Annotated in this window: 78 protein-coding genes, 1 tRNA gene and 1 rRNA gene (1 of these 80 only partly in view); 55 read left to right on the top strand and 25 right to left on the bottom strand. The window is 47.7% G+C overall.

Going from position 1 to position 93902, the window contains the following annotated elements; genetic code table 11:
- A 16S ribosomal RNA gene (locus T499_RS0109635) occupies positions 1-207 on the bottom strand; the annotation flags it as partial.
- A 558-nt stretch (positions 208-765) separates the two neighbouring features.
- On the opposite strand from T499_RS0109635, the gene T499_RS0109630 reads away from it, so the two are divergent.
- The 16 genes from T499_RS0109630 to T499_RS0109555 all read left to right on the top strand — a co-directional run bounded on the left by T499_RS0109630 (position 766) and on the right by T499_RS0109555 (position 17160).
- Complete coding sequence (locus T499_RS0109630) at positions 766-1368, top strand: DUF4923 family protein (protein ID WP_033150782.1); 603 nt, start codon at positions 766-768, stop codon at positions 1366-1368.
- A gap of 84 nt (positions 1369-1452) precedes the next feature.
- Positions 1453-1929, top strand: coding sequence for an arginine repressor (argR, locus tag T499_RS0109625; protein WP_013064565.1), 477 nt, complete (start codon positions 1453-1455; stop codon positions 1927-1929).
- A gap of 11 nt (positions 1930-1940) precedes the next feature.
- Entirely contained in the window at positions 1941-2546 is a 606-nt protein-coding gene (locus T499_RS0109620; RefSeq protein WP_033150781.1) for a GNAT family N-acetyltransferase, read from the top strand.
- Positions 2547-2598: 52 nt separating this feature from the next.
- Positions 2599-3801, top strand: coding sequence for an argininosuccinate synthase (locus T499_RS0109615; RefSeq protein ID WP_033150780.1), 1203 nt, complete (start codon positions 2599-2601; stop codon positions 3799-3801).
- A gap of 33 nt (positions 3802-3834) precedes the next feature.
- Positions 3835-4800: an N-acetyl-gamma-glutamyl-phosphate reductase gene (gene argC / locus T499_RS0109610; protein ID WP_013063858.1), complete on the top strand. Its 966-nt coding sequence runs from the start codon at positions 3835-3837 to the stop codon at positions 4798-4800.
- 22 nt (positions 4801-4822) lie between these two features.
- Positions 4823-5962: an aspartate aminotransferase family protein gene (locus T499_RS0109605; RefSeq protein WP_013065706.1), complete on the top strand. Its 1140-nt coding sequence runs from the start codon at positions 4823-4825 to the stop codon at positions 5960-5962.
- The gene (locus tag T499_RS0109600; protein WP_033150779.1) at positions 5959-6738 is read left to right on the top strand and encodes a pyrroline-5-carboxylate reductase family protein; all 780 of its coding nucleotides are present in this window, start codon (positions 5959-5961) and stop codon (positions 6736-6738) included. Before T499_RS0109605 ends, T499_RS0109600 begins: the two co-directional genes overlap by 4 nt.
- Complete coding sequence (locus T499_RS0109595) at positions 6735-7349, top strand: hypothetical protein (protein WP_033150778.1); 615 nt, start codon at positions 6735-6737, stop codon at positions 7347-7349. The genes T499_RS0109600 and T499_RS0109595 overlap by 4 nt, the downstream gene beginning before the upstream one ends.
- A gap of 14 nt (positions 7350-7363) precedes the next feature.
- Positions 7364-7927, top strand: a complete 564-nt coding sequence (locus T499_RS0109590; RefSeq protein ID WP_013064828.1) for a helix-turn-helix domain-containing protein — start codon at positions 7364-7366, stop codon at positions 7925-7927.
- 27 nt (positions 7928-7954) lie between these two features.
- Positions 7955-9607, top strand: coding sequence for an AMP-binding protein (locus T499_RS0109585; protein ID WP_013064503.1), 1653 nt, complete (start codon positions 7955-7957; stop codon positions 9605-9607).
- Positions 9608-9623: 16 nt separating this feature from the next.
- The gene (locus tag T499_RS0109580; RefSeq protein WP_013065319.1) at positions 9624-9983 is read left to right on the top strand and encodes a YraN family protein; all 360 of its coding nucleotides are present in this window, start codon (positions 9624-9626) and stop codon (positions 9981-9983) included.
- A 3-nt stretch (positions 9984-9986) separates the two neighbouring features.
- On the top strand, positions 9987-10754 hold the full coding sequence (gene proB, locus T499_RS0109575) for a glutamate 5-kinase (protein ID WP_013064408.1): 768 nt from the start codon (positions 9987-9989) through the stop codon (positions 10752-10754).
- A gap of 7 nt (positions 10755-10761) precedes the next feature.
- Positions 10762-12003, top strand: a complete 1242-nt coding sequence (locus T499_RS0109570) for a glutamate-5-semialdehyde dehydrogenase (protein ID WP_033150777.1) — start codon at positions 10762-10764, stop codon at positions 12001-12003.
- 23 nt (positions 12004-12026) lie between these two features.
- Positions 12027-14102: a PP2C family protein-serine/threonine phosphatase gene (locus T499_RS14240; protein ID WP_084163062.1), complete on the top strand. Its 2076-nt coding sequence runs from the start codon at positions 12027-12029 to the stop codon at positions 14100-14102.
- A 31-nt stretch (positions 14103-14133) separates the two neighbouring features.
- Entirely contained in the window at positions 14134-15099 is a 966-nt protein-coding gene (locus T499_RS0109560; protein WP_028906680.1) for a Rossmann-fold NAD(P)-binding domain-containing protein, read from the top strand.
- 81 nt (positions 15100-15180) lie between these two features.
- Complete coding sequence (locus T499_RS0109555) at positions 15181-17160, top strand: sensor histidine kinase (protein WP_084163060.1); 1980 nt, start codon at positions 15181-15183, stop codon at positions 17158-17160.
- A 40-nt stretch (positions 17161-17200) separates the two neighbouring features.
- Here the strand turns inward: T499_RS0109555 and axeA1 are convergent, their stop codons facing one another.
- A complete protein-coding gene (gene axeA1, locus T499_RS0109550) occupies positions 17201-18643 on the bottom strand; it encodes an acetylxylan esterase AxeA1 (protein ID WP_033150775.1) in 1443 nt (480 codons plus the stop codon).
- 15 nt (positions 18644-18658) lie between these two features.
- Positions 18659-19636 carry a DUF3089 domain-containing protein gene (locus tag T499_RS14235; protein ID WP_052173602.1) on the bottom strand — a complete coding sequence of 326 codons (978 nt, stop codon included), beginning with the start codon at positions 19634-19636 and terminating at the stop codon, positions 18659-18661.
- Positions 19637-19740: 104 nt separating this feature from the next.
- Here T499_RS14235 and T499_RS0109540 point away from each other — a divergent pair, with 104 nt between their 5' ends.
- A complete protein-coding gene (locus T499_RS0109540; protein ID WP_033150774.1) occupies positions 19741-20769 on the top strand; it encodes a threonine aldolase family protein in 1029 nt (342 codons plus the stop codon).
- Between the two features lie 9 nt (positions 20770-20778).
- On the top strand, positions 20779-23136 hold the full coding sequence (locus T499_RS0109535) for a glycoside hydrolase family 9 protein (protein WP_033150773.1): 2358 nt from the start codon (positions 20779-20781) through the stop codon (positions 23134-23136).
- A gap of 2 nt (positions 23137-23138) precedes the next feature.
- Here T499_RS0109535 and T499_RS0109530 read toward each other — a convergent pair whose 3' ends face one another.
- The 7 genes from T499_RS0109530 to T499_RS0109500 form a co-directional block, all read right to left on the bottom strand.
- Entirely contained in the window at positions 23139-24611 is a 1473-nt protein-coding gene (locus tag T499_RS0109530) for a TolB family protein (RefSeq protein ID WP_033150772.1), read from the bottom strand.
- Complete coding sequence (locus T499_RS0109525) at positions 24608-25999, bottom strand: DUF6057 family protein (protein ID WP_157054582.1); 1392 nt, start codon at positions 25997-25999, stop codon at positions 24608-24610. Before T499_RS0109525 ends, T499_RS0109530 begins: the two co-directional genes overlap by 4 nt.
- An 8-nt stretch (positions 26000-26007) precedes the next feature.
- Positions 26008-27360 carry a TolB family protein gene (locus T499_RS0109520; protein ID WP_198021280.1) on the bottom strand — a complete coding sequence of 451 codons (1353 nt, stop codon included), beginning with the start codon at positions 27358-27360 and terminating at the stop codon, positions 26008-26010.
- A gap of 146 nt (positions 27361-27506) precedes the next feature.
- Positions 27507-29252 carry a DUF6057 family protein gene (locus T499_RS0109515; RefSeq protein ID WP_033150770.1) on the bottom strand — a complete coding sequence of 582 codons (1746 nt, stop codon included), beginning with the start codon at positions 29250-29252 and terminating at the stop codon, positions 27507-27509.
- 141 nt (positions 29253-29393) lie between these two features.
- Positions 29394-30143, bottom strand: a complete 750-nt coding sequence (locus T499_RS0109510) for a hypothetical protein (protein ID WP_033150769.1) — start codon at positions 30141-30143, stop codon at positions 29394-29396.
- A gap of 17 nt (positions 30144-30160) precedes the next feature.
- Positions 30161-32071: a RagB/SusD family nutrient uptake outer membrane protein gene (locus T499_RS0109505; protein WP_084163058.1), complete on the bottom strand. Its 1911-nt coding sequence runs from the start codon at positions 32069-32071 to the stop codon at positions 30161-30163.
- A gap of 15 nt (positions 32072-32086) precedes the next feature.
- Positions 32087-35338 (bottom strand): SusC/RagA family TonB-linked outer membrane protein, encoded by a 3252-nt coding sequence (locus tag T499_RS0109500; RefSeq protein ID WP_033150767.1) that lies wholly within the window; start codon positions 35336-35338, stop codon positions 32087-32089.
- 497 nt (positions 35339-35835) lie between these two features.
- On the opposite strand from T499_RS0109500, the gene T499_RS14230 reads away from it, so the two are divergent.
- Positions 35836-37587, top strand: coding sequence for a glycoside hydrolase family 5 protein (locus T499_RS14230; RefSeq protein WP_084163056.1), 1752 nt, complete (start codon positions 35836-35838; stop codon positions 37585-37587).
- A gap of 9 nt (positions 37588-37596) precedes the next feature.
- On the top strand, positions 37597-39855 hold the full coding sequence (locus T499_RS0109490; protein WP_033150766.1) for a glycoside hydrolase family 31 protein: 2259 nt from the start codon (positions 37597-37599) through the stop codon (positions 39853-39855).
- A 3-nt stretch (positions 39856-39858) separates the two neighbouring features.
- Here the strand turns inward: T499_RS0109490 and T499_RS0109485 are convergent, their stop codons facing one another.
- From T499_RS0109485 to rpmH, 6 genes are all read right to left on the bottom strand, one after another.
- On the bottom strand, positions 39859-40539 hold the full coding sequence (locus T499_RS0109485; protein ID WP_033150765.1) for a NigD1/NigD2 family lipoprotein: 681 nt from the start codon (positions 40537-40539) through the stop codon (positions 39859-39861).
- A complete protein-coding gene (locus T499_RS0109480) occupies positions 40536-41678 on the bottom strand; it encodes a hypothetical protein (protein ID WP_033150764.1) in 1143 nt (380 codons plus the stop codon). Before T499_RS0109480 ends, T499_RS0109485 begins: the two co-directional genes overlap by 4 nt.
- A 3-nt stretch (positions 41679-41681) precedes the next feature.
- Positions 41682-42674, bottom strand: a complete 993-nt coding sequence (locus T499_RS0109475; RefSeq protein ID WP_033150763.1) for a D-alanine--D-alanine ligase — start codon at positions 42672-42674, stop codon at positions 41682-41684.
- A 21-nt stretch (positions 42675-42695) separates the two neighbouring features.
- Entirely contained in the window at positions 42696-43739 is a 1044-nt protein-coding gene (locus T499_RS0109470) for an RluA family pseudouridine synthase (protein WP_013063418.1), read from the bottom strand.
- Complete coding sequence (locus T499_RS0109465; RefSeq protein WP_033150762.1) at positions 43736-44386, bottom strand: PASTA domain-containing protein; 651 nt, start codon at positions 44384-44386, stop codon at positions 43736-43738. The genes T499_RS0109470 and T499_RS0109465 overlap by 4 nt, the downstream gene beginning before the upstream one ends.
- Positions 44387-44492: 106 nt before the next feature.
- On the bottom strand, positions 44493-44648 hold the full coding sequence (gene rpmH, locus T499_RS0109460) for a 50S ribosomal protein L34 (RefSeq protein ID WP_013063965.1): 156 nt from the start codon (positions 44646-44648) through the stop codon (positions 44493-44495).
- Positions 44649-44823: 175 nt separating this feature from the next.
- Between rpmH and efp the strand changes: the two genes are divergently transcribed.
- From efp to T499_RS0109435, 5 genes are read left to right on the top strand one after another with little or no spacing between them, the layout of a single operon-like run.
- Positions 44824-45390: an elongation factor P gene (gene efp / locus T499_RS0109455; protein WP_013064453.1), complete on the top strand. Its 567-nt coding sequence runs from the start codon at positions 44824-44826 to the stop codon at positions 45388-45390.
- Complete coding sequence (locus T499_RS0109450) at positions 45390-46379, top strand: glycosyltransferase family 2 protein (RefSeq protein WP_033150761.1); 990 nt, start codon at positions 45390-45392, stop codon at positions 46377-46379. The genes efp and T499_RS0109450 overlap by 1 nt, the downstream gene beginning before the upstream one ends.
- Entirely contained in the window at positions 46376-47065 is a 690-nt protein-coding gene (gene radC, locus T499_RS0109445; protein ID WP_033150760.1) for a RadC family protein, read from the top strand. Before T499_RS0109450 ends, radC begins: the two co-directional genes overlap by 4 nt.
- 19 nt (positions 47066-47084) lie before the next feature.
- Positions 47085-47405 carry a metal-sulfur cluster assembly factor gene (locus T499_RS0109440; RefSeq protein ID WP_028906660.1) on the top strand — a complete coding sequence of 107 codons (321 nt, stop codon included), beginning with the start codon at positions 47085-47087 and terminating at the stop codon, positions 47403-47405.
- A 1-nt stretch (position 47406) separates the two neighbouring features.
- Positions 47407-48171 (top strand): UDP-2,3-diacylglucosamine diphosphatase, encoded by a 765-nt coding sequence (locus T499_RS0109435; RefSeq protein ID WP_028906659.1) that lies wholly within the window; start codon positions 47407-47409, stop codon positions 48169-48171.
- A gap of 362 nt (positions 48172-48533) precedes the next feature.
- On the opposite strand, the gene T499_RS0109430 is transcribed toward T499_RS0109435, so the two are convergent.
- Positions 48534-49265 (bottom strand): porin family protein, encoded by a 732-nt coding sequence (locus tag T499_RS0109430; RefSeq protein WP_084163054.1) that lies wholly within the window; start codon positions 49263-49265, stop codon positions 48534-48536.
- Between the two features lie 85 nt (positions 49266-49350).
- On the bottom strand, positions 49351-49899 hold the full coding sequence (locus tag T499_RS0109425) for a hypothetical protein (protein WP_033150758.1): 549 nt from the start codon (positions 49897-49899) through the stop codon (positions 49351-49353).
- A 158-nt stretch (positions 49900-50057) separates the two neighbouring features.
- On the opposite strand from T499_RS0109425, the gene T499_RS0109420 reads away from it, so the two are divergent.
- From T499_RS0109420 to T499_RS14225, 5 genes are all read left to right on the top strand, one after another.
- Positions 50058-51080, top strand: coding sequence for a sugar kinase (locus T499_RS0109420; protein WP_013064435.1), 1023 nt, complete (start codon positions 50058-50060; stop codon positions 51078-51080).
- Positions 51081-51150: 70 nt separating this feature from the next.
- Positions 51151-51837, top strand: a complete 687-nt coding sequence (locus tag T499_RS0109415; protein WP_157054580.1) for a hypothetical protein — start codon at positions 51151-51153, stop codon at positions 51835-51837.
- Between the two features lie 6 nt (positions 51838-51843).
- Positions 51844-52383 carry an RNA polymerase sigma factor gene (locus T499_RS0109410; RefSeq protein ID WP_028906655.1) on the top strand — a complete coding sequence of 180 codons (540 nt, stop codon included), beginning with the start codon at positions 51844-51846 and terminating at the stop codon, positions 52381-52383.
- Positions 52380-53552 (top strand): porin family protein, encoded by a 1173-nt coding sequence (locus T499_RS0109405; RefSeq protein WP_033150756.1) that lies wholly within the window; start codon positions 52380-52382, stop codon positions 53550-53552. The genes T499_RS0109410 and T499_RS0109405 overlap by 4 nt, the downstream gene beginning before the upstream one ends.
- A 38-nt stretch (positions 53553-53590) precedes the next feature.
- Positions 53591-54043: a hypothetical protein gene (locus tag T499_RS14225; protein WP_157054579.1), complete on the top strand. Its 453-nt coding sequence runs from the start codon at positions 53591-53593 to the stop codon at positions 54041-54043.
- A gap of 51 nt (positions 54044-54094) precedes the next feature.
- On the opposite strand, the gene T499_RS0109395 is transcribed toward T499_RS14225, so the two are convergent.
- The 4 genes from T499_RS0109395 to folP form a co-directional block, all read right to left on the bottom strand.
- Positions 54095-55288, bottom strand: a complete 1194-nt coding sequence (locus tag T499_RS0109395; RefSeq protein ID WP_033150755.1) for an acetate kinase — start codon at positions 55286-55288, stop codon at positions 54095-54097.
- 64 nt (positions 55289-55352) lie between these two features.
- A complete protein-coding gene (pta, locus tag T499_RS0109390) occupies positions 55353-56363 on the bottom strand; it encodes a phosphate acetyltransferase (protein ID WP_033150754.1) in 1011 nt (336 codons plus the stop codon).
- Positions 56364-56402: 39 nt separating this feature from the next.
- On the bottom strand, positions 56403-57185 hold the full coding sequence (gene cdaA, locus T499_RS0109385) for a diadenylate cyclase CdaA (protein WP_013064034.1): 783 nt from the start codon (positions 57183-57185) through the stop codon (positions 56403-56405).
- Between the two features lie 2 nt (positions 57186-57187).
- Positions 57188-57988: a dihydropteroate synthase gene (gene folP / locus T499_RS0109380; protein ID WP_013064619.1), complete on the bottom strand. Its 801-nt coding sequence runs from the start codon at positions 57986-57988 to the stop codon at positions 57188-57190.
- A gap of 87 nt (positions 57989-58075) precedes the next feature.
- On the opposite strand from folP, the gene murF reads away from it, so the two are divergent.
- The 7 genes from murF to T499_RS0109345 all read left to right on the top strand — a co-directional run bounded on the left by murF (position 58076) and on the right by T499_RS0109345 (position 67317).
- Positions 58076-59407 carry a UDP-N-acetylmuramoyl-tripeptide--D-alanyl-D-alanine ligase gene (gene murF, locus T499_RS0109375; RefSeq protein ID WP_033150753.1) on the top strand — a complete coding sequence of 444 codons (1332 nt, stop codon included), beginning with the start codon at positions 58076-58078 and terminating at the stop codon, positions 59405-59407.
- 73 nt (positions 59408-59480) lie between these two features.
- A complete protein-coding gene (locus tag T499_RS0109370; protein ID WP_052173590.1) occupies positions 59481-60320 on the top strand; it encodes a hypothetical protein in 840 nt (279 codons plus the stop codon).
- Positions 60298-62352: a hypothetical protein gene (locus tag T499_RS0109365; protein ID WP_157054578.1), complete on the top strand. Its 2055-nt coding sequence runs from the start codon at positions 60298-60300 to the stop codon at positions 62350-62352. The genes T499_RS0109370 and T499_RS0109365 overlap by 23 nt, the downstream gene beginning before the upstream one ends.
- Positions 62353-62442: 90 nt before the next feature.
- Positions 62443-62515: transfer RNA gene (locus T499_RS0109360), tRNA-Pro, on the top strand.
- Positions 62516-62682: 167 nt separating this feature from the next.
- Positions 62683-64527 carry a 2-oxoacid:acceptor oxidoreductase subunit alpha gene (locus T499_RS0109355; RefSeq protein ID WP_033150813.1) on the top strand — a complete coding sequence of 615 codons (1845 nt, stop codon included), beginning with the start codon at positions 62683-62685 and terminating at the stop codon, positions 64525-64527.
- An 81-nt stretch (positions 64528-64608) separates the two neighbouring features.
- On the top strand, positions 64609-65613 hold the full coding sequence (locus T499_RS0109350) for a 2-oxoacid:ferredoxin oxidoreductase subunit beta (protein ID WP_013064854.1): 1005 nt from the start codon (positions 64609-64611) through the stop codon (positions 65611-65613).
- Positions 65614-65811: 198 nt separating this feature from the next.
- Entirely contained in the window at positions 65812-67317 is a 1506-nt protein-coding gene (locus tag T499_RS0109345) for an SLC13 family permease (RefSeq protein ID WP_033150751.1), read from the top strand.
- Between the two features lie 121 nt (positions 67318-67438).
- Here the strand turns inward: T499_RS0109345 and upp are convergent, their stop codons facing one another.
- Together upp and T499_RS0109335 are read right to left on the bottom strand one after the other, a co-directional pair.
- Positions 67439-68095: a uracil phosphoribosyltransferase gene (gene upp, locus T499_RS0109340; protein ID WP_033150812.1), complete on the bottom strand. Its 657-nt coding sequence runs from the start codon at positions 68093-68095 to the stop codon at positions 67439-67441.
- A 77-nt stretch (positions 68096-68172) separates the two neighbouring features.
- Entirely contained in the window at positions 68173-69693 is a 1521-nt protein-coding gene (locus T499_RS0109335; protein WP_198021279.1) for an AraC family transcriptional regulator, read from the bottom strand.
- A 245-nt stretch (positions 69694-69938) separates the two neighbouring features.
- On the opposite strand from T499_RS0109335, the gene T499_RS0109330 reads away from it, so the two are divergent.
- From T499_RS0109330 to murI, 16 genes are all read left to right on the top strand, one after another.
- Complete coding sequence (locus T499_RS0109330; protein WP_033150750.1) at positions 69939-73049, top strand: SusC/RagA family TonB-linked outer membrane protein; 3111 nt, start codon at positions 69939-69941, stop codon at positions 73047-73049.
- A gap of 36 nt (positions 73050-73085) precedes the next feature.
- The gene (locus T499_RS0109325; protein WP_084163050.1) at positions 73086-74837 is read left to right on the top strand and encodes a RagB/SusD family nutrient uptake outer membrane protein; all 1752 of its coding nucleotides are present in this window, start codon (positions 73086-73088) and stop codon (positions 74835-74837) included.
- A gap of 40 nt (positions 74838-74877) precedes the next feature.
- Positions 74878-76266 (top strand): DUF4960 domain-containing protein, encoded by a 1389-nt coding sequence (locus T499_RS0109320; RefSeq protein WP_028912046.1) that lies wholly within the window; start codon positions 74878-74880, stop codon positions 76264-76266.
- A gap of 12 nt (positions 76267-76278) precedes the next feature.
- Positions 76279-77877, top strand: a complete 1599-nt coding sequence (locus T499_RS0109315; RefSeq protein WP_033150749.1) for a glycoside hydrolase domain-containing protein — start codon at positions 76279-76281, stop codon at positions 77875-77877.
- A 321-nt stretch (positions 77878-78198) separates the two neighbouring features.
- Positions 78199-79857, top strand: coding sequence for a glycoside hydrolase family 32 protein (locus T499_RS0109310; protein WP_033150809.1), 1659 nt, complete (start codon positions 78199-78201; stop codon positions 79855-79857).
- Between the two features lie 30 nt (positions 79858-79887).
- Complete coding sequence (locus tag T499_RS0109305; protein ID WP_033150748.1) at positions 79888-81039, top strand: MFS transporter; 1152 nt, start codon at positions 79888-79890, stop codon at positions 81037-81039.
- Positions 81040-81044: 5 nt separating this feature from the next.
- Positions 81045-81920 carry a carbohydrate kinase family protein gene (locus T499_RS0109300; protein ID WP_033150747.1) on the top strand — a complete coding sequence of 292 codons (876 nt, stop codon included), beginning with the start codon at positions 81045-81047 and terminating at the stop codon, positions 81918-81920.
- A gap of 213 nt (positions 81921-82133) precedes the next feature.
- The gene (gene pckA, locus T499_RS0109295; protein ID WP_013065231.1) at positions 82134-83747 is read left to right on the top strand and encodes a phosphoenolpyruvate carboxykinase (ATP); all 1614 of its coding nucleotides are present in this window, start codon (positions 82134-82136) and stop codon (positions 83745-83747) included.
- 487 nt (positions 83748-84234) lie between these two features.
- Positions 84235-85371 carry a DUF6242 domain-containing protein gene (locus T499_RS0109290; RefSeq protein ID WP_157054577.1) on the top strand — a complete coding sequence of 379 codons (1137 nt, stop codon included), beginning with the start codon at positions 84235-84237 and terminating at the stop codon, positions 85369-85371.
- 2 nt (positions 85372-85373) lie between these two features.
- Complete coding sequence (locus T499_RS0109285; protein WP_033150745.1) at positions 85374-86030, top strand: type IX secretion system protein PorG; 657 nt, start codon at positions 85374-85376, stop codon at positions 86028-86030.
- Between the two features lie 5 nt (positions 86031-86035).
- Entirely contained in the window at positions 86036-86779 is a 744-nt protein-coding gene (locus T499_RS0109280) for an isoprenyl transferase (RefSeq protein WP_033150744.1), read from the top strand.
- 59 nt (positions 86780-86838) lie between these two features.
- Entirely contained in the window at positions 86839-89514 is a 2676-nt protein-coding gene (locus tag T499_RS0109275) for a BamA/OMP85 family outer membrane protein (RefSeq protein ID WP_157054585.1), read from the top strand.
- Between the two features lie 11 nt (positions 89515-89525).
- Entirely contained in the window at positions 89526-90041 is a 516-nt protein-coding gene (locus T499_RS0109270) for an OmpH/Skp family outer membrane protein (protein WP_013063167.1), read from the top strand.
- Positions 90042-90088: 47 nt separating this feature from the next.
- On the top strand, positions 90089-90592 hold the full coding sequence (locus T499_RS0109265) for an OmpH/Skp family outer membrane protein (RefSeq protein WP_013065299.1): 504 nt from the start codon (positions 90089-90091) through the stop codon (positions 90590-90592).
- A gap of 31 nt (positions 90593-90623) precedes the next feature.
- On the top strand, positions 90624-91139 hold the full coding sequence (locus T499_RS0109260; RefSeq protein ID WP_033150743.1) for an OmpH/Skp family outer membrane protein: 516 nt from the start codon (positions 90624-90626) through the stop codon (positions 91137-91139).
- Entirely contained in the window at positions 91126-91959 is an 834-nt protein-coding gene (murI, locus tag T499_RS0109255) for a glutamate racemase (protein WP_033150742.1), read from the top strand. Before T499_RS0109260 ends, murI begins: the two co-directional genes overlap by 14 nt.
- On the opposite strand, the gene xerD is transcribed toward murI, so the two are convergent.
- Positions 91946-92857 (bottom strand): site-specific tyrosine recombinase XerD, encoded by a 912-nt coding sequence (xerD, locus tag T499_RS0109250; RefSeq protein ID WP_033150741.1) that lies wholly within the window; start codon positions 92855-92857, stop codon positions 91946-91948. The genes murI and xerD overlap by 14 nt on opposite strands.
- A gap of 91 nt (positions 92858-92948) precedes the next feature.
- Here xerD and aroQ point away from each other — a divergent pair, with 91 nt between their 5' ends.
- Entirely contained in the window at positions 92949-93365 is a 417-nt protein-coding gene (gene aroQ, locus T499_RS0109245; protein WP_033150740.1) for a type II 3-dehydroquinate dehydratase, read from the top strand.
- Positions 93362-93902, top strand: the 5' portion of a protein-coding gene (locus T499_RS0109240; protein ID WP_033150739.1) for an O-methyltransferase. Its footprint extends 92 nt past the window's final position; only the first 541 of its 633 coding nucleotides appear in the window; it begins with the start codon at positions 93362-93364; its stop codon lies off the right edge, out of view. Before aroQ ends, T499_RS0109240 begins: the two co-directional genes overlap by 4 nt.

Below are 93902 nucleotides of genomic sequence, written 5' to 3'. Positions count from 1 at the left end.
CTTCAGATGTCCTCTAAATACAACATAGAGCATTAATCCGACTTTCGCCGGGCTATTCTCTACTATAGGGAAGGTTGGATACGCGTTACTCACCCGTGCGCCGGTCGCCAGCATCAAAAGCAAGCTTTCGATCTGCTGCCCCTCGACTTGCATGTGTTAAGCCTGTAGCTAGCGTTCATCCTGAGCCAGGATCAAACTCTTCACTGTAAAAATTTGTTTGTTTTTTCTATTTAAAATAGAAATGTATCTGTCTCAGAACAACTATCCAAATTCAAGAAATTGAAACGGTTTGTTCATTTACCCAAGAGTATTTCTGCTCTTGCTTCTTGTACTACTTCTGTTTATGTAAATCTTTCAAAGAACTCTTTCTTTTAGTGCTTGTCAGGTGGTGTTCCTGATTTGCGGGTGCAAAGGTACGGCTTTTTTTGGAACTACCAAAACTTTTCGAGAGAAATTTTCATTTTTCATGCATTTTTTTGGTTGCTCTTGACAAATATCAACTTCAAAAATGCTGACACATTATTATATATTATATTGACAGACCGGCATATCCCTAAAAACCATGAGTTAACTCAAAACCCTTCGTGAATTAACTCAAAACCCTTTTTGAATTAACTCACCGCATTTTTTGAGTTCAGAAGAGACTACCTACCCAACTAAGAAATGACTACGTTAATTTCTGATAATTGTTTTGTAGTTTAAGGGATTTAAATTACTTTTGCATTATCAAAAGAAGTAAAACCATCAAAAAGGAAAAAAAGCAAAATGAAGAAAGTAATGGTAGGAATTGCCGCTTTGTCATGCATCGCCATGACAAGCTGCGGCAACATGGGTCAGGTACTCGGTGCCATGACCAATGGTACTGGTGTAGTAAATGCCATCACAAGTGTTATCGGTCTTGATAAGGTAAAACAACAGAATCTGATTGCCACATGGAAATATGCTGGTCCTGGCTGCGCATTTACCAGCGAGAACCTGCTGGCCAAAGCTGGTGGTGAAGTTGCCGCCGTACAGATTGAAGAGAAATTACTGCCCTACTACCAGCAGGTTGGCCTCTCAGCCAGTAACACATATATCACCTTTAACGAAGATGGCACCTTCTCTTCAAAAATAGCCGGCACTCCATTCAACGGCAAATACACTTTCGACGAGGCTACACAGAAAATTTCCTTAAAAGGATTACTGCTCTCGATGAACTGCTATGCAAAGAAAGAGGCAAATGGTATTTCTATCCTGTTCGAAGCCAAGAAACTGTTGACTGTCCTCCAGACCATGTCGGCTATGAGCGGGAACAAAGATTTGCAAACAATTGGAGATTTGAGCAAAAATTACGATGGCGTACGTGTTGGATTCGATATGAAACGGTAAAATTTGCAAATATATGCAGAAATATTTGGTCGGTTGCGAAATTTTGTATAATTTTGCAACCGATTTCTGAATAAATATACTGAGATGAAAGTAAAGACCAACAGATTAGAAGCCCTGAGACTGATCATATCAAGTCAGCAGTTAGGAAGCCAGGACGAATTGTTGAACGCCCTCCAGAAGGAAGGTTTCAAACTGACGCAAGCCACACTGAGTCGCGATCTGAAGCAACTGAAGGTTGCAAAAGCCGCCTCGATGAGTGGCAACTACGTGTATGTACTGCCCAACGAGACCATGTACAAGCGAGTCAGCACGCCCAACAGCATTCGTGAGATGATGAAGGTACCTGGTTTTATCAGTATCAACTTTTCGGGCAACATGGGTATCATCAAGACACGCCCTGGCTATGCCAGTTCGATTGCCTGGAACATCGACAATAGTGATGTACCTGAAATCTTGGGTACCATTGCTGGTGACGACACCATATTCATTGTAATTAAAGAAGGCGTAAAGCATCAGGATGTGGTAGAAGCTCTGACTGATGTCGTGCCAAACATGAAATAAAGAAGAAAGAAATGGAAGAAGAAATTGATGTCTTGGTAGCAGGACCTGAACACGAGAAGTACGTAGACACTATCCTCGACACCATTGCAGAGGCTGCAAAGGTGCGCGGTACAGGTATCGCCAAGAGAACGCATGAGTATCTGGCCAAGAAGATGATGGAAGCAAAAGCTGTCATCGCCCTGACCAAAGATGGTAGATTTGCAGGATTCAGCTACATCGAGACTTGGGAGAATCAGCAATATGTAACCACCTCGGGACTGATTGTACACCCCGACTTCAGAGGTAAGCATATTGCCAAGCGCATCAAGGACATGACTTTTACATTAGCCAGAACCCGATGGCCACACGCCAAGATTTTCTCGCTGACCAGTGGTGCAGCAGTGATGGCAATGAACACCGCATTAGGCTATCAGCCAGTTACCTTTGCCGACTTAACCGACGACGAGGCATTCTGGAAAGGTTGCGAGGGTTGTTGCAATGTTGACGTTCTGCATCGTACAGGTCGCAAATACTGCATCTGTACAGCGATGCTTTACGATCCAACAGAGCATCTGCCAGCAAAGATCTCCGACGATGTACTGGAGAGAATACGCAAAATTGATTCTGTTAGTGAATAGTAAAGGTTCGATACGAAGTATCAAATAGTAAATAATATAAAGCAACAAAGATATGGCAAACAAGAAAGTAGTAGTCGCATTTTCAGGAGGTCTTGACACCTCTTACACCGTTATGAAACTCACCCAGGATGGCTGGGATGTATATGCAGCCTGCGCCAACACAGGCGGTTTTAGCGACGAGCAGTTGAAGAAGAACGAGGAGAACGCCTTTAAGCTTGGTGCAAAGGCTTATGTAACCCTCGATGTAACCCACGAGTATTACGAGAAATCGTTGAAGTATATGATTTTCGGAAATGTGCTGCGTAACAACTGCTACCCAATTTCTGTATCAAGCGAGCGTATTTTCCAGGCTATCGCCATCGCCCGCTATGCCAAGGAGATTGGTGCTGATGCCATCGCCCACGGTTCAACCGGTGCCGGAAACGACCAGATTCGTTTCGACATGACCTTCCTTGTAATGGCACCAGGCGTAGAGATCATCACCCTGACCCGCGATAAGAAACTGACTCGTAAAGAAGAAGTTGACTACCTGAACGAGCACGGATTCTTTGCTGATTTCACCAAGCTAAAGTACTCATATAACGTTGGTATCTGGGGTACCAGTATCTGTGGCGGCGAGTTGCTCGATCCCACACAGGGACTGCCTGAAGAGGCTTACCTGAAGCATGTTACTGCCAAGGAGCAGGAAGCACTGCTGAAGATTCAGTTCGACAAGGGTGAGATTGTAGCCGTAAATGGCGAGAAGTTCGATGATAAGGTGAAAGCCATCCAGAAGATTGAAGAGATTGGAGCCAGCTATGCTATCGGTCGTGATGCCAACGTTGGTGATACTATCATCGGCATTAAGGGCCGCGTAGGTTTCGAAGCTGCAGCCCCCAAGCTCATCATCGAGGCTCACCGTCTACTGGAGAAGTCAACACTCTCTAAGTGGCAGCAGTACTGGAAGGATCAGGTTGCCAACTGGTATGGCATGTTCCTGCACGAGAGTCAGTATCTGGAGCCAGTGATGCCCGATATCGAGGCTATGCTTACCTCTTCGCAGCGCAACGTAACTGGTACAGCTATTCTGAAACTCCGTCCTTACGGATTTGAGACTGTTGGTATCGACAGTGCGAACGACCTGACCAAGAGTAAGCTGGGCGAATATGGTGAGACTCAGACAGGTTGGACAGCCGACGAGGCCAAGGGCTTCATCAAAGTTAGCTCTACCCCACTGCGTGTATACTACGGCATCCACAAGGACGAGAAAAGATAAGAATCACGGATTACACGGATAAATACCGATTTTATGATAAAGATTGGAATACTTGGTGCAGCAGGTTATACAGGCGGCGAACTCATCCGCTTGTTGCTGAACCATCCTGAAGCAGAGATTGTGTTTGCCAACTCAGAAAGTAATGCTGGCAATCTGGTATCGGATGTGCACGAAGGTCTGATTGGCGACACTGATCTTAAGTTTACCAGCGAGATGCCTTTCGACAAGGTGGATGTGGTATTTTTCTGTTTCGGTCATGGCAAGAGCGAGGCGTTCCTGAAGGAGCATACCATCCCCGCTAACGTCAAAATCATCGATCTGGCACAGGATTTCCGCATCAAAGGCGACCACGACTATGTGTACGGCCTGCCCGAGATTAACAAGGAGGAGATTATGAAAGCTCAGCACCTGGCTAACCCAGGCTGCTTTGCTACTTGTATCCAGCTCGCACTACTGCCTGCCGCTTATCTGAATCTGCTGAAAGAGGATGTGGCTGTGAATGCCATCACTGGTTCAACCGGTGCAGGCCAGAAGCCAGGCGCCACTACACACTTCTCGTGGCGCAACAACAACCTGAGCATCTACAAGCCCTTCCAGCACCAACACATCGCTGAGATTCGTCAGTCATTGAAGCAGATTCAGGGCTATCTTGACGCTGATATCGACTTTATCCCCTATCGTGGCGACTTTGCCCGTGGCATTTTCTGCACAGCAGTTATCAAGACACCAGCCCCAGTAGAAGATGTGATTGAAGCTTACAAGGACTTCTATAAGGATGCAGCCTTTACCCACTATAGCGACAAAGCTATCGACCTGAAGCAGGTAGTAAATACCAACAAAGCTTTGGTACATGTAGAGAAATACGGCAGTAAACTGCTTGTTACCTCTGCTATCGACAACCTGTTGAAGGGTGCTGTTGGTCAGGCTGTACAAAACATGAATATCATGTTCGGCATTGACGAGACTGCCGGACTGAAACTTAAAGCATCAGCTTTCTAACAATTAAAAGAAAGGAAACGACATGAAACTATTCGACGTTTATCCATTGTTCGATGTTAACATCGTAAAAGGAAAAGGTTGTAAAGTGTGGGACGACAAAGGTCAGGAGTATCTCGACCTTTACGGTGGACACGCTGTTATCAGCATCGGCCACTCACATCCCCATTATATTAGTAAGGTAACAGAACAGTTGCAGAACATCGGTTTCTACTCTAACTCTGTTATCAACAAACTGCAAGTACAGCTGGCTGAGCGTTTAGGCAAGATTTCGGGCTACGACGATTATCAGTTGTTCCTGATTAATTCTGGTGCCGAAGCTAACGAGAATGCCCTGAAGTTGGCCTCGTTCAAAACCGGCAACACCCGCGTGCTGAGTTGCGAGAAAGCATTCCACGGCCGTACCAGTCTGGCTGTCGAGGTAACAAACAATCCCAAGATTGTGGCTCCCATCAACGACAACCACCACGTACGTTTCCTGCCTTTGAACGATTTGGAGCCCTGGGTTCGCGAACTGTCGAAAGGTGGCGTAGCAGCTGTAATTCTGGAATGCATCCAGGGTGTAGGCGGTATCCAGATGGCCACACCTGAGTTTGCCCAGGGATTGGCTTACGCTTGTAAGCGTTATGGCGCCGTACTTATCTGCGACGAGATTCAGTGCGGCTATGGTCGTAGCGGAAAATTCTTTGCCCACCAATGGTTAGGCATCAAGCCCGATATCATCACCGTTGCCAAGGGTATCGCTAACGGATTCCCCATGGGTGGTGTGCTGATTTCACCAGAGTTCGAGCCTGTTTACGGACAGTTAGGCACCACCTTTGGTGGTAACCACCTGGCTTGTGCTGCAGCCTTGGCTACACTCGATGTATTTGAGAACGAAGGTCTTGTAGAGAATGCCCGCGAGGTAGGCGACTACCTGATGGAAGGCATTCGCAACATTGGTAGTTCGCACATCAAGGAGGTTCGCGGTCGCGGACTCATGATTGGTATCGAACTCGACATGCCACACGCCATGGTACGTAAGCCACTCATCAAGCATGAGCATTGCTTTACCGGATGTGCAGGTCAGAACATTCTGCGCTTGCTGCCACCACTCTGTCTCACCAAGGCAGAAGCCGACGACTTTATCGAAAGACTGATTAGAGTAAAACCCGAGGAATTATGAAAATTTCAGTAATAGGCGCAGGCGCCATGGGTGGCGCTACCGTCGAAGGTCTGATCAAAGGCCATCAGTTTAAGAACGAAGATATCACCGTAAGCGATCCTTCGCAAGCGGTTGTAGATAAGTTTGCCAAGTTAGGTGTTAACGTAACTACCGACAACCAGCAGGCTGCCAAGACTGCCGATATTGTTTGCGTAGTTGTAAAACCTTGGTTAGTAGAGCGTGTACTCACCGACATCAAAGCCGAACTCGACCCCAAGAAACAACTCCTGATTGTAATTGCCGCAGGCGTTCCTTCAGCAAGTATCAAGGAATGGTTGGGTGCAAACTGTCCCCCACTTTTCCTGGTTATTCCAAACATCGCCATTGCCCAGTTGGCTTCGATGACCTTCATCGTACCTTGCGATACCACCCTGCAGCAGACTGAACTGGTTCAGGGTATCTTTAACGATATGGGCACATCGCTCCTCACCGACGAGCAACACTTGGCATCAGGTACCACGCTGGCCAGTTGCGGTATCGCTTATGCCATGCGCTATATCCGCGCAGCAGCCGAAGGTGGTGTAGAGTTAGGTTTCAAGGCCGATGATGCCAAGAAGATTGTGATGCAGACCATGAAAGGCGCTGTTGAACTGCTGGAAGCCAGCGGTATGCACCCCGAAGCTGCCATCGATCTGGTTACCACTCCTGGTGGTTTAACCATCAAGGGTCTCAACGAGATGGAACATGCAGGTTTCACCTCTGCTGTTATCCGCGGTCTTAAAGCAGGACTCAAATGAAACGCCTCCTTTATATTCTGCTTGTCTTATGCCTAAGCCTGAATACAAAGGCGCAGGACAATGCCAACGCCCGCCAAGCCAAGCGTGTGTTTAATACCGCTTGGAACCATATCTATGGTAAGGAGGGCGTTACATTCCATTATAAGATAGACATTCTTCACGTATACAAAGAAGAAGGCACCTCATGGAATAAGGGCGACAAAGCCAAGTCGGAATATAAGGACTCCAAGATGTGGAACGACGGTAACCTCAAATATATTCTCCGCGAGAAGAAAGGCATCGTCGAGATTCACGACCCTAAAGTAAACAAGAAGAACGAAAAGCTGCAGATGTTCAAATTCGAACCCGACAGCTACAACTACTCTATCGCCAAGGATCCTGACGGTTTGTTGGTCACCCTCCAAGCCAAGCCTGGTGCCAAAGTAAAGATGAAAAAGATAATTGCCCTGCTCAATCCAGGCAATTACTATCCCAAGAAGCTACGTATAAAAGTTAGCATTTTCTGGGCCACTATCACTTTTTCAAACTTTAAGGCAGGTAACATCGACGATAGCATTTTCGTTTTCCCCAAAGAAAAATATGCGAATTACAAAATCATAGATGAACGATAAATAACATAGAACACATGGACGAGCAATTAAAGCAAATTGGAGAACGCCTTCGCGGTTTGCGCGATGTTCTCGACATTCCAGTAAGCGAGATGGCCGAGACAATCGGTATCGACTCAGAAAAGTACGAGAAGATTGAGAAAGGTGAGCTTGACATCACCATCTCAAACCTCATGAAGATAGCCCACAAGTATGGTGTATCAGCCGAGGAACTGATGTTTGCCGAGGCACCCCATATGAAGTCGTACTTTGTAGTACGTAAAGGTCAGGGCATGAGCGTAGAGCGCACCAAGGCTTACAAGTATCAGAGTCTGGTAAGTGGTTTCGTAAACCACCAGGCCGATGTATTCATTGTAACTGTTGAGCCTAAGCCAGGCGCTCGCACCATTTACAAAAATACCCACCCAGGCCAGGAGTTCAACATGGTACTCGAGGGTAAGATGGAACTCTTTATCGGTGGCAAGACCATCATTCTCGACGAGGGCGACAGCATCTATTTCGACTCATCAAAGCCCCACGGCATGCTGGCCGTAGGCGACAAACCCGTGAAATTCCTCGCCTTTACAGTCGAAAAGAATTGAAGAATTGAAAGATTGAAGAATAAATTTATGGTAGAAAGATTTTTAAAGCAGACACATTTCGAGTCTGTAGAGGATTACAATAAGAATCTGGAGTTTATCATTCCAGAGAACTTCAACTTTGCCTACGACGTGATGGATGCGTGGGCAGAGGAAGCACCCGAGAAGTTAGCATTGCTTTGGACCAACGACCAGGGCGAAGAGATACGTACCACCTATGGTGAGTTAAAGGAACAGAGCGATCAGGCTGCATCATACCTGATGTCGCTGGGTATCGGTAAGGGCGATCCCGTCATGCTCATCCTGAAGCGTCACTACGAGTGGTGGGTTATCATGTTGGCGTTATGTAAGATCGGTGCCATTGTAATTCCCGCTACCCACATGCTCACCAAGCACGACTACGTATATCGTAACACACGTGCCTCAGTAAAGGCCATCATCTGTGCTGACGATGACTATATCATCAGTCAGATCAAGCTGGCCATGCCTGAGAGTCCTACGGTAAAGCAATATATCACACTGCGCGACGAGGAAGGTTTCCACAACTGGAAGGCAGAATGGCAGCAGGCCCCCAAGTTCGAGCGTCCTGCCTTCGTTAATAACAACGAAGACACCATGATTATGTACTTCACCTCTGGTACCAGTGGCGAGCCAAAGATGGTTGCACACGATTATCTGTATGCCATGGGCCACCTCACCACAGGTGTATTCTGGCACAACCTGCACGAAGGCTCACTCCACCTCACCGTAGCCGATACTGGTTGGGGTAAGGCTGTATGGGGTAAGTTCTACGGTCAGTGGTTTGCCGGTGCTACCGTGTTCGTATTCGACCACGAGAAGTTTAATGCCGACACCCTGCTGCGCCAGATGGAGAAGTATAAGGTTACCAGTTTCTGTGCACCTCCCACCATCTACCGTTTTATGATTCGTGAGGATTTGAGCAAGTATGACCTGAGCAGTCTCCAGTATTGCTGTACCGCAGGCGAGGCCCTGAACCCCGCAGTATATGATAAGTTCTACGAGAAGACCGGCATCCGCATGATGGAGGGCTTCGGTCAGACCGAAACCACCATGACCCTCGGTACCTTCCCTTGGATGACACCAAAGCCCGGTTCGATGGGTATCCCTAATGCTCAGTACAATATTGATCTGCTGCGTGCCGACGGAACTTCATGTGAGGATGGTGAGAAAGGTGAGATCGTGGTACGCGTAGGCGATAAGAAGCCTATCGGTTTGTTTAAGGGCTACTACCGCGATGAGGAGAAAACCCGCGAGGCCTGGCACGACGGCATCTATCACACCGGAGATATGGCTTGGCGCGATGAAGACGGTTACTACTGGTTCGAAGGTCGTATCGACGATGTGATCAAGAGCTCAGGTTACCGCATTGGCCCATTCGAGGTTGAGAGTGCCCTGATGACTCACCCTGCCGTAGTTGAGTGCGCCATCACAGGTGTACCCGACGATATCCGCGGTATGGTGGTAAAGGCAACCGTTGTACTCGGCAAAGAGTGGAAGGACAAGGCTGGCGACGATCTCGTAAAGGAACTGCAGCAGCATGTTAAAAAGGAGACAGCGCCTTACAAGTACCCACGTATTGTGGAGTTTGTTGACGAACTGCCAAAGACCATCAGTGGTAAGATTCGCCGCGTAGAGATTCGCAAGAAAGACGCGGAGAAATAATGATGAAAGAATAGTTATGGCTGCACATAATGAGTTAGGGAAATGGGGCGAAGACAAAGCCACCGAATACCTACAGCATCATGGCTATCGTATAATAGAACGCGACTGGAAGTCGGGGCGTCGGGATATCGACATCATCGCCACAGACGGTAACGAAGTGGTATTTGTTGAAGTCAAAACCCGTCGCAACCGATTGTTCGGTGACCCTGAAGAGGCTGTCGACTACCGTAAGTTACAGAATCTCCGTCTGGCCATCAACCACTACATCAAGTACCGCCGTATCAATAGCGATGTTAGGTTCGACATTATTACTGTAGTCGGCACGATGGGTCAGCAACCAGAAATAGATCACATCAAAGATGTACGATTATATTAGAAGATGAAGAAAAGAATTGTTATCAAAGTAGGTTCGAACGTACTGACACGAGCAGATGGCAAACTGGACGTCACCCGCATGTCGGCGTTGGTCGATCAGATAGCTTGGTTGCGCAAGCAGAATATCGAGGTGATCCTTGTTACCTCGGGTGCCGTAGCCTGCGGTAGACGCGAACTCACAGTCGACCACTCGCTTGATTCGGTTGAACAGCGCCAGTTGTTCTCTGCTGTCGGTCAGGTAAAACTCGTAGGTCTTTACTACGACTTGTTCCGCGAGTTTGGTATTCACGTTGGTCAGGTGCTCACCATGAAGGAGAACTTCCAGCCAGGCGAGCAGTATCGCAACCAGCAGGCATGTATGACGGTGATGCTGGAGAACGATGTTCTCCCCATCGTTAACGAGAACGACACCGTATCAGTTACCGAGCTGATGTTTACAGATAACGATGAACTCTCGGGCCTCATCGCACAGATGATGAAAGCCGATTCACTGATTCTGCTCTCTAACATCGATGGTATCTATACCGGTCACCCCGATGATCCTTCATCGGAACTGATACAGACCGTTGCACCTTGCACCGACCTTTCAAAATTTATCCAGAAGGAGAAGAGTGCTTTCGGACGTGGTGGTATGCACTCAAAATACCACACGGCCAGCAACATCCAGTCGGCAGGCATCCACGTTATCATCGCTAATGGTACCCGCGATGATATCCTGATCGACTTGATTGAAAGACCAGAGTCAACACCTCACACTGAATTCCTAACATAATAGAGCTATGCAACTCAAAGATACATTCGAACGTGTAAAACGTGCCAGCAAGAGTCTGGCTCTGCTTACCGACGAGCAGCGCAACGAGATACTCAATGCCGTTGCCAATGCTATCATTAATCATAAGGCAAGAATCCTGGAGGCAAACGCCCAGGATTTGGCCAAGATGTCGAAAGCCAACCCATTGTACGACCGTCTGCAACTCACAGATAGCCGTTTAGAGGGTATTGCTTCCGACATGCGCAAAGTAGCCACCCTCCCCTCACCATTAGGACATATCACTAAACAGAAAACACTGCCCAACGGACTTCGTCTGTGTCGTATCAGCGTGCCCTTTGGTGTAATTGGTATGATTTACGAAGCGCGCCCTAATGTTACGTTCGATGTATTCTCGCTCTGCTTTAAGAGCGGTAATGCTTGCATACTGAAAGGTGGAAAGGATGCCGACTGCAGTAACCGCGAGGAAGTTGCACTCATTCATGAGATATTGGAACAGTTTGGTGTATCCAAAGATGTGGTTGCCCTGCTGCCCGCCACTCATGAGGCTACAGGCGAGATGCTGAATGCTGTGGGTTATGTAGATCTCTGCATTCCACGTGGCGGTCGTAAGCTTATCGACTTCGTACGCGACACAGCTCGTATACCTGTTATCGAAACAGGTGCCGGTGTAGTAAACACCTATTTCGACGCCGAGGGCGACTTAGAGATGGGATGTGCAATCATTAACAATGCCAAAACCCGCCGTGTATCTGTTTGCAACGCACTCGACTGTCTGCTAATACACGAGAGCCGCCTGGCCGATCTGCCTGCTCTCTGCCAGAAAATGGCCGACAAGCATGTTATCATCTATGCCGACAAACAGGCATACCAAGCCCTCGATGGCAATTATCCTTTCTTGGAGCCAGCCACCGACGACAGTTTCGGAACCGAGTTTATGGATTATAAGCTTGCTATCAAGACTGTTGCTTCGCTTGACGAAGCTCTCGACCATATAGATCAGAACGGTAGCGGACATAGCGAGGCTATCGTTACGATGAACGAACAAACTGCCCGTAAGTTCCAGGCTCATGTTGATGCAGCCTGCGTTTACTGGAATGCCCCCACCTCGTTTACCGATGGTGCTCAGTTCGGTCTTGGCGCCGAGATAGGCATCTCTACTCAGAAACTCGGCCCCCGTGGCCCTATGGCACTTGAGGAGATTACCACGTTCAAGTGGCTTATCGAAGGTGAAGGACAGATACGTCCATAGGTTATATATAAGGAGGGAACAAAATGAAAAGAAACATTACTATATACCTACTATTCTTTGTGCTGCCACTTATAGTGGCGGCCCAAAGTCATCAGACCGAACTTGATCGGTTGACAAAGGAGATGTACCGTCTGTACTCCTCACACGAGGTTGAGCAGTTCATGAATATCACCGACCAACTGAAAGACGCTTGCCAGAAAGCGAAAGACGAAGATCTCTACTACCGGACCTGGGCCAACCAGGCCTCCTTTGCATTTTCAAAAATCAGCAGAGACAAAGGCATTGAGATAGCCAAGGCTCTGAACGAGTATAGCCAGCAACACGACAGCAAACTAGGTATATACTATTCGTCACTCATCACAGCCAGCCAGTCCAGCGTCCTCAGGATGGAAATACAGGCTGAGCAGAATTACTTAAAAGCCTTAAAATATAAACAATCTTTTTTGCCCCATATCAATGCCGCTCCGGCCTATTTGGGACTAGCAAAAATCTATCACAATCGCAGAGACCAGAAGAAAGTGCTCGAAATGGCCGACAAAGCCTTGAAAGAACCCAACCTCACAGGACCTTCGATTGTAGATGCATGGAGTTATCGATGCATCGCAGCCATGTATCATCAGGGAGCCAATCAAAAAACAGAGTTGAACAAGGCTTACGCGGAATGGAAAAAAGTCTCAGAGAAGTATCATTACCGTTCGCTCTTTGCTAACGATATTGAAATCTACCATGCCCGTGTTAACGGCGACTACGAGAAAATGCTCGAATTGGCCCAAAAAGTGAAGTTGCCCCAAGAACGAGCCCAGTTTATCTCTTACGCTTACGAATGGTTGGGGAAATGGGAAGATGCCCTCAAATACTTCAAAGAGTATAAAAGGGTTAGCGACTCCATCAACACGGCCGACATACGTAAGCAATCGGCAGAGCATACCATGCAGATGGACATCATCCGAGCCGAGAACGAAGCAAAGAAATTGAAGTTGCACAACCAGGAACTACGTTTGGAACGCCAAGCCAACGAACTGGAACAAGAACGCTTGGAGAAAGAAGCATTAGATCTGACACTTAAGAATCGCGACATCGAACTAAGCAATGCCGCCATAAAACTAAAGAACGATAGCCTTGACCGTCACGCACAACAGCTAAAGCTAAGCGAATACCAGTCGAAGCTGGAAGCGCGACAGAGTAAGGAGAAGACAGAACGCATCACCCTCTGGGCAGCCATCAGTGTTGGTCTGCTCATCATCACTTTCCTGTGCATCTATCTATATCGTCGCAGTCGCCACATGAAAGATCTGACTGTGGCCTACGACAAGTTGGAGACTGCCTACGAGCAGTTGGAACAGACCACCGCAGCAAAGGAGCGCATTGAGAGCGAGCTACGTATTGCCCGCGAAATTCAGATGTCGATGGTGCCACACGAATTCCCCGAGCGTCCCGACCTGGATCTCTACGCCTCGATGAACCCAGCCAAGGAGGTTGGCGGCGATCTATACGATTATCTGCTTGAAGATAACATCTTATATTTCTGTTTGGGCGATGTATCTGGAAAAGGAGTGCCTGCCTCACTATTTATGGCCCAGACCATCCGTCTATTCCGTGCCTTAGCAAAGCAGCACATGATGCCAGCCTCCATAGCCACACGCTTGAATGATGAACTAACAGAGAAAAACGACAACGGCATGTTCGTCACTATGTTCATTGGTCAGCTAAATCTTACCAACGGCCAACTCCATTTCTGCAATGCCGGGCACAATCCCCCTGTCATCGGAGGCGATGAGCAGCAAGGTTCATTCCTTGAGATGGAGTCGAATGCCCCTATCGGTCTATGGCCGGAACTTGAATATATCGGCGAGGAGATTGCATCCATCAAGGGGCGTCCTCTCTTCATTTATTCCGATGGACTTAATGAAGCCGAGAACATTAAGCTGGAACAGTTTGGCGACGAGCATATGCTGGATATACTACGGCATACAAAATTCAAAGACGCCCGCCATGTAGTAGAACTGATGGAAGCCGAAGTGGAGCGCCATCGTAATGGTGCCGAACCTAACGACGACATGACCATCATGTGCCTCAAGGCTTTGAGAATTGATAATTAATAGTTGACAATTGATAATTAATAATAAAAATATGAAGAGTTTTATCAACGTAGAAGACCTCGGCCCATTGGATAAGGCGATGGCCGAAGCATTTGAGATTAAGAACGATCGTTACAAGTATCAGCATCTGGGTAAAAACAAGACCCTGATGATGATCTTCTTTAATAATTCGCTCCGCACCCGTCTCAGCACCCAGAAGGCAGCAATGAACTTAGGCATGAATGTGATTGTGCTTGATGTAAATGCCGGTGCATGGAAGTTGGAAACCGAGCGTGGTGTGATTATGGATGGCGACAAGAGCGAGCATCTGCTTGAGGCAATTCCTGTAATGGGATGCTACTGCGACTTGATTGGTGTACGCTCGTTTGCCGGGCTTACCGACCGTGAGTACGACTATGCCGAGACCGTGCTGCAACAGTTCATCAAATATAGCGGTCGTCCCGTATTTGCAATGGAAACAGCTACAGTTCATCCCCTACAGGCCTTTGCCGATCTCATCACCATCGAGGAGCATAAGGTAGTAGAACGTCCAAAGGTAGTCCTCACTTGGGCACCTCATTGCCGTGCATTGCCTCAGGCTGTACCTAACTCGTTCGCCCAGTGGATGAACGCCGCTCCCGATGTTGACTTCGTCATCACCCACCCCGAGGGTTACGAACTCGATCCAAAGTTCGTAGGTAATGCCCGCGTAGAGTACGATCAGAAGAAAGCTTTCGAGGGTGCCGATTTCATCTATGCAAAAAACTGGAGTAACCCAGGTGTATCAAACCTTGCCGATTATGGAAAGATCACCAGCAAGGATATGTCGTGGACAGTTGACACCGAGCACATGTCATGGACAAACAATGGTAAGTTCATGCACTGTCTGCCCGTTCGTCGTAACCTGATTGTAACAGACGATGTGATTGAGAGCCCCAACAGCCTTGTTATCCCCGAGGCAGCCAACCGCGAGATTAGCTGTTCGGTAGTTATCAAGCGCATGCTCGAAGCCCTTTAACCACAAACAATAATTCCCAATAACAATGCCCCGCGTCATCATGAATGAAGTGCGCGGGGCATCCATTACCCCAAAAACATCATGAAACATTATCTATACCTTTTTGTACTTTTAACCTTGGCACTTCTCGGTAGCAACAAGATCTATGCTGATACCGATAACATAGAACAGGAACTAGCCATGCGCGTTCAACAAGCGCAGGTAAGTGGCAGCGATTCCGACTTCTACAATGCTCAAAAGATATTTCTCAACCACCTGGAACAGAACCAGGCTTGGGACAAATACTACCGTGTTTGGATGAGCCGTGTGAACTACGACGTTAACCACAAACACTTTCACCGCGCTTTCACCCAGATTCACCGTCTAACCGATGATATCCGTAAACGTCATCAAGAACAATACCTATACATCCCCAATATGTGTCTTGGCTTATTCTATAGTAGCAGAAACCAGCCGGAGATGGCCGAGACCTACTTCCGTCGCGCACTGAAGGGTGTTGATGCTAATAAGGAACCCGTATCAGTATTCAATTGCTATCTTTCGCTGGCACTGTCGCTTAGTTTCAAGCACCCTGCTGAGGCGATGGCTTGTCTCGACAGTCTACCAAAACAAATGCTCGAGAACCCCATGTACGACAGCGGTGTGCTTGGCTACCGGTGTATCATTGCCAGCCACCAAGGCGACCGCCAGGCATTCGACCGATACTTTGCCCGTTACGACAGTATACGCCAGCATAATCCCGCAGGGTTTAATCCTGCAAACCTGCAGCAGGTGATGGTATGCCACTACCTGTTACGTAACGACTACAAGCAGGCGCTGGCATGGTGCGACTCAGCCGCAGTTCCACAGTTAGCCAACCAACTACGATTGGAGGTTTTCCAGACAACAGGCAATTGGCAGCAAGCCTTCCGTGAAATTCAGCTGAAAGACAGTATGGAACAAGCCGACGAGCGCGAAGTACTGGAGGAACACCTGATGGACGTGACCCACGACATCGACCTGTTACAAGCCGAGCAGGAAAAGGCCGAACTACGACGCAAACAACTGATGTCTGCAGGTCTGATGGCAGCCACCATCATCGCCCTGCTGATAGCAGTACTTATCTATCGCTATTTCAAAAATCTCAAGTTGAAAGAGCAGTTCCATGAGTTACAGGAGGCCCGCCGTCGAGCTAAGGCCGGTCAGGCTATCCGTCGTGCCTTTGTAACAACCATCTTTGAAAAGCTCAAATCACCTATCAGTTCGCTGCTAAACTATGCACGCATATTCAACGATCCAGAATTCAAACTCAAACCCGAGGAACGCAGTAAGCGTTATCGCGATATTGTTGCTGCAGCCAAGAACATCGAATCGTTGATGGACCCTGTACTTGATTCTTACTCACGTGGCGATTTAGGAATTACTGATGAGGAGAAACGTGTTTGTCAGGATGCGCTCCGCTCGCCGTTACAGACACTGATTGGTACTGCAGAAGTTATCATCGATGCCGACGGACAGTTGCCCCACGATGAGTATATGCAGTTACGCTCAGCTATCTGCCGTGATGCCTACGATGTAGCTACATCTACCCGCAAGCTGATATTATTCAGTCTCTATGGCGATGCTTATCCTATCCCTATGAACTACGAGATTGGTCTTAACGAAATGGCACGTACCACTCTAAACAGTTACGACCAGCATTTCAAAACCCAACCCAAGAACATCGAGTTTGTAACAGATGTGGCCGACGATGTGAAGATTACCACCAATATGCTGCTGCAGGAGCTGATTAACTGTTTACTCGACAATGTTGTAAAATATGCCACAGGCGATACGCTGCAGTTAAGCTGTCACACCCTAACCGATGGTAGCTATGCGATTGCTGTAAGCAACGAAGGCCCCACCATCCCAGCGAGTGATGCTGAGCATATCTTTGTGCCGTTTGTACGTCTGTCACCCGACGAGCATACACTTGGCGTTGGCTTGCCATTGGCCCGATGCTTAGCCACCTCGATGGGATACACCCTCACCCTCGACACCACTTACACACAAGGTGCCCGGTTTGTGGTTAGATTAAAATAAAAAATAATCCCCGTTCACAACAGAACGGGGATTACTGTATTTATTTGATGGCTGCCGCAATGATCTCGGCCATCTTCTTGGCCCCTTTTTCGTTGGGATGAATACCATCATCTACCACCTTATCGCCATCGTTTAGCATCAGGGCATGCAGATCGATAATCTGTAAGCCATACTGCTTAGCTACTTCCTGCTGGATGGGGATAATCTCGTCGGTAATCACCTTATCGTTGATATTCCAACTAGGCTTGAAGGCAGGGATGGGCGTACAAAGCAGGATCTTTGGACCTGCAGGCTGAGCTGCAGCCTTAGCCTTCTTCTTACCTTTCTTAGCTGGTTGGGCAAGGTCTGGGCGCAGGGTCTTAATCATCTGTTCCAAATCCTGCCTAAACTCTGAGCCATACTGCCAGTTCTCGGGCTTCGAGTCGTTGGTGCCGAGCTTAATCACAACCACATCGGGCTTAAATGCCAAGGCATCCTTCCAGGCCATCTCGTTCATATAAGGGAAGTCGCCCTTGTTCAGCATGGTACGTGCCGAAACACCAAAGTTCTTTACCCAGTAGCCATCACCCAGGATACCCTGCAGTTGTGCCGGATAGCCGTACTTGGCACGCATATCAATACCAAAACCATCAGTAATGCTGTTACCGATGCAAGCCACACGGATAGCATCCTCCTTGGGGGCAGGAATCGACTTAAGCCAGTTACCTAAGTCCTGCAACAGTTGGTCGTGATACTTAAACCACGTGCCAAAGCCAAAGCCATGATCGCCCGAAGGGTAGATAAACAAGCTGCATTCATTACCGGCATTGCGCATAGCCGAATAATACTGTATACCATTGGTTACCACAGGCACCAAACGGTCGTCGTTAGCGCTGATGATACAAGCAGGTGGTGTGAGATGACTGCGAACGGCATTCTGGGTTGAGTACTGTCCTATAAGTTTAGGATCCTTATACCCCTCTTTACCCAGAAAGTTGATGCACGACCACTTATGTGATACACGCTCATCCATCGAGATTACTGGATAGAATAGTATCGAGAAGTTAGGACGCACTTCATAAGGCGACATCGTTGAGATGACCGACGACAGATGTCCACCTGCCGAGAAGCCCATAATGCCCACATCGTTAGGATTAATATTCCAGACCTTAGCCGAGTCGCGAACGATACGGAAGCCTTGCTCCACATCTCCTACTGGAATGGTACGGTCACCATGCGGCAAACGATAGTTTACCACGAAATAAGCGATACCCTGTTTGTTTAACCAATCGGAAGCCTGATAGCCCTCATGCGTATTCGAAAGCATAGAGTAGCCACCTCCAGGCACGCCAACAATAGCTCTGCCTGAGGGATTCTCTGGCAGGAAACACACCATCTGAGCCTTTCCGTCATCGGTCAGGTTCAGGGTAAACTTCTTTGCGGTCTGGGCCTGCATGGTCATAGCCAGCATCAGCAGCCCCGTCATGAATAGTTTTCTGTTCATAGTTACAACAATTCTTTATTTAGTCCTATTGTTAAAAAATGCCTCCACACGATCAGCCATATTCTGCCTGATATAAGGGTAGTAGAATCTTAGTTCCATGTGATGATAGTTTCCCGGAATACCGATTACCGGCATCGGTTCATCATTCTTATAGCCACCTATCAACAGTAACTTGCTCTTCGGGTCGAGTCGTGCCGAGAGCGTATCATTCTGATGTTCCTTGTCGTAATACACAAACGACGCGCCTACCGTATCTGTTCGCCAGTTGATGGGATTAATACAGAACAGATTACCCGCACTTACCACTGGTATTTCGCACTCAGGTGTCTTTACCGAGTTAAAGCAAATCGACACCTTGGTATCGTTAGCCTTGCAAGCCGGATGCAGATGTCGGCAACAGGCCGTATCTTCCTTAGTAATCCTATAACCAATAAAATAGGCAGCCACCATGCGGTCGGCCACATCATCCGGCATACGTTTCATAATCTCCAACATAGCATGAGCTCCCTGACTGAAGCCTGCCAGTATAAAGGGGCGCCCCTGATTCAGATGTTTGATATAGTAATCCCAACTCCGAACGCAGTCCGACATGGCTAATGGCAAACGTGCAAGCGCAGTTTCGGTTGACGACCACGACTGTAGCGACACCTGACGGTAATAAGGCGAATAGTAATTCAGTTTGCCTGAATAAAATGAATCCACAGCATGCATCTCAATCCTCATCTGTCCACGCTGACCAGCGTTGTAAGTGTCGGCAAAATGGCAGGTATCACTACCTATCATATGGTCGCCTGTTTCTGTAGAGATGATATAAAACAAATCGGCCTCACCCTGGCGGTTAACTATAAACCACTGGCTGGGATCATCGTAATGCGGTGATGGGGGAATTGGACCGATAACCGACTGACTATCACTATCCCACGAACCGAAGAATAGCGAAGCGCATACGCAAGAAAGCGCAACAAAAGCCGTTTTTAGTCTATTCGTACACATATAATTGACTAATTTGCGTGCAAAAATACAAATTTCAAGCGAAGTTAGCAAATAAATCGCAAAACTTTATGTAAATTTGCACGCAAAAACAACTAATAAACAATATGATTTCATTTGAATGTGACTACAACAACGGGGCTCATCCAAAAGTTTTGGAGAACCTGATTAAATACAACGATGCCAAACCAACCCCTTATGGTTTTGATGAGTTTAGCGAACGCGCCAAAGAGCGCATCCGTGTAGCATGCGGATTGCCCGATGCCCAGATATTCTTCCTCACCGGCGGCACCCAGACCAATGCCACCACCATCGACTCGATGCTGTATCAGTACGAGGGTGTGATTTGTGTTGGCAGCGGTCATATCAACGTACACGAGGCTGGTGCTGTAGAGTTCACCGAGCACAAAATCATAACCATTGCCGATAATAATGGTAAGATGGAAGCCAAGACACTCGACAAGTATCTCGACGACTATATGCACGATGGCAACAAGGATCACGCCGTTCACCCAGGTCTGGTATATATCACGTTCCCCACCGAGTTTGGTACACTCTACACAGCCAAAGAGCTAGACGACATCTATCAGGTATGCCAGCGCTACGAGATACCTCTCTATATAGATGGAGCCCGTTTAGGCTATGGCCTGATGGCAGAGGGCAATGATATATCCCTGCCCTATCTGGCCCGCCACTGCGATGTGTTCTATATCGGTGGCACTAAGATTGGTGCCCTTTGCGGCGAGGCTGTGGTATTTACGCACCAGAATGCCCACAAGCATTTCTTCTCCATCCAGAAACAGCATGGTGCCGTGATTGCCAAGGGCGCCTTGATAGGCTTGCAGTTCGATGCGCTTTTTTCCGACGACCTCTACTTCAAACTCTCAGAACATGCCATCAAGATGGCTATGCGCATGAAGCAGATATTCATCAAGAAAGGCTTCGAGTTCTATGTCGACTCACCCACCAACCAGCAGTTTGTAATTATGGACAATACACTGGTTGAGGCACTGAGTCAGAAGATGAAGTTCACTCATTTCGGTCAGGCCGACAAATACCATACCATCTGCCGTTTCGTAACCAGCTGGGCCACCACCGAAGAAGAATTAGACGAATTAGAGAAGATTCTAGAATAAAAAAAAAAAATGAAAAAACTATTCAAAACCATGCTCGCAGCACTATGCCTGCTGACAGCAACCCCGATGACAGCCACCAAGTTCATCACCATTAAAGTTATCGACAAAGATTATCTGATGCTGCACTTCCGCGATGGCGAGGTGCATTATCGCGACAATGGTACTGGGCCCAGCGCCTATTTAGGTCACTCGTTTGCCGAGGGCGACGACACCCTATTGGTATTCGGCGAGCGTTTGAAAGCAACACAAGCACAGAACGCCGGCTTGTGGAAAATCAGCTCGCCCGATGACAAGACCTTTGCTACAGCGCAACCCTTAGCCGTTTGGCGCAAATCCAAGCCAATGAACACCGACAACACACTGACAAGCGAGTTAGACCATTGGCTGTTTTTGCAGATGCCTAAGGCCATGAAACAGGGCTGCACTTACAAAGTGTCCATCCCCGCAGGCATAGGCGCTGATAAAACCGAGGCCACTATCCGCTTCGATGTATGGAACAACCAATCCGAAGCTGTACACATCAACATAATAGGTTATTCGCCTTTTGAGTCCGTTCATGCTGCCGACCTTTACCAATGGTTAGGTGATGGCGGTCAACGCAACTACAAGCAATTGGAAGGAAAGGGCGTTTGGCTCTATAATGTAAATACCAAGAAAAAACAGAAGGTGGGCACTGTAAAGTTCTGGCAACCTGCCTCAGCTGCCAAGAAAGAAGCCGGCAGTAAGAGTCTGATAGGTACCGATGTATGGAACATCGATTTCAGCGCCAACAAACCTGGCTACTACCGATTGGTAGTAGAGGATGTGGGTTGTAGTATGGATTTCGAGGTAAAGAACGACATCTACTACGAGCCTTATCGCTACTCGGTTCGCGGTTATTACTACATGCGTTTGGGCGAACCTATCGACACCGCCAAGGTATTCCCTGCCCCACGCCAGCCACAGTTCATTCCTGAAACCGACCCTAAGGGCTTTACTGTATATAAAACCGACTTCCATCCTTGGAGCCCAGGTTGGCGTGAACTGCATACCGATGTGTGGGACGAGCCCCACTTTAAACAGCTTAAGCAGTCAATCTTCTGGCAGCATCGCCTGCCTGGCAATCCAGTAAATACCGAGGTAAAAGGCGGACACTCTGATGCCTTCGACTGGGACCGCCACCTGGCCCACGTCAGCAACATCTACGACATGCTGTTGCCTTATATCCTCTCGGGGGGACGTTTGAACGAAGATCAGTTAGGTATCCGCGAGAGTGGTAATGGTATCCCCGACCTGATTGACGAGGCCCGCAACGAGGTAGATTTCTTCCTCTCTATCCGCGATGGCGAGGCTTACTCACAGGGTGTCACCAACCCTTGTGCCGACTGGAGCGTGATGTTCCAGGCAGGCTGCACCACCATGGCAGCCTGGGCCAATGCCGCCAACTGCGCCATCATTGCCGAGGCCTTCAGATTGAACGGCAACGACAGCCTGAGCCAATACTATACTGCCGAGGCTATCAAGGCCTTCCGCTTTGCCTCAAAACAAGACCATCAGCAGCTCGACGACCTGCAGGATGTGGGCTCCATGCAGATGCGTGGTCGTGACTTCCGTCAGATGGCTGCAGCCTTCCTATACAACCTCACAGGCGATGAGCAGTGGGAAAAGGTATTTGCCGATGAGAGCATGATTAAGAGCCCTAACTCACAGGTGTTCAGCAAAGGCAGGCACGGTTTCTTTGGTGTAGGTGTTATGCACGAGGAGAACAAGCAATTGGTTCCATTCTGCCAGTACTGGGCAGCCGCAGCCTATCTTACCTGCCCACATACCCGTCATTATGGCGAGCTTTACCAGAACTTGAAAGCCAGCATTAAGACCCAGGCCGAAGATTACAATTTTGGGCACATGGCCCAACGCCCTAGTCGTCGTTCAGCCAACGACGACCGTTGGCAAACCTCACAGAACCTGCAACTAGTGATGTTGGCTCACTACATAGCGAACAAGGCTGAGCGCAAGCAGTTAGAGCACGCCATGTACACCGAGGCCAGCTGGGCTTTAGGTCGCAATCCTGGTAATATAGTTGAAATGACAGGCCTTGGTCAGCGCCACATCACCGATGTCTATACCACCGGTCGTAACGATGGTGCACCTGGAACCCACCCAGGTCAGACACCTTTCAACGGCACCGAGACCTGGTCGCCAGGTCATAACGGTGGCGATGCACGTGTCATCTTAGCCTACTGCTATCCCGACTGGAACAATGGCGGCTGGCCCCGTCAGGAGTCTTACTTCAATCAGCGTTACTTCTGGGTAAACGGTGAGTTCACTCCTCGCGAGACCATGCGTGGTAAGATGGCCCTTCTGGCCTACCTTTACGCCATCCGTTAATTCTACTCTTTGCGAACCCCAAAGTTCTTACGATATTCGTCATTGATTATCCGACTCGCTTTGTTACCATCAAAACGAGTTGGAGCAATGATGAAATCGGGCACATTAAAGGACAGAAACCTATCACGATAGAAACGACGTGGATTGCGCTGTGGCAACATAAATGCCTTACTTACATGACCATCGGCATCAACATGGCAGAAATATGGTCGTGTATAAAGTCCATCATCACGGCGCGAACTGAGTACCAGCCAGCGTGAGTTAGTACTCCAGTTATGGAACGATTCTGTATCATCTGAGTTCGCCATAGTCATCGGATGGTTTTCTCCTGTTTTCAGATCAAGCAGATAAAGATCGGCCTCATGATGCCAAATGCTAAACTGGCCATAATCAGCCAGCGTATAGCAAAGGAAACGACCATCGTATGAGGGGCGAGGGAAAGCGATTGACTTGTGCTGAGCCTCAGCATCTATAATGGTTTCTATATGGTCTCCAAAGGTACCTGTTGCCGGATCGAAACCTATGCGATACAGATTATAATGGATAGAATCAAGCTGATGACTATCTTCTGGCAGAGCACGTGCCGCACAGAAATAGAGTGATCTACCATCAGCAGAGAATACTGGGAAAGTCTCATAGATAGAGTCTTGCTTAACTATAGGCGAAAGCAACAACTCATTCTTTTCCACGTCATAAACCTGAAGGTCGGAGGCAGTATCAAATACCTCTATACGGTTTGAATCTGCACTATGAAACAGCTGACTCGTTGCATTGGTAGAATAAGCGATATAACGCCCGGATGGATGCCAATAGGGATACACACAAAAGCCTAACGTCTGATCGGTTTTAGTGTTATAAGCCACAATAGGACCATCGTTCTGTCGCAGCAGTGTGGCACCATGAGGGCCACGGATATGCAGACTCATATCTGCAGGATTACCGCGATTGAAACTATGACAGTTCACACAGCCCTGAAATTGTGTATTCTCAATCAATGCACGCTCATCAAACGAAGACAAATCGCGTTCATATATTCCCATCTTACTCCACACCTCATAACCAGGTGCTATCAAACGATAGCAGATGCCGTAGTCGATGCTGTCGGGACTTACAGAAATTGAGAATGGCTGATATGTATGCCACCCATCGGCATACTTCGCCGAGACTGTTACGCTCAGAGAGTCACCCTGATTCTGAGCAAGCAATGCATGCCAGTCATCAATATCAAAATCAACAGCCTCATCACCTTGGGAGTGTAAGTTGTTACCATGACTATCTGTTACAACAGCATCGATAAGCATAGCCGATTCATCTGCCATATTAAAGCAGAGTGGCGCTATATTTACTGGTACAGTAACGTCAAGATAATCAGGATATATATGAGGCTGATTTGCCTCCTGCTTTGCATCGCTAACAGTCTCTGTACATGCAGAGAACAACAAAAGAGCTATCAGTGTATAAACAATCTGTTTCATCGAGTCATGGAAATAAAGTTATTTAATCCTTCGCGGTCACCAGTTAGTAGATAGTAAGCTACCAGATACTGATAAGCCATGTGATTATCCTTATTACTAAAATAAAGATCCTTGAGCATCTCTGGTGTCACATGATCGCCAAAGTAGAAATCATTTTTGTAGGCACACTGGCGTAAGCGTCCGTACTCGGGATGTTTTGCTATTGCCTTTTCGTTACCTAAAAGCGGCAGTGTTTCATTTGCCCATGTACGGTAAAAAAGCGTTTTCTGCAGCGCCATAAGATATTTGCGGGCCACCTTATAGTTGCCATTTATCAAATTTGTCTGTGCCAATCGCTTGTAGCAACGCCCACTCTTCTGGAAATCAAGTATCGACTCTTGGGCTTCGAACACTGTTCGCTGCGCCACGTTAATCATACCCAACTGGTAGAAAGCCTCAGCTGTAGGCATCGGACTAGTAGCGTCAGTCTGCACATCTGGCAGAAGACCAGCAATACCATTCTGGTTGTATTCGAACATATGGTCCAAAAGCATCCCTCGCATCGCTAAGGCAAGATTTTGTACAGTCACGCCAATCTGGTTATTAGGTTTCTCGGCATTGGCAGTTTCAAGTATGCGGTTCCACTGCTGATGAGTAGCCATAAAATCATATTGCATCACTTTCTCAGCCTTCAAATTACTGTTTTTCCATACAATACTACCCATACCAATAGTCACCAACAGGAAAGTTGAAAGCCCCCATACATAGCCGCTCGGTGCATTAACCCACTTACGACACACACAAGGCAACAGGCTGAGTACCCAAACTGAAAGCGAAGCAGCCCAAAGCAACCAAGGGAAAACGGTAGGATAGCGATAATAATGTATTCCAGTCCAAATACCATCAATAGGCAGAGGAAAGCAGACTGGTCCCACCAGCCAATAGAGGATAGAAATGGCAACAATAATAGATAGGACGGTTTTGGTGACAGAGGAAATGGTTCTACGGATGACCTGCCCAACAAGCAGCGTAACCAGGACAGCCCACACGCCACTTAGCAAAGCATGCTCATCAAGCAAGTAAAGCCAGAGCAGGAAAGAAGGAACAAAACTCAGGCCAAAAAGACGATCCACCCTCATCAGACGCCACACAAGAAGTTGTATTAACGAGAGTAGAAGTGCAATTATAGCGGCACCAACCCATGCATAAAGAAAGAACTGTGTGCAGAATCGTCCCAACAGATCAGCAATTCCACCAGGATGTTTTACAATATCCCATACATAAGTACTATCAAACAGGAATAGTTGGTATTGCTCCTGATAATGCAAATGGTGTGGATAAGCAACTCCGAAAAAAAGAAGAATAGCCACGCCCAAGAGGAGCGTACATATAATATGTAAATGTTTCATTTAATCTATTACTCAAACACTTTACTGAATTCGCTAACACTAACTTTAACCGGCTCAACCATGAACTCCGGACGATTATAGCTCTTTAAGCGGAAGGTATTCTGCTCGGGGTCATCCTGTGGCAAGAGGAAAGCCTTCGCCACTTTGCCATTATTAAAATAGGATATATACACACGGCTATAGTTACCATCATCGCGGCGACTGGCACACATCATCCAATGACCGTTGCTCGACCACGTTGGGTAACTTTCTGCATAATCTTTACTATTGAGACCTCTTAAGTCAAGAGGCGATGGTGTTTCTTGGCCAAGCGGAACACAAACGATGTCAGCATCGTGGTGCCAAATATGGAAGCATCCATATTTTCCCTGTGCAAACAACAGATATCTGCCATCGGGACTGATACGTGGCAGCGTAGCACTCTTGTTCTGCGAAACAGCATCATATACCAGTTCTTCATCACAAAAGTTATGCGACGATACATCAAACAAACGACGATAAACATTATATTGTATTCTCTGATAGTAAGCATTTATTTCTGTTTCCTTGTCCTTACCTTGCAATTCTTCAGGAAGTGGAACAGATTTACAATAATAGAGATATTTTCCGTCAGGTGACCATGTTGGGAACACTTCCAGCAACGTTGAATCATTACAAATGATGCTTACCGAATCTTTTGCTACATCATAAAGAATCAAATCACTTGCTAGGTCAAACACTTCTATTTTATCAGGATTCGCCGTATGAAAAGCCTGTCGTGTCTGGTTTGTCGAGAAAGCTATCAGTTTTGCTGTAGGATGCCATGCAGGATACACACCTGCGGAGATGGTGTAGTCACGTTTCAGATTAACTCTTAAAAGTTTACCATCATTAACAATCACAGTACCGGCATTAGCATGACGTACATGAAAAAGCATATTATCTGTTTTGTAATTCTGATAACTGTGACAGTTTATGCATTGCCCTTTTTCGCGAACATTACAGGTAATCTCATTGTTAAAAATCTGCGTTTCCTCAAACGAAGTGAGATTACGTTGGGTAATTTCCATAAAGTCCCATGCTACATATGACGGTTCGATGAGTCGATATGATAGGTATTCGTCAATAGGCTCTTCTGCCACATGTATTTCAAACGATTTAAACGATAGCCATTCGCCAGCTTTCTGCCCCCAAACATCTACTTTCAGGCTCTTACCTTTTGCGACATTCAGCATCTCACGCCACTCATCCTCAGGAATCTGCACCTTTACACCATGACCATAAGTCTGCTGTTGACCATCTGGGGTTGTGATACGAGCAATACACTCGTCGAACTCGCCATCAGGTAGCATAAAGTTAAGTGGTGCTATATTGTAAGGCACCGTAACATTACAATAGTCAGGATAGATAACAGGTAGGCATTTAGCCTCCTTACTTAACGAAGGGACATCAGGATGATGTACACACGAGGATAACAGCAGTATAGTAACTGTTAAAGGCAGAATGCATAAGTGAATATATCTTTTCATTATTTCAAATTAATTGTTCTTCCAAAGAATGTATAATACCAATAAGTATCTCCCCATTCAGCACGCATATCTTTAGCAACCTTTCCAAGTGTCAAACCGGGTTTAACACGCTGTTCAAGGGCCTTTCTGAACTGTTTATAACGCTCATAGACATCTTGTTCCACAGGAATCATCATACGTTTTTCCTCCGGGAACTTATCCATGAACAAAATATAAGCCTCCTGTGCATATAGTGGAAATTCCTCGCCCACGTGCAATTTCAAATATTTACGTAGCGATGGCCAAAAACGACTTGAATCATAACGCAACATGGCATAGAACAACGCCTGCTCAGAAGCCACTTTACTATCGGAATCATACCAAAGGCTGATACTATTCACAATATAACTATCGGTATTCTCTATGCCAGAGAGTTCATCAACATAGGAATTCTGCAGTTCCTTAATCTTGGTACTTACAGATGATGGCTGCCACTGACCGTAAAACGGATGATAATGCAACAAAGTAGTATAGCGTTCCACCATTTTTTTATATCCCTTAGCTAAAGCACAACGAGACAACATTTTCAAATAGAATGGCGAGAAACCCGTTTGTATAGCCTTTTCGTAATTCAAGCGAATAGCCTCATCCTGCATACCATAGTTGTAATAAACTATAGGGGATGCGATATCTAAGAGGGATACATGGAGTGAATCTGAGTTAGTAATATCAGTCGCAATATTTCCAAGTTTGAACGAGCGATTAAGCAAGCCTCCTTCATTCATCAAAGCAACATTCTTAAGGAATACCATTGTATTTGTGGGCTTGTCATTCGCAGCAGCCATATTCAAGACCTCATTCCAGTTGTCGCTTTCAGCATAGCGTACCATACGCATCTCATTGATATAATTCTCATCACGGAACATCAGTGATGTTGTAAAGAAGAAACCTATAGCCACACATACCACAGGAACAAACCATTTGGTAAGATATCGACCATAGAAAGAGATAAGTACTGATACTGCCCCAAGGCACCAAAATGGTATGGATAGTTTCTCACCGCTGTCAAGTGGCGTTTCAAAACGGGGCAAACCTGCTAGCACTACATCATCAAACTTAAGATTGCAATAGAATTGTGTATGCCAAATGGCTGCAGTAAAGATAAGTATAACAATACCTAACAGCTCTCGCCATGTTGGCTTTACTGTAACTACTAAACATAGTATGAAAAGCAAAGCGAACCAACCCAGTATCGGATATAGACAAAAGCCCAACAGATACCATACAATATACATTTTACGTGGAGTGCAACGTGCTACCCACAATAACAACAGCATAGCAAGATAGCCTATTGACTGCGAGAACCAATAGCCCCTAACAGGTGATATATATATCCAGTAACCAAGATCGACAACAGAAGTAAGCAAGCAGGCTGCAGGCAAGAGCATCACTGCTGAAGCATTATTCTGTAAACGGAACGCCTTAGCACCTACAAAGAAGATGAGTACCCAGATAGTTACCAAAATAATCGACCCTAAGGCTGGATGATAGAAAAACTGTGTAAGCCAGGCTCCCACATACTGCATCAAGCCAAAAGGCTTCGACATCAACGTATGGAAGAAGGGCTCACCGAATAGGAATTCGGAACGATCGTGCGCCGTATAGAATACCTCTTGATTGATGTATATGATATATACAGCAAATAAAAAGAAAGCCAACAGGCTCACATAGAGGACAGCTTTAGGTAATATACTTTTTATGTTCATATTTGTTGATCAACTTGCTGCTGCAAAGGTAGTAACAATATTTATAATACCCAAACTTTTTCACTGAAAAATTCATCATAAAGAAAGAGGGTGTGTCAATTTAGACACACCCCCATTGTGAATTATACTGTAAAACAGAGTTTATTCCTCGTAGTAAACAGACTTAATGGTAATAGAACCGCGAGTCATCAAGATATCCAGGTCTTTGTTATCACCACCTGAGGCACAAGCTTTTGCCATATCCTCGGTAATAGGCAGCTCCCACAAACCAACAGAAATGGGAACATTATCAGCAAAGACAGGATCCCACCATCCAGTCATGATACGTGCTGTGCAACCTACGTCGCTAACACCATCACCCCAAATAAATGGACCTTCTTTTACATCTGTAACTTCAAAGATAAGAGTCTTGAGACCAAAGTAAATATCATCAGAAAGATATGGAAGGTACTTACCTTCATTATCACTGAAACGTCCAGGACCACCATCACCGTTAGTAACAAGAGTAAATGGCTCACCCTGATAGATATAGTACTTCTCAAGTGGATCAGTAATTTCCTGACAACTTACGGGGAAATTTGCTGTAAGTTCTGTACCATCAGCACAAATAGCAGTCATGGTGACGGTATGCTCACCAAGCTTCATCTTCTTCCAAGCATAGTTACCGATGTATTCCTTACCAGCGATAGTCCACTTGGCATTAACAGGAGCAGAGGTAGTACAGGTAATAACATTACCATTCTGACCGCTAGCAGCCTTATCAACAGTAACAGAAGTCTTAGCTATGAGTTCATCAACAGTAATGTGACCGTCATTCTTGATATCCTCATGAACAGGATCGCAAGCTAAAACTGCACATGCTGCGACAAAAAGCAAAAATATCTTTTTCATATTGATTACTAATAAAATTAATAAAGTGTAACATATTGTGTCTTAGGATCAGCAGCATCCCAACCAGGGTTCTGCTCCAACTTACCATTCATCAGAGTAATCTGGGCCTGAGGCTTTGACAAGAAACCATTGGTAGCTTTATAACGCTCTGTCCAAGAACAAGTCATGTGCTTCAGGGCGCGCTTGTTAGCCTTATCACCAAGACATACAACCATCTTACCAGACTGGGCCTCAAGAGCCTTTGGAGCATAGTCGCTATTCTTACAATCCTTACCAGACCAGCGACGCATATCGTTGAAACGAAGTCCCTCGAATGCGAACTCCCAACGACGCTCATTCTGAACGGCCTTCAGTGAATATGCGGTCTCAGGGACACCAGCACGCTTCTGAACCTGATTCATATACTGAGCATCACCAGTAAGCTCTGTCAGCATCAGCAGAACGTCAGCATAACGCATCAGATAGAAGTCCTCAAAGTGGTCACCCTGCTGGCTATTACCAAGTGAACCTGTTGTGAAGCCAGGTGCCTTGGTCCACCATGTATCGTTCTTCTTGTGATTACCCTTGTCGTCAACACAAGCATCAAGAGTTACAGGAGCATACTTCTTTACAGAATAGCCAGACTCCTCGCAATCATCCTTCACGAAGGTATAATCCTCAAGCTCGTTAACACAGTCAATCATAGAACCGAGTTTACGGATATCTTTGTAACCACCAGCATTCTCTGCAGCAGTCCAGTCGTCCCAGATATTGCATGAAGGAGTACCCTGACCCCAGCCCTCATTGAATGGATAAGTATGGTTAACATCACCATTATCACCATTACAACGAAGTGCCCAGAAACATGACAGATAGTTAGAATACTGACGGTTGTTGCTATAATAACCATTAGGAATATTCCAACTTGATGCATTCATGAACTGAATCTGGAAGAGTTCCTCAGTATTACCATTACCCATACCTGGCTGGTCGAAGCAGTTCTCACGCTTCATATCCTTAATGAAGTCATAAGCATGCTTTTCACCGTCATGAGCCTCATCCCACAGTAAGCTGTTTGAATACTGCCAGAGTGAACGGAAGTCCTCACAAAGTTTGTAAGCACCGCTGCCAACAATGTCCTTCAGACCTGCTACAACATCAGCCTGAGAGATTGAACCTGAACAACCTTCCTGCTCAACCAAAGTAACAGCAGGAGCAGATCCAGAAGCAAGCTCACCTACACCTTTATAGAAACCAGCCCAGAACATATAAGCACGAGCGATGTAAGCCTCGGCAACATACTTATTAGCATGACCATCACCAAAGCCCTTATCAGTACCCATCAGGTTCTTACCAGAAACGAAGTCAGACAGAATCTGTGGATAGATTACATCCTCAGCACTTACCTGCTCTTCCATCTCTGCAGTGATGGTAGTAGAAGTAATCAGGGGCACATCGCCATACAACTGGGTAAGCCAGAAGGTATACAAGCCACGCATAAAGTAGCCCTCACCAAGAAGCTGATCACGCTGTTTCTTTTCAGCATCAGTCCAGGGCACATTATCAATAGTCTCAATCTGGTTGTTAGCACGTGCAATACCACCATAAAGAGTTACAAACAGGTTCTGGTACTGGTCAACACCAGACTCTACCAGATAGTGGAGAGCCTTAACTTCCTTATCCTGCAAACCACCACTACCATAGCAGTTATCAGACATTACTTCCCACCAATAGTTAGGGTTATTCTGCAAGCCACCATTATCGCTACCACCCAAAACATTCAGGATGCTATAGGTAGCTGCATTCAATGCCTCAACATCTGCAGGCTTACCAGGGAAAGTAGCCTGGGTCATCTCAGTCACACGTGGATCAGTATCCAACATGTCGTTACAAGATGTAAACAAACCAGCTGACAAAACAGCTGCTGCTGATAAAATATATTTCTTCATAACGTAATTGTCAAATTAGAATTTAATACTTGCACCAACCAAATAAGTACGAGATGGTGGGTAAAGACCAAGGTCAATACCAGAAGCCCAACTATCAGCACCACCGGCAGAACCAACCTCTGGATCGAGGCCTGTGTACTTGGTGAATGTGTAGAGGTTCTGAGCCTGAACATAGAAACGGAGCTGCTGGAAAGGACAAGACTTCCAGATCTTCTTAAAGTCGTAACCGAGAGTTACAGCCTTAATCTTGAAGTAGTCGGCATTCTCCATATAACGGGTAGATACCCAAATTGTATTATTATGACCTGTACCAGAAATACGTGGCTGAGTGTTTGAGGTACCCTCACCATGCCAACGATTCAGGATTGTAGTATCATAGTTATGATAAGGAGTATCTCCGTATGAACGGTAAGAACGCATAATCTGCTGACCAAATGCACCAGCACCGTTTACAGCGAAATCAAATCCCTTGTACTGCAAACCGAGGTTTACACCAAGCATTACGTCTGGGTTAGGATTACCAATCTCATGGCGGTCGCAGTTATCACCTTCTGCATAAGTAATCACACCATCACCATTCCAGTCATCCCAGATGCAGTCACCAGGCTGTGCATTGTCGAGAACAGCCTTACCAGCTGCGCGTGCAGCGTCAATCTGCTCCTGATTCTGCCAGATACCACTGTATGACATGCCATAGAAGTAACCGATTGGCTTATCAATCTCAGCACGATAGATAAATTCTGTACCCTGTGAGAGGACACTACTTGCACCATTGATATAACCCTTCTCGTTAGCGATACGAGTAATCTTATTCTTATTGGTAGCAAGGTTTACACCTACGTTATAGCTGAAGTCCTTACCAATTCTGTCGTTCCAAGTAAGAGCCAGCTCAAAACCGGTATTCTCTACGTCACCACCATTGATGTAAGCAGGATTTGTACCCATAATAGCAATGTGCGGACCTGTGATCAACCAGTCCTTAGTGGTCTTCTTATACCAGTCGAAGTTTACACCCAGACGGCTGTTGAGGAAGCGAGCGTCGAAACCAAAGTCAAGCTGCTCAGAAGTTTCCCAAGTCAGGTCAGGATTTGGTACGATGTTAGCGTAAGCACCTGTAACAGGCTTACTAACAACAGAGTGATCCATGTCAGAACCGAACTTATAACCATTGTCGTAGTATCCACCAGACTGAGCGATAGTAGCCAGATACTGATACTTAGGAATGCGGTTATTACCGTTCTGACCCCAAGATGCACGAATCTTCAAGAAGTCCATCCAGCTCTTAGTGCTCTCCATAAACTTCTCGTTGCTTACTACCCAACCTGCAGATACAGATGGGAAGAAGCCCCAACGCTTACCATCAGAGAAGATACTTGAACCATCATAACGCATTGTTACGGTAGCCATATAAGTCTCATTCCAGTCCCAAGTCAAACGACCGAACCAAGAAGCGAGATACTCTTCATCATTTGGTGAACCACCTAAAGAAACACCAGACTCACCTACCTTGAAGTTAGAAAGCCATGCAGAATCCCAGCCCTTCAATGTAGCGAGCTGTTCGCCTGCAGCAATCTTATTCGAGCCGTTGAGGTTTGTACCCCAAGCGCTGCTCTGGAAGCTCTGACCGACCATAGCGCTGATCTTGTGACCAGAAATAATAGGAAGATCGTATGTAAGTGTGTTCTCAATAGAGAAAGAAGAGTTCAACCAAGTGCTCTGGCTTGCGCTATATTCTGTAACAGTACCTGTACCAGGACTTGGAGAACGTGGCTCTGCATAGCTACGATAGGCACCAGCACCCCAGTTGTAGTTAAACTGAGAACGGAACTTCAAGCCCTTGATAGGCTGGATAGTCAAGAATGCAGTTGCACTAGCATTGAAATTGCGGCTCTCGGCCATAGAATTGAAACCACCCTTACTAAGGTTTTCCCATGGATTGCTGAACAATACAGAGTTCCAACCTGTTCCACTGTTGGCATTGTTGTAAATCTCACCATCAGCTGTATACTGTGGCATCAATGGAGTAGTCTGCAGCAAACTGTGGATATAGCTCCAATACATACCATCCTCAGCCAGGTCGTGACTCTTATTATAGCCGATAGAGATGTTCTCACCAATGGTGATAGCATCAAAATCCTTTGCCTTCAAAAGTACATGATCGCTGTTGATACGGATGGTGTGACGATTGTAGTAAGAAGCCTTGTCGGCACCCATAATACCTTCGTTACCGGTATAGGTGTAAGACATAGCAAACTTAGAACGATCTGAACCACCAGTCAGGGTTACAGAATGATTCTGCTGAACGGCATTCTTATTGGTGAATACATCCCACCAGTCGGTACCTTCCCAACCACTAGCAACTCTACTAAGGATATCCTGTGGAACCCATCCAGACCAATCCATCTTTGCACCAGAGGTATTAAAGCTGTACTCGTCCATAATGGTCATATACTGCTGTGCATTGAGCAACTGTGGGCGCTTATAGACATTTGACCAACCCATTGCACCATTGTAGTTAAGCTCAACCTTACCAGCCTTACCCTGCTTAGTTGTTACCAGGATAACACCGTTAGCAGCACGAGAACCGTAGATGGCAGCTGATGCAGCATCCTTCAGCACGTCGATGCTCTCGATATCGTTAGGGTTAATACCGTCGAGGTTACCACCTGCTACACCATCGATTACATAAAGAGGTGAAGCATCACCGATGGTACCCATACCACGGATGTAAACCTTATAACCCTTACCAGGCTGTGTAGATGAACTTGTAATCTGCACACCAGGAGTGCTTGACTGCATGGCCTCAAGGGCATTAGTAGTGTTCAGTTTGGCGATATCCTCACCCTTAACCTGAACAGTAGCACCGGTAACCAGCTTCTTCTTCATGGTACCGTAACCTACTACTACCACTTCATCAAGCTGGGCGTTGTCTTCTTGCAATGTAACGTTAATGGTTGACTGGTTGCCCACCTTAACTTCCTGAGTCTCATAACCGATGTACGAGATAACAAGCGTAGCACCGGGTGACACTGTGAGAGTAAAGTTTCCGTCGAAATCGGTAATAACGCCATTACCTGACTTACCTTTTTCAACTACGCTGGCTCCGATAACGGGACCTGATGCATCGACTACAGTACCTGTAATCTTCTTCGTTGCCTGCTGGATTTCCTGAGGAGCTCCGGCGGCATAGGCATTCGAAGAGTAACCAAGGCCAAACATAGCCATGGCACTCATCATCAGCGCTGTTCTTCTAAAATTTCGATTCATACTTAAGTTTTAAACTATAGATAATTGGTTTGTGATAATTTCTTAGTTGGGGAAGTATATAAATACTCCTATTGCACGCAGCCTAAATTCAATAAATAGGTACGCATGACTCAACAGTTAAGACGAATTGTTTCGGGTCATAAGTTTCTTTTTTTTTTAAGTTTTATAATAAGTTATAGTTGAATATGGTCATACCAAATCGGTGGCAAAGGTAAACATTTTCCAAGAATTAGAATAAAAATTTGTTGCCAAATACTGATACTTTTTTGCTCAAGGCCGTTTTTTAACATTTAAAATACGTAAAAAATACCCAAAAGAGAGTAAAACTCGAACTCAAAAATAGCAAAAACATGCCGTTTACTAAATAAATGTAAATTATACACTATGAAAGCCTTATATATATAATTAGGTACGCGTAAAAAGATAATCACAAAAAACCTTGCAGGTTTCGCAAAAAGTAATTATCTTTGCGCCCAAATTATCAATCTAAAACTAATATGTACAAAAGATTAAATGTATTATTTACCTTACTACTGATATGTGGTATGCATCTACAGGCCCAAGAGTTTGAAACAGCCACCCAAGCCGTAAAGAATATGGGCGTGGGTTGGAACTTAGGCAACACGCTCGATGCCAACAATCAAACCAATCACGATTTCACGAAAGACAACTACTGGGGACAGCAGGGACTGGAATCAGAAACCTGTTGGGGCCAGAGCAAAGCCAAGCCCGAGCTCATCAAGATGATGAAGGATGCCGGTTTTGGTGCCATCCGTGTACCTGTGACCTGGTATAACCACATGGACAAAGACGGTAAGGTGAATGCCGAATGGATGAAACGCGTTCACGAGGTGGTGGATTATGTCATCAACCAAGGCCTGTACTGTATCGTCAACGTGCACCACGATACTGGAGCAGATGGCAGTACCTTTAAATCGTGGATAAAAGCTGACGAGGCTAACTACGAGCAGAACAAAACCAGATACGAGAACCTATGGAAGCAAATTGCCGAAGAGTTTAAGGATTACGATGAGCATTTGCTGTTTGAAAGCTATAACGAGATGCTGGATAAGCTGAGTTCGTGGTGCTTTGCCTCGTATGCTTCGACCAACAAATACGACGCAGCAGTAGCCAAGTCGGCCTACAATGCCATCAACAGCTATGCCCAGAGCTTTGTGACCACTGTTCGCAACACAGGCGGTAACAATGCCACCCGCAATCTGGTGGTCAACACCTACGCTGCTTGTTGTGGCAGCGGCACTTGGAACGATCACCTGAAAGAGCCCTTATCGCAGTTGACCATCCCCACCGACCCGGTAGCCAACCATCTGATGGTTCAGGTTCACGACTATCCCAACATCGCCAATGGCATTGCCAATGTCAAGAAAGAGATTGACGACATGATGACTGCTTGGAACACGCATATCCTCTCGAAAGGCATACCCATGATTCTGGGCGAATGGGGCACAGCCAATGTGGATGAAGGCGACGGCAAGACCGACTATGATGTACGCAGAGATGTAATGTTTGAGTTTGTTGACTATATGATTGCCAAATGCAAGGAGCACCATGTGGCCACCTTCTATTGGATGGGCTTATCCGACGGTGCCTACCGTTCGCTACCCGCTTTTAACCAGCCTGACCTGGCCGAGCGCATTGCCAAAGCCTATCATGGTAGCGACTTTGCTGGCACCTACCCTACCGAGAACGATTTCAATATCAGCTATCTCGTAGAGTACGAGAAAGAATGGGCAGAGTTGTTCCTTTATGGCAACTACAATAGTGTATCACCACTAAAACTCACTGAATACAAAGGGTTACGCATAGAAATGGACGACAACTATGGCAGCAAACTACAGGTAAAAGTTTATGGCGATGCTACAGGTTCAAGTTTCAAGGAAGCCTACTATACCCTGTCGGCCAACTCGAAAACAACCACTGTTAACTTCGAAAACGCCAAGACAGGTTCCACCGTATCACGCATCACCCTGCAAACCAATGTCGGCGCCACGAAAGCTAAAATCAACAAGGTGGTATTGATCAAGAGCGACAACTCAGAGGTTAAACTGAGTCCTACCACCGCCTGGGGCTGCACGCTTAGCACAGAATCAACACCAGTTAGCGGCATACACGAGTTGCACTACACTCCCCAAACCGACAACCGCATCTACAACCTGCAGGGGCAGCAGATAGCTAAGCCACAAAGGGGCATCTACATCCAAAACGGAAAGAAACATATTGCCAAATAACCTTTAACAATGAAACGCTTAATATTAATAATGTGTGCTACATGGGGATTACACGCCGCAGCACAGATTCAGACAAACGCAGGTGTACAGTACCTGCAGTGTATGCAAAAAGATATGTCGACAGACTTCTACGACCTGTCGAACACGTACTTTTTTGCAGATTCTTTGGTAAGTTTCGATGCTGCCAAAGGCGAAGGACTGGTACAGTGGAAACGATACCGCATGAGTCCACGACAGGCATTCAACCTGAACGGCTACTGGCCAGTTCGCATGCAGATGCTCGACTTCCCCGATGCGGCATACGACAATGATCCTAACCTGAAACTCAAGATTGAGTTTATCTCACCCCGAACAGCACGCATCCGCATGCTGACATCACCTGTTGAACCAAAGAACAGCGACCAAGAGGATATCATGTTCTGCGATGGGTTTAAAGCCAAAGGCGCTGGAGCGATGTGGGAAACATCGCAGACTGGCGATGCTATTAGCTACAAATCGCAGTATGGCAGCATAGAGATAAAAAAATATCCTTGGCGACTGGTTATTAAGGATGCTAACGGTAAAGTGCTGACACAGACACGCCACCTCATTGATAACGATTCTTCGCAGGTAAAATTGCAACCCTTCTCGTTTATTAAGCGAGGCAGCGACAACAGCCGAAGCATCAACCCCGTACTGACACTCGCCCCTGGCGAACGTATCTATGGTTGTGGTGAGTCGTTCACATCGTTAAACAAAGTGGGACAGAAGGTGCATCTGAGTGTGACCGACCCACAGGGACCTGAGACCGACGGACAGTATAAGCCCGTGCCCTTCTTCTTTTCAAATCGAGGCTACGGTATCTTTATGCACACCTCAGCACCGGTCACCTGCGACTTCGGAGCTTCGTATATTGGAGCCGACCGCTTGTTTATGGCCGATGAGCAGATGGATTTCTTCGTTTTCTTTGGCGAGCCGAAGGATATCCTTTACGAATATACCGAGATTACAGGTAAGTCGCCCCTACCCCCACTGTGGAGTTTCGGCACCTGGATGAGTCGCATCACCTATTTCTCACAAGAAGAAGGCTTGGAGATTGCCCGTCAGCTACGAGCCAACCGCATTCCTGCCGATGTGATACATTTTGATACAGGCTGGTTTGGCACCGACTGGCAGTGCGACTACCAATTTGCCAAAGACCGTTTTAAGGATCCGGTAAAGATGTTGAAGCAGTTAGCAAAGGACGGTTTCCACACCTGCTTATGGCAGCTCCCCTACTTCACCCCCAAAAACCGATTCTTTAATGAGATTATCGACAAAGGCTTACACGTTAAGAACGCTACAGGCGGTATGCCTGTTGAGGATGCCATTCTGGATTTCTCAAACCCCGAAACCGTAAATTGGTATCAGCAAAAGATTGAGGGACTACTGAAACAAGGCGTATCCACCATCAAGTGCGACTTTGGCGAAGCTGCGCCTTACAATGGTTTCTATCATAGCGGCAAGGGCGGACTGTATGAGCACAACCTCTATCCTCTGCGCTACAACAAGGCACTCTGGGAGGTTGTAGAGCGCAATCATCCTGGCGAAGGCATCATCTGGGCCCGTTCGGCATGGGCAGGCAGTCAGCGCTATGCCCTGCACTGGGGTGGCGATGCCGCCACTACCAACACCGGCATGCTTGGCGACTTGCGAGGTGGACTGAGTTTTGGACTGAGTGGTTTCTCGTTCTGGAGTCATGATATGGGCGGTTTCGTCACAGCATCGCCCGAGGATATCTATCGTCGTTGGCTGCCATTCGGATTCCTGAGCAGTCACACCCGTGCCCATGGCGCCCCTCCCACAGAGCCTTGGCTCATCTCCGAATCGTTTACCAATGCTTTCCGTGCTTGTGCCGAAATGAAGTATAAACTGATGCCATACGTCTGGGAGCAGGCCAAGGAGTGTTCACAGCTCGGACTGCCCATGGTACGTGCCCTACTGGTAGAATTCCCACACGATCAGGGTGCCTGGTATGTAGAAGATGAGTATATGTTCGGCTCAAAGATGCTGGTGGCTCCACTGTTGGAGAGTGGCAACAGTCGCAATGTGTACCTGCCTAAAGGCAAGTGGATTGACTATCAGACAGGTAAGGTTTATGAGGGCGGCTACCAGACCATCGAGGCTGGCGAGATACCTTGTATCATCCTGGTAAAAGACGGCAGCGTGATACCACACGCCCCACTAGCCCAGCGCACCGACCAGATTAACTGGAATGCGATAGAGAACAAGGAGTATAAAGCCAATTAATCATTAACGGATACGGTGCTTGGCAATAACCTCACCGTCGTACGAGTTGATGCTGATTCTGACCGAGTCGGCATCAATTCTATTTGTAGGGATACTGAGATATACCTTGGTAGAGTAATACTCAGGCACGTTACCTTGGTCGTGATACAGAATAAGATGACGTATCTGCTTGCCATCAGCATGTTTAACCAGTGTATCGCTGATAATCGCTAAGCTCTGAGCGGCGGTAGAATCATCGGTAACACCCGTCTTCAGTTGCAGACTCAGGTTCAGATACTTTCCCGTTTTACTCATCCAGGTGCTTTCAAACTTCACGGGGTCGGTCAATAAGGGTTTATTGAGATCTTTTAAGAGCGTGATCGAAGCACATGGCACCTGGCCCATCGAAACCACCTCGGCCTGATTATCCACCTTATTATAATATAGCATACAGCGATAGGTGGTATCGGCCTTGCTGACCCACTTGGCAGTATAAGGTGCTGTGAGCGACAATTCGTCGCCATCATCGGTAACAATCTTTGTTACCTGCTGGTTGCTGTTCACCACAGCCTCAGCAAAGTCGCCTCGCAACAAAGAGTACTTCCCCTCGCCCTTATCGTAAACATCCTGAGAGCACGACGAGATGATAGTTGACAGTTGACAGTTGACAGTTATGATTACTATCAGTCTAAAAAGTTTCTTCATTGGGCGGCCATTAAGTTGCGTACTGGGTTGGCATACATGGTGAGCATGCGTTCACGGAGGAATGCCTCGTCCTTATTGGGCAGATTGATCTTGGCCATCTGACCAGCTAAGTACTGATTGAAACGCTTCACATCAGCCTCGGTATAATGGGCTGCATTGGCCTGATTGCCATTCAACTCATCCAGGGCGATGTAGTTGCAGGGGTAAAGCTCGTAACCACGATGTATCTCGCGGTCCATACGTTCAGCAACTGCCTTGAACCACTCTGTCTTAGGCAACTCCGAGAGGTCGTCGATCCAGGTATTGATAGGGGCTGCAGGACGATAAACCACACGTCCCTTATAGCCGAAGATACCCGTCTTCATATTGTCGAGATCGTCCTGACGTGATTTCTTGAAGGCAGGATTATCACGTTTCTGCTGGAACTCCTGCGCTTTCAGATAGTCGCAAGGGTCAAACTCGTAGCTGATGGTGAGGGGCACGATGTTCAGCTCCTTCAGGTCGCCACCCATCGCCAGCATCTTAAGCACAGCATCCTGGGTATGGTCGCTCGAATCCTTGGCTCTACCCTCGCGCTGGGCAATCCAGATATTCTCCTTTTTCTGGGTTACGGCATAGTGGATATAACGACTCATGAGCTGCGAGGCCGCCAACGTTTCGCGCAGCGATAAGCCACGACGCACGGTAAAGGCCTTGTTCATACGCACCAGTCGTTTTATCCAAGGATAGATAAGCAGATTATCGCCAATACCTATCTCAACGGTAGTGGGATAACCTGCTTCAACCAGCTTTACATCCAAGAATGCCGAATCGAGCACGATATCGCGGTGGTTCGACACAAATGTGTATCGCTGACTCTTATCGTAAGCTGCAATCGAAGAATCCAGGAACGAGCATCCGTCGGTATGTTTGCGGATGATGTAGTTAACCACCGGTTTCATGAAACGCTTCTGGAAATCGAGTGGTGTTTTGATACCAGTAAATGCCAGGCGCAACAAGGCGTTACGCATCGATTTAGGCAACCAAGGGGTAAAACCCTTCAGTATCATCTGGAACTGTCTGTCGTTGAGCAAGTCGTCGAACGCCTGCTTCATCTCTCCCGCCTCGTAAGGTCGGATCTCGTCGAACTCTTCTCTCATATATTAATCAAACTGATTCTCAACAATCTCTGTCAGCACATCGGTCATCGAGAGACCAGCTGCACGTACCTGCTGAGGGATAAAGCTGGTAGCTGTCATACCTGGTGTGGTATTAACCTCGAGCATCGAGATGCTACCCTCCTTCGAAATGATAAAGTCGATACGGATGATGCCATTACAATGCAGGATATCATAGATATGCGAGGTAATCTGACGTACGCGCTCTGTTACATCCTCGGGCAAACGGGCTGGAGTAATCTCCTGTACCTGTCCGTTGTACTTGGCATCGTAATCAAAGAACTCGTTGCTGGTAACCACCTCGGTGGCAGGCAGAACCACTGCCTTCTCCTTGGTCTTATAAACACCGATAGAGATCTCGGTACCTTCGAGGAAGCTCTCGACCATAATCTCAGGACTCTCCAACATCGCCTTACGGATGGCAGGAGCCAGCATATCCTTCTCTTTAACCTTCGACACGCCGAACGACGAACCGTCGGCAGCAGGCTTTACAAAGCATGGCATACCGATACGCTCCTCGATCTCGTCGTCGCTTACCAATTCCTCGTAGCCCTTGCGAATCAGCAACGAGTCTGCCACTTTAACACCATAGCCACGCAGATACTGGTTCAGCACGAACTTATCAAAAGTCATAGCCTCGACCAATACGCCACTGGTGCTGTAAGGCAGACCAATCAGGTCGAAATAGCCCTGCAACAGACCGTTCTCGCCTGGGGTGCCATGAATGGTGATATAAGCATAGTCGAAAACCTTGGCCTCGCCGTTTTCCATAAACGAGAAGTCGTTTCGGTCAATCTTAGCTGTAGTTCCATCTGGCAGCTCCACGTGCCAGTCCTGTCCTTTGATATCTACGATATACACATCGTAGCGTTCCTTATCAAAAAATGAATAAAGTCCCTGTGCCGAGCGCAGAGAAACGTCGTGTTCTGATGAGTCGCCACCACATACGATGGCAATCGTTCTCTTTAAGTTCTTCATTGTATCTTATGTTTTTACTTCTTATTCTTTTGCCTTTATATACTTTCTCCACTTATCAATCAGAGCCGCCATATCAGCGGGCCACTCCGATGTAAAGTCCATCTGCTTTCCCGTGGTGGGGTGTACAAAACCTAAGGTCTTAGCATGCAGCACCTGACGCGGACAGAGCTTAAAGCAGTTCTGGATATAAGCCTTGTAGCTGGCAGTGCGCTCGCCACGCAGCAGTTCGGTACCGCCATAGCGCTCATCGGCAAACAACGGGTGTCCGATATGTTTCATGTGAGCACGTATCTGATGGGTACGACCTGTTTCGAGGATACACTCCACCAGTGTTACATAGCCATAACGTTCCATCACCTTGTAATGGGTTACGGCTGGTTTTCCTATCTCTGAATCGGGTGGGAACACCTCCATACGCAGACGGTCCTTGGGATCGCGACCGATATTTCCTTCGATACGACCTTCGTCCTCCACAAAGTTTCCCCACACCAAGGCATTATAACTGCGGTGAGTGGTTTTGTTAAAGAACTGTTTTCCTAATGATGTCTTGGCATCGGGTGTTTTGGCTACTACCAACAGGCCACTGGTATCCTTATCGATACGATGCACCAGGCCCACTTCCGGGTCGTTAGGATCGTAGCTGGCCAAATCCTTCAGATGCCAGGCTATTGCATTTACCAAGGTGCCGTTAAAGTTTCCACATCCAGGGTGAACCACCATGCCGGCAGGCTTGTTAATCACCATCAGGTCGGCATCCTCGTAAACCACTTCTAATGGGATATCTTCGGGTTCAATTGTGGTATCGTAATGCGGACGATCGAGCATCAATGTGATGATATCGCCCGGGCGTACCTTATAGTTACTTTTTACAGGCTTTTCGTTTACATGTATAAAACCTGCATCGGCAGCCTGCTGGATACGGTTACGACTGGAGTGTGGCTGATGTTCAACCAGGTACTTATCAATACGTATAGGCACCTGTCCTTTATCAACCTCCATACGAAAGTGTTCGTATAGCAAGTCTTCTTGCTCCTGCTCTTCGATATCGATGGTTTCGTTTGTCATTCTGTTACCTCCTCAAAATCATCCACTTCGCCGTTACCGCTCTGCATCATAGCATCGTCGCCGCCAATCACGTTCAGCTCCTCATCGGCACCATACTGTCCGCTACCTACCAGCAGCGTCAGGGGCTGTTCGATGGATATACGTTCGCCTGTAGAAACCTTACGACCATTGCACGACACACCGTAAACCCAATCCTTCTCGCCTGTTACATACTGTGGCGGAAGAACTTTAAATCCCAATGATATCAGCTTAGCCTCGGCCTCGCGGTAGCTGCAGTTATCCACTACATCGGGGATAGCCACCGATGGTGAGTTCGACGAGTTGATGGTTACATAAATGGTATGCCCCGACTTAACGGTCAGTCCAGCACCAGGGCTCTGCGTCAATACGCAATCGGCAGGCAAGCGTTTGTTGTAACCCGAATCGGTTACCACAATCTCCAGTCCGCACTCTTCCATCATTTCGCGAGCCTTAGTGATGCGCATACCCTCGATATTCGGCACTCTGATACTTTCGCCATGGTGGGTGTACCAGTCAAGTCCGTAGTTCACACCTACAACCAGCAGGATGACCACGAGTGCCATCGCTATCAGGTTCCAAAACAGGAACTTACTACAGAACTTGCCGAAGAATTCTTTTGTTTTCATCTTAACTTTACTTATTAGGTTGCAAAGTTATATAAAAAAACAGAAAGAAGCAAAGATTTCACTCTACTTCTTTCTATTTTAACTCATTTTCTAAGTTCCTCTCGGATTACTTTCCGTGATTCTCGTCAGAAACTGTCAACTTCTTGCGGCCCTTAGCGCGACGAGCAGCCAGTACTCGACGACCGTTCTTGGTGGCCATTCTCTCACGGAAGCCGTGCTTGTTTACGCGACGGCGATTGTGTGGCTGAAATGTTCTCTTCATTGTGATATACTTATTTAATTTTGTTATTTATTTACCGATTTGGGGTGCAAAAGTACTCATTTCTTTTGAATTACGCAAATTTTATACGATTTTTAGCTAAACTTTTTATGTTTTTTTCCAAAAAAGCAGTACCTTTGCACCCGAAAACGATATAAAAGTAATATTTTAAAGGTTTATGATTAATTCACAGGACATTAAAAAGGGCACCGCCATTCGCATGGACGGTGGCATCTGGGTGTGTATCGATTTCCAGCACCGCAAGCCAGGTAAGGGTAACACCATCATGATTATCAAAGTTAAGAACGTTTCAGACGGTCGCGTACTGGAGCGTCGCTTCAACATCGGTGAGAAGCTCGAGGATGTGATTATCGAGCGTCGTCCTTACCAGTATCTCTATGAGGACCAGTCTGGTCGTATCTTCATGAATCAGGAGACATTCGAGCAGATCCCCATCGACAACGAGCTCGTAATCGGTCATGAGTACATGAAGGAGAGCGACATCGTGGAGGTTGTTTCTGACACTACCGATGGTACTATCCTTTACGCTGAGATGCCAGTTAAGACCGTTCTCCGCGTTACTCACTCTGAGCCTGGTGTTAAGGGCGACACTGCTACCAACACTCTGAAGCCTGCTACTCTGGAGACTGGTGTTGAGATTCGTGTTCCTCTGTTCATCAACGAGGGCGACCTGATTCAGGTTGACACTCGCGACGGTTCTTACCTGCAGCGTGTAAAGGAATAATGAGATACTCGATCATCGTTCCCGTCTACAATCGTCCCGACGAGGTAGACGAACTGTTACAGAGCCTCTGTGAACAAACCGTTAAGGATTTTGAGGTTCTGATAGTAGAGGACGGATCAGTAAAACCATGCAAGGATGTTTGCGATAAATACGCAAGCATCCTTGATTTGCATTATTACGCCAAGGAGAACAGCGGCCCCGGTCAGAGTCGCAACTATGGTGCCGAACGTGCTAACGGTGAGTATGTTATCATCTTAGACAGCGATGTGGTACTGCCCGCAAGCTATCTTCAAGCAGTCGAGGATGAGCTCAAACAGAACCCATGCGAAGCTTTCGGAGGTCCCGACGCCACGCACCCATCGTTCACCCCGATACAAAAGGCCATCAGCTACTCGATGACATCCTTTTTTACCACAGGTGGTATCCGCGGTGGAAAGGCTAAGCTTGATAAGTTCTATCCCCGTTCGTTCAACATGGGCATCCGTCGCGATATGTATCTTCAGTTGGGCGGCTTTACCAAGATGCGTTTTGGCGAGGATATCGACTTCTCATACCGTATCGTCGAGGCAGGTTATATGCCACGTCTCTTCCCCGAGGCCTGGGTATGGCACAAGCGTCGCACCGATTTCCGCAAGTTCTTCCGTCAGGTGTACAACAGCGGTATCGCCCGCATCAATCTCGAAAAGCGCCACCCCGGCACTATGAAGTTAGTGCATCTGCTACCAACCGTGTTCACCTTGGGTGTCATCGGTTTGCTGCTCATTACGCTTTTCTGGCCATTCGCGTGCGTACCTATTATATTATATAGCCTATTGCTCTGTATCGACTCAAGCCTTAGAAACAAGAGTTTGTGGGTAGGATTGCTCAGCATCCCCGCCGCCTTTGTACAGCTGATGGGCTATGGTTTCGGCTTCATCGAGTCGTGGTGGAAACGCTGCGTACTGAAGCAAGATGAGTTTACCGCATTCGAAAAAAACTTCTACAAATGACCGAGAAGTTGAACATTAATCAGTGGGCCGAAGAGGATCGTCCTCGCGAAAAGATGGCTACGCAGGGTGCCGAGGCACTGAGCAGCGCAGAGCTATTGGCCATACTGATTGGTTCGGGTTCAACCAAAGAGAGCGCCGTAGATTTAATGAAGCGCATCCTGGCCGACTGCAACAACAGTCTGAACACCTTAGGCAAGAAATCCATTCACGACCTGTGCCAGTATAATGGCGTGGGCGAGGCCAAGGCCATCACCATCCTGGCAGCCTGCGAACTGGGCAAGCGCCGACAGATGGAAACACCCGAGGAGCGTCCCGACTTAGGCACAGCCACTCGTATCTACAACCACATGCACCCAGTGATGCAGGATTTGGATGTAGAGGAGTTCTGGGTACTGCTGCTAAACCAGCAATACCGATTGATAAAAAAACTGCGTATTGCCCGTGGCGGCATTACCGCAACAGCAGTAGATATTCGCCTCATCATCCGCGAGGCAGTACTCTGCAACGCCACACAGCTGGTGGCATGCCACAACCACCCATCGGGTGGCATCACACCTAGCAAACAAGACGACCAGTTAACCATCAGCATCATGAATGCCTGTAAACTGATGGACATCCACTTTGCCGATCACGTCATCGTTACCGATGGCCACTACTACAGCTACCACGAACAAGGAAAATGCTAACAAACATACATATACAGTTATGACACAGGAAGAGAAGACACAGATAGAAGAGCGGATTGTAGATGTACTGAAGACCGTTTACGATCCAGAGATTCCCGTCAACATCTACGACCTGGGAATGATTTACAAGATAGATGTACAGGACGATAGTTCTGTTGAGTTGGACATGACCTTTACAGCCCCCAACTGCCCTGCTGCAGATTTTATCCTTGAGGATGTCCGCACCAAGGTAGAAAGTGTGGATGGCGTAAAGGGAGCCAATGTTAATCTCGTGTTCGAACCCGCTTGGGATCAGAGTATGATGAGCGAAGAAGCGAGAGTTGAACTTGGATTCGATTAATATGAAGAACGTATATTTCCTTTCCGATGCCCACTTGGGCTCGTTAGCCATTCCGCACCAGCGCATGCAGGAACGCCGACTGGTTCGCTTTCTCGATAGCATCAAGGAGAAGGCGGCTGCCATCTACCTGCTGGGCGACATGTTCGACTTCTGGTACGAATATAAATATGTAGTACCCAAGGGCTATACCCGTTTCCTTGGAAAAATCTCGGAGCTCACCGACATGGGTGTCGAGGTGCATTACTTTACCGGCAACCACGACATCTGGGCCTACGAGTATCTGGAAAAGGAGTGCGGGGTGATTCTGCATAAGAAACCTGAGACCACGGAGATATACGGAAAGATGTTCTTCCTGGCGCATGGCGACGGACTGGGCGATCCTGATAAGAAGTTCAAACTTATCAAGAGTATCTTCCACAACAAGGCTTGTCAGTGGGCCTTCTCGTCATTACATCCCCGTTGGGGCATGTGGTTTGGATTGAACTGGGCCAAGCACAGCCGCATGAAGCGTCCTAACGGCGAAGAGCCTGCCTATATGGGCGAGAACCGCGAGCATCTGGTACTGTTTACCAAAAAGTACATCCAGTACCACTCTAACGTAGATTATTTCATCTACGGTCATCGTCACATCGAAGTAGATCTGCAGCTCACCAAGAAAGCCCGCATGATTATCTTAGGCGACTGGATCAGTCAGTTCTCCTATGTAATGTTTGATGGCGAACACCTGCTCCTTTCGCAATACATCGAAGGCGAAAGCCGCCCATGAAAAAGCACTTCACTGCAAATTATTCGTATTTTTAACGTCATAACGTCATATTCATTATAACCATCTGACTTTTAGTTGGTTATATATGACGTTATGATGTCATATTAAAACACATGATGTCATACAAGGTACATCACTGCATAAAAGAACCTATGTTTTCAACATGTTTCATCAGTAGAAACAAAGTGTTTCGCCCTGAGAAACAAAGTGTTTCTCCAGATGAAACACTTTATACAACCTATCTCAATGTCATATAACAGCCCCAATATGACGTTAAAGAATTTAATATCATATAATATCATCATCTGTAATTTACTATCTTACAGATGTTTACATCAGATATGACGTTATGACATCAAAAATCAGAATTGATACGCCAAAGAGACACCTGCGCTTATATTCTTGGGACCACCACCGGTTAGGAGTAATGTAGTGATGTTGGCAAGCGAACTTCCGATAAATCCGGGTTCGCTGATGCGCTTTAATCCATACGACACTTCAGCACCGATGATGAAATGATGGAAAGTTAAGTCGACACCACCGATACACCCAACGTCCCAATGGTTGAATTTAGGATATCCCGTACGGCGATTATCTTTATCATAAGCTGCACCATGGAAATCGCAGGGGGCACTAAAGTGGTTTTCGCTGAAGGTTTCCTCATAATCCGTATTCAGGATGTGCATACGGGTTTTAGCTTGTAGACCGTAAGCCACATAAGCACCAGTTTTGAAAGTAATGAAACATTGATTGGCTAATCGCAAACGGGCAGCAACCGTCACTGGAAGTTTCAGATAGTCGAGTCGCGTACTAAAATGTGCCTTCATAATCTGCTCGCTACCATAATATCCATCAAACTGCCAGCCATTACGCACAAATCGTAATTCTGGTTGCAATCTAAATACACCGTTTTTCGACAAAACAATATCAGCGCCACCACCAACATGGAAACCTGTACGTTCGTTGATATTAGACACACCACCCATCAGGCATGTAACACCACCACCTACCCGGGCCTGCCAGTTTACATCTTGAGCTTTTGTTGTGATAGCCGATGCGAATACCATCGCTATCAAGATTGTCTTTAGTTTCATTTCAATGCTTTTAAAAAACTTCTTTACTCATTAAACGACTAAGAAGTAAAAATACTGCATCAAAATATGTTAAAGAGTATCGTGGTCACTTCTGGGGTGCCTTTAGGGCATCCCATTTGGCTTCATACTCCTGCTCTTTCTGGCGTACTACTTTCAGGGCCCTCTTTCTACGCTGTTTAGCCTCAATCTTTGGGGCCACGGTCTTTTCGAATAGCCAGCCTAACATGGCTAACACATTGGGACCAGCTGGTACCACTTGTGGCAGTGGCACTTCCTTAGGGATTGCAGGACGCATGATGTTGGCCATCATCTGTTTGCTACGGTCGGTTCCATACACCACTACCTCGTCGATGGCATGCAAGGTTGGTATCAAGTAAATGGTATCGTTCTTCAGTTCATCGTGCAGCACATAACGGTGCTGGAACTTGGGATGACTCAGGGTGATACGCTTAAAGCTGTCGGGCACCTCAATCTCGCCATTCCATGGGGTAACAATCTCATCGCCATTATCAACACGAACCTTGATATCACGCTGCGGCGCTTTCGACTCTAAACTGGCCACCACCAGTTTGCGCTGAGCAAACACCTCAGAACCCCACAACATTAACCATATGATCAGATACAGTTTCATCATTTAGTCTTTTCAATACGGGTGCAAATGTAATACTTTTCTGCATATCTTTTCAAAATGAAATATTATATTATCTTACAGATATAAAAATTAATGTAACATTAAGTCTTTTTGAATTAAAATATGTATCTTTGCAGCGAAGTTATCAGATAATGACCAACATGAACAGAAAGAAGATAGTAACGTTTGGCGAGCTGTTGCTCAGGTTTTCGAAGCCCGGACAACTGCGACTGACTCAGGGCGACCTGTTTACCAGTAAGTATGGTGGTAGCGAGGCTAATGTGGCCGTATCGTTGGCTACCCAGGGCGAAGATGTAACCTATATTACCCGACTGCCTGATACGCCAGTAGGTCATGCAGGAGCCATGAGCTTAGCAGAGCTTGGTGTGGATACCAGCCGTGTGCTTTATGGCGGACAGCGTATTGGTACCTATTACTTTGAGCCTGCTGCCGGCATGCGTGCTGCCAAGGTGATTTACGACCGTAATGGCTCGGCTTATTCCGATCTGAAACCAGGCATGATTCCCTGGCGCGAGATACTGAAGGATTGCAACTACTTCCATGTATCGGGTATCACGGCAGCCATCTCGCAACAGGCTGCTGATGCCACCTTCGAGGCACTCGACGTGGCCGATGAGTTGGGGATTACTGTATGCTTCGATATCAACTACCGCAAGAACCTTTGGAAGTATGAGGGCGCTGAGCCTAGAAAGACATTGAGTCGCATGCTGTCGCGTTGCGATATGATGTTTGGCGATGCCATCGAGTTCGACTGGCTGTCGCAGCATCCACAGCCACCATTCACGGCTACCGACTCTAACTTCGAGATGCAGATGAAAGAGTATGGAGAGTGGTTCGACGAGTTGCATGCTGCCTACCCCCGAGTAAAACACTGGATGATGGGTATGCGCAATATCGTAAGTTCGAACCATCACACCCTTACAGCCCTGCTTTATACCGACAATAAACTGTTGCAGGCACCTATCATGGATATCCCTGATGTGGTGGAGCCAGTTGGTGTGGGCGATGCTTTTATGGGTGGTTGGCTGCATGCCATCAGTCTGTTCCCTAACGACATGCAGAAGCAGTTGAATTACTCGTTAGCTGCCGCAGCCCTCAAGAACACCATCCCGGGCGATTTCAACCTCTCAACCGAGGAAGAGATTCTTGATGTGAAAATTTAACATTTCTTGATGCAGTATTTGGCCTTCTTCATCGTTTAATGGATAAAGAAGCAATAAAACGTATATAAATATGAAACGAATATTTCCATTATTTATAGTATTAGTAACGCTGCTATCATGCAGCCCTGGCAGCGATATGCTTGAAACAGGTGACCCACATCTCGACCCTTCTGACCAACCATCCCTCGATTACACTTTCAAAGGTGTATGGATGGTTGACAACGTGAAAGGCAACGAGACTTATATACGTACTGTATTAGGCTTTAAAGGCGAAAACTACGTAGCTTGCGCGGATTATCCTTACGCAGCTATCATGGAGAAATTCCTGCCTGAGGTAAAGGTGGCCAAACTTTCGGCTGAAGCACCCTATGGCAACACACCAACACCCGAAGAAGAGCTTTGGATGCAGACCCTGATTGACTATCGAAACGGAAGTTGCCTGGAGTCGACCCTCGCCGTTCCTTATCGCATTATCGGCATATCAGATCTATCGTTCTATCTGGAGATGATGCCCAGCGAAACATATAGCACCATATACCTGCCATTTGTTGTAACCAAGGATGACGGCACGCTGATGGCAGTAGTGTTGACGATAGCACCTACCGAATCTACCGCTTTGCTTGATCGTAGTGGCGCATCGTTCACAAACATACTAACAGTAACGCAGATAGAAACCATCATCGACGGGCAGAAGGAAATTCAAACGCTCAATCCCACGATGCAGCTCAAGTTCACCAGTATCGAAAGAGTTAAGTAAAAAGAAGTGGAGAACGAACAGCAACTGCTATCAGCCATCAACCAAGGCGATCGTGCTGCCATGAGGCAACTCTACGAGCGCTACAAGGGCTATGCCATGTCAATCGGACTAAGGTATATACCCGAAGTGAGCGACGTGGAAGACGTGGTGCAGGACAGCTTTGTGACCATCCTTACCTCTATCGGCAAGTTCGATTACCGAGGTGAGGGTTCGCTGAAAGGCTGGATAGGCAGGATTGTTGCTAATAAGGCCTTTGATTTTGTGAAACATCATGAGCGCATGACGTTTACCGATGTCATCCCTGATACACAGGACGAAGAGCCAGAGATAGAACGGATACCGCCCAATGTACTGACGGCAATGATTGCCAAGCTACCTACAGGCTACAGAATGGTACTAAACCTGTATGTGTTCGAGCATTGCTCGCATCGCGAAATAGCCAATAAGTTAGGTATCAAAGAGAGTTCATCCTCCTCACAGCTGTCGAGAGCGCGACAGATACTCACCCAAATGATAACAGATTACATCAAACGACACGAGATATGAAGCAAGAAGAATGGGCCGAAAGGCTTAACAACCACCTGAAGGACTACCACCAGGAGCCAACACGCGACTTGTGGGAGGGCATTGAGGCTTCGCTCGATAAGCAGGCTAAAGGTCAGACGCGCCACATAGCTCTGCGTCGTTGGATGATGGCAGCTGCTATCATCGGTGTGCTGTTTGGTGGTGCCTATCTGATGTGGAACAACGAGCCCGTACAGCCACAAGTGGCACAGGTTAAGGCTACCAATCATGCCGATAAGGAAGAAGCGCCCGTAGCCACCCAAGCTGATATCACCCCAGATGCAGCAGTAAAGGCTCCAGAGAAACTAGTTGCTCAGGTAGTAACAGCAGCAGAAGCAGTTACACAGATAGCAGAAACAGCTATGCAAACAGAAAGCGAAGTTCCTGAACCTACAGAGAAGGCCACACAGCCCGATGAAACGGCTAACAAGCCCAAGGAAGATACACCAAGCCCACAGGTACATCCCCTACTGTCAGCAGAGCCTAAAGCATATTCTCATGCGAAGCATCATCAGCAAAAGCCGAGGCGCCTTACCATGGGCCTGTTTGCTCAGGGTAACACCAACGATATGAACAACAAGAATGCGGTGATAATGAACCCGCAGTTGATGCATCGCGTGGCTGCAACGCGTGCTTTTCTAGCAGATTACGAAGAGCAAGAGAGTCACAACCAGCCCATATCGTTCGGTCTTTCTGTTGGATATCCACTCAATAGCTGGTTGTCGCTCAGTTCGGGTTTGGTTTATACCAAGTTGAATTCAACCTTTACCACCCTGATGCCCAACCATGAGATACAGCGCCATCAGAAGCTCCACTACATAGGCGTGCCCCTGAACCTGCAGACCCACCTGTTGCAATGGCATGGCATCAGTCTTTATCTTACTGCAGGCGCCCAAGCCGACTGGAATATCAAGGCCGAATCGAATACCGATGGGGTGAATCAGGTGATGGACAAGGATCGCATGCAATGGTCGATAGGTGGCAGTTTGGGATTGGCCTACCATATCATCCCTCAGCTGAGTTTGTATGCCGAGCCTGGCATTCGGCACTATATAGATAATGGTAGTACTATCAATAATTATTTTAAAGATAAACCTACAAGTTTCAATCTACAGTTGGGACTCAGATTCGACTTTAACTCACCAAAATGAAGAAACTATTATTACTCTCACTACTTACCCTCTCTTTGATGGTAAGCGCACAAACCAGCGAAAAGCCCGCCAGGAGTATCTCTGCAGAGTTTCTTGGTGCACACTTAGGATATGGCATCAACTACGACTCGCGATTTAAAGGTAACGAAGGTACTGGCTATCGAGTTGGATTAAGCTATTCCCATCTTTTTCCAGGACAAGACCAAGAAACGCATGGTGTGGCCGTCCCTTTAGAACTAAACTACCTCTTCGGTAGCAAAGTATTGAAATTTGAGCTGGGAGGCGGTAGCACGGTTGGCTACTATCATACAAGAAATTTTGCGACTGCCCCTGATCACCCAGAGGAAATAAAAAATCGTATCGGTTTTATTCCATTCCTGAATGCTGGTATCAGATTACAACCTAAGCGTGGCCTAACACTACGACTGGGAGTTACCCCCATCTGGGCCATATTTCCATACCCCTACGTCAGCGTAGGCTATGCCTTTTAAACAACAATCCCCGCCTGTTGGGCGGGGATTGTCATATTATTATAAGCTAAATTACTTCAGCAGATTCATAGTGTCGGTAGCAATCATCAGCTCCTCGTCGGTTGGGATGACAACAACCTTCACCTTTGAGTCATCGGCAGAGATAATAGCCTCTTCGCCACGAACGTTGTTCTTCTCGTCGTCGAACTTCACACCCAGGAACTCCAGGCCCTTGCAAACCTCAGAACGCATAGAAATCTGGTTCTCGCCAACACCAGCGGTGAACACAATCACATCAACACCACCCATGGCAGCAGCATAAGCACCGATATACTTCTTAATACGATAGAAATACATCTGCTGAGCCAGTACAGCCTTTGGCTCACCAGCCTTAGCAGCGTTCTCTACGTCGCGCATATCGCTCGAGCCACCAGTGATACCAGCTACACCACTCTTCTTGTTGAGCAGGTCGCTCATACCATCAGCGTCGAGACCGAGTTTCTTCTCGATGAAGGTAACAGCACCACCGTCGATATCACCAGCACGAGTACCCATTACCAGACCCTCGAGTGGGGTAAGACCCATTGAGGTATCAATACACTTGCCATCCAGAACAGCAGCGATAGAACCACCATTACCGATATGGCAGGTAATCATCTTAGTACCCTCGGCCTTGATACCCAGGAACTCGCAAGCACGAGCTGATACGTAACGGTGAGAGGTGCCGTGGAAACCATAGCGACGCACACCGTACTTCTCGTACAGCTCGTAAGGGATAGCGTACATATAAGCCTTAGCAGGCATGGTCTGATGGAAGGCGGTGTCGAACACACCAACCTGAGGCAGACCTGGCATCAGCTCCTTAACAGCATTAACACCCTTCAGGTTAGCAGGGTTGTGCAGGGGAGCCAGATCAGAGCACTCCTCGAAAGCCTTCAGAACCTCGTCGGTGAGGATAACTGACTTATTGAATTTCTCGCCGCCATGCACCATACGGTGACCTACAGCGTCGATCTCCTTCAGATCTTTGATCACACCGATTTCGGGATCGGTAAGCAGAGAGAAGATAAACTTAACACCCTCGGTATGCTCGGGGATATCGTGCATAATCTGCTTCTTCTCGCCATTGGCCAGCTTCACCTTTACAAAGGCATTGTCTAAGCCTACACGCTCAGCACCACCACTGGTCATCACGCTCTTATCGTCCATGTTGTACAGGGCGTACTTGATAGATGAAGAGCCACAATTCAATACAAGAATCTTCATATTTAATGTTTAATCTTTTAATCGTTTCTTTAGTACGCTTGCCTAAGCAAGAATGTTTAATGTATTACTTCTTGGCATCCATTGCCTGACAAGCTGTGATAGCAATCATGTAGTAGATGTCATCAACAGAGCAACCACGCGACAGGTCGTTTACAGGACGTGCGATACCCTGCAGGATAGGACCGATAGCGATAGCATCGCCCAGGCGCTGAACCATCTTATAACCAATGTTACCTACCTCGAGGTTAGGGAATACCAGTACGTTAGCCTTACCAGCGATATCAGAACCAGGAGCCTTCTTAGCACCTACTGATGGAACCAGAGCGGCATCGGCCTGCAACTCACCATCAATCTTGAGTGCTGGATCGAGTTCCTTAGCCAAACGAGTAGCCTCAACTACCTTATCTACTACCTCGTGCTTAGCTGAGCCCTTAGTAGAGAAGCTGAGCATAGCCACACGTGGCTCAGCAAAACCAGCCACGCTCTTAGCAGTCTGAGCGGTGCAGACAGCAATCTGTGAGAGCTGAGCAGCATCTGGCATTGGGGTAACAGCTACGTCGCCAACTACCAATACGCCATCCTCGCCATACTGCTTCTGCTTAGAGATGAGCAGCAAACCACCACTTACACAGGTGATACCAGGCTGGCACTTGATAATCTGCAGGGCAGGACGCAGTGTATCGCCAGTAGTAGAGAGTGCACCAGAAATCTGACCATCGGCACCTTCTGTCTTGATAATCATACAACCCAGGTACAGAGGATTCTTAATGAGCTTACGAGCCTCCTCGATAGTCATACCCTTGCTCTTGCGAATCTCAGCCAGCTTCTCAGCAAGCTCTTCGCTCTTGTCGTAGTTTTCAGGGTCGATCAATGTTGCCTTACCAATGTTGGTGAGTCCCTTCTCCTTAGCCAGAGCCTCAACCTTAGCAGGGTTACCAATCAGGATGATGTCGGCGAGGTCGTCGGCCAGAGCCTTATCGGCTGCACAGAGTGTACGCTCCTCTTCTGCCTCAGGGAGCACAATGCGCTGCTTATCACTTTTAGCACGCGCTACAATTGAACTTAATAGATCCATAACTTTGATTTGTTTTAAAATGTTATATATATGAATTCTTTATTGTTCTAATTCTTTGGTGAGGATACTCTCCAGTTCCTCGGCCGAGAGACGCAGATGGAACTCGCCTTTAACAGCGACAGAGATACCACCCGTTTCCTCGGATACAACGATGGCCACAGCATCGCTCTCTTGCGATACGCCCATGGCAGCACGGTGTCGCAAACCCAACTCCTTTGGGATATCCATATCGTGACTTACCGGCAGGATACAACCTGCGGCCTTGATACGTTTCTTGGATACGATCATGGCACCATCGTGCAAGGGTGAGTTCTTAAAGAAGATGTTCTCGATGAGTCGCTGATTGATATTGGAGTCGATCTGATCGCCGGTCACAGCTATCTCGTCGAGTGGCATCGCACGCTCTATCACGATGAGCGCACCTACCTTGCCACGACTCATATTCATCGATGCCATCACAATAGGCATGATAATCTCCTTAAGTGCCTTCTTATCATCTTCGCCCACATCCCTTGATGTAAATAGTTTGGCAAATGCCCGCATACGACGGTGGGCACCTACGTTATAAAGGAACTTACGGATTTCGTCCTGGAAAAGTACGATGAGCGCGATAACACCCACACTCACCAGCTTATCAAGTATCGAGCCAAGCAACTTCATCTCGACCACCTGCGACACGAACAGCCACGTAATCACAAACATCAGAATGCCTATGAACACGTTAAGCGAACGCGATTCGCGCATCAGCCTGTAGATGTAGTAAAGTATCATAGCTACAAGCAGGATGTCGATGAAGTCCTTTATGCCAAACTCGAAGAACATGTTTATTTTGCGATTTGACTATTTAACGATTGCACCATTTTTACGCATTCTACGGCCTGACGTACATCGTGCACTCGGAGGATGTGAGCCCCCTTCATGAGCGAGATGGTGTTAAGCACCGTAGTACCATTGAGCGACTCCATAGGCGTAGTACCCAAGAGTTTAAAAATCATCGACTTACGCGAGATGCCTACCAACAGGGGCAGTTCCATCACGTGCAGACGCTCCATCTGGTTCATAATCTCGTAATTCTGCTCCAGCGTCTTACCGAAACCAAAACCAGGATCAAGAATGATATCGCAAGCACCACAATCACGCAACTGCTGTACCTGTCGGGCAAACGACATCAGCATGCTTTTCAGCGTGGGCTGCTGCGACATTAATATATAAGGTACGCGTAAGCGCGACACTAACCGGTACATGGTCTCGTTGCCTTCGCTCACATCGTTAATGATATCTGCACCAAACTCCTCAACCGTCATATGGGCCACATCGGGACGGAACGTATCTACCGAAATAATGGCATCGGGCAACTCACGACGGATAATCTTCAAGCCAAAACGCAGGCGCTCCATCTCCTCGGCCTCCGACACCTCGGTGCCACCAGGACGGGTAGAATAGCCACCCACGTCAATCATGCTGGCACCTTCATCGATAATCTGATGACAACGCTGCACAATTTCAGCCTCAGTCTGCACTCGGCTCCCTGCATAAAAAGAGTCGGGCGTAACGTTCAGGATTCCCATCACCTGCGGGGTGCTGAGATCCACTAATTTGCCTCGAATTTGAATCGTTTCGTTCATATCGCCCACAAAGATACACATTTTTTTTGGATTAAGAATCCTGAATTAAGAATTTTCACTATCTTTGCACCAAAAATAACGAAGTTTATGGATATTAAGGAACTATACAAGCTGTATGAGCAGCATCCGTGCATCACAACCGATAGTCGTGACTGCCCCGAAGGAAGCATCTTTCTGGCACTGAAAGGTGAGTCGTTTAATGGTAATAAGTTCGCCTTGCAGGCACTCGAAAAAGGCTGTGCTTATGCCATCGTAGATGAAGACGTGGCCAACGATCCCCGCATCATCAAGGTTGACAACTGTCTGCAGACTTTCAAGGACCTGGCCCGCGAGCATCGCCGCCAGTTCGATATCCCCGTAATCGGTATCACAGGCACCAACGGCAAGACCACCACCAAGGAGCTTATTGCCGCTGTGCTCTCACAGAAATACAATGTGCTCTACACCCAGGGCAACTTTAACAATGATGTAGGTGTACCCAAGACGCTGTTCCGTTTGAACAAGGAGCACGAAATAGCCGTGATTGAGATGGGTGCCAGTCACCCTGGCGACATCAAGACGCTGGCTGAGACCGCTGAACCTACTTGCGGACTGATTACCAACGTTGGTCGTGCCCACTTGCAGGGCTTCGGCTCGTTCGAAGGTGTGATTAAAACAAAATGCGAACTTTACGATTTCCTGCGCAGTCGCGAGGACAGCCTTATCTTTATCAATGCCGACAACGAGCACCTGATAGATCAGATTAGCGACGACGAGGAGATGTGGTTATCACCCTACTCTACCGATCCCGACAACCAGTACTCGTGCATCAGCGGCGAGGTATTGGAGTGCAACCCATTCCTGAAGTTCCGTTGGCGCGAGCCTTTGATGGTACTCGAAGAAGAAGGTCGCAGCACCAAGTGGCACAAGGTACAGACCAAGCTGATTGGATCGTACAACATCGACAACCTGTTGGCAGCCATCGCCGTAGGTATCAACTTTGGTGTAGATCGTAAAAAGATTGTAGCCGCCCTCGAAGCCTACGAGCCATCCAACAACCGCAGTCAGATGACCGTTACCGAGAAGAACCATCTGATAGTAGATGCCTATAATGCCAACCCCTCATCAATGCAGGCTGCCCTCGAGAACTTCAAGATTATGCAGGCCGACAACAAGATGGCCATCCTTGGTGCCATGCGTGAACTCGGCGAGGTATCGGCCGAGGAGCACCAGCATGTGGTTGACTACCTGAAAACATCGGATATCAAGACTGTATGGTTGGTAGGCGAAGAGTTCGAGGACACCCAGTGCGACTTCCGTAAGTTTAAGGATGTAGAGGAGGTAAAAGCCGCCATCGCTGCCGAACAGCCAACAGGCCATTACATTCTTATCAAGGGTTCAAACAGCACAAAGCTCTATCAACTGCCCGAACTGCTGTAAGACATTGATCATTGAAGTTTAGGCTTTGAACTTTAAAGGTTGCACGCTGTGGGCTATTCTGCTGGGGCTACTAATGATTAGTTGCGGAAAGCAGAGATATCAAGACGAGAGCCTTGAGCAGAGTAATGGTGTGTACTACTGGCGCACCGACTTGCATCTCGATTCTACCGAGCGTGCCTTCTTAAAGCAACACCATATTAATAAGGTATATTGCAGATATTTTGATGTAGTGATGAGCGATGATGGCACTGAGCCCAAGCCCAATGCCACCATCGCTTTTACTGATACATTACCAGCCGGCATCGAGCTCATACCCATCGTTTATATTACCGAGGACTGTATGCACAAGCCCCACAAGGACCTGGCCGAAAAACTGGTGAAACGCATTATGCAGATGAACGAGACCAACCACATCGGCAACGTTCACGAGATACAGATTGACTGCGATTACACCTCAAAAAGTCGCGCCACGTACTATCAGTTCCTCGAAACCATCAAATCACAACTGTCAACTATCCACTATCAATTGTCAACTACCATCCGACTGCACCAGCTATCAATGCCCGTGCCGCCTGTGGATTATGGTGTGCTGATGGTTTACAACACGGGCGATCCACGTAAGTGGCAGGAACGAAATCCCATTCTCGACTATCGCGATGTGTATCCATACCTTAACAAGCTGGCCCAGTATCAGTTACCCCTTGCTGCAGCCTACCCCGTTTACCAATGGATACGCAACATACAGAACGTAAGGATAGAGCATACCGTTGAGGCGGCCGAGATATTGAAAGTAAAGAAAGCCTTAGAAAAAGAGCGCCCCAGCCTAAGCAAGGCTGTCATTACCTATCATTTGGAAACAGATAACATTAACAGATATAAGACCGAGACCTATGAAGAGATTTATCATCATTAGCCTTTTATGTGTACTCGCCATGCCCATGATGGCATGCTTGTGGTGGGACACCACCAACTCCTATCTGTTCAGCATGTACGAGCAGAAGAACTTTAAGAACCGTGTGGAGCGTATCTGCAACGACAACTGGAAAGCCTATCTCGGATCTACCGAGGAGTACTTCTGGTTTAATGCCGACGATGCCATCAAGGCCGCCCGAAAGAAAGGCGATGTCCTGATGGTGAGCTACCTACAGAACCTGAAGAAATACCTGAACTGCGTAGATATTGAACAGCGCAAGCAATACGAGTGGAACTACCCCACTCCTCAGGACATAAACGCCCAGAAACGCGACCTGCAAACGGTACGCACCTATGCCATTGGCAAAACCAAGACCAAACTGCGCTCGCAGCATGCCTTACTCTATATGCGCTGCAACATGATATTGGGTCGCCATCAGGACAACATTAACTTCTGGGAGCAAACAGCCAGCAAGTTCATCGAGACCGTATATAAGGATATGATGAAGAACATCTATGCCGGTGCCCTGTATAAGAGCGGTCGCACAGCCGAAGCTGGCGAGATGTTTGCCGAGATGGACGACTACGAGAGTTTGATGACCATCTATTATAAGAAACGCTCGTTCCAGGCCATCAGTCAGCAATACCAGCAGAACCCCAATGCCAAGGTGCTGCCATTCCTGTTGCAGGACTTTGTAAACAATGCTCAGGAAGCTGAAGATGCCAAGACCGAAGGAGCTTTGGGCGGTAAGCTCTTTATCCGCGACATCAACCAGCAGGAGTCGGCTCAGATGCAGCAGTTCTGTCAGAAAGTGGTACGCGAAGGTAAAACCGAAACACCCATTATGTGGCAGAGTGCGAAGGCCTGGCTCGAATACCTGGCAGGCAAGAAACAGGAAGCCCTGAAAGACATCAACACCGCCATGCAAATGGAAGGTACCCAGCGTATGAAGGATAATGCCCGCGTGTTGAAATTCTTCATGACTACCGCCACAGCTAAACCCAGCGACAGTTTTGACACGTATTTTACCGAAGAGCTGACATGGCTGCAGTCTAAACAGCAAACAGCCGACGGATTCTTTGACAGTGCATTGCGACGAATCTCGTATCAGGCTATCGTGCCCCACTATCAGAACAAACCCGAGCAGCAGTTGGCGCTGATGATTATCACCAACAACACCGATTACATCGAGCGTATGGAGACCATGCCTGTGGCCGACCTGGAGAAGTTTTTCTATTACACCAAGGCACCAGGCGACAAGCCCTTCGACCAGTTCCTGCAGCGCCAGTTCCAGATCAACGATTCATCGTACATCGAGCTCATCGGCACCAAGTACATGCGCTTAGCCAAATGGGACAAAGCCATCGAGTGGCTCAGCAAACTGCCCCTGACATACTTTAACTATCACCACAGTCAGGAATACCTTTATTATTCTACAGCACGCAAGTACGATGTTGAACCTTGGCTAACACGCCAGTGGCTTGATAGCAGCAATGCCTACAAGCGCGAGCAGAAGTGGAACAAAAACATCAAACTCGAATTCTGTAAGGAGATGCAGACCATGGAAAGTTCGCTGAACCTATTGCAAGACAAAGCTCTCGACCAGCGTTATTACAACCTGGCCGTACGCTATGCCCAAGCCAGTTTGAAGGGCGACTGCTGGTGGCTGCTCCGCAGCTCGAAGAACATCTACGACTCGGTACGTGTAAACGAGATTGACTTTGGCGCTAAAGCTGCGGAGCTGTTGCAGAAGACAACCATGACAAAGGATAAGAACCTGAAGTTGAAGGCTATGTTTGCCATGGGCTGGCAGGAACTCTATAACGCCACACCAGGTGCCAAGCTGTGGACCAGCAATGAATGGAACGAGCAGGCAGCCGACTATATCAGGCAGTATAACCGCGAATCGTGGCAGTTCCGCGCCTTCCAGAATCTGTACAATATGGTTGAGATTATGACCAACAAACCAGCGTACATTACCAAGTGCGATGAGTACGACCAGTTCCGTCAATACTACAGTAAGCATAAATAAGGGATTTAGTAAAAATTATCCCTTTTCGTGCACGTATTTCAAAAAATAGATGTACCTTTGCAGGCGATTCTTCGGAATCACCCGCAAAATCGGGATGTAGCGCAGTTGGTAGCGCACTACGTTCGGGACGTAGGGGTCGGGCGTTCGAGTCGCCTCATCCCGACCTAGAGCAAGAGAGGTGACTGTGTAAAACGGCCACCTTTTTTATGGCTTTATGTATAAATTTTCGTCCAGAAATGCATTTTTTTGCGTTTTTCCTTGGATATTCCGCTAAAATTGAATAAATTTGCACCCCGTAAGTTAGAAACGTTAGAAACAAAACTGAATATTATGGCAGAAACATTGGAAGTGAAGGAGCTTGACCAAGTGGTTGTACGCTTCTCTGGTGACTCCGGCGACGGCATGCAGCTTGCTGGAAACATCTTCTCTACGGTCAGTGCCACCGTTGGTAACGGCATTTCAACATTCCCCGACTATCCAGCCGACATCCGCGCCCCGCAAGGTTCGCTCACTGGTGTATCAGGTTTCCAGGTACACATCGGTGCTGGTAAAGTTTACACCCCTGGTGACAAGTGCGACGTGCTCGTAGCCATGAACGCAGCCGCGCTGAAGACACAGTATCGTTACGCCAAGCCCGGCGCAACGATTATCATCGACACAGACTCATTCGGTCCTAAGGATCTGGAGAAGGCCCAGTTTGCTACCGAGGATTACCTCGGCGAGATGGGTATCGACCCCGACCGTGTGATCCAGTGCCCTCTCACTACCATGGTTAAGGATTGTCTGGCCGACAGCGGTATGGACAACAAGGCTATGCTGAAATGTAGAAACATGTTCGCGCTCGGATTGGTTTGCTGGCTCTTCGATCGCGACCTGAACCTCGTAGCTAACTTCCTGCGTGAAAAGTTTGCCAAGAAACCTGCTATCGCCGAGGCTAACATCAAGGTGATTCAGGCTGGTTGGGACTACGGTCACAACACACACTCAAGCGCTATCAATGTTTATCGCGTAGAAACCAAGGAGAAGACTCCTGGACGCTATATGGATATCACCGGTAACAAGGCTACCGCTTACGGCTTCATCGCTGCTGCCGAGAAGGCTGGTCTGCGCCTTTACTTAGGTTCTTATCCTATCACTCCTGCAACCGACGTGCTGCACGAGCTCAGTAAGCACAAGTCGTGCGGTGTCATCACCGTACAGTGCGAGGATGAGATTTCGGGCTGTGCCTCGGCTCTCGGTGCTTCGTTCGCCGGTGCACTGGGTGTTACCTCAACCTCTGGTCCTGGTGTTTGCTTGAAGAGCGAGGCCATGAACCTGGCTGTGATTATGGAGTTGCCACTCGTAGTACTCGACGTACAGCGTGGTGGTCCTGCTACTGGTCTGCCAACCAAAAGTGAGCAGACCGACCTGCTGCAGGCTCTGTTCGGACGTAACGGTGAAAGCCCCATGCCTGTAATGGCTGCTACCAGTCCTGCCGACTGTTTCGACGCTGCTTACCAGGCAGCCAAGATGGCTTTGGAGCATATGACACCAGTAGTACTGCTTACCGATGCTTATATCGCAAATGGTTCTGGTGCCTTTAAGTTGCCCGAGATGGCTAAGCTCGATGCCATCAATCCTCCTTATGTTCCTGAGGAGCTGAAGGGTAAGTGGACACCATACATGCGTGCCGAGAACGGAACCCGCTACTGGGCTGTTCCTGGTCGCGAGGGCTTTGCTCATATCCTGGGTGGACTGGAGAAGGACTCTAACACAGGCGCTATCTCTACCAACCCAGAGAACCACGATCTGATGACTCGTCTGCGCCAGCAGAAGATTGACAATATCCAGGTGCCCGACCTTGAAGTTGACGGCGATGCCGATGCCGACCTGCTGATTGTTGGCTTCGGTTCCACCTACGGTCACCTGCACTCAGCTATGGATGAGCTGAAGGCTAAGGGCTACAAGGTAGCTCAGGCTCAGTTCAAGTATCTGAACCCACTGCCAAAGAATACTGCCGATGTCATGAAAAAGTACAAGAAGGTAGTTGTAGCCGAGCAGAACATGGGTCAGTTGGCTGCTTACCTCCGCATGAAGGTTGACGCCTTCGTACCTTACCAGTTCAATCAGGTAAAGGGCCAGCCATTCGTAGTAGAAGAACTTGTAAATGCGTTTGAGGAGATCATAAAAAAATAATTAGCAACGGACTACAGGACTAAAACGACTTTACAAAAATAGTCCTTAAGTCCTGTAGTCCTTGCAAAAAATATAAAAAGTATGGAATATACAGCACAAGATTTTAAGAAAGGCCAGCCTCGTTGGTGCCCTGGTTGCGGCGACCACTTCTTCCTGGCTTCACTCCATAAGGCTATGGCCGAGATTGGCGTAGCTCCCGAGAACGTAGCAGTCATCTCTGGTATCGGCTGTTCAAGCCGTCTGCCACACTATATGGCTACCTACGGCATGAACACCATCCACGGTCGTGCCGCTGCCATCGCTACCGGTGCTAAGGTAGCTAACCCCAACCTGACTGTATGGCAGGTATCAGGTGATGGTGACGGACTGGCTATCGGTGGTAACCACTTTATTCACGCCAACCGTCGTAACATCGACCTGAACATGATTCTGCTCAACAACCGTATCTACGGTCTTACCAAGGGTCAGTACTCTCCTACCTCACCCCGTGGCTTCGTATCTAAGTCGAGCCCTTACGGTACCGTAGAGGATCCTTTCCGTCCTGCCGAGCTTTGCTTCGGTGCCCGCGGTCACTTCTTTGCCCGTTGCGTGGCTACCGATGCCAAGGGTACTGTTGAGGTTCTGAAGGCTGCTTACGAGCACAAAGGTGCCAGCGTAACAGAGGTTCTGCAGAACTGCGTAATCTTCAACGACCATTGCCACGATGTAGTTTACAACAACGAGGGTCGTAAGAAGAACGCCATCTATGTAAAGCACGGTGAGAAGTTGGTATTCGGCGAGAACAACGAGTTCGGACTGGTACAGCAGGGCTTCGGACTGAAGGTAGTTGAGATTGGCAAGGATGGCTACACCATCGACGATGTACTGGTACACGACGCTCACTGCGAGGACAACACTCTGCAGCTGAAGCTGGCTATGATGACACCTGAGGATGGATTCCCCATCGCTCTCGGTGTAATTCGCGATGTAGAGGCTCCTACCTACAACGATGCCGTTCATGCACAGCTGGCTGAAGTAGCTGCTCAGAAGAAGTATCACAACTTTGAGGAGTTGCTCGAGACCAACGACATCTGGGAGGTTAAATAACCTCTAAATTACCCACGAGTTTTGCAAACTCCACATATCAATCATCCCCATGGCAAATCGTCGTGGGGATGATTTTTGTGTAAAAATACACTCATTTATCGTTTTTTCTCTCAACTATAAAACTAATTTCTCAATAAATGATTATCTTTGCGCTCGATTTTTACTTAAAACCAAATATTAAATAATAACTTATAACATATGTTTCACATTTACGAAGGATTTCATCTTGTTGAGGCGTATCACAAAATGCGTCACAATCGTAAGTACTATCCTGCCGATGGTACCAAACGAGCTATTAAGATTGCACTTGTAGCTCTCATTACTCTGTTACTTTGGAATATGCCTGCCGAATGGTATGGCATCCAGAACCTTACCGTCATTCAGCAGCGCATCATCGCTATCTTCGCGTTTGCTACACTCATGTGGGTTTTCGAGGTTGTCAGCTCGTGGGCCACTTCGGTAGCCATCATTGTGTTGATGCTTCTATTCTGCACAGACAGTGGTATCCTACCCATGGTGAACGAAGAAGAAGTAGGTAAGTTGCTTAGTTACAAAGGTGTGATGGCCACCTTCGCCGACCCAGTGATTATGCTGTTTATCGGTGGATTTGTGCTGGCTATTGCTGCCACCAAGACCGGTCTCGATGCCCAGTTGGCCAAGGTGCTGCTGAAGCCTTTCGGCACACGCAGCGAGATGGTGCTCTTAGGATTCCTGCTCATCACCGGTTTGTTCTCGATGTTCGTATCTAACACAGCTACAGCTGCCATGATGCTGACATTCCTCACACCTGTGTTCCACCAGCTGCCTCCCGAGGGTAAGGGTCGTGTAGCCCTGGCCATGAGTATCCCTGTAGCTGCCAACCTGGGTGGTATGGGTACCCCTATCGGTACACCTCCAAACACCATCGCCCTGAAATACCTGAACGATCCTGAAGGTTTGAATATGGGTCTGGGCTTTGGTCAGTGGATGATGTTCATGTTCCCACTTGTTATCCTGCTGCTGTTCATCAGCTGGCGCATCCTGCTCAAGGCATTCCCATTCACACAGAAGACGATTGAGCTGAACATCGAGGGTGGTATGAAGAAGGGTTTCCACTCTAAAGTGGTTATCATCACCTTCTTTGTTACCGTAGCTCTCTGGTTGCTCGACCGTGTTACTGGTATCAACTCATATACTGTGGCTATGATTCCCTTCATGGTGTTCGCCCTGACAGGTGTGATTACCAAGCGTGACCTGGAGCAGATTAACTGGAGTGTGATCTGGATGGTGGCCGGTGGTTTCGCACTGGGTTACGGTCTGAACGCTTCGGGACTGGCAGCTAACGCTGTTGAGAGCATCCCCTTCGGCGAGTTCTCACCACTGCTCATCCTGTTGATGGGAGGTGCTATCTGCTACCTGCTCAGTAACTTCATCTCTAACTCAGCTACTGCAGCACTGCTCATGCCTATCCTGGCTATCGTTTGTGGTGCCATGGGCGACAAGCTGGCTCCTATCGGCGGTACACCAACCGTACTGATCGGTGTAGCCATCGCAGCCTCATCGGCCATGATTCTGCCTATCTCTACCCCACCAAATGCTCTGGCATTTGCTACAGGCTATGTGAAGCAGAATGATATGGCAAAGATGGGTATTGTAATGGGTATCATCTCTATGGTATTAGGCTTCGGTCTGGTTTACCTGATGGGAACACTCCACTTGATTTAATTCTAGATTTTTAGGCACGGATTACACGGCTTAAATAAAATTTAAGACACGGCTTTAGTTGCGATGCTAAAGCCGTGTCTTTTTATAAAAAAAAGCTGTGTAATCCGTGCCTATAAAAAAACTACAGTTTCTCGCCGTAGCACAGGTCGCCACAGTCACCGAAGCCTGGAACGATATACTTATGCTCGTTCATACCTGGGTCGATGGCGGCACACCAGATGGTAGAGCCATCGGGAAGCGCACTTTTCACAACCTCAAGTCCCTCGGGTACAGCAATCACACAAGCCACGTGAATCTTCTTGGGTTTGCCTGTCTTTACCAAAGCCTCGATACTGGCAGCCATCGAACCGCCCGTAGCCAGCATAGGATCAACAATTACCAGTGTTTTGCCCTTGGCACTTGGTGCAGCCAGATACTCGGTATGCACGCCCACCTCGGTATGCTCACGGTTGGTGTACATACGATAAGCCGATACGAAAGCATTGTCGGCATGATCGAACACATTGATAAAACCCTCGTGGAAAGGCAGACCGGCACGCAATACAGTGGCAATCAGCAGGTCTTCCTTTGGCAGCTGGATATCGATAGTGCCCAATGGTGTTGTAATGGTCTTGGGACGATACTCCAGAGTTTTCGACAACTCGTAGGCCATCATCTCGCCCACACGCTTGATATTATGACGGAACAACAGACGGTTCTTCTGATAGTTCTTGTCTCTCAGCTCCGACATGTACAAATTGATAACCGAATTGGTTTTGCTAAAATCTACTACTTCAATCATATACTTACATTTTTGCGGCAAAAGTACAAATTTAAAATGACAGTGACAAGTTTTAATAGGAAAAACATGCTGAGTTAGGACAGATCGGAAGGACTGATTCCAAATTCATCCTTGAAACACTTGGTAAAGTAGCTGGGGGCGGTGAAACCAACCTCGTAGGCAACCTCGGCGATGGTCTTATCGCCTTTTACCAGTAACTGATAGCCGCGATTCAATCGGGCAGAACGCAACAGCTCGACAGGCGACGAACCAGAGATGGCCTTAACTTTACGGTACAGCTGTACACGACTCAGGTTCATGGCAGCTGCCAAATCATCAATAGTCAGATCACTATCGGAGAGACGGGCCTCGACCACATCCTTGAAGCGCACAATGAATAGCGGTTCCTTGGCCGATTCAGCAGCCTCATCTTCGGGTTGAACGACGGGCTGTGCAGCCGCAGGCCGTACCGGCTCAGCTGGTGCCTTCATGTTCCACAGGTTATTGACAATACGCTCGCGCTGGGCCGACACTCTGGAACGATGATAGAGAATAAAGAGTACTAATATAAGTACCAGCAATGCCAACAAGACGAGTGCCAGCAACGAGATGGTGCGCTGTGTTGACAGTTGTTCAAGATAGCTGGCGGCCTTTTTCTGAAGTTTAATCAGATTATGCGCCTGGCGCACCACTTCGTCGCTTTCGAGTAACAGCACCGTAGCATTATCGCGGGTTACCAAAGCCGAGGTAAACAAGGTTTCTCTTGGATATTCTTTGCCATCGAGGATGTCGAGGGCCAGTTGTAGCAGTTGGTCGCCATGTGTAGGATAGATATACGAGGCATCGAGGAGCGAATCGCGCACCTGTTGGATACCACCATCAGGTCCTGGCAAGGCATCGATACCACAGAACATGGGCAGTTTGGCGCCTCGTTCTTCGAAGGCCTTACGGGCCCCAATAGCAGAGCGATCGTTATGTCCGAAAACCAGATCGATACTATTCATATCGCCCTTCCAGTTCTTAACGGCCTGATAAGCCGTCGGCTCAGTCCAGTCGCCTTGTAACTCAACCACCACCTTAATATCAGGATAGGCAGCCAAAGCCACATGGAAGCCATTATAACGCTCCTCGGCAGGCGATGAACCTTTCAGTCCTTTCACTTCCATTATCTGCCCCTTACCACCAAGTTGGGTAGCGATGTATTCACCCATCAGGTGTCCCATCTCGTAGTTATCAGCACTCACAAAGGCAGAATATTTTCGCGAGTCGGTTTTACGTTCGAACACGATAACGGGGATGCCCTTATCGTAGGCACGGTCGATAGCAGGCGACACCGTCGAGAGCTGGTTGGGAGCCACAATCAGCAGATTGATACCACTTTCCACCAGACTGTCTATCTGGTTGCTCTGAAGTTCAGAATCGTCGTGAGCAGCAGTAAAACGGAGTTCTACACCCTCATGAAAGTTGGCCTCCATTCTCATCTCGGCGTTCTGCCAATCACGCCATATATCCTCAGAACATTGTGAAACACCTATTATATATTTAGGCTCGTTTTGCTTGCAACCCATCAGCAGGACTGCAGCTAACGTAAGAAGGTAAATTGATAAGTTCCTCATAATTGTTTTAAGCTTTCTGTCGGCAAATATAAAAAAAAGTTCTGATATACAAGACATTCTTGCGTAATTTTTGTATATTTGCCAACAAATACTAACAAAAAACGTTCATTTGATAACAAATATGATACATTGAAACAATTTTTGAACGTGATGAACGATATTTTAACGCTGTACAGACTATACATTAGTATTTTTGCAGCAGAAATTTAAAATCAAATGAGTACTAACAATTAAAACGATCAACAATGGAACAACTAAAGAAAATGTTTCTGAGTTTTGCACTCTTGCTGATGAGTACTATAATGTACGCGCAGACAGAGATCAGTGGTACGGTGGTCGACGCTACAGGAGAATCGGTCATCGGTGCTACAGTAAAGGAGAAGGGGACCACGAACGGTACAGTAACCGATTTCGATGGAGCCTTCACCATCAAAGTGAACGAGAATGCCACTCTGGTTATCTCGTACATCGGCTACCAGACACAAGAGGTACCTGCGAAACAAGGTATGAAGGTAACTATGAAAGACGACAGCGAACTTCTGAAGGAGGTTGTGGTAACAGGTTATACCACCCAGCGCAAGGCCGATCTGACGGGTGCCATCTCGACCGTAAGCGTAGACGAGATTGCCAAGCAGAACGAGAACAACCCAATGAAGGCACTGCAGGGTCGTGTACCAGGCATGAATATCACAGCCGATGGTAATCCTTCGGGTGCTGCAACGGTCCGTATCCGTGGTGTAGGAACCCTGAACGACAACGATCCACTTTACATTATCGACGGTGTGCCCACAAAGGCTGGTATGCATGAGTTGAACGGTAACGATATCGAGAGCATCCAGGTGCTGAAGGATGCAGCCTCTGCCAGTATCTATGGTAGCCGCGCCGCCAACGGTGTGATCATCATCACCACCAAGAAGGGTAAGGACGGCAAGGTAAAGGTGAACTTCGACGGCAGTGTGGCCACCTCGTTCTATACTAATAAGATTGAGACCATGAACGCCAGCGAGTGGGGACGCGCATACTGGCAGGCTTGCGTGAACGATGGTGTGAACCCAAGCAACAATAACCTAGGATACAACTACGACTGGAGCTACGACGCTAAAGGCAATCCCGTACTGAACCGTATGACTATGAATATGTATCTGGACGAGAACGCCAGTGTACGTGCAGGTGATACAGACTGGTTCGATGAGATTACGCGCACAGGCGTGGTACAGCAGTACAACCTCTCGGTAAGCAACGGCTCGGAGAAGGGCAGTTCATTCTTCAGCATTGGCTACTACGACAACCAGGGTACCATTAAGAAGAGTAACTTCAACCGTCTGTCGGCTCGTGCTAATGCAGACTATAAGCTGTTCGATGGCAAGGTAGTGATTGGTGAGAACTTCACCATGAACCGTACCAAGGGCAATGACGCTCCTGGCGGAGTGCTGGAGCACGCACTTGAGTTTAACCCTAACTTCCCAATATGGGCAGAGAACGGTAAATATGCTCAGGCACTGGGTGCCTACTCTGAGCGCGAGAACCCTCTGAGCATGATTGATAATAACAAGGACAACGAATACACACAGTGGCGCTCATTCGGCGATGTGCACCTGAGCATCACCCCATTCAAGAACTTTATGGTTCGCACCACACTGGGTATGGACTATACACAGAAGGAGCAGCGCTTCTTTACCTACCCTATCGAAAATGGTAAGGTTAAGCGTACCGATAGCGCTGTTGAAAGCAAGCAGGAACACTGGATGCGCTGGATGTGGAACGCCATTGCTACCTATAATCTTGAAATCGGCAAGCATCGCGGCGATGCCATGATTGGTACAGAGGTGAACCGTCAGGACTATAAGTGGAATAGTGCCAAGCGCTATGAACTGGCTATTCTGAACACCGACTATATGTGGCCAAGTGCTGGTGCAGGCAAGCAGTTAGCCGAAGGTTCAGGCGAAGGATTCAGTCTTCTGTCATTCTTCGGTAAAGTGAACTACACCTACGACGACAAGTATCTGGCATCTGTCACCATCCGTCGCGACGGTTCGAGCCGATTCGGTAGCAACAACCAGTATGGTACATTCCCATCAGTATCAGCCGGTTGGCGCATCTCAGAAGAGAAGTTTATGGCTAAGACAAAGAGCTGGCTCGACAATCTGAAACTTCGCTATTCTTGGGGACAGACTGGTAACCAGGAAATCTCGAACACTGCACGATATACCCTCTACAAGAGCGTAGTATCTACAGGACTCTGGGGCAGCGGTCAGGCTGGTTCTTCATACGACATCAGCGGTAAGAACGGTGGTTACGACCTGGCTAACGGTTATGTACGCAATCAGCGCGGTAACGACGACATCAAGTGGGAAACCACCACACAGCATAATATAGGTATTGATTTCGCTATCCTGCGAAACGAAATCTACGGTAGTTTCGACTGGTTCAACAAGAAGACCACCGACATTCTGCTCTTCATGGAAGGTATCGCTGCTATGGGTGAAGGATCTGGTCAGTGGATCAATGCCGGCGAGGTTAAGAACAACGGTTGGGAACTGAGCATTGGCTATCGCCACCAGTTGGAGAACGGTTTTTCGTGGGATATCAACGGAAACATCAGTAAGTATGTGAATGAGATTACAAAACTGCCTGAGACAGTAGCTGCCAACGGTAAGTATGGTGGTAACGGCGTGAAGAGTGTTGTAGGTCATCCTATGTTTTCACAGGTTGGCTACATCTACGACGGCATCTTCAAGAGTCAGGAGGAGATTGACAATCATGCCACACAGGAAGGTGCAGGACTGGGCCGCATCCGTTATAAGGATCTTAACGGCGATGGCATCATCACAGAGGCCGATCAGGACTGGATATATGACCCAACACCCGACTTCACTTGGGGTCTGAACATCTACCTGCAGTACAAGGACTGGGATATGACCATGTTCTGGCAGGGCGTACAGGGTGTTGATGTAGACTGTCGCGGATATAAGTCGCAGACCGACTTCTGGGCCAACTCTGCCATCAACGTTCCTTATCTGAACAAGGGTAAGCGTGCACTCGACGCTTGGAGTCCAGCTAATCCTGGCAGCAATATCCCTGCCCTCACCACATCAGATACCAACAACGAGGGTCGTGTATCATCTTACTACATTGAGAACGGTTCGTATGCCAAGCTGCGCACCATACAGCTGGGCTACAACCTGCCCAAGAAGGTTACAGAGAAACTACACATGGACCGCATCCGTGTATATGCCTCGGCTCAGAACCTCATTACCATCAAGAGCGGCAAGTTTACTGGTGCCGATCCTGAGAACCCTGGATTCAACTATCCTATACCTCTCAACCTTACATTTGGTGTGAACGTAGGATTCTAATTGAATTGATAAATGAAAATTGATAATTGAAAATTGATGATTATGAAAACAATATATAGATCAATCTGCGCAATCTGCGTCATCTGTGGTTTCATGAGCTGCTCCAACTTCCTGGAAGAGCAGGTACCACAGGCCACACTGACACAGGACGAGGTGAAGAACCCAGAATATATAGACAATGTGCTGATATCAGCATATGCCGGACTGGTTTCGATTGAGGATATGAACGCTTCGTTCTCGCTCTGGAACTATGATACACGCTCGGACGATGCATACGTAGGCGGTTCCGACTTCTCGGATGGTGAACCATTCCACCGCTTGGAAAAGAGCACTGGCGTGATGACTACCGACTGGCCTTTCAGCTCGATTTGGACACGTTTCTACAATTATCTGAGCCGCGTAAGTCTGTCGCTCGACATTCTGGCCAGCGCCGATCAGGAGAACGCCACCATCAAGCAGCGTACTGCCGAGATGAAGTTCCTGCGTGCTTACGGACACTTCCAGCTGAAGCGCCTATTTAAGAAGATTCCATTCGTGAACAAGCCCAACATGACGGAAGAGGACTACAACAACCTTTCGAACACGGAATACACCAACGACGAGGGCTGGCAGCAGATTATCAACGATCTGGAGGATGCCTACGCCGTACTGCCTGTTACCCAGGCCGACAAGGGACGCCCCACAAAGGCTGCATGTGCCGCATTCCTGGCTAAGGTTTATCTCTATAAGGCTTATCATCAGGACGATGCCAACAGCAATCAGGTGACATCTATCAGCGATGCCGACCTACAGAAGGTGGTAGAATACACCAATCCATCCATCTACACTGCTGCCGGCTATGGTCTGGAGCCCGACCTGCACAATAATTTCCGCCCTGAGGAGCAGTATGAGAACGGCAAGGAGAGTATCTGGGCCATCCAGTACTCAAGAAACGATGGTACCGTATATGGTAACCTGAACTTCTCATACCGTCTGATTGTACCATGTATTCCAAAGGTACACGACTCTGGTTGCGATTTCTACAAGCCATCGCACAATCTGGTAAGTGCCTATCGCACCAACAGCGACGGTCTGCCAATGCTTGACACCTTTGCCGACGAGGAATATACCGTTGGTTCAGCACAGACTGTAGATCCACGACTGTTCGTAACAGTAGGCGTTCCAGGTACACCATATATGTTTAACCCAAGCTTTATGATTGCCGAGAACAACGCTTGGAGCCGCAGTGGTGGTACATTCGGATACTTTGTATCGCTGAAGCAGAATGTTGATCCTGCACTGACAGACAGCTATCTGTATCTGTGCGATTCACAGTGGGCAAGTTCGATGAACCGTATCGTCCTACGCTATGCTGACGTTCTGTTGATGCGTGCTGAAGCACAGGCTCAACTGGGACAGACTTCTGAGGCTATCGCCCTGGTAAATCAGGTTCGTGAGCGTGCAGCAGGTATGGCTACAAGCAGCGTAGTATCCAACTATTCTAATAAGTATGGTGTACACTATGCAGTAGGTAAGTACAGTGGCAGCTACAGCAAGGACGAGGCCATGAAGATAATAAAGATGGAGCGCCGACTGGAGCTGGCTATGGAGAGTGAGCGTTTCTTCGACCTGGTACGTTGGGGCGATGCAGCTACAGTACTCAACAAGTACTACTCTACAGAGAGTGAGAAGATGAACTTCCTGAGCGGATCGCAGTTTACAGCCAACAAGAATGAGTACCTGCCTGTACCATTCGAGCAGATGGCAGCATCTAACGGACACTACACTCAGAACTGTGGACAGTGGTAAGAAACGAATTGATAATTGATAATTGAAAATTGATAATTATATGAAAACGATATATAGCATTATCTGCGCAATATGCATCGTATGCGGGTTCACCGCCTGTAACGATGACCATACAGGCAGCATCGACGTGAGCGGTTCATGCCTCGTTGAGAAGTTCGTCCTGAACGGACAATATGAAGGTACCATTAATACTGAGAAGCGACTGGTAAAAGTAAAAGTGCCCGTAGATTTCGCCCAGAAGGGTGATATGGAGATAACAAGTCTGACAGTATCTGCTGGCGCACAGACCAATATGAAGGTGGGCGACCACATCAACTTTGATGCCGATCGCAATCTTCACATCAGCAATGGCGACTTGGTAATGGACTATCAGGTAAGCGTACGTAACGACGAGGCCTTGATGTCGCTCTTCATACTTGAGGGTGTGAAAGGTGCCATCAACCAGCAGGACAAAACTATCACCGTAAGCGTGATGGCTAACAGCGGTATCGACCTGAGCAATGCTACCTTCGAGGTTGAATGCAGCGAGGATGCCACATGTAGTCCAGCAAGCGGCACTAAGGGCAACTTCACTGAGCCATTCCAGATTACACTCAACGATAATACTGCTACCACAGTTTATACGGTTTACGTAACACTGATTGAGGATCCTATCGCACTGTTCGTTGGTGATGCTGAGAATATCGAACTGCTGAACGATGAGGAGAAGGCCGCTGCCAAGTGGCTCACTGGTAACATCGCAAGCGCTGCCTACGCATCGTGGAGTGACGTGGCCAGCGGTAACATCTCGCTCGAGAAGTGTAAGCTGATATTCTTCCACCGTCATTGCTCTTCATACGGCAACTACAACGGATTTGCAGAGGCCGAGCAGGGTGCCATGACAGCCCTCTCTAAGATGAAGGAACTCTGGCAGCGCGGCGTAGGATTCGTATTGGGACGTTCGGCCGTGAACTATGCCATTGCTCTGGGCGCTATGCCTGAGGACGCTTATCCAAACAATGTTTGGGGCGGCGGAGGCGGCGAAGGCTCCGACCTGATGGGCGACGATCCTTGGCACACATGGGCCTACGACGCTGCTCACCCACTATGGAAAGGACTCACCACCTATCCAGGAGCACCTGAAAACGCCATCTACACACTCGACAATGGCTACACCATCTGTAACACCACATCACAGTACGGATTCTGGGATACCTATCAGGATGGTAAGGATGCATTCGAGGCCAAGACTGGTGGACGCGCACTGACTGGCGACAACAGCGTGAACGCCTGGGAGTTGAAGAGTGCTAACGGCGAATTTGGCAAGGGTGGTATCATCTGTCTGGGCTCAGGCCTCTACGACTGGAACTCTCCTACTCCATACGAGTCGATCTATCACGAAAACATGGGCAAGATTATGCTCAACGCATTTGATTATCTAACAAAATAAAAACAGAAAGTTATGAAGACAATGATATATTCAGTATTCGCACTCATGCTGTCAGCCTCTGCGCTGACGGCGTGCAGCGACGAGGAGTTCAACGGCGATCCCGCTAAGGACTGGAACGGCACAACCACATTCTTCGCTTCGACTGATGCTGCCGGCTTTGGCACATTCTATACACCAGCTGTTGGCCGTGTAGGCGACCCAATGCCTTTCTACGATCAGAAGAGTGGCGACTTCAAGGTGCTCTACCTGCAGGAGTTCATCAACAACATGACTTATCGTTTCCACCCCATCTGGGCTGTATCTACCAAGGATGGTGCTAACTACGAGTCGATGGGCGAATTGCTGGCATACGGTGCTAACGACTATCAGCAGGATGCAGCACTGGGTACAGGTTGCGCCTATGAGAAGGATGGCACATATTACATCTACTATACTGGTCACAACGGCAACTGCAAGAACCGCGAAGTGGTGATGCGTGCTACATCTACCGACTTTAAGACCTGGACTAAGGATGAGCTTTGGACTCTGAATGGTCCTGACTTTGGCTACTCAGGTAATGACTTCCGCGATCCACAGATATTCGTGGCCGACGACAACCTCTATCACATGGTTATCTCTACCTATCCTAATGGTGGTGGCGACCCTGTATTTGCAGAGTTCAAGTCGAGCGACATGAAGAACTGGGAGCATGTAGGTCGTATCCGTATGATCTGGGACCGCATGTTGGAGTGTCCTGACATCTTCAAGATGGGCAACTACTGGTACATCGTGTTCAGCGAGAGCTATCGCGCCAGCTGGAGCCGTAAGGTGAAGTACATGGTAGCCTCAACCTACGAGGAGCTGAAGAGTTGTTTGAACGACGGACCAAAGTGGGCTCCTGACGGACACGAGGGCGTGCTCGACAGCCGTTCGCTCTATGCCGCCAAGACTGCTTCTAACGGCACCGACCGTTACATCTGGGGATGGTGCCCATTCCGTTCTGGTAGCGATATTCACGAGAAGAACACCAACGTAGGTGCTGGCGACGGCAACGAGCCCAACTGGAGTGGCGCATTGGTTTGCCACAAGATTATCCAGCACAGCGATGGAACACTTACTCTGGGTGCTGTGCCTGCAATGGCTGCCAAGTACAATCAGACTGTTAATGCTACAGTGATGGAATCGAATGGCTACAACAGTGGTTCACTGAGCGGCGATGGTGCCTACGTGCTCTACAACCGTCTGGGCACATCCAACCACATCTCATTCACCGTAAAGACTTCTAACGTCTGGGATAAGTTTGGTGTATCGTTCGTACGTGGCACAGATTCTAAGAAGTACTACACCATCGTAGTGAACCCCGAGGACGATAACCACCGCAAGCTCAATTTCGAGCAGGAAGGCGAAGAAGGCAAGGGCTTCATCGAGGCTGCTGACGGCTACTGGTTCGAGCGTCCCGCCGACAACGTGTACAATATCGACATCTACACAGATAACAGCGTTCTGACACTTTACATTAACGATGTATGTGCCTACACCCAGCGCATCTACGGCATCCAGAAGAACTGCTGGAGCATCAACAACTACGGCGGCTCAATCACAGTTAACGATGTGAAGGTAAGCCAGCAATAAAATCTAGCAAATGGTTAAATGTTAGTTAGTAATAAGGTAATAGATTGGTTTTGAGTAAGAACGGTGCGGCTCATGAGAGTCGCACTTTTTTTATTAAGTGTAGTATTTGCAAAGTACCTAGAAAACAATTGCACGCCAGGTACTTTGCAATTGAAAAGTAGTTAGAGAATTAAACCTTTCAATTATCGTTCATTGCATATAAATTTGTTGCAATGAACGATTTTTCGTAGGAAATGTAACATAAATTATAGGATATAAATATGATTTATAGTACATTTGCAGCAGAAATCTAAAATCGTACAACAAAAAATGAATAGCAAAATGAGAAAAACGGTAATGATGATGGTGACAGCCGTGCTTACCTCTGCATCGGCAATGGCCCAAGTAACACCTATGGTACTGGGCGAAAAGCATGCCATGCTGCGAGTGGAACAACCAACCAAGTACTTACTGCTGCCCGTACAGGAAACTGAGGACATTGCAGCAATAGCTGTGGTAAACGGGAAGAACGAGATGGTGCAGCGCATCAATGTGAAGTTGGCAGTAGATCGCGTAGACTATTATGTGCCCTATGAACTGAAAGATGCCCAGCTGCTCGACATCGAGTTTCATGGCGACCGCCGTCTGAAAGGTGCCGTAGGCGAATTCGCCTGTTGGAAGGAAATCAAGTATAGCGATACCTTCGACACCACCAATCGCGAGCGCTTCCGCCCGGTTTATCATCATACACCAGTATATGGTTGGATGAATGATCCTAACGGTATGTTCTACAAAGATGGTGTTTGGCATCTCTTCTATCAGTACAACCCTTATGGTTCACAATGGGAGAACATGCACTGGGGCCACTCTACGTCGAAAGACCTGGTGCATTGGGAAGCACAGCCACAGACATTCGAGCCCGACTGGTTAGGCAGCATCTTCAGTGGCTCATGTATCACCAACGGAGATGATGTAGTAGCCTTCTACACCTCAGCCGGTCACCACCAGACACAGTCGATGGCCATATCAAAAGACGGTGGAATGACATTCAAGAAATATGAAGGAAACCCTATACTGACCAGCGACAAGCCCGACTTCCGCGACCCCAATGTATTCTGGTTTGAAGGCACCAAACGTTGGATCATGATTCTGGCAGTAGGTCAGGAGATGCAGCTCTACTCGTCAGAGAACCTGAAAGACTGGAAATACGAGTCAGCTTTCGGTCAGGAGTATGGCAATCACGGTGGCGTATGGGAGTGTCCCGACCTGATTCAGATTGGCGACAAGTGGGTGCTTATCTGCAACATCAACCCCGGAGGCCCCTTCGGCGGCAGCGCCACACAGTACTTTGTGGGCCAGTTTGACGGACATAAGTTTACCTGCGAGTCGATGCCTAAGGTGACCAAGTGGATGGACTATGGCAAGGATCACTATGCTACCGTATCGTTCTACAATGCACCTGAGAACCGCCATGTAGTACTGGCATGGATGAGCAACTGGCAGTATGCCAACCAGGTGCCAACCAAGCAGTATCGCTCGGACAACAGCATTCCTCGCGACCTGGGACTGTTTAACTTTGGCGAGGAGACATACGTAAGCGTAGTACCATCGAAGGAGATGCTGGCTATGCGTGGCGCCAAAGTGAGGAAGCCTACTGAGGCTTGCGAGATAGTGGTTGACATGAAGAATCAGGCGGAGATTGTGCTCTCGAACTCAATGGGCGAAGAGGTTGTGATGGTTTACGACGGACAGCGCCAGAGCTTCAGCATGGACCGCACAAAGAGTGGCGACGTGAGCTTCAGCGAAGCATTCGCATGCACAACTATCGCGCCCACCTATGGACATATCAAACAGCTGCGATTGTTTATCGACCGCTGTTCTATCGAGGCCTTCGATGCAGAAGGAAAGATGGCAATGACAAACCTGGTATTCCCATCAGAACCTTATAATAACATAAAGGTGAAGGGCGGAAAGGTGACCATATATGAGATTAAGAAGTAAGAATTTAGAATTTAGAGAATATATAGTAATATGAAGAAATTTGCTCTGATCCCCGTGATGTTCTGCTTTTTCGCCATGGGATTTGTCGACCTGGTGGGCATTGCATCGAACTATGTGAAGGAAGACCTGCAGCTGACAGACAGCGTGGCCAACATCTTCCCGTCGCTCGTATTCTTCTGGTTCCTGATCTTCAGCGTACCTACGGGGATGCTGATGAACAAGATCGGCCGAAAGAACACTGTACTGCTGTCGCTCGGCGTGACCATCGCATCGCTGCTATTGCCTCTGTTTGGCGAGAACTTCCCGATTATGCTCTGCGCATTCTCGCTGCTTGGTATTGGTAACGCACTGATGCAGACATCGCTTAACCCACTGGTATCAACCGTGATGGGCGGCGGCAATCTGGCATCGACACTCACCTTCGGACAGTTTATCAAGGCCATCGCCTCGTTCTTGGCTCCATATCTGGCCATGTGGGGCGCCACACAGGTACTGCCTTCGTTCGGCTACGACTGGCGAGTGCTGTTTATGATCTACTTCGTGGTGGGTATTCTGGCTGCAGCACTGCTGGCAGTTACGCCTATCGAAGAAGAACACACCACAGGCAACGCATCTACATTTACTGAATGCCTGAAGCTGCTAGGCACACCTATCGTACTGCTATCATTCTTTGGTATCATGTGTCACGTAGGTATCGACGTGGGCACCAACACCACAGCGCCAAAGATTCTGATGGAACGACTGGGACTGACACTTAACGACGCAGCATTTGCTACCAGTCTGTACTTCATATTCCGTACTATCGGCTGCCTGACAGGCTCTTTCTTCCTGCGAGTACTGCCTAATCGCACATTCTTCGTAATAAGCGTAGTGATGATGGCGCTATCGATGTGCGGACTCTTTATCGGCACAGAAAAATGGATTCTCTACGCAGCAATCGCACTGGTGGGCTACGGCAACTCAAATATCTTCTCTATCTGTTTTGCACAGGCACTCACAGCCATGCCACAGAAGCAGAACGAGGTGTCGGGTTTGATGATTATGGGCTTGTTTGGAGGCACGATTTTTCCACTGCTGATGGGAATTGCCAGCGACGCCATGGGCCAGGCCGGCGCAGTAGCTGTCATGGCTATTGGCGTGATTTATCTGTTTACCTATATTAAAAACGTAAAAAACAACTAAGTATTATGAAGAGATATATAGTAGGCCTCGGAGAGGCATTGTGGGACGTACTTCCCGAAGGAAAGAAACTTGGTGGCGCACCAGCCAACTTCGCTTATCATGCTGGACAATTTGGTCTGAATACTATTGCCATCAGCGCACTAGGCGAAGATGCATTGGCAGAGGAAACTATCGAGGCGCTGAAGGAGCACAATCTGAACTACCTGATGCCCCAGGTACCCTATCCTACCGGTACGGTACAAGTGACGCTAACGGGCGACGGCATACCCACCTATGACATTAAGGAAAACGTAGCATGGGACAATATCCCCTTTACCGACGAGATGGAGGAGATAGCCAAGAATGCACGTGCAGTTTGTTTCGGATCGCTGGCACAGCGCAACGTAGTAAGTCGTGAGAATATACGTAAGTTCCTGGATGCCACCCCTGAAGACTGCCTGAAGATTTGCGACATCAACCTGCGCCAACAGTTCTACACGAAGGAGATTCTTGAGGACTCGTTCTGCATTTGTAACATTCTAAAAATCAACGACGAAGAGTTGGTAGTGGTTAACCGCATGTTCGGCTACGACGGACTGGATATGCGCGGTACCTGCGAGAAGATAGTTCAGGACTATCAACTGAAGATGCTGGTACTAACCTGCGGCACTAACGGATCGTATGTATTTACCGACGACGGTCTGACATCGTTCCAGGATACGCCAAAGGTAGAAGTGGCCGATACAGTAGGCGCTGGCGACTCGTTTACCGGCTCGTTCTGTGCATCAATCATCAACGGGAAACCCGTACAGGAAGCCCATAAAATCGCCGTCAGAGTAAGTGCCTTTGTATGCACCCAGAACGGCGCCATGCCCGTGATTCCAGAAGAGCTGAAAAAGTAAATATCCAAAATCATAAAATGATATGTCGGAGTGGCAAAAGCGCTACTCCGGCATTATTTTTTAATTTCTTTAACCTAAAAAGAATTGTGTGCGCACAAAATATTGCTAAATGCCACTTGTCAATTCGAGAATAATTTGTAACTTTGCAGCGCTTTTTAAAAGTTATATATAACAAAAGGATAATATTCACAACTTAAAATAAAGATTAGTAATATGGCAAAGTTAGATTTGACTCAGTATGGCATTACAGGTTCTACCGTAATTGCACACAATCCATCGTATGAGACTCTGTTCGCAGAGGAGACAAAGGCTGGCCTCGAGGGTTTCGACAAGGGCGTAAACACCGAGCTCAACGCTGTAAACGTAATGACTGGTATCTACACCGGCCGTTCACCTAAGGATAAGTACATCGTAAAGGATGCACAGAGCGAGGACAAGGTATGGTGGACTTCTGAGGAATATAAGAACGACAACCACCCCATGAGCGAGGAGGTTTGGAAGCAGGTTAAGGACATCGCTATCAAGGAGCTCTCTAACAAGAACCTCTATGTAGTAGATGCTTTCTGCGGTGCTAACGAGGCTACACGTCTGGCTGTTCGCTTCATCGTTGAGGTAGCATGGCAGGCACACTTCGTAACAAACATGTTCATTCAGCCTACTGCTGAGGAGCTGGAGAAGTTCGAGCCTAACTTCGTAATCTACAACGCCTCTAAGGCTAAGGTTGAGAACTACAAGGAGCTGGGTCTGAACTCAGAGACTTGTGTTGCCTTCAACACAACAAGCCGTGAGCAGTGTATCATCAACACATGGTACGGTGGTGAGATGAAGAAGGGTATGTTCTCAATGCAGAACTACTATCTGCCTCTGCAGGGTATCGCTTCAATGCACTGCTCTGCTAACACCGACATGGAGGGTAAGAACACCGCTATCTTCTTCGGTCTGTCTGGTACAGGTAAGACCACTCTGTCAACCGATCCAAAGCGTCTGCTGATTGGTGACGACGAGCACGGATGGGACGACGAGGGTGTATTCAACCTCGAGGGTGGTTGCTACGCTAAGGTTATCAACCTTGACAAGGAGAGCGAGCCCGATATCTACAATGCTATCCGTCGTAACGCTCTGCTCGAGAACGTAACTGTTGCTGAGGATGGTAAGATCGACTTCGCTGATAAGAGCGTAACCGAGAACACTCGTGTATCATATCCTATCGACCACATCGAGAAGATTGCCCAGAAGGTAAATGGTAAGAGTGCAGGTCCTGACGCTAAGAACGTTATCTTCCTGAGCGCTGACGCATTCGGTGTACTGCCCCCAGTATCTATCCTGACTCCTGAGCAGACTAAGTACTACTTCCTCTCAGGTTTCACAGCTAAGCTGGCTGGTACAGAGCGCGGTATCACTGAGCCTACTCCAACATTCTCTGCTTGCTTCGGTCAGGCATTCCTCGAGCTGCACCCAACAAAGTATGCTGAGGAGCTGGTTAAGAAGATGGAGAAGAGCGGTGCTAAGGCATACCTCGTAAACACTGGTTGGAACGGTACTGGTAAGCGTATCTCTATCCGCGATACTCGTGGTATCATCGACGCTATCCTGGGTGGTGCTATCCTGAACGCTCCTACCAAGAAGATCCCTTACTTCGACTTCGAGGTTCCAACACAGCTTGAGGGCGTTGACACCAACATCCTTGATCCTCGTGACACTTACGCTAACGCTGCTGAGTGGGAGGAGAAGGCTAAGGATCTGGCTGGCCGTTTCATCAAGAACTTCAAGAAGTACGAGGGCAACGAGGCTGGTAAGGCTCTGGTAGCTGCTGGTCCAAAGCTCTAATAAGAGATTTATCACTTTAAATATCAGAATTGGCTGCGCCGAAAGGCGTGGCCAATTTTTATTGATATATATCAAAATCAACTCTTGAGACCCTCAACTATTCACTATTCACTTTTAGTTTCTCACTTTTTCTTTGTACCTTTGCACTTGTAATCGGGAGATTACATGTATTTCATTAGGTTTTTTATTAGTTAGATTTTAAGGTAAAAGATTATGTTATTAGATTTTCAAACAACTGTTATGTTAGTAACGGTTGGATTATCTGCCGGCCTGAGCATTTATACGCTCATGCATACTAACATACGTTGAATTGAGTGCGGGGTGAGTGATTCATACCGCGCTCTTTTTGGTATTAAAACCCTAAACTAACTTAAAATCGGTCAAATTATGGCATATTTTCATTAATTATAAGTAGAAATGTGCTCATTTTTGCAGAAATGTGCGTAAATTTGCAGCCAAATTGAACAAAATAGAGATTATTGACTCAATGAAAAGATATATTTCTACGCTTTGCATGATGCTGGCGGGTGCCCTGCTGATGACTTCGTGCCTGAAGGACGAGAACAACGACACCACCCAGTATTACAACAACACGGCTATTACACAGTTCAAGCTGTCGTGTGTAAATCGTTATGTACATACCACAACTTCGGCAGGTGCGGATTCTGTTTACAAGAAAACGTTGAGCGACCCTGTTGTATTCACCATCGATCAGGCACAGCGCAAGATATATAATACCGACTCGCTGCCATCGGATGTTGACTTGAACCACGTTCTGGCCACAATCAGCAGCCTTAACTCTGGTACGGTGGTAGTAAACTACCCAGATAAGAACGGCGAAGACTCACTGCTCTACTACAGCAGTACCGACTCGATCGACTTTACCAAGCTGAAAGACCTGCGTGTATACGCACAGAGCGGTAACAGCTATCGCACTTATGCTGTATCAATCAACGTACACCAGGCCGAGACAAATAAGATGATTTGGGAGCAGAAGACTGCTGCCGACCTGCCTACCGATGCTAAGAAAGCCCTTTGGGAACAGAAAGCTGCTGCAGCAGGTATGAAACAGTTGTTAGGCTATGGCACAGCCGAGGGATATGCATTTGGCACCGACGGTATGCTGATGGTAAGTAAGGACAACGGCGACACATGGGCTGCAGATATGCTCGACGATGATGCAGCCTGGCTGCCAACAGATAATATCGCCTTTGCATCGTGGGCCTTTGCTGCCAACGATTCTACCGATTACCAGATGCTGATAGGCACCAACGACAAGAGCGATAAAGCTTGTATGGTATGGCGCAAGATAGCAGAATATGCCCATAACAGTCTGCCTTCAAGATGGGTGCTCATTCCTATCGAGGAATACAGCGGTTACTATCTGCCTAAGATGGAGAACCTGAACCTGGTACGCTTTAACAACGTGGTTCTGGCTATCGGCAACGACAAGAACATTTACGTAAGTCGCGATCAGGGCATCACCTGGAAAACGACAACGAAATATACATTACCCGATGCTTTGGGCACCAATAATCTCACCGCCATCACCGACGACAACGGCTATCTCTGGCTGGTAGGCAAGGATACCGGTGAAGTATGGCGAGGCCTTATTATTGAATAACAGTGAAAAAGCTGCTGGCAGTAATCTTCGCACTGGCCATAACGATGGCCGCCTCTGCTCAGGACGAGCCTGAGTACAAGATGGAGATAGGTGCCGGTGTAGGCTTGGTAAGCTATGTAGGCGACTACAACAGCAATCCACTGAAAGGAATGCAGCCTTGGCTGGCATTAGTAGCCAAATACCGACTGGATCCACGTGTGGCCATAGCCTTTGATTTAGGCACAGGCAAACTGAAAGGCAAAGCCGAAACAATAACCAATGGCTACGAGTTCAGTCACAATGTAACCGAGGCTGACGTACGATTGGAATACAACTTCTGGCCGTATGGAACAGGTTATGAATACCGAGGCGCAAGGCGCTTTACACCATTTATCACCATAGGTGCAGGCGCAAGCTTTTATGGCGGACCAGAGAAAGGAGCAACGATGAACCTGCCAATAGGCGCAGGCATAAAATATAAAATAGGCAACAGACTGAACCTGACAGCTGAGTGGGCCATGCGTTTTACGCTGAGCGACAAGCTGGACGGCAGTAAGGATCCCTTAGGCATTAAGAGCAGCGGTCTGTTTAAGAACACCGATGGCTACAGCGTGCTACAAATAGCACTAACCTACGACCTTTGGGAGAAATGCAAAACGTGTAACAACGATAGATATTAAGATATATGAAGGAACTTTTAGACATGAACAGGATTCCCCAGCACATTGCCATCATTATGGACGGTAATGGACGTTGGGCCATGGAGCGTGGTAAAGACCGTAGTTTTGGCCACCAGGCAGGTGTAGACGCAGTGCGCCGCATCACTTCTGAGTGTACCCGACTGGGAGTCAAGTTCTTAACGCTATACACCTTCTCTACGGAGAACTGGAATCGTCCAGCCGACGAGGTTGCAGCCCTGATGGGACTGGTACTCACATCGCTTGAGGACGAGATCTTCATGAAGAATAACGTACGCTTCCGCGTGGTGGGCGACCGTTCACGTATCCCCGATGCCGTAAACAAGAAGTTGGCCGAGACCGAGGAGCATACTGCCAAGAACGACGCCATGACCATGGTAGTAGCACTGAGCTACTCATCGAAGCTGGAGCTGACCACAGCTACCAAGCAGATTGCTCAGGAGGTAAAGGAAGGAAAACTGGATGTAAACAGCATTACCGAGGAGACCATCAACGAACGTTTGTGGACTAATTTCATGCCCGATCCAGAGTTGCTGATCCGTACTGGTGGTGAGATTCGTATATCAAACTATCTGTTGTGGCAGATTGCCTACTCAGAGCTTTACTTCTGCGATACATACTGGCCCGATTTTATGGAAGAGGACCTGCATAAGGCCATCTATAGTTACCAGAGCCGCCAGCGCAGATTCGGCAAGACAGAGGCACAGGTAGAGGCCGAAGAGAAAAAGTAAAAAGGTAAGAAAGTAATAAAGTAAAAAAGAAAGTGACTTATATATATATTATAAATAAGGTGAAAGGACTGGTGAAAGGTATCTTACCTGTTTGCCTTTTAACCTTTTTACCTTTCACTGCTTCTGCTCAGGATAAGATTGTAAACCCTGATATCTCGTACGCCGGTACACCTCGTACCTGCGAAATCGGTGGTATCGCAGTTGAGGGTGTTGAGGGATACGAGGATTATGTATTAGCTGGTCTCTCGGGACTGACAGTAGGTCAGGAGATTGAGGTACCCGGTTCGCAGATTACCGAAGCCGTAAAGCGCTACTGGCGTAACGGACTGTTCTCGAAGGTTCAGATTACTGCCGACTCGATTGTTGGCAACAAGATTTACCTGTGCATTCACTTAGGTATGCGTCCACGTATCAAGACCATCAACTACAACGGTATCAAAAAGGCCGAGCGCGAGGATATGGAGGCTAAGCTGGGTATGGTTAAGGGTATGAGTTTGACTCGTAACATCATCGACCGTGCCAAGATCTTGGCTAAGAAATACTTCGACGACAAGGGTTACAAGAATGCCGAGATCGACATCATACAGCATGAGGACGCCTCTGGACAGGTAACACTTGACGTAAACATCGACAAGAAAGACAAGATGAAGGTACGCCAGCTGGTGTTCCAGGGTAACGACAAGCTGAAGACTGGCAAGATTAAAGGCTCGCTGTTTGGCAAGGGTGCTTTCGGAAAGATTCACGAAGCAGGTAAGTTTACCAACTTCTTCAAGGCCAAGAAGTTTACCGACGAGCGCTATAAGGAGGCAAAGCAGGCTCTGATCGACAAATATAACGAGTTAGGTTTCCGCGATGCAACCATCGTCGAGGATTCGGTTTATCCTTGCGACGACAAGCACGTAAACATCTTAGTAAAGATCGACGAAGGTGAGAAATACTTTGTACGCAATATCACATGGGTAGGTAACACTGTGGTTACAACCGACTACCTGAATGCCGTATTAGGCATGAAGAAGGGTGATGTATATAACCAGAAGCACATCGACAAGCGCCTGCGTGAAGACGAGGATGCCGCTGGTAACTATTACTATAACAACGGTTATGTTTTCTCGAATATCGACCCTGTTGAGGTAAACATCGACGGAGACTCTATCGATATCGAGATGCGAGTAACTGAGGGTCCTCAGGCTCACCTGAACCATGTCCGTATCTATGGTAACGACCGTTTGTACGAAGAGGTGGTACGTCGTGAGTTGCGCACCAAGCCAGGCGACCTGTTCAACAAGGAGGCACTGACACGTTCGGTACGTGATATCGCATCAATGGGATTCTTTGATCCTGAAAAGGTTGTTCCAGATATCAAGCCAAACGTTGAGGATGGTTCGGTTGACGTGAACTGGCGCCTGGAGCAGAAGAGTAACGACCAGTTGGAATTCTCATTAGGTTGGGGACAGACCGGTATCATCGGTAAGATTGGTATCAAGTTCAACAACTTCTCTATCCGTAACCTGTTTGGTAAGAACAAACTGCACCGCGGTATTCTGCCTTATGGCGATGGTGAGCAGCTGGGTTTCAGCTTCCAGACCAACGGTAGCTACTATAGTTCACTGAGTGCCAACTACGGTACCAACTGGTTTGGTGGCAAGCGTCCTAACAGTTTGAATGTAGGTGTGTTCTACTCTAAGCAGAGCGACATCTCAAGTTACTACCGTAACAATTCATTCTACAACAACTACTACATGTACAGCGGTGGCTACGGCTCATACAATAATTACTATTACAACTATGAGTCGATGCTCGACGATGATAAGACCATGACCGTATTCGGTGCATCGTTAGGATGGGGTAAGCGTCTGCGCTGGCCCGACGACTACTTCCAACTGTCGGCACAGCTCGGTTTCTCACGCTACATGCTGCGCGACTGGAGCTACTTCTACATCCACAACGGTAACTGTAACAATATCAACCTTGGTTTGACATTGAGTCGTACATCTACCGACAACCAGCTGTTCCCACGTCGTGGTTCAGAGTTCATGGCATCGGTAACCGTTACACCACCTTGGTCGCTCTTCGACAATAAGGACTATGCTAATCTGGCCAAGAACTCTAACTCGGCTACCTACGAGGACGAGTTGCAGGACGTTTATCGCTGGATTGAGTACCACAAGTGGAAGTTTAAGAGTCGCACCTTTACAGCCCTCACAGGCGGTCAGAAGTGCTTTGTGCTGATGACCCGTGTAGAGATGGGACTGTTAGGCAGCTACAACAGCAATAAGCGCTCACCATTCGAGACCTTCTACGTGGGTGGTGACGGTATGAGCGGATACTCATACGGCTACTCGGAAGAGACCATTGGACTGCGCGGATACGAGAATGGATCACTCTCTTACTCTTCAGCCTACGAGACCATGATGAAGGGTGGTACCATCTCATCTTACAACTCTTACGCTTACGACCGATTCACACTCGAGCTGCGCTACCCATTCATGCTGGGTAACACCACTATCTACGGACTGGGCTTCCTGGAGGGTGGTAACGCTTGGGCCAACGCCAAGGACTTCAACCCATTCAAGATGAAGCGTTCGGCAGGTCTCGGTGTTCGTATCTTCCTGCCTATGGTTGGTTTGATGGGTATCGACTGGGCATACGGTTTCGACAATGTTTACACCAGCCAGTATGGTGCACAGAAGAAGGGCGGAAGCAACTTCCACTTCATTCTCGGTCAGGAATTCTAAATTATACAGTTATGAAGAAATTGATTATCTGCGCAATCTGCGCAATCTGTGGTTTCACAAGTATCAACGCCCAGAAGGTGGCAGTGATCGACATGGAGTACATCCTGAAGAACATCCCAGCCTACGAGCGTGCCAACGAGCAGTTAGGTCAGGTATCAAAGCAGTGGCAGGCTGAGGTTGACGCTCTGAATGCCGAAGCCCAGACACTTTATAAGAACTACCAGAACGAGGTGGTGTTCCTCTCGAAGGAGCAGAAGAAAGCCAAGCAGGACGCTATCGTTGACAAGGAGAAGCAGGCTGCCGAGCTGAAGAAGCACTACTTCGGTCCAGAGGGCGAGCTGTTTAAGAAGCGTACCGCCTTGATGAACCCCATACAGGAAGAGGTTTACAACGTGATTAAAGATATAGCAGAACTGCGAGGCTATCAGTTGGTACTCGATCGTGCCAGCGATGCCGGTATCATCTTCAGTTCGCCCAAGATTGACATCTCGTCAGAGGTGCTTCGTAAGTTGGGATACGCTAACTAATTGAGAATTGATAATTGAAAAAATAATAATTAAAAACAATAAGTAATATGAAAAAATTGATTATCTGCGCACTTTGCGCTATCTGCGGTTTCACTACCGCCAATGCACAGGGTAAGTTCGGCCATGTGAACACCCAGGAGATTATGCAGGCCATGCCTGAGTTTACTAAGGCTCAGAACGAGATTAAGGCACTGCAGGACCAGTATGAGGCTGACCTGAAGAGCATGCAGGACGAACTGCAGAAGAAGGGTGAGGCTTTCGAGAAGGAGCAGGCTTCACTGCCCGAGAACATCAAGCAGCGCCGTCAGCAGGAGCTGCAGGATATGTATCAGAAGATTCAGCAGAGCTACCAGGACAACCAGCAGGCTTTGCAGAAGGCTTCGGCTGAGAAGATGCAGGCTATCCAGACCAAGATTCTTGATGCTATCAAGGCCGTAGGTCAGGCTGGTCAGTATGTTTACATCATGGAGAACAACTCGCTGCCTTACATCAGCACTACCCTCTCTACCGATGTAACTGCTCAGGTTAAGACAAAGTTAGGTTTGAAGTAATTCGAAAGTATAACTACCAAATTATAACATCATGAAACGATTCCTCGTACTTCTTGTGGCATTCGTATCGCTCAACGCATTTGCACAGGGCGACGCCACATCATCCATCAAGTTTGGCTACCTGAGCTATCAGGCTGCCATCCAGTCGATGACCGACTACGCGCTGGTTCAGCAGCAGATGGCCGACCTCAAAGCCAAGTATCAGGCAGAGGCCAAGCGTGTAGAAGACGAATTCAACAGGAAGTACGAGGAATTTCTTGATGGTCAGCGCGACTTCCCTAAAAGCATTCTGCAGAAGCGCCAGTCAGAACTTCAGGAGCTGATGCAGCAGAACATCTTGTTTAAGAACAAGAGCACAAAGGAGCTTGAAGCCGCTGAGAAAGAGGCAATGAATGCCCTCAAGACTCGTCTTAACGAGACGCTTAGCGCCATTGCCCAGCAACGTGGTCTGGCACTCATTGTCAATACCGACAGCGATGCCTGCCCATTCATCAATCCCGCTCTGGGCGAAGATATCAACGAAATAGTTAAGGATGCTCTCAAGTAATCCAGGACCAATTGGTATTTTTGATAGCGGTTACGGCGGACTCACCATCCTGCATGGCATCCGTCAACTGCTTCCCGAATACGATTATCTTTATTTGGGCGACAATGCCCGTGCGCCTTATGGACCACGTTCGTTCGACGTGGTTTATGAGTTTACACGCCAAGCCGTAGTAAAACTGTTTGAGATGGGTTGCCACCTGGTTATCTTAGGTTGTAACACAGCCTCAGCCAAGGCACTACGCACCATCCAGCAGAACGATCTTCCAAAGATTGATCCCGAACGTCGCGTGTTGGGTATCATCCGTCCTACAGCCGAGGTGATTGGCGATCTTACCACTTCCAAGCATGTTGGCGTTTTAGCCACCGAAGGAACCATCAAGAGTGAGAGCTACGACCTTGAGATTCACAAGCTATTCCCAGACATCAAGGTATCAGGCGTGGCCTGTCCATTCTGGGTTCCATTGGTAGAATACAACGAGGCCGACTCACCAGGTGCCGACTACTTCGTCAAGAAGCGTATCGACGAAATCACGCGTAAGGATCCCGACATCGATACCATCATCTTAGGCTGCACCCATTATCCCTTATTGATGCCTAAGATTCTGAAGTATCTGCCCGCAGGAGTACGCGTTGTACCCCAAGGCGAATACGTAGCCGAGAGTTTGAAACAATATTTGGAGCGCCATCCAAATATCGAAGCTAAATGCTCAAAAGGTGCAGGTGTACACTACCTCACCACCGAGAACCCCAACAAGTTCAAGGAACAAGCCCAAATCTTCCTCCACGAACCCGTAGAGGTAGATAACATCACTTTAGGTTAGTTTTCTTATTTCGTGGATGATGCTCTAAGATTTCTTGTCTTAGGGTTGAAGTATCTATGTGGGTATAGATTTCTGTCGTACCGATATCTTCGTGGCCTAAGAGGGCTTGGATGAAACGGAGATCGGCGCCGCCTTCGAGCAATGCGGTGGCAAAGGAGTGACGTAAGGTATGAGGAGAAATGGTCTTTTGGATACCGGCTTCCTTGGCCTGGGCTTTGATCATGATGAGAATCATGGTACGAGTGAGGTGGGAGCCTCGACGATTCAAGAACACATAGTCTTCCTCGCCAGGCTTTATCTTCATCAGGTTGCGATCATCAAACCAGTACCCCAACTCCTGAATGGCTTTGGGCGAGATAGGCACCAAACGTTCCTTGGAGCCTTTACCCAGCACACGCACATACTCTTCGTCGAGATAAAGATCGGAAAGTTTAAGATTTACCAACTCGCTGACACGTAAGCCACACGAAAAGAGCACCTCAATGATGGCACGATTGCGATGGCCCTCCCATTTGGAAAGGTCGATGCTTTCTTCGAGACGATCTACCTCCTGCGTAGTGAGTACCTCGGGCAGATGGTCGCCAATCTGTGGCGACTCCAACAGTTCGGTAGGATCATCATCACGATAGCCATCCAACTGTACAAACTTAAAGAAGCTACGGATACCACTCAGAATGCGACATTGCGAACGAGGATGAATGCCGATATCATGCAAACTGGCCGAGAAATGTTCCAAATCGGCTAACGTCACATCGTTTATAGCAAGCTGCTCATGTTCGAGATAGTCAAGCAATTTACGCAAGTCGCGCTGATAGGCATCGAGCGTATTACCCGACATATTACGTTGCAGCTTCAGATAGCGTACATAAGCCTTTACAATACCCTTTTGGTCAATCATTTGCACAAATTTGGTGCAAAGTTAGTATTTTTTTCTAATATATAGAAAAATATTTGTAACTTTGCAGCCGTATTAATACAAAGTTACAAAAATGAAGATTCTGATTATCAATGGTCCGAACCTGAACTTGTTGGGCCAGAGAGAGCCAGGCATCTATGGTTCGTCGTCGTTCGACGCATACCTGCCTGAGTTGCGTAAGCGCTTTGTCGACATCGACATCGAGTACTATCAGAGCAACGTAGAGGGCGAGCTGATTAACAAGATGCAAGAGGTTGGCTTTAGCTACGACGGCATTGTTCTGAATGCTGGCGCCTACACCCACACCTCTATAGCTCTGCAGGACTGTATCCGTTCGCTCAAGGCACCTGTGATCGAGGTTCACATCTCGAATGTGCACCAGCGCGAGGAGTTCCGTCATAAGTCGATGATTTCATGCGCCTGCAAAGGTGTAATTCTCGGCTTCGGTCTCGACTCGTACCGTTTGGCCATAGAAGCTCTGAAGGGATGACGCTCGACGAGTATATCCTGCAGCATACGGAGCCAGAGCCCGACTACCTGTACCGACTATGGCGCGCCACCCACATACATACCATTCATGGACGTATGGCGAGCGGCCACTTGCAAGGCCGACTGCTCAAGATGCTGGTGAAGATGATTCGCCCCCAGAGCATCTTAGAGATAGGCACCTTTAGCGGCTACAGCGCTATATCGATGGCAGAGGGGTTGGACGAAGGCGGACGCCTATATACCTTCGAGATTAACGACGAGATGGAGGACTTTACCCGTCCGTGGATAGAAGGTTCGAGTGTGGGTGATAAGATAGAGTTCATCATTGGCGATGCGTTACAAGAGGCCCCCAAGTTAGGCATAGCCTTTGATATGGCTTTTATGGATGGTGATAAGCGCACCTATCGAGACTGTTACGAGATGGTGATGAGCATACTGAAGCCCGGCGGTTTTATACTGGCCGACAACACACTTTGGGACGGACATGTGATAGACCATGCCTACGATAAGGACCGACAAACCCAAGGCATTGAGACAT

The sequence above is a fragment of the Prevotella sp. RM4 genome, from assembly GCF_000701965.1.
Taxonomy (GTDB): domain Bacteria; phylum Bacteroidota; class Bacteroidia; order Bacteroidales; family Bacteroidaceae; genus Prevotella; species Prevotella ruminicola.
The sequence above is the reverse complement of the archived record's forward strand: the minus strand, read 5'-3'. Positions and strand labels throughout refer to the sequence as shown.

What these genes read in the sequence shown, in the direction of transcription:
- T499_RS0109630 (WP_033150782.1), top strand. Translation starts at nt 766, where the DNA reads ATGAAGAAAGTAATGGTAGGAATTGCCGCTTTGTCATGCATCGCCATG.
- argR (WP_013064565.1), top strand. Translation starts at nt 1,453, where the DNA reads ATGAAAGTAAAGACCAACAGATTAGAAGCCCTGAGACTGATCATATCA.
- T499_RS0109620 (WP_033150781.1), top strand. Translation starts at nt 1,941, where the DNA reads ATGGAAGAAGAAATTGATGTCTTGGTAGCAGGACCTGAACACGAGAAG.
- T499_RS0109615 (WP_033150780.1), top strand. Translation starts at nt 2,599, where the DNA reads ATGGCAAACAAGAAAGTAGTAGTCGCATTTTCAGGAGGTCTTGACACC.
- argC (WP_013063858.1), top strand. Translation starts at nt 3,835, where the DNA reads ATGATAAAGATTGGAATACTTGGTGCAGCAGGTTATACAGGCGGCGAA.
- T499_RS0109605 (WP_013065706.1), top strand. Translation starts at nt 4,823, where the DNA reads ATGAAACTATTCGACGTTTATCCATTGTTCGATGTTAACATCGTAAAA.
- T499_RS0109600 (WP_033150779.1), top strand. Translation starts at nt 5,959, where the DNA reads ATGAAAATTTCAGTAATAGGCGCAGGCGCCATGGGTGGCGCTACCGTC.
- T499_RS0109595 (WP_033150778.1), top strand. Translation starts at nt 6,735, where the DNA reads ATGAAACGCCTCCTTTATATTCTGCTTGTCTTATGCCTAAGCCTGAAT.
- T499_RS0109590 (WP_013064828.1), top strand. Translation starts at nt 7,364, where the DNA reads ATGGACGAGCAATTAAAGCAAATTGGAGAACGCCTTCGCGGTTTGCGC.
- T499_RS0109585 (WP_013064503.1), top strand. Translation starts at nt 7,955, where the DNA reads ATGGTAGAAAGATTTTTAAAGCAGACACATTTCGAGTCTGTAGAGGAT.
- T499_RS0109580 (WP_013065319.1), top strand. Translation starts at nt 9,624, where the DNA reads ATGGCTGCACATAATGAGTTAGGGAAATGGGGCGAAGACAAAGCCACC.
- proB (WP_013064408.1), top strand. Translation starts at nt 9,987, where the DNA reads ATGAAGAAAAGAATTGTTATCAAAGTAGGTTCGAACGTACTGACACGA.
- T499_RS0109570 (WP_033150777.1), top strand. Translation starts at nt 10,762, where the DNA reads ATGCAACTCAAAGATACATTCGAACGTGTAAAACGTGCCAGCAAGAGT.
- T499_RS14240 (WP_084163062.1), top strand. Translation starts at nt 12,027, where the DNA reads ATGAAAAGAAACATTACTATATACCTACTATTCTTTGTGCTGCCACTT.
- T499_RS0109560 (WP_028906680.1), top strand. Translation starts at nt 14,134, where the DNA reads ATGAAGAGTTTTATCAACGTAGAAGACCTCGGCCCATTGGATAAGGCG.
- T499_RS0109555 (WP_084163060.1), top strand. Translation starts at nt 15,181, where the DNA reads ATGAAACATTATCTATACCTTTTTGTACTTTTAACCTTGGCACTTCTC.
- axeA1 (WP_033150775.1), bottom strand. Translation starts at nt 18,643, where the DNA reads ATGAACAGAAAACTATTCATGACGGGGCTGCTGATGCTGGCTATGACC.
- T499_RS14235 (WP_052173602.1), bottom strand. Translation starts at nt 19,636, where the DNA reads ATGTGTACGAATAGACTAAAAACGGCTTTTGTTGCGCTTTCTTGCGTA.
- T499_RS0109540 (WP_033150774.1), top strand. Translation starts at nt 19,741, where the DNA reads ATGATTTCATTTGAATGTGACTACAACAACGGGGCTCATCCAAAAGTT.
- T499_RS0109535 (WP_033150773.1), top strand. Translation starts at nt 20,779, where the DNA reads ATGAAAAAACTATTCAAAACCATGCTCGCAGCACTATGCCTGCTGACA.
- T499_RS0109530 (WP_033150772.1), bottom strand. Translation starts at nt 24,611, where the DNA reads ATGAAACAGATTGTTTATACACTGATAGCTCTTTTGTTGTTCTCTGCA.
- T499_RS0109525 (WP_157054582.1), bottom strand. Translation starts at nt 25,999, where the DNA reads ATGAAACATTTACATATTATATGTACGCTCCTCTTGGGCGTGGCTATT.
- T499_RS0109515 (WP_033150770.1), bottom strand. Translation starts at nt 29,252, where the DNA reads ATGAACATAAAAAGTATATTACCTAAAGCTGTCCTCTATGTGAGCCTG.
- T499_RS0109510 (WP_033150769.1), bottom strand. Translation starts at nt 30,143, where the DNA reads ATGAAAAAGATATTTTTGCTTTTTGTCGCAGCATGTGCAGTTTTAGCT.
- T499_RS0109505 (WP_084163058.1), bottom strand. Translation starts at nt 32,071, where the DNA reads ATGAAGAAATATATTTTATCAGCAGCAGCTGTTTTGTCAGCTGGTTTG.
- T499_RS0109500 (WP_033150767.1), bottom strand. Translation starts at nt 35,338, where the DNA reads ATGAATCGAAATTTTAGAAGAACAGCGCTGATGATGAGTGCCATGGCT.
- T499_RS14230 (WP_084163056.1), top strand. Translation starts at nt 35,836, where the DNA reads ATGTACAAAAGATTAAATGTATTATTTACCTTACTACTGATATGTGGT.
- T499_RS0109490 (WP_033150766.1), top strand. Translation starts at nt 37,597, where the DNA reads ATGAAACGCTTAATATTAATAATGTGTGCTACATGGGGATTACACGCC.
- T499_RS0109485 (WP_033150765.1), bottom strand. Translation starts at nt 40,539, where the DNA reads ATGAAGAAACTTTTTAGACTGATAGTAATCATAACTGTCAACTGTCAA.
- T499_RS0109480 (WP_033150764.1), bottom strand. Translation starts at nt 41,678, where the DNA reads ATGAGAGAAGAGTTCGACGAGATCCGACCTTACGAGGCGGGAGAGATG.
- T499_RS0109475 (WP_033150763.1), bottom strand. Translation starts at nt 42,674, where the DNA reads ATGAAGAACTTAAAGAGAACGATTGCCATCGTATGTGGTGGCGACTCA.
- T499_RS0109470 (WP_013063418.1), bottom strand. Translation starts at nt 43,739, where the DNA reads ATGACAAACGAAACCATCGATATCGAAGAGCAGGAGCAAGAAGACTTG.
- T499_RS0109465 (WP_033150762.1), bottom strand. Translation starts at nt 44,386, where the DNA reads ATGAAAACAAAAGAATTCTTCGGCAAGTTCTGTAGTAAGTTCCTGTTT.
- rpmH (WP_013063965.1), bottom strand. Translation starts at nt 44,648, where the DNA reads ATGAAGAGAACATTTCAGCCACACAATCGCCGTCGCGTAAACAAGCAC.
- efp (WP_013064453.1), top strand. Translation starts at nt 44,824, where the DNA reads ATGATTAATTCACAGGACATTAAAAAGGGCACCGCCATTCGCATGGAC.
- T499_RS0109450 (WP_033150761.1), top strand. Translation starts at nt 45,390, where the DNA reads ATGAGATACTCGATCATCGTTCCCGTCTACAATCGTCCCGACGAGGTA.
- radC (WP_033150760.1), top strand. Translation starts at nt 46,376, where the DNA reads ATGACCGAGAAGTTGAACATTAATCAGTGGGCCGAAGAGGATCGTCCT.
- T499_RS0109440 (WP_028906660.1), top strand. Translation starts at nt 47,085, where the DNA reads ATGACACAGGAAGAGAAGACACAGATAGAAGAGCGGATTGTAGATGTA.
- T499_RS0109435 (WP_028906659.1), top strand. Translation starts at nt 47,407, where the DNA reads ATGAAGAACGTATATTTCCTTTCCGATGCCCACTTGGGCTCGTTAGCC.
- T499_RS0109430 (WP_084163054.1), bottom strand. Translation starts at nt 49,265, where the DNA reads ATGAAACTAAAGACAATCTTGATAGCGATGGTATTCGCATCGGCTATC.
- T499_RS0109425 (WP_033150758.1), bottom strand. Translation starts at nt 49,899, where the DNA reads ATGATGAAACTGTATCTGATCATATGGTTAATGTTGTGGGGTTCTGAG.
- T499_RS0109420 (WP_013064435.1), top strand. Translation starts at nt 50,058, where the DNA reads ATGAACAGAAAGAAGATAGTAACGTTTGGCGAGCTGTTGCTCAGGTTT.
- T499_RS0109415 (WP_157054580.1), top strand. Translation starts at nt 51,151, where the DNA reads ATGAAACGAATATTTCCATTATTTATAGTATTAGTAACGCTGCTATCA.
- T499_RS0109405 (WP_033150756.1), top strand. Translation starts at nt 52,380, where the DNA reads ATGAAGCAAGAAGAATGGGCCGAAAGGCTTAACAACCACCTGAAGGAC.
- T499_RS14225 (WP_157054579.1), top strand. Translation starts at nt 53,591, where the DNA reads ATGGTAAGCGCACAAACCAGCGAAAAGCCCGCCAGGAGTATCTCTGCA.
- T499_RS0109395 (WP_033150755.1), bottom strand. Translation starts at nt 55,288, where the DNA reads ATGAAGATTCTTGTATTGAATTGTGGCTCTTCATCTATCAAGTACGCC.
- pta (WP_033150754.1), bottom strand. Translation starts at nt 56,363, where the DNA reads ATGGATCTATTAAGTTCAATTGTAGCGCGTGCTAAAAGTGATAAGCAG.
- cdaA (WP_013064034.1), bottom strand. Translation starts at nt 57,185, where the DNA reads ATGTTCTTCGAGTTTGGCATAAAGGACTTCATCGACATCCTGCTTGTA.
- folP (WP_013064619.1), bottom strand. Translation starts at nt 57,988, where the DNA reads ATGAACGAAACGATTCAAATTCGAGGCAAATTAGTGGATCTCAGCACC.
- murF (WP_033150753.1), top strand. Translation starts at nt 58,076, where the DNA reads ATGGATATTAAGGAACTATACAAGCTGTATGAGCAGCATCCGTGCATC.
- T499_RS0109370 (WP_052173590.1), top strand. Translation starts at nt 59,481, where the DNA reads ATGATTAGTTGCGGAAAGCAGAGATATCAAGACGAGAGCCTTGAGCAG.
- T499_RS0109365 (WP_157054578.1), top strand. Translation starts at nt 60,298, where the DNA reads ATGAAGAGATTTATCATCATTAGCCTTTTATGTGTACTCGCCATGCCC.
- T499_RS0109355 (WP_033150813.1), top strand. Translation starts at nt 62,683, where the DNA reads ATGGCAGAAACATTGGAAGTGAAGGAGCTTGACCAAGTGGTTGTACGC.
- T499_RS0109350 (WP_013064854.1), top strand. Translation starts at nt 64,609, where the DNA reads ATGGAATATACAGCACAAGATTTTAAGAAAGGCCAGCCTCGTTGGTGC.
- T499_RS0109345 (WP_033150751.1), top strand. Translation starts at nt 65,812, where the DNA reads ATGTTTCACATTTACGAAGGATTTCATCTTGTTGAGGCGTATCACAAA.
- T499_RS0109335 (WP_198021279.1), bottom strand. Translation starts at nt 69,693, where the DNA reads ATGAGGAACTTATCAATTTACCTTCTTACGTTAGCTGCAGTCCTGCTG.
- T499_RS0109330 (WP_033150750.1), top strand. Translation starts at nt 69,939, where the DNA reads ATGGAACAACTAAAGAAAATGTTTCTGAGTTTTGCACTCTTGCTGATG.
- T499_RS0109325 (WP_084163050.1), top strand. Translation starts at nt 73,086, where the DNA reads ATGATTATGAAAACAATATATAGATCAATCTGCGCAATCTGCGTCATC.
- T499_RS0109320 (WP_028912046.1), top strand. Translation starts at nt 74,878, where the DNA reads ATGAAAACGATATATAGCATTATCTGCGCAATATGCATCGTATGCGGG.
- T499_RS0109315 (WP_033150749.1), top strand. Translation starts at nt 76,279, where the DNA reads ATGAAGACAATGATATATTCAGTATTCGCACTCATGCTGTCAGCCTCT.
- T499_RS0109310 (WP_033150809.1), top strand. Translation starts at nt 78,199, where the DNA reads ATGAGAAAAACGGTAATGATGATGGTGACAGCCGTGCTTACCTCTGCA.
- T499_RS0109305 (WP_033150748.1), top strand. Translation starts at nt 79,888, where the DNA reads ATGAAGAAATTTGCTCTGATCCCCGTGATGTTCTGCTTTTTCGCCATG.
- T499_RS0109300 (WP_033150747.1), top strand. Translation starts at nt 81,045, where the DNA reads ATGAAGAGATATATAGTAGGCCTCGGAGAGGCATTGTGGGACGTACTT.
- pckA (WP_013065231.1), top strand. Translation starts at nt 82,134, where the DNA reads ATGGCAAAGTTAGATTTGACTCAGTATGGCATTACAGGTTCTACCGTA.
- T499_RS0109290 (WP_157054577.1), top strand. Translation starts at nt 84,235, where the DNA reads ATGAAAAGATATATTTCTACGCTTTGCATGATGCTGGCGGGTGCCCTG.
- T499_RS0109280 (WP_033150744.1), top strand. Translation starts at nt 86,036, where the DNA reads ATGAAGGAACTTTTAGACATGAACAGGATTCCCCAGCACATTGCCATC.
- T499_RS0109270 (WP_013063167.1), top strand. Translation starts at nt 89,526, where the DNA reads ATGAAGAAATTGATTATCTGCGCAATCTGCGCAATCTGTGGTTTCACA.
- T499_RS0109265 (WP_013065299.1), top strand. Translation starts at nt 90,089, where the DNA reads ATGAAAAAATTGATTATCTGCGCACTTTGCGCTATCTGCGGTTTCACT.
- T499_RS0109260 (WP_033150743.1), top strand. Translation starts at nt 90,624, where the DNA reads ATGAAACGATTCCTCGTACTTCTTGTGGCATTCGTATCGCTCAACGCA.
- murI (WP_033150742.1), top strand. Translation starts at nt 91,126, where the DNA reads ATGCTCTCAAGTAATCCAGGACCAATTGGTATTTTTGATAGCGGTTAC.
- xerD (WP_033150741.1), bottom strand. Translation starts at nt 92,857, where the DNA reads ATGATTGACCAAAAGGGTATTGTAAAGGCTTATGTACGCTATCTGAAG.
- aroQ (WP_033150740.1), top strand. Translation starts at nt 92,949, where the DNA reads ATGAAGATTCTGATTATCAATGGTCCGAACCTGAACTTGTTGGGCCAG.